We start from the raw sequence: 108606 nt of genomic DNA on the forward strand, positions 1-108606 counted from the left end.
TGGTGCCAACCCGCCGGGATGCCGACCGCATTTTCCGCGAGGCGATGGCCGTCTGCGGCGTCGATCCGGTCACGCGCTGGATCATGTGGCTGGGCCTGCGTGTCGGCGCGCAGCTTCCCGGCCAGGCGCGTAATGGACGATACGATTGAGCGGCGGCAGCTTCCGACCCAAAGCCGCCTCTCGATGTCCTTCCAACAGGACCCCGGCTTTCCCGAAAAGGATCGAGTTTCGGGAATGGCGGTGGTCGGCATCTAGATGCCGCCACCCCGAGGCCAGCTGTACCGATCAGATCGGTACAGCACCGGCCGCTGGTCGTCATCACCGGCAAAATCGTGATCGCTGCCCACTGGACGTCCGCGAGCATATGCTGTCGGTGACATGCCGACCTGCCGGGCAAATGCAACGCTGAACGTGCTTTGAGAGCTGTAGCCAACACGCTCCGCGACCTCGCTCACGCTGACATCGCCGCTGCGCAATAGCTCCTTCGCAAGCGACATGCGCCAGCCAAGCAGATACTCCATCGGGCGGACGCCGACCTCGCGGCGGAATCGATCGAAAAAGGTGGAGCGCGAGAGGGCGGATGCCTTCGCCAGTTCACCGATCGTCCACGGGTGGGCTGGCTCGCCATGTACCCGGCGCAATGCCGCTGCGACCCGTTCGTCGGCAAGGCCGCGTAGAAGTCCGGGCGGGGCGGTCGGCCCCGTTGTCGCGCGAAACGCCTCGATCAGAAGCACCTCAAGCAGGCGTGCGAGGACCACATCGCGACCGGGGCGTTCGGCGCGGGCTTCCTCGCTCAGCAACTCGACCAGCAGCGTCAGCCGACGCTCGCCACGCACGACGACCAGTTCGGGCAGCAATGAAACCAACAGCGTCGCGTCGTCCGATCCGAACGCGCAATAGCCGACCAACATGCGCGTGTCGGGCGTGCCGGGCTCTCCGAGGTGGAAGACGCCGGGCTTGACCTGGGTCGGCAAGCTCAAACGGCCACCCTGCGGTGGGACCACGCTGGCCATCGTGAAATCGTCGGCGGCAGGCAGCAGGATGAAGTCGCCCCTGCCAAGCCTGATCGGGGAGCGCCCCGCCATCGACAGCTCGCACCCCCCTTCGAGGACGGCTCCGTAGAACGGTCCCTCCGCCGGGGGACGTACAGCCCAGCTCCCGGCGGCCGTAGCCAGCTTGGAGAAGGACGCGCTGGGCCGAAGGAGGCCGATCACCTGGGTGAGTGGATCGTGCAGGATCGGACTGGCTCCAACAAACTACGGACTACCGAGCGTAGCAGGTCCGGGTGAGGCGAACTACGTCTTGGTCTTCACTGCGAGGAGTTGATTTTGATGCCTACCGTCCTTGTAACCGGCTGTTCCACCGGGTTCGGTCGCGAGACAGCAGCCTATTTTCTTGAGCAGGGATGGAGCGTCGTGGCGACGATGCGCGATCCATCGGCAAGCTCGCTGCCGGTTTCCGACCGACTTCGCGTGCTGCCACTCGATGTCACGGACCTAGAGAGCATTGCGGAGGCGGTTGCGGAGGCCGGCGCGATCGACGTGCTGGTCAACAATGCCGGCGTCGGTTGGCTTAACGCCGTGGAAGGCACTTCGATGGAGATCGTGCGCCAGGTGTTCGAAACCAATACGTTCGGGACTGTCGCGATGATGCAGGCGGTCCTGCCGGGCATGCGGGACCGGCGTGCGGGAGTGATCGTCAATGTCAGTTCCAGCACGACCATCAAGCCGCTGCCGCTCCTGTCGATCTACCGCGCGAGCAAGGCGGCCGTGAACGCCCTGACGGAATGTGCGGCCTTGGAGCTTGCGGAGTTCGGCATCCGGGCTCGGGTAGTTGTACCGGGTTCCGCGCCTGGAACCAGCTTCGGCAGCACTGCTCGGGCGCAGATCATGGCAAAAGGAGGTTTCCCTGACGCCTACGCCGGCTTCGCCCAGCAGACGCTGGCCGCCATGCAGCAGTCTGCGAGCGGCGAGGTGACTACTGCGCGGGATGTGGCAGAGGCTGTCTTTCGCGCAGCGACCGATCCTGACTGCCCGATGATCCTGCCGGCTGGTGCCGACGCGATCGCTTGGTCCGAGGGACGCTGAACAATTGCTTCCGGGCTTGCCCGGAAGCTTCTTACCCTTTGACATTACGGGTACGGATCTTTCCCGCAAACGAAGGTGTAGCGGGACGGCTGGTCGCATGGCGGGGGTGCACAGCAGTAGCCTATGCCGCTTTCCCGCATTCTGTTCCCAAATCACATTTCCCGAAATTGACTGATTAAGACGGAAAAAGGGAAACGGCTCAGCGACGGCCACGGCCCTCTCCTCGAATATAGGCTGTGGCCGCTCTCCACCCAATGCTGACACCGCGTCTACCAGACGCACTAATCCGAGCCCGCTTCCGGCGGGCTTTTTCTTTGCCCGGAGTTTCCATGAACACCACGAAAGCCGTCAGCGTCTGGATCGGTGACGATTGGGCGTTCCCGATCGCGCTGCAGGATTCGACCGGGGCGGCGATCGACCTGGCCGGCTATACCGTCACCGGCGAATTCTACCGGTACGGCAGCCTTGCCCCGGTCGCAGATCTCTCGATCAGCAACAACCGCCTGGAGATCACGGACGTTGCGGCTGGCGCCGTGACGCTCCGACTGGAGAAGGAACTCACCGGTTCCGTGCAGCCGCAGGAGTCTGACGCGGCGAACTTCCCGACCCGCATCCGCATCATTCTGACCGATCCCGCCGGCCACCAGCACACCGTCCGAATCCTGCCGATCCTGCCGGTCGATCCCCGTTCGTCGGCCGTGGTCGAGCTTCCGGCGAGCACGACCGCAAAGGTCTACGTTCTCGGGCCGCAGGGACCGAAGGGGGAGCAGGGCGAAGTCGGTGACGTGAACCCGGCCAACCTGCAGGCGGTAGAGGATGCCCAGGCGGCGCGCGATGCCGCCGGCGATTCCGCGCGGGAAGCTGCCGCATCGAATGATGCCGCCGGCAAAAGCGCCACCGCAGCGGCCGAGAGTGCTTCGGCTGCCGCCACGTCGCAGAAGGACGCCGGCGACTTCGCCGATGCTGCCAAGGGATCGGCGCAGGCCGCTGCCGCCAGCGAGACCGCGTCCACGGAGAACGCTGATGCGGCCGGCAAGTCCGCCATCGCGGCCGCGTCCAGCAAGGACACGGCGGCAACCGCCGCCCAGACTGCCACCGACAAGGCTGCCGCAGCCGCTGCATCGGAAAAGGCGGCGGGGGAGAGTGCAACGGCGGCTGCCACGTCAGAAAAGAACGCCGGCACAAGTGCAACGGCAGCGGCGACCAGCGCGACGGCGGCCAAGGCGGCGATCGCCGGCATCAATGCCCAGACAGCAAGCTACACGCTGCTGGCGAGCGACGTGAACCAGGTGGTGCGGATGAACGCCGCCGCGGCGACCGTGATCACCGTGCCGCCGGACAGCGCCGCAGCCTTTGCCGATGCGGCGACCGTCTACGTCAGCCGGGCGGGGGCTGGCGCCGTGACCATCGCCGCCGGTGCCGGCGTGACGATCGACGCACCGGCGAGCCTGGCGCTCCGGGCGGTGAACTCCACCGTGGCGCTCGTGCGCATCGCCGCGAACCACTGGCTTCTCATGGGCGACCTGGAGATTGCCGCGTGATCACATCCAGCGTCGTTGCCTCCGGCTACCGGCCGGCGCGGCAGCGCATCACGACCGAAACCAGGGCCGCTCTGGCCGGCATGACGGTCCAGCCGTCGGAGAAGCGCATCCTCGTCTATGACACGGCGATCCGCTCGCTGAAGTCGGCCGGGATCTGGTCGAAGCTCGGCTGGTTGTCGCTTCTCGCCGCTCATGACGAGCAAGCCGGCCGGCTCAACCTGGTTGCGCCGGCGCAAGTCGCCAGCGCCGTCAACTCGCCGACCTTCAACGCCGACCAGGGGTTCAGCTTCGACGGCGCTTCGAACTACATCGACACTGGCGTGCTTCCGTCCGCCGTTGCGGTCCTCACGCAGAACAGCGCACATGAGGGCGTCCGTGTTCGCACCGCTGGAACCAGCACACAGCCGCTGCTCGGCTCGTCGAACGCCACCGGGATCATGTACCTCTGGCCGAGAAATGCGTCAGGCGTTCTGGCCGGCCGGCTGAATACGTCGACGGCTGGGACCTTTGGGCAGGCGGCTACTCGGGCCGGCCATTCGATCCTGACACGAGCCGATGCCGCGGCAATCTCCGGCTACAAGGATGGTGCGCTGCTCGGCACTTCTTCGGTCGCGAGCGTCGCCCCGGGCACACAGACGGCCAGCATCACGCTCGGCCGCGGCGGCACCGCCGCCTATGCCGACGATCAGGTCTCGGCCTTTCATGTCGGCGCGGCCCTTACGGCGGATGATGTCGCCAAGCTGCAAACGATCCTCACGACCTACATGAAAGCGGTCGGTGCCGAATGATCATCCTCACTTCAGTCCAAGCCGACCAAGTGCGCGGCGAGACTAGCGAAGGGCATGAGCTCGAGCCGGTCCTGCTGGCCGATGGCGTCACCTTTGTCCTGCCGGAGGCTGTTCTCACCGATCCCGCGCATGCCGAGCGGCACGAATTGCTGGCGACCTTCCCGACGCGGGACGTTGCCGCCGGCGAGTATCCCCCGCCTGACGAAACCTGATCGGCCCAGCTGACCGCATCACGCCCGCCCATCGAGGCGGGTTTTTCTTTGCCCGGAGTTCCCATGCCCATCGCCATGAAAGCCTCCCGGGCGCTCTTCGCGCTGGAGCGGGAAGAGGAGGCGCTGCGCCTCAGGGCCTACCCCGATCCCGCCACGGGCGGTGCGCCCTGGACCATCGGCTACGGCCATACCCACGACGTGCATCCCGGCATGACGATTACCGAGGCGCAGGCGGAAGCCTTCCTTGCGGCCGACGTCGCCGAGGCCGAGGCGATCGTCAACCGCTCCGTCCATGTCCCGCTGACACAGGGCCAGTTCGATGCGCTGGTGGACTTCGTCTTCAACATCGGCCCCGGCGGCAAGTGGGCAGGGGATGGCTTTACCACCTCCACGCTGCTCGCCCGGCTGAATGCCGGCGACTATGCCAGCGGGCCCCATCAGCTGTCGCTGTGGAACCACGCGGCGGGCCGGGAACTCGCGGGCCTGACGAAGCGCCGGGCGCGCGAGGCGGCGCTCTGGACCGGAAAGCCCTACGTCGCGCCGTTGGCTGTGACCAAGGCGCGGACGGAGCGCGAGACCGCGATCATCCGGGGCGTGCAAGGTCAGCTGAAGGCGCTGCATTATCCCGTCGGCAAGGTCGACGGGATCTACGGCAACCTCACCCGCGACGCCATCAAGGCGTTCCAGGCGGATAACGAGCTCACTGACACCGGCCGCATCGACCAGTCGTTGCTAGACACCCTGAAAACCGGAAAGCCGCGGCTGCTCTCGCTGGAACGTCAGAACGCCAGCCCGGCCGACCTGAAGGACCGCCCAACGGTGAAGATCGCCGGCGCTGTCCGCAACACGGGTGCGGCGGCTGTTGGCGCGAGCCTCGCGGTGGGTGCGGCGCAGGCCGCGATCGCCGCGATGCCTGCCATCGCCTCCGCGCCGGTGCTGCACACGGCCGGCGAGGTCCTGCTGCAGGTCTGGCCGTTCCTCGCCTCGGCCGTCGGCGGCGCTCTCGTCTACGCGCTCGGCCGCCAGCTGCTCGGCGCCATCACCACCGAATTCCGTCAGGGCCAGCTGCTCTGATCCCACTCCCTTCGGAGATCCCCATGCACCGCCTCTCTCGCGTGGCAGCCGCCGCGCTGCTTCTGCTCGCCTGCCTTGTCGCTCCCGCGTTCGCCGGAGACGGCTCGCCCGTCACCGTCCCCTGGGGCGACCTGATCGTTTGGCTGCTCGTCACCTTCGGCGGCAGTTTCGTCGCGCTCGCCTTGGCGCTCTACCATCTCGTGCTGAAGCACCTCTCGGTTCCGCTCCGGACCTGGCTGCAGCAGCATAATGCCGACCAGCTGATCGAGCGCATGGTCGGCGCCGGTCTGAACTCCGTGGCAGGCGCCTCGCGCGGCAAGGTGCTGACGGCCGAGATCGGCAACCAGGTGCTGGCGGCGGCGCTGAACTACGGCTTCGCCCAGGCACCGAAGCGCCTCGCCAGCTATTTCGACCAGGGCCATGCCGGCGTCGCGGTCGCCAAGGCGGTCTATGCCCGCCTGAACATGGACGAGGACGCCAGCGCTCCGGATTTCCAGGCGATCGTCGCCCAGACCGCCGCGGCGGTTTCGGCCCGGTGATCGCGGCGGAAACGGTGATGCTCTTCAAACTCACCGCCGGAATCCGGACCCATATCAAGGTCCGCGTCGCGGAATGGGCGCTCGGCACCATCCTGTTCAACTTCGGCTGGATCCTGCTCCTGCCGGCGCAGACCTTCGACGGTCCGTCCTATGCCGGCATGGCGCGCGTCGCTCCGGAAGGAGTGTGGGGCCTCGCCTGCCTGATCGTCGGCGCGGCGCGGCTGGTGGCGCTCTTCATCAACGGCACCCGCCGCCGCACGCCGCATGTGCGCGCGATCATGGCGTTCCTGTCCTGCTTCTTCTGGCTGCAGATCTCGCTCTGCTTCCTGCAGGCGGGCACCGTGCCCACCGGCCTTGCGGTCTACCCCGTGCTTCTGGCGCTCGACATCTTCAACCTGTTTCGGGCGAGCTCGGATGCGCGCCTTTCCGATGAGGTCGCCCGGAATGGAAGGGCATGATCCCAGCGCCTGGTTCGAGTACCTGCCGCCCTGGGCGCAGGCGGCATCGAACTTCGCCGTTCTGCTCGTCGCCGTCGGCGCCGGCGCGTTCGGCTATCTCCGCAAGGGCGGCGCCCACCGTGAAGGGTCGGCGGAAAGCTCCGTTGCCGTCGTCACCGGCGGCGCGCTGGCCGACCGCATGTCCATGCAGGACCTGGCCGGCGCCATTCGCGAGCAGACCGGGGCGATCCGCGATCAGACCGGTGTCATGCGCGAGCAGACCAGCGCCGTGAAACGGCACGCCGACATCATCGAGGAACGCGCCGACCAGGACGAGGAAGAGCGCCGCATCGAGGCCGCCGTCGAGCGCCGGCTCGGTGAAGAGCTGCAGCGCCGAGGCCACCGGCGCGACGAGCGCGGCCGCTTCCGCTCCCACGAAGACGAAGACTGACCGGCGCCGATCGCGCCGGCTCCGTACCCATCCCCCATCCCCTGATTCCTGAACGAGGCTGATCCCATGGCCGAAACGAACACGCCTGAACCTGCCCGTCTTCCCGACGATGCCGCCTGCGAGGCCGCGATCGGCCGCCTGGGCGAACTGGACCGCGAGCTCGCCCGCATCGAGGCGGACAAGAGCGAGCGGGTCGCCAAGGTGTCCAAGGATGCCGAGGACCGCGCGAAGCCGCACCAGGAGGAACGGAACCGCCTCGTCTGGACCGTCGAAGCCTACTGCGCCGAAAACCGCAAGCGGCTGACCAACGAGGGCAAGAAGAAGAGCTTCAAGTTCGGCACCGGCGAGATTGCATGGCGCGCCGGCCGCTCGCGCGTGGAATTCGATGCCACGAAGTCCGAGGGCCTGATCGCCCGCCTGCGCAAGGTCGGCCTCAACCGATTCGTGCGGGTGAAGGAAGAGATCGACAAGAGTGCGATCGGCAAGGACGCCGCGGCGATCAAGGGTTTCCGCGGCATCAAGGTCGTGGACGGCCCGGAGCAGTTTGCCATCAAGCCGGTTGGCGCAGATCTGGCTGAGAACCTGTCGGGTTGAAAGAAAGGCCGCCCCGAAGGGCGGCCCCATGGTCGGTGTTTAATCGATCTCGACTGCCGGGCTCTTGCCGAGGATGTCATTGTAGGCGACATCGGTGAGGCTGCTGTCACCCGTCAGCGTGACAGAGGTGCCATCCCGACTGATGAGGTAACCGTCCGAATCGCCCGCGACGAACACGTACTCGAGATCGTCGTTCCCCGAGAGCAGTGTCGTGGCGTAGCTTGAAGCATCGGCCATGGAGCCGATGCCGGTGACCTTGGACGCGGTGAAGTTGTCCTCGGTGCCATAATAGCTGCCGAGGTTTACCTTGTCCTCGCCCGTTACAAAGTCGGAGATCGAGGCCCCAGCTCCGACCGATCCCAGCAGGAAGGTGTCGTTACCGATACCACCGACGAGGACGTCGTTCGTGCCGGTCGCGGTGATCGTGTCATCACCCTGGCCGCCATAGACCGTCGACGCATTGCCGGAAACAGTGAGCGTGTCGTTGCCGAGGTTGCCGTAGACGATATTGGCGTCCCCAGAAGCGGTGACGTTGTCGTCGCCCTGACCGCCATAGACTGTGGAAGCGTCTCCCTCGGCTGTGACGTTGTCGTCGCCCTTGTTGCCGTAAATCAAGGCGTGGTCGGCAGATGCGGTGATACCGTCGTCGCCCTGGCCGCCAAAAACAGTGGCAAGGTCACCGCTGGCGGTGATGGCATCCGCACCCTGGTTGCCATAGATCAGCGCGCCATCGCCCGACACGGCGATCGTGTCGTCATCGATGCCGCCAAAGACCACATCGTTGGCGCCGGTCAGCGTAACGGTATCTTCTCCCTGGCCGCCATAGACCGTGTTGCCGTTGCTGGCAGTGCCGGCGAAGTCGAGGATCTTGTCGTTGCCGAGATTGCCGTAGACGACGTTCTGGCCAGCGCTGTTTCCGTAGTAGTAGGACGTATAGATCGTGTCATCGCCCTGGCCGCCATACACCGTCGAGCCTTGACCGACGACGTAGACGGTATCGTTGCCCTTGTTGCCGTAGACGACATCCGCCGCACTACCGCCATTATAATAAGTGCCTGAGTAGATCGTGTCGTCGCCTTGGCCGCCATACGCCGTGGAGTTGTAGTCCTGGACGTCCATCCGATCGTTGCCGGCATTGCCATAGATGACGTTGCTCGAGCCACTGTAGGTCTCGACTTCATCATCTCCGTCGCCGCCGTAAGCCACGGAACCCGTCGTGGTGTACAGTTCGACATAGTCGTTTCCGGCGCCGCCATAGAGCACGTTGCCCGAACCGCCACCCGCTTCGATATTATCGTTACCTTCGCCGCCGTAAACGATCGAGGAACTGCTGGCACTCACGTAGATCGTGTCATTGCCGGCATTGCCGTAGATAACCGAACCCGAAGCGCCCAGGACGGTGACCCGATCATCGCCTTGGCCGCCGTAGACGGTCGCGCTTCCGCCGGCAATCGCGATCCGGTCATTGCCGAGATTGCCATAGATCAGGCTGTCGCTGTCGCGAGCGGAGATCGTATCGTCGCCCTGTCCGCCATAAATCGTGGAATTTCCGTCCGAAGCGCTGATCGTGTCATTGCCCTCGAAGCCATAGATGAGGTCGTCGCCACTGCCCGTGAGCGAGTCTGCTGCAGACGTTCCGTTAATTGTATCGGCCATTCAGTAGTGCCTCCCTGGTAAATCTGCAGAGCGAGCCCCCGTGCCCGCTCCCGAAATACCTACAATCCTTCTATTCTTGAAAAAGATGAAAAGAAAGTAGCTGTATGCCAGTTTCAGGTGTAAATAGAATTTAGCAGGTTCGATAGCCATTCGGATACTGCTCTCCAGAGAGCTCTCTTCCGATCTCACAGTCGGAGGGGAGCTTTTCTTCGCGTGCGCGCGTCACACTTCGTGATCGATCATCACCGTTCCTCCGCGGCGATCAGGTAAAGGGAGAGCGCCGCATTGGCGGCCTCGGTCCCGCGTGCTCCCAGCGGCAGTACGAATTCCGCGACGTTAAACGTTGTTGGCGACGCGGCTCACCGAAGGTTTCCGTCAGTTCTTCCGGGAAGTAAAAGCGTGCGTGCATCATCAGCAATTTCCGCTGACGAACCTGTGAAAGAACGGGTGCCATGCCCGTTCTTGTTCTCTTTCCGTTCCCGTGCATGATGCCGGGATGTATGTGGGCGAGACACCGAAAACTCTGGGCGAGGCGGAGCTTGCGGGCTGGACCCGATTCCTTGTCGGCTGCCCAAAGTGCCGGCTGTGGGTCGATCTGCCCTTCGAGGATGTCTGGCGCCGCTCGCCTTACCGGAGCCTCGCCGACATTGTGCCGCGCCTTCGGTGCCGGCGCTGCGGATCTCGGCCGGACAGTGTCGCACTAGAACGCACGATGTACCGCCACGCCGGCGGCACGCCGAAGTCGGAGAAATTTCCGCTCACAATGCTGGGCGAGCCAATACCTCGCCCAGATGAAGCTTTCTGAAGTAGCCCTGCCGGTGCATCTTCTCGATGAACTCCGGTAGCCGGCGCTGCGCTTCCCCGTCGAGTTCCGGCACATTGGCGGCCGGTTCCAGGGCCGGCAGCAGCAGATCCAGGGCACGCTTCAGTGCGCTGTCTCTTCCCACGCACAGATATTCCTGCCGGACGAGCTCCTGCAGGAAATAGAACGCGACCAGGCCGAGCACAGCGACCGACGATCCGGCCCGGGTGAACGGCTCCATTATCTCGCGATGGGCGTATTCCGAGCGGCGCAGGAGCCGGTTGCGGTGGCCGTCGACCAGGTCCGACACCGCTTCATCCGTCGCCTGCTTCAGGAGCAGGTGCGTCCGGATCGCCGTCTCGTCCTGCCGGTCCACCCCGTTGATCAGGACGCCCAGCAGGATCTGCGAGATCAGCGTGACTTCAACGCGCTGCCGATCGGTCTGCCGCTCAGGCACCTTCCGCTTCTCCTGTCTTTTGGCACGGAACATCTCCCACCTTCCTCCACCCCGGCAACCGTACGTCCGGCAATCCTTCCGCGCCTGTCGGCGTGGGTTGCTCGCTGGTGGAGCGGCGCAGGCTGGCGCGGTCGTTTGCGCTCACGGCTTCCAGCTTCCTGCTGAGTTCCTCGGCCCGCCGCAGCGCGCGGCTGTTGGCGCGGGCGGACGGGTCGGGCTCGAAATCCTCTCGCGCCTGCAGCACCGCATCGATGCGGATCATTTCGGCGCGGAGCCGGGCGGCATGGCGGCGGGTTTCGTGTGCGATTTCGGCCGGCGTCGGCATGAAGGTCCGGCTGATCCCCGGCGCGGTACCGTGATTGATGGCGCGGCAGGCGGCGATCAGCGCCTCGATCGGCAGGCCGGTGAGCGCGTCGAGGAACGCGGCCGCGCGGAATTCCGCGGCGCCACCCTCGCCGCGGCTTGGCCGGGCCTTCATGATCGGGAGGATCTGAGCTGCGACGTCCTGGTCGGAGGCGGGCGTCAGGCGGCCGCGCAGCGCCCGAAGTTCGGAGGCGAGGGAGCGCCGTTCGGCCTCGGTCAGCCCTCGGCGGGCGCGAAACACCAGCCGGCCGTCAACCTGCATCGTTCTGTTGGCGAGTCGCAACGAGGCGAGCGAATGCGGCGACGTCGGCATCAAGTCGCCGGTTCGTGCGATGGTCGGGAGCATGTTCGGTTCTCCTCGGCTGGAAGGGGGTGACGTTGGGCGGGTACTGGACGAGGGCAGGCGGCGCGGGCTGCAGGCGACGGTCGCGAGCCTCGAAGACCGCGGACGTGAAGTAATCCCAGGCGCGGACCGGACTTCCCCGATGACGGGCGGCGACGGCCTGGATGGCTGGCAGGATGTCCGCCTGGAGATCGCAGCCATGGGCGAGCCAGCGGAGCGGTGCGGACAGCACCAGCAGGCCGGGGGAGGCCGCGTTCAGGGCGTCACCGGCGGCACGGTGAAGCGCATCCTGCAGGCGGTCCTGCTCGGCACGGGTCCCAAACGCCACGGCAGACGCGGGAACCGGCTGGGCCGGGAAGGCGATCGAAGCGGCGAGGCGGCCGGCCGGGGTCTCTTCCGTCGAGGCGCCATGGCTCGGGAGCGCGGCAGCGCCCGGGTCATCAGCATCCTTCCGTTGGATTCTTCCGTTAGATATAACCGTTGATGGTGCCACCTCTGAGGGTGGCACCCCTGCCACCCTGGGGGTGGCACCCCTGCCACCCCTGAAGGTGGCACCCCCCTTGGCCTGCAGGGCGGCACCTGCGGGCGAGGGGGCGTCGGGAAGAGCGGCATCTTCCACGGCGAAGAAGTCCATCTGGCGCGCAACGGGCGCCATGTTCACGCGGTAGCGGGAGGTCCCGCCCTTTTCCTTGCCGGACTCGATCTCGATCCAGCCTGAGCGCTGCAGGAGGTAGAGAGCCGCCTGCACGGTTTTGCGGGAGTAGCGCAATTGGTCGGCGATCGACTTCTGCTTGCGGTAGCACCAGCCCGTCTTGTTGGTGTGCTCGGTCAGGATCAGCAGCACGTCCTTGGCGCTGGGCGTGAGCCGGCGATCCTCGGCGATGCCGCGAGGGGCAAGGGAATAGCGGGGGCCGACGCTCTGGTCGCTCATGCCCGCACCGACGTTCTTTTTGCATCTACAATATACTTGATCGAGCGCGATAAACGAACTACAAAAAGATCAGGCAACGGGGTGGCGCGATGTACAGCTGGGACGAAGGCAAGCGGGAGACGAACAACGCCAAGCACGGCGTTGATTTCACCGCCGCAGATGCCTTCGACTGGCAGACGGCCATGATCGTCGATGACGAGCGGTTCGCTTACGGCGAGCGCCGGGAAATCGCCTTTGGCTTCATCGGTGCCCGCTTGCACGTTCTGGTCTTCACCCGCCGTGAGGCCACCCACATCATCAGCCTTCGCAAGGCGAACAGCAGGGAGATCAAGCGCTATGTCGAAGCTCTCGGATGAGGCGCGGGCCAAGGCCCGTGCGTTGGCTCTCAAGTCGCTGGAAGACATCACGCCGGAAGAGGACGCCGCCATCGAGGCTGCGGCCGCCGACGATCCGGACAATCCGATCCTGACCGACGAGCGGATGGCGCGCATGCGTCCGGCCGCCGACGCCGCGCCGGAGATCGTGGCGCGCGCGCGGGGCCAGCGTGGTCCGCAGAAGGCACCCACGAAACAGCAGGTGACCATCCGCGTCGACCAGGACGTCCTGCAGCGCTTCAAGGAGGAAGGACCGGGCTGGCAGAAGCGCATGAATGCGGTGCTGCGCAAAGGCGTCGGGCTGGCGGGGTAAACTGGCGTCAAGCTGGCACCAATCCCCTGATCGCGCGCCGGACGGCCGCGATGCCGCTGCGGATCGATTCCTCGATGTTGCCCGTGCTGCGCGGCAGGCCGAGGCAGATGCGCTTGCGGCCGAGCTGCAGGATCAGCTTCGGGTGCTTGCCGAGCGCGACCGAGACGGCGATGCCGAACGCCTTCGCCTCTTGCCTCGCGCGGGCGAGGACCTGGCGGACATGCTTCTGAAGACGGTGACGGCTCATTGCGAAGTCTCCCTGCTCAAGAGGTCTCCAGCCGCCCGGGCGCAGGCGCCGCAGCGCCATGTCCCGAGCCGGTTGTCTCGAAGGTGCACGCCCGTGCCGATCGACGCCCAAGCACCACAGGCGCAGCGGAGCGGATGGCCGGTGCCGGGGCAGCGTGGACCGGTGTAAGACGGCGGGGCGGGTTTGCGCTGGGCCGCTGCGGCCGCCGGCGTGCCGAAGAGATCGGGCGCGCTCATGCCGCATTCGCCTCCCGGCGCAGCCAAGACACCGTCGGTGCGCCGTCAAAGCCGTGCAGCCAGACGAACCACGAGAAGTCCTTCGTCCCGCTGCCGGCTGCCGCGCCCTCCTGGATCACCGTGCCGGGCGGCATGGAGGGACGAGGGCCAAGGTTCCAGATGCGGAAGAGCGGCGTCGTTTCCAGCCAGGCACCGCGTTTGCCGCCACACTGCCACGTTGTCGGCAGCAGCATCGCGACCTTGCGCCTGGTGCGCGCCAGCGCCATGCGCACGAAGCATTCCGCCTTGTTGTCGCGCGGGTCGGCGAACTTGAAGGGTGGGTTGCTGACGACGTTGTCGAAGCCGCGATGCCAGACGCTGCCGTAAAACGCCTCGGCCGGCGGCCACTGGCGATAATCGGCAGGCATGTATCCGCCATGCGACGGCGGCCAGCGATGATGAAGGTCCGAGCCGAACGCCTGATGCCCGGCATCGCGGGCGGCTTCGACAATGCGGCCGAAGCCGCAGGCGGGATCGTGGATCGTGCCGGTGAACGGCTCGACCTCGAATAGCCGCCGCGAGCACCATTCCGGCTCGACATACCAATCGTCGGGATCGCGCGCCCAGACCTTCGCGTCTTTCAGGCGGGTGATGGCGTTCATCGGCCGGCCACCCGCAGCTTGCGCCGGCGCTGGACGTCCTCGACCGTGATGCCGGCGCTTTTCGCCAGGCAGGGATCGCAGTATTCGCGCCAGGCGCCCGGTTGGACTCGCTGGCCGCAGCAACGGCGATCATCCGCCGGCGTGGCGTCATTCCACAACGGATGGGCGCATTGCGTTTTACTCTCGCGCGGGAAGGGGATGCCGCCGGTTGGGACCGGCGCGGGCGCGCGCCGAGGAACCGGAACGGTGGCGGTGGTTGGTTCTGCCGCACACTTCGACGGCGGAGCGCTTGGCTCGGCTGGCGTTTCCGCCCTCGGCCGAGACGGGACAGGTAGGGCCGGGCGGGGAACAGGCGCCGCGTGGATGTGGGGCGCAGGCTTGCCGGAATTCGGAAGCTTGATGCCGCGACGCTGGCAGACGCCGATGACGGCGTTGCGGGAGACGTGCAGATGGCCGGCGATGTCGCTGGCGCTGAGGCAACCGGCCGCGATCGCATCCTGCACGGCCTGGCCGCGCTGCTCGGGAGTGAATTCGGCCCAGGTCATGCGTGGCCCTCGATCTCGTGGATGCGGGCCTTCATCGCCGGCGTCATGGACCAGCCGTTGCCCCAATGCGTGGCGATCTCCAGGCCGAAGGGGCGGAGCTTCGCCCGCAGCTTGCAGATGAAGACGTCGATGATCTTTTCTTCCGGCTGATCGCGCCCATCGTCCCGGTAGAGGGCCGCGAGCAAGGCGTTCCTGGTGGCGAGATCGCGTTTCAGAAGCACGCCGAGAACGCGGTTTTCGCTGCCGGTCAGCCGAAACTCGACGGGTGCCAGAAATTCCATGCCCATGGCCGCTTCCAGGATCTCGATCCGATCCTGCAGACGGTCGATTTCCGCTTGAAGGGCATCAAGCCGCGCGTTTACGTCCACGGGGTTTCCTCTTGAACCAGACGATGCCGAGCGCCTTCCAGCGCGGCACCTGATGCGCGGCCGCGAACGTCTTCGCTTCGCGTTCGGCGTCCTCGCGGGTGGCGATGATCGTGGTGACCAGGTCGGCGGCCTCGATGTCGCCGCTATATTCGGCGTCGGTCAGCAGCATCTCGGCGGCTCGGATCTGCTCCGCCGAGATCGGTGCGCAACCGGCCTCGACCAGGACCTGCAGGATTTCGCGCGCGGGCTTGACCCCGCGCCGGGAGATCAGCGCGCCGAGAGAGCCGACGGCAGATGTTTCGCCGATACGGTATCGTCCCTGCCCAGGCGGGTGGCGCGCGATCTTGACGCCGGCGCGGGCGCAGACTTGCGCAACCGTCAGCGCATCCTCGTCGCCGGCCGCAACGGCTGCGTAATGCATCTGCGCGGGGGTGACGGCGATGCGATCACGGTTGTGGCCGAGGAAGGCTGAAGCGCGCTCCGCGAGTTCGGCCGCTTCCACGAGCATGACCGGGATGCGCGTTATCTCTGGATGGGTGGCGGCGGCGATCGCCGTATGCTGGCCGTCGATAACCTCGAAGCCGGCATCCGTCTTCACCACGACGGGCGGCTTGAACCGGCGCCAGTCCCAGCCTCCGACAATCTTGCGGATCAGGCGAACCGAGTTGTCAGAGAGGTCGCGCTGATACGTCTCGTCGACCAGCAGGTCGAGCGGGCTCAACCATTCGAAGGTCGGCGCCGGCATGTCGACATCGCCAGGGGGGATGTCCGGAAGGGCGAGCGGCTTGATCTGGCGGGTCGTCATCAGGCGATCCCCAGCGCGTTCATGTAGAGCTCGAGGATCGATTCCTCCTCGGCCCGCTCCTTCGCGTCCTTCCTGCGGATCGCCACGATCTTCCGGACCGCCTTGGCGTCGTAGCCGCGACCCTTAAGCTCGCCGTAGACGTCCTTGATGTCCTCGGCGATGCCCTGCTTCTCTTCCTCGAGGCGCTCGATGCGTTCGATGAACTGGCGGAGCTCGCCTGCTGCCACGCCGCCGACGTCCGGCGTTTCGTCCTCGTTGGTACTCACTTCCGCGCTCCTGATGATGCCGATGATGAAGGGGAGGGATCGTTGCCGGCGCGCGAGCGGATGGAGGGCAGGACGATCGCGTCGCCGCGCTGGCCGCCGAGGGCGGCGTGGTAGGCCTGCAGCTTCTCGATCTGGGTTTCGAGCAGCTCCATCTCTTCGTGGCGTTCCTGCTCGGTGATGATGCCGTCGGCGACGTCGCGAGTGATCTTGGCGATCAGTTCGGCCGAGGCGCAGGTGACTTCGCTGGACAGCTGGCGCAGGCAGTCCCGGCCCGTGCTCTTGTCGCGGCGCACGACATCGCGCTCGAGCGCGTCGGCGAGGAACTCGGTCACGAACGGCCGCGACAGACGCCTCTCGGCTTCTGCCTCCAGCGCCACGATGACGTCGGCCGTCGGGAAGCACTCGGCATGTTCGTCGGCGGGGCTCGCATATTGCTGCAGGCGCTGCCAGCTGACGCGGACGCCCGGCACGCGCGCGGCCGGACGGAAGCCGCCCAGCGCGCGGCAGAGTTCGGCGAAAGCGGCCTTGAGGGCGCTTTCCTGCCAGGTGAGGCGGGTCTCTGTCATGCCCGCACCCCTGTGAAATCAGGTGCCGGAACCGGAGGGAGGCGCGTGGACGCTCTCCCTCCGGACGTCCTACCATCGGAAGTGCAACCTAGCCGATGGAGGAATCGCGAGATGGAACCAGAGAACCCGTACCTGACAGACACGTATCTCGCGATGGATGATGCGGCGTTTGTCATCCTTGCAGAGGTGATCCGCGTCCTCATTGCCGAGGGTCTGGCCGATGAAGAGGCGGTCAAGCGTCGCCTCCAAAGACTGGCCGATCTGCTGCAGCATGCAACCGGTGAGGTTGCGCGTGGAACTGTTCTTGGGGTGGCAAGGATGATTGAGGAGAAGGGAAATCCATTTCGGACGTGAACCCGTCACCTGCGTCGGCTTTCATCCCCGCTGCCAGATATTCGAACATGGCCGAGGCGCGCGCCGCGACGTGCGACCCTGGATTGGCCCGCGAGCCGTCCTGTCGGTCGACGACGTAGCGGCCCTCGGTTCCGCGCCGGCTTTCGACGGCTTCAAGGCGGGCGAGCCGGCGCGACAGGAGAACGACAGCGCCGGCCAGGAGGGCTGTGGAGGCGAGCAAGGGAAGGCGACCGTTCATGACGTGAACCCTGCGAACATGCGCGCGATCTCGCGCTCTTCTTCTTCGGTGGGGAGCGGGAAGCCTTCGGCGACGTGCCAGCAGGCATTGTCGTTGCCGGCCAGGTGATGCGATGCCACTCGCCGGCGCAGCTGCTGGGTGATCCAGCGCAGGACCCGCCTCATGCGCCGGTTCCTCCGTCGTGCTGGAAGACTGCTTCACGTGGCGGCGGGGGAGTGGCAAGCCTTCCGCCAAGCGGAAGCGGCTGAGAGTGGGAAGCGACCAAAAACTGCAGCGCACTATGCAGAAGCAGCAGGATCGCGAGCTGCAGGGCAACGCTAATGCCGATGAGCGCGATCAGAATCGAATTGCTCATGCGCACTTACCTCCCTTGTCGGTACCGACTTGCTGACGAGGTGACGGGGTGATCGCGGGCGTGCTGGATGGCAGGCAGGACAGACCCCCATTTGAGGAGATCGGCCGTTGAACGATCCCAGTTTCCAGCAGCATGCCGGCCACCCGGGTCCGCTCGATCTCAGCGACGGCGCTGTTGATGCCGGTGTCCAGGACCATGAAGGCGCGTCGCATGGCCGGGCGGGAGAGGAGCGCGGCGGTCATGGATGCGCGCTCGTCCTGAGGGCAGGCTCGGATGGCTTCTCCGAATACCAGTCAGCGGCCTGCACCTGGCCGTCCGTCAGGTCGGCAACTCGGTTGATGATTTCTGGCCGAGGGAAACGGTCGCCGCTGATGTAGCGGTGAACGGTTTGCCGCCTCACCCCGAGTTCAAGCGAAAAGTGCTCAACGCTTTTTCCGCTTTGCTGAAGCCACTGATCTAAGGTCATGCCGAATGATTGTCACCAATACGGTACCAAGTCAATCGAGAATGTTACCAAACTGGCGTCTGTCGCCGAAACGGTTACAAGGCGATAATGTCGAGATGGCAAGCGCACTGAAAAAGGCACGTGAGGGCAAAGACATGTCCCTGCAGGCGTTGGCTGATGCGGTCGGAACGACCCGTCAGCAGCTTTCGCGTCTGGAGAACGGCCACCGGAAACTGAGCAAGGAGTGGGCGGAGCGCCTGGCGCCCCCGTTGGGAGTTCGCGCGCAGGACCTCATGTTCGAACTTGATGAGCGCAGTACGGTAGAGCCCGGCCCTGAGATCGACCTCTCGCCCCAACCCGTCATCGGTGAAGTCGCCGCGGGCCTGTGGCTGGAAACGGAAGCGGAGATTGACGAGCCGCTAGACTGGCTTCCCTTCAATCCAGCACCGCATCTGCCTAAAGGGGCTTCCTTCATTCTGCGCGTGCGGGGAAACTCAGTCGACAAGATAGCGCCCGACGGAGCCTTCATCGTCTGCCTGAGCCTTGCGCAGACCGGGATTGCAATAAAGGGCGGGGATTTGGTCGTCGTGGAGCGGCGCCGCATGCAGGAGGGGTTGCGGGAGGTGACCGTGAAGCGAGTTCACGAGATCCCGGGCGGCTTCGAGCTCGTGCCGGAATCGACTGACCCGCGATGGAAACCGACCCGGTTCGAGTGGGGCAAGGAGCACGAACTCGAGGGGATTGAAATCCATCTTCTGGCGAGAGTCGAACTGGTTGTTATGAAGCCTTAAAAGGTGATTGGGGGGACAATGAAGCGGTGTCTTGGGTTCGCGTTGGTCGCCATGCTCTGGTCTGATCCTTCTTTTGCTTGGAAGGTGGACACGAGTTCGGACCCTCTCACTGACACTGAGATCGCCACGGCACTGCAGTTGGAGCCTGAAGCGGACTTTGCGATCGCGACGAAGTGCTGGAAAGGGCAGCCTGAGCGGACGCTCCTGTTCCTGATCACCGGCCAGAACTATGACGAGAGCGCGTCTTATCGGAATAGCCTGGATGGTCAGTTTCGAGTGGATAAGGAGCCGGTTCAGGAAGTTTCGTTTAGCCCGGAAGATCGCGGGGGTATGCTTGTGCTGCGGCTGTCCGATGAGGGCAGCGCGGTGTCCAAGACGCTAAGCGATATGGAGCGCGCCAGAACTCGGATCATTTTCGCGGTTGGCGGAACCATCCATGTCTTCCCCGCGGGGGACTCCCGCAAGGCGCTGGGAAAGTTCAATTCCGTATGTAATTCGGGGCTGGGCGCGGAGGCGGGTAGTTCCGCCGACTAGGCTCGTCACCGCGCGGTTCCCCAAACGGCCCAGAGGCTGACGTTTTTCCCGATGCTGCCTTTGCCCCGGCAATGGCTGCAGACTAGGCGCGTCTCGAACTCCCCTACATCGAGTTGCTCGTTGGCCGTCTGCTCGAGTCGTGGCTCGAATTTCACTGTCGAGCCGCAGTCCGCGCATTGGATCAGCAGCCAGGAGGTCTGCGCCACGGGTCGGAGGGGCCGCAGGTAATCTGAAATGTAATCTCGGGAAAGTTCGCCTCGCTGCCCCATGCATCCATCGTTCCTTGTTTGTTCCTACAAATCTCAGACCTTCATTCGTTTGTCGAATCGATTCCTGCGAAGGCTTGCTGATTTCTTAATGGTGCCAATTCGGTTACATGCTGCTTGACACCGTGTTACCAACATGGTGACATAAGAGCCGTCATCAACGACGGAGCGAGTTCATGGCCCTTGTCGATCTGCCTGCCGGCGCCGAGCCGCTGCGCTATCCCGCCTCTTCCATGCCGTTCAGCGCCGCGCGTTCGCCGCGCCTGGCTGAACTGAAGGAAACGACGGCTCTCGCATTGCGCGAGGCACTGAGCGGGATCGTGATCGCCGCCCTGATGATCACCCTTGTCGCCTGGAGCGGCGTGCTCTCGCCCTCCCTGCACAGCCTCTTCTGACCATCCCGTTTCGGGCTGCCACGCCTCCGGTGGCCCGATCGCGGCGGGATGGCTCCCCCAATCCTCCCTAGCCATCCCGCCGCATGCCTCTTTGATCCAAGGATCCAGTCATGCCTCCGAGAACAAACAGCAAGCGATCCCGCGAACCCTCGCGCTTCGCCAACAGCGTCTTCGCCTGCAAGGATTGCGGCCGCGAAATCGACATGAGCAGCACCCAGGCCGACGCGGTGCCGAACTGCCCGACCTGCGGCGAGCCGATGACGCTGGAAAGCTCCGCGCCGGTTATCGTCCATCCCGCCAGCAGCGGCAGGACCGAGATTGGCTTCGCGACGAACATCCACGCCAAGCCGACCGAGTGGGAACGGGTGCCCCGGCAGTTCCGCCGCGAGATCGCAGTCTGGATTGAGCGCGGTTACCGGCCGAGCGCCTTCATCGAGAGCATTCTCAAGAACGATCTGGCTTCCCACTGCTACTTCGCCGACGGCGAGACCACCGCGACGGGCCCGATCCTGCGCTTCATGCACCACAACGCGCCGCCGGAGTGCTTCGGCTCGGCTGCGGCATGCGAGGCCTGGAACAAGAACGGCGGCCTGGAAGGCCTGAAGGCGGCGAGCGAAGACCTGCAGTTCAGCACGACCTCGGAAGGGTTGCCTGCCGAATGGGACATGGTCCCTGCGCGATACCGGACTGAACTCGACCGCTGGTTCACGCATGGCGCTCGCCCGGAAGCTTTCATGTCGGCCGTGCTGCGAAACGACTTCGCCGGTGCCGTTGGTCGCTCCGATGACGGTGGCCGGTCGCTGAAGGCGATCCTTTCGTTCCTGACCTTCAACGCGCCGAACGGCTGCTACGGCTCGGAAGAGGCGTTCGCCGGATGGCTGGCGCAGGGCGGACTGGCGGGGAGGGCGGCTTGATGCAGGTCGCTCAACCCGTCCTCGCCGTCCTCGGCCGCGCCGAGTTCGCCGGCAACCTCCTGAAGCTGCCGGGCGAGTTGGACCGGAAGCTTTACACCCAGGTCGACAAGGTCCTCGTGGCCGCCGGCGGCAAATGGAGCCGGAAGGCGGCGGCGCACCTGTTCGCCGGCGATGCCCGCGCGGCGCTAGAGCCGATCTTCGCCACCGGCAAGGTCATCAACGAGAAGCAGGAGCTCGGGGCGTTCTTCTCGCCACCGGCCGTTGCTGATCGCGTGATCGCCCTGGCGGAGCTGGAGCGGGGCATGCAGGTCCTGGAGCCGAGCGCCGGCCATGGCGCGCTGGCAGCCCGTGCGCTGCTGGCGGGATGCGAGGTCGATTGCATCGAGGTCAACGATCGACACGTCAGCATGCTCTGCTCCACCGCCTACCGGAACGTCGTCTTTGCCGACTTCCTCAAGCTCGAGCCGCAGCAGATCTACGATCGCGTGCTGATGAACCCGCCCTTCGGCCGCCAGGCCGATATCCGGCACGTTCTCCACGCGGCGAAGTTCCTGCGCGCCGGCGGCCGCCTCGTCGCGGTGATGTCCGCCGGTGTGCGCTATCGCGTGAACCGGCTCTCCACCGAGTTCCGGGCCTTCGTGGAAAGCCGCGACGGCGAGTTCGAAGACTTGCCGTCGGACAGTTTCCGCGCCTCCGGCACCAGCGTCAGCACCTGTCTCGTCCGCTTCGACAGCGACGAAATTCCCTTTTGAGGTTCCCATGGGCACGAAAAACGACCCGGCGCCGCATGACGCCTATGCCAAGGCCGAACCGGACGAGCCGCTGTTCACGCTCCTGGCTCGCGACCCGCAGGCGCCTTTTCTGGTCTCCATCTGGGCAAAAGTCCGCGTCGGCGACATTGAGGCGGCCTTCGCAGTCTTCGGCAAGATGATGTCGGCCGTCGGGCCGGCCTACGCGATCCAGCCGGACACGGAAAAGGCCACCGAGGCCATGTACTGCTCCAGCGACATGTTCGCCTGGCAGCAGGCGAACGGGAAGGGGCGAGTCCATGGCTGACCTCTCCAAGCCAGTTCGCGCGGCAAACCGGACGGACGCCCATGTCGGCATGCAGATCCGCCTTCGTCGCCGTCTCAACGGCATGACGCAGGACAAGCTGGGTCACGCCATCGGCGTCAGCTTCCAGCAGGTCCAGAAATACGAAACCGGGGTCAACCGGGTCAGCGCCGGCCGGCTGGCCGAGATCGCCCGAGCCTTGGGCACGCACCCCGGCGCGCTGTTGCCGCCCGACGAGGAGACGCCCGCCAATGGCACCGGCATCCTCGACAGCGAAGAGGGCCGCGAGCTTGCCGCGCTCTATTCGATGATCCCGGCGCTCGCCCGCAAGGCGCTGCTGGCCGCGGCGCGACAGTTCGTTCCGCAAGGAGCCGCGCGTCATGGCTGAAACCGGTCCCGAATACCTGGTCTGGTCGACCGAGCATCGCGCTTGGTGGAAGCCCGACTGCGTGAGCTACACGTACCGGCTCGATGACGCCGGGCGTTACACCCGGGAACTCGCTCTTCTGATCTGCTCCGGCGCGCATGGTGGCTGGCGCGAAGGCGAAGTGCCGTCCGAGCTTCCGGTCCAGCTCGAGGATGCGCTGACGGCTGCCGGACAGGAGGCGCCCCGCCATGGGTGACCAGGCTGCCCCCGAAGCTCCGGCGAAGACTGTCCTGCGCTGGGCGCGGCGCATCGGCCTCTCCACAGCGCATCTCTACCGTAACCTGCCGGACGGCACGGCCGCCTCAGCCTGCCACCTGTCGCGCGCCTCGTCCGCGCTCCTCCAATCCGCCGGCCCGGCCAAGCGCTGCCAGAACTGCAAGAGGTACGACCATGGCTGATCGTCAGATCCTCTTCAGCGCGCCGATGATCCGCGCCTTGCTCGACGGCCGGAAGACACAGACGCGGCGGGTGGTCGGTAAGCGCGGAGGCCGAAGCCGCCCCAACATCTTCGACGGCACATGGGCGGATAGCTACGTGCTGGATCCCGGCAACGTGTCGTGGCGCGAGGACAGCACCCCATGGAAAGCGGGTGATCGGCTGCAGGTGCGCGAGGCGTGCGCCATTGATGGCAATCGAGTGTTCTACCGGGCGCGGCATGAAGAGGCTTCCGCTAGAGGCCCACGCGTAGACGTGCGGTGGCGGCCGTCGATCCACATGCCGCGATGGGCATCCCGCCTGACGCTGATCGTCACCGACGTGCGCGTGCAGCGGCTGCAGGATATCAGCGAAACCGACGCGATCGCCGAAGGGTTGCAACCGCACGAGGCACCGAACGGCCATGTGACCTATGAGGTGCCCGGCGCAGTCTTGGGGCAGACGCCGGAACGCGGCTTTCAGGCGCTTTGGAGCCTGATCAACGGCGACGACGCATGGGCGGAAAACCCGTGGGTCGCCGCGATCAGCTTCGACGTCGTGAAGGCGAACATCGACAGCCTTCCGGCAGAGCGGGAGGCCGTATGATGTGCGGCCTGAAAGCCTTCGCCTGTACCGAGGACGACGAGAGCACCGGGGCGGTCCTCTTCGCCACGCACGACATCGCCGCGAAGCGATGGGCAGCCAACGAATACGCTGACGGCGATATCACGCGTATCCAGTGCCGCCGCGCCAAATGGGCCGACCACCTGGTCGGGTCTGCGGTACCGGCGTCGCTCATGATTGAGCACGGGTGGCATTTCGAGTGCTCCGGCTGCGGCGCGCGCATCGACCTCAGTGAGCTGGACGAGAAGGGCCTCACCGTAGCAGGCGTGATCGGAATGCAGGACGATCTGGTTTTCTGCGGACCGGAATGCGCGCTTTGGTATCGCTCCCGGCGCGCTACCGCGAAACGCCTGGAAGCCGAAGCGATCATGTGGCTTCGCGGGATCGCTCTCCGCAGCATAGGGACGGTCGAGTTCGTCACCGGCTTTGGCCAAGAGCATGCTTATGCATCGGAACGTGGCGGGCGGTGGACCATCGAACAGGCGTTCGTGTCGTTCAGATTCGACGGCATGGAGATCGGCACGGCCTCTCTGCGCTATCACGGCCCGAGATGGTGCGGAGCGCACGGCCCGACGCGGCCGGAATGGTCGTGCTGCGCTGGCGACAAGGAAGCATTCGAGGCTTTCGCTAAGGCAAGACAGACGAGGGAGGCGGCATGATGCTCCCCGGCCAACTCTCCATGTTCAAGGCCAAGCCGAAGGTCGCGCCGTTGCAGATCCGGCGAAACGCCGATCTTTCGGAATGCGGCTCCTATCGCTGGACCCTCTCGCGTGTCTGGCGCACCGGTCCGCATGTCTGCTTCATCGGCCTGAACCCGTCGACGGCCGACCACCTGGCGGACGATCCGACCGTGCAGCGCTGGACTCATTTCGCCCGCAGCTGGGGCTTCGGCGGCTTCGTCGCCGTGAATCTCTATCCCTTCCGCTCGCCCAGCCCTGCCGATTGCCGGCGCTGGGCGGATTGGGAGAACAACGGGCCCGACTGGCATGCCCGCGACCGGCTGCACCAGAACGTCGACGTGCTGGCACATGAGGCCAAGCGGGCCGAACTCGTCGTGGCCTGCTGGGGCGCTGGCTGCTGGGACCGCCTCTGGACCGAGCACGCGATCGAGCAGATCCAGACCGGCGAGGCGCCGTTCCCTGACCTGTATTGCCTCGGCCGCACCAGCGCCGGCGCTCCGATCCACCCGATGGCGCGCGGCCGCTGCCGCGTGGCGAACGATGCCCAGCCGAAACTCTGGAGGCGCGCATGACCGCAGCCTATCCGCTCACATGGCCGCACCACATTCCTCGATCGAAGCCGCGCGAAACCGGCCGCTTCAAAACAACGCTGAATGGCGCGCTGAAGAACGTCAATGATTCACTCCGGCTCTTCGCCTCGGACAGCGGCAAGAAGCTTGAGAACATCGTCCTCTCGTCCAACTCAACCCTGGGCGTCTCCAAGCCGGACGATCCCGGCGTCGCGGCCTGGTTCACCTGGGACGGCTTGCAGGTCTGTATTCCCGTCGATCGGTACACGACCGTCGAAGCGAACCTGCAGGCGATCCACCACGTCCTCGAGGCGCGGCGGGTGGAACTGCGGCACGGCACGCTGGCGCTGGTGCGCGCATCGTTCCAGGGGCTGCGGGCCCTGCCGGCGCCGGCGCGGCGATCCTGCTGGGAGGTGCTGGGGCTCGATAAGCCCGGGCAGATGATCAACCGCGAGATCATCGAGCGCGCCTATCGCGAAAAGGCGAAGGCGACGCATCCCGATCGCGGCGGCAGCCAGGAGGCCATGGCCGAGCTCAACCACGCCCGGGATGAGGCGCTTCTGTCGGAGGCGGCCATATGACGAACGTCACGGCCCTCAATGCCATGCGCCGGGGGAAGCGCCCGAGTGTACCGGCGGGCCCGCCCTCTGTGTCGGAGCTGCAGCGGGCTCGCGCTACAGCAGCCCGGCTCGTTCTTCGGCATGGCGACGGCTACATGCCCCTGTTCGAACGGGTTGATCGGGAGATCGAGGCCCTCTCGCAGCAGGATTCCAAACTGGCGCGTCTCCGGATGCTAGCTGCGGGGTAATCCGTACGACCGACAAGGGGTCAATACTGTAGAGCCGTCTCGTGCGCGAACCGACAGACGTCTTCCGGCATCTCTCGCCCGAGCGATCGGTAAGTTAGGATAGCAGATATCATTTCCAGAGTAGCCGCGTAGAGTGGCCGCTCGAACGGATTATGTTCACTGGCTTGGTTATCGCCCAAAAAGTCAATGACAGAACGAGCCTCGACACGATTGTCTCCGCCAACGCAAGGGCCAATAAACACCCAAGTGGCAGAAAGCTTCTCAGCCAGCCTAGCATCTTGAGGAGAAAGCTCGTGCGCAGCCTCGACTTGTTCTAATATGTGGGCCAAAGTTCTTACTGTTTCAGCGTATTCGGGCTTCACAAGGTTTGCGGTCGCTGTTTGCGGAGAGGCAGCAAATGCCGCCAGCAGTCCCGCCATCGCACAGATCTTCCTCATATGTCCCTGCCTTGTCGAATCATGCTCGGTCATCCGGCGTGATCGCGAGTCGGAGAAGCCACTCCAGCTTGTGCTCGAGTGTCGGGCCCTCGCCATAGCGAGGCCGGTTGAACTTGTGGCCCATCAGATCCGCCTGCATTCGGTCTCCCATCTCGGCGGCGGTGAGCCGATCCTGAAACGTATGCCGGACCGAGTAGAGGCTGTGATCCTCACTTGGGAGGAGATGGTTCTCCCTGAGATATTTGTTTACCGCTGCTGACAGCTGTGAGGAGCGATCCACGTACCTCGGGAAACCCTCGGGCGCCTGTCGGAACGCATCCAGTGAGATCCCGACCAGCGGGATATCCCTTTCCGAATATCGGGTCTTCAGCCTTCTGGTGCCGTTCGCCCTGATTTTCACGTGCGGGATGGGCTCGTCCAGCAGGATGTCGGCTTTCTCCAAGCCGCAGGCCTCGATCGGGCGCATGCCGGTTTCAACAAGCGCCTGGACAAGCAATCGCGCATCGCGGTTGAGGCCGGCGAGCGCGGTGGGGCTCATGACGACGTCGCGGAGTGCATCGACGGGAAATGGCGGGCGCTGGCCCGCATCGTCGTCGGCCAGGCGCAGTCCGCCGAACGGCTTACCCAACCCAAGCTCCAGCTTTTCGTTGAGCGTGTCGACGAGCTGCGCGAGGTGGCCAATATCCTTATTGGCGCTGTTCGCCGTGAGGCTCTCCTCGACAACGCGCTCTACCCACCAGCTGCGGAATGCCAGTGCGTCAGATCTGGTAACCGCGGCGACCGCCTTATCTCCGATCACCCCGATCAGGTTCGCAACAGCTTTCATGCGCGGCGCCCGCCAGCGCCTGAGCTGGTCTTCCGACTTGCTGCGAACACGGTCGCGGGTGAGGGCGTAAAATTGCTCGAGCGCCGTCGACAGGGTCAGCGAGGGCGGAACGGCGCCGCCGGCGAGCGCCTCCACGACGGCGACCTCTTCGCGGCTGACCGGCCCCTCGGCGTGGACGGCTTCTTCGAGGCGATTAAGTCTCGCGAGGAGGTCCCGAATATCGCCGCCGGCTATATCGGCGGCCGACTTGTACTCGAAGCCCTCCAGCCGGGCGCGCTCGATTGCGCCCTGGAAGCGCTCGCGTGCGTCGGAGGATCCACCTCGGATCAGAGCGACCCAGAAAGCTTCGACCTCTCGTTCAATCGTCGGCTTCAGCTTTTCGGCGCGTTTCAGGTCGCGGGTTTCAAGGGAAACGCTGACGAAGGCACGCGGATCAACGTCGGCGAAGCGCTTCGGGACGCGTCGCCAATAGTGCCAGATCCCATCTTTTTTGAGCAGGTGCCTCGGCAAGCCTCACCGTCGCGTAATCTGCAATGTAAACCGGAAAGTAAACCGAATTCGGTCGGCAAGCATAGAGCGGCAGGGGCGGATTTCTGCGAATCTCAGCATCTCTGCGGGTGTTGCCGTCGGTGGTGAAAGGTAAACTGGCGGAGGGAGGGGGATTCGAACCCCCGAGACGGTTTCCCGCCTACACACTTTCCAGGCGTGCGCCTTCAACCACTCGGCCACCCCTCCGGGAAGTGCCCCTCCTTATAGGGGCCGGAGCGAGGACGCAAGGCCGTGATCGAACTCTTGTGTGGGCACATTGCTGCGAGCCCTTCCTTATCCTATCTCTTGGGCATGCTCCGGTTCATCTCGCGCTTCATCGGTTACTGGTTTCTGGCGGGCGCCCTCGTGGCGGCGGTCATGGACGGTGCGAAAACCATCGCCGCGAACTCGCTGACGCTGACGCCGCTGGCCGATGTCGCAAAGCTCGTCGCCCCCACGGCGTTCGACACGCTGCATGCCGCGTCTGCCCCGTTCTGGGCGCCGCTCGCCAACGCGGTGCTGGGCTGCCCGGCGTGGCTCGTGCTGGGCGTCGTCGGCTCGCTTCTGATCCTCATCGGCACGCTGCGTCGGCGCGAGACGATCGGCTGGGATGCGGCTGTCTGAACGCGAATCTCTGGAGCGAGAGCGGCCCGCTCCTGACGAATCAAGCCCGAGCCGGCCCCAGGGCCGGATATCCATGGAAAGGATCACCTGATGTCGATCTTCGATCTCTTTGCCAAGAAGACCACCATGACGCGGGAAGAGGACGCGCTGCCCGGCCGCCCGCAACCGCTTCCCACCGCCTCCACCCACTTCGTCAACGGCCAGTCGCTACAGGGGCCCTATCCCGAGGGCTCCAGGACCGCGATCTTCGGCCTAGGCTGCTTCTGGGGCGCCGAGCGCCTGTTCTGGAAGCTGCCGGGCGTGGTCGTGACGGCGGTCGGCTATGCAGGCGGATACACGCCGAACCCGACCTACGAGGAAACCTGCACCGGCCGCACCGGGCATACCGAGGCGGTCCTCGTCGTCTACGATCCCGACCGCATCAGCTATGACGAACTGCTGAAGGTCTTCTGGGAAGCGCACGACCCGACGCAGGGAATGCGGCAGGGCAACGATGTCGGAACGCAGTATCGTTCGGCGATCTACGCGACCGACGACGAGCAACTGCGCCGCGCCGAGGCCTCCCGCGACGCCTACGGCCGCGCGCTGGGCGACAAGGGACGCGGGGAGATCACCACGGAGATCCGCCGCGCACCGGATTTCTTCTTCGCCGAGGATTACCATCAGCAATATCTCGCGAAGAACCCGAACGGCTATTGCGGCATCGGCGGCACCGGCGTGACCTGTCCGATGCCGGCGCGCGAAGCGGCGGCCTGAGCCGGGCCGCCAGGATGAACGGGGGACGCTCCAGGCGTTCCCCGTTCATGCCCTCACTCGTGCACGAGGTCTTCGACCGCCTCGATCAGCCGCTGAAGATCCTGCGGCCGTGAGAGCCGGTGGTCGCCGTCGCGCACCAGCGTCAGCACGGCGTCGTCGTAGGCGAGGCGCTCCATCAGCGCCGTCGCATGGCCCCACGGCACGTCCGTGTCCCGCATGCCCTGGATCACGTGGACGGGGCAGCCTGTCTCGATCGGGTGGGGCCCGAAGAGATGCTTTCGGCCATCCTCGATCAATCCGCGCGTCAGGATGTACGGCTCGTCGGAATAGTCCGAGGGTTCGGCGTAGAAGCCCGTTTCCGTGAGGTCGCGCCTGGCCGCCTCGTCGAATTTCGCCCACATCAGATCTTCCGTCATGTCGACGGCCGGGGCGATCAGCACCATTCCCGCGAGCGCCTCCCGCCGGCCGGCCTCGCGCAGTCTTTTGGCGAGCAGCAGCGCCAGCCAGCCGCCCATGGAGGAGCCGATCAGGATCTGCGGCCCGGATGTGGCGGCATCGAAGGCGGCCAGCGAATCCTCAAGCCAGCGGGAGATCGTGCCATCGGCGAAACGGCCGCCCGACTGTCCGTGCCCGGAATAATCGAAGCGCGCCATCGCGTGGCCGGTTTTCCCAGCCCACTTGTCCAGCGCTTCGGCCTTTGTGCCCGTCATCTCCGAGCGAAAGCCGCCCAGCCAGAACAGGCCGGGATTGCGGCCCGGGCGGGAAAGAATGGCGATTTCGCGCGTCTCCCCGCCCGTGCCAACGGTGATCTGTTTCATTTCAGCGCCGCTCATTCTATGGGTCCCGGGTCCGTTTCGTGAGCCTTTGAATCCCCGTCATGCCGGAAAATGCAAGTCGACGCCGCCTGACGGTGCTGCAGACCATCCCCCGCCTGGAAGCCGGCGGGGCGGAGCTTGGCGCGCTGCAGGTCGCGGCGCGGCTGGTCAAGGAGGGTCATCGCGCCATCGTGGTTTCCGAAGGCGGCCGCATGGTGGCCGAGCTCAGGGCCGCCGGGGCGGAGCATATCGAGCTTCCCGTCGCCTCCAAGAGCCCGCTTGTCATGGCGCGCAATATCGGCCGGCTGGCCGATCTCGTCCGCGCCGAGAAGGTGGACGTGCTGCATGCCCGTTCCCGCGCCGTCGCCTGGAGCGCGCTGGCCGCGGCGCGTCGCACCGGCATCCGCTTCGTCACGACCTACCACAGCGACTACCGCGCGACCGGCCGGGTGAAGCGCTTCTACAATTCCGTCATGGCGCGGGGCGATGGCGTGATCGCCGTCTCTCAGGCGATCGCCGACAGCATCGTCGCGCAATATCCCTGGGCCGCGCACAACGTGACGGTGATCCATCGCGGCGTCGATCCGGTGCGCTTCGATCCCGAGGCGATCGCGCCGGAACGGATCGAGGCGCTCCGGCAAGACTGGGGCGTGGCGCCCGGCATGGCCGTCGTGCTGATCGCCGCCCGCGTGACGGCGCGCAAGGGCCATGCGGCTGCGGTCCGCGCGGTCGGCCGGGCGGCGGAACTGGGCGCGCCGGACTTCGTGCTGGTGTCCGTCGGCGACGATCATCAGGGCAAGGGCGAATATCGCGCCGAGCTCGATGCGCTGGCCCGGAATCTCGGCGTCGCCTCGCGCGTGCATTTCGCCGGCCACATGACGGATATGCCGGCGGCCTTCGCCGCGGCCGATCTCTCGCTCAACATCGCTTCGGCGGAAGGGTTTCCCCGCGTGGCGCTGGAAAGCCAGGCGATGCGGGTGCCCGTGGTCTCCACCAACCACGCGCCAGGGCGCGAAGCCGTTCTGGCGCCCCCGCTGGTGGGGGCGGGGGAGGCGACCGGCTTTCTCGTGCCCTTCGACGATTCCGAAGCCGTCGCGCAGGCCATCGCCGGCTTTTTCCGGATGGATCCGGCCGAGCGGCAGGCGATGGGGCGGCGCGGCTCGGAGCGTGTGCGCTCCCGCTTCACCATCGAAAAGCTGACCACGAGCACGCTGGCGCTCTACACTCGGCTCGTCTTCGGCGCCTGAATGTTCTTCTTGCCCGATCGCCGCGAGATCTTCCGGTGCATGTCGCCGGGCAGCCACACCATCGGGCTTTTCCGGCCTTTTTCGGAAGGTGTGAGTTGACTCCGGGGCCTGAAGGGCCACATTAGGAGCACGCGCGGAGGTGCGGCTTGTCCCCTCCCGCTATCCGAATCAACGTTCAGGAGAGTTCACATTCGCAGACCGTTCCGTGCACCGCCGACCACCAAGGAAGGCCCCCGCGTCAATGACGAGATTCGCCTGCCGGAGATCCAGCTGGTCGATCATGAGGGCGTGAACCGCGGCGTCGTGTCGATTCAGGAAGCGCGCGACCTCGCCGACGAGGTTGGGCTCGATCTCGTCGAGATCTCGCCGAATTCCCGCCCGCCGGTTTGCAAGCTCCTGGACTTCGGCAAGTTCAAGTACCAGTCGCAGAAGAAGGCGGCCGAGTCGCGCAAGAAGACCAAGACCGTCGAGGTCAAGGAAATCAAGGTGCGGCCGAACATCGACACCCACGATTACGAGGTGAAGATGCGCGCGGCCAAGCGCTTCCTTGAGGAAGGCGACAAGGTCAAGGTGACCCTCCGCTTCCGCGGCCGCGAGATGGCGCATCCGCATCTCGGCATGAAGCTCCTGCAGGGCATTCGCGGCGAGCTCGACGATATGTCGAAGGTCGAAAGCGAGCCTCGCATGGAAGGTCGCCAGATGATCATGGTGCTGGCCCCGACCGCGAAGGCGGTCGCTCCCGCCGCCGCCCGCCCGACCGCTCCCGCGCCGGAACAGGCTCCCGAACAGGCGCCGGAGAGCGCCTGACGTTTTGCAGGCAGCGGTTCATCCGCTGCCTGTTGAAAACCGCTGAAAGTTCCTGTATCCCCCTTGTCAGGCGCGCGGCGTCCTCCTAAGGTCCGCGCGCTTCACTTATATGCAGCCGTAGCTCAGCTGGTTAGAGCGTCGGATTGTGGCTCCGAAGGTCCCCGGTTCGAGTCCGGGCGGCTGTACCACCTAAAGCCACCGACTTCCTCAGGTCTCCTGGATCGCACCAGGCGACGCCCGGCGTCGCCGCAGGGTCGTTGTGCAACGACCTGATCGATCCCTTCGATTTATGATCCTCTCATGCGTCCTGACCGGACGTTCGCGGCGACCGAATCGCCCACCCACGCCCCTCGTCACCACCGGGAAGCCAGATCTTCCGTGCATCTCCACGCGGGTTCGCTACCCTCCTGTCGGGCTGAATCCATTGTCGAGGGAACGCTGGACGGGGCCGTGCAGCGGCGGATACTCACCCGGCCTCGACCGACTCAGGGAGATCGCTGACCTCGGCTGGGTTGAGCAGCGCAGCGATCGTCGCAAATCGTGGTGTAGAGCCCCCCGCATTCGGTCCTCCCGCGCATCGATATGGCAGTCGGCCGTCGAAAGGCTGTGCCGGGCTTCTTCTGGAGCGAGACCATGCAGTGTCGTTCATGCCGGGCGAGGCGATCAGGATTGCCCGATCACGCCGCCCCCCGGCGAAGCCCCAGCTTTTCCAAGATCCGCCTGGACCCAATGACCCGCGTCCTGACGAATTCGTCGGCCGCCGCGTTTCGGTAATCCTGCGCGTTTCTCGTCAGAGGCTCGGTCGGGCGCCGAAGGCGAGCACCCTCTCTATTGCCGCCGCCATGGAAAGCAGGTCGGCATCCCGGTTCATCGGGCCGACCAGTTGCAGTCCAACCGGCAGGCCTTCGCTCAAGCCGCAGGGAATGCTGATCGCCGGGTGCCCCGTCATGTTGGCGAGGCCGGAGGAGATCATCTCGCCGTCTTCCTCGTCGCCGGTGATGACGGGATCTTCGTGGGGGGCCACGAAGCCGACGGCGGGGCTCGCGATCGCGTCGACCTCCGCAAAGAGCGCCTCGACAGCTGAGCGAAGCCGTTCCCGCAGGCGCTGGGCCCGAAGGTATTCGATCGCCGGAACGTTCCGGCCTGCCGCCAACTGGCCGCGCGTGCGCGCCGCATATCCCTCCGGCCGCACCCCGGCCAGCGTTTCATGAACAAGGCTCGCCTCCGGCAGGAGCACTCCATGCAGGCCGGGATTGGCGTCGCGCGATCCCGCGATCTCGATCCGCCCGACCGCCGCGCCGGCGGCGGAAAGCTTCACCATCGCCTCCTGCATGAGAGCGCGGACGGGCAGGGTCAGCGCGGCGGAATCCAGATGCGCGCCGACGAAGCCGATCCGCAATCCGCCGATCTCGCGCCGGGCGAGGGGCATCGGCCTGCCCGCCATCCCCGCCAGCAGCAGCGCCGCATCCTCCACGCTGCGGGCCAGCGGGCCGGCATGATCGAGAGACCAGGAGAGAGGAAAGACGCCGTCCGTCGAAACCAGGCCGTAGGTCGGCTTCAGCCCCACGATGCCGCAATAGGACGCGGGAATGCGGATGGAGCCGCCGGTATCGGTCCCGACCGCCAGGGGCACGATGCCGGCCGCAACCGCCGCGGCCGAACCGCCGCTGGAGCCGCCGGACGTCCGGCCGGGATCGAAGGGATTGTTGGTCTGCCCGATCTCGGGATGGGCGATGCCATAGGCGAATTCGAGAAGGTTCGTCTTGCCGAGGATAATGGCGCCGGCTGCGCGCAAATTGCGGACGAGCTCCGCGTCGCGCTCCGGCATGACAGGAGCGACGGCCCGTGTGGCATAGGTCGTCGGCACGCCCGCGACGTCGATGATATCCTTGATCGCGACGGGAATGCCGTGCAACGGGCCGCGATCCTCCCCCGCCTGCAACGCACGCATGGCCTCGTCAGCCGCTCGGAGCGCTTCCTCGCGCATGGGCTCGAGAAAGGCGTTTAGCTTCGGCTCCAGCAAATCCAGTCGGGCGAGCGAGGCCGTGACGACATCCACCGGACCGAGGCGGCCGGACCGATAGGCCGCACCGAGATCTCGAACGCTGGCGAAGGCGATGTGGGATACGTCGGTCATGCCGCTTCCTCATCGTTGCTGTTCGGCGCTATTTGCCCCCGTCGACACTGAGCACCTGCCCGGAGATCCAGCCGGCGTGCTCCGAGGCGAAGAACAGCACGGCGTTGGCGATATCCTCGGGCGTGCCCAGGCGCTTCAGCGCGATGCCTTGAAGGACCTTCTCCTGCCCGTCCTCGCCCATGGCGTGCCATTGCCGCTCGCTGGCGGGATTGGAGCGGACGAAGCCCGGCGCGACATTGTTGACGGTGATGTTCCAGGGGCCGAGCTCGTGGGCGAGCTGCCGCGTCAGGCCGATCTGGCCGGCCTTGGCGCTGGCATAGGCCTGGATGCCGGTGAGGCTGATGCCGAGACCCGCCCCGGAGGAGATGTTGACGATGCGGCCGAAGCGCCGCGCCTTCATGCCGGGCGCGAGGGCCTGCGCGGTCAGAAACGCGCCGGTGAGATTGACGTCGAAGATGCCCTGCCAGTCCCGGAGGCTGATCTCCTCGATGGGGCGGCCGACCTGACCGAGGACGCCGCCGGCATTGTTGACGAGGATGTCGATGCCGTGGCCGGCGGCCTCGATCTCGCGGACGGTGGAGCGGATCGCTTCGGCATCCGTCACGTCGAGCCGTCGGATGTGGCAGCTCGGGCCCGCTATCGCCGCGGTTTCCGGCAGTTCGTCATCGAGGATGTCGCAGGCGAAGACGGTCGCGCCGACCTTCGCGAGGCCGACCGCGATCGCGCGGCCGAAGCCGTGGCCGGCGCCGGTGACGAGCGCGGTGCGGCCGGCAAGGTCGATCTTCATGCGGCCGCTCCACTGTCTGCCGGGCTGGTGTCGGAAAGACGATTCAGCTCGTCGAGATGAGCGACGTCCAGATCGGCCCGGCCTTCCTCGATGTCGTGGATGCGGGCGATGATGCCCGCCGTGATCGGCGTTCGCAGGCCGTGCTTGCGGCCGGTTTGCACGATGGGGCCCAGCTGCGCGTCCACCTCGGTCTTGCGCTTGCGCACGGCAAGGTCGCGCCAGATGCCGGAATGCGACTTCGCCGATTTGCGATTATGCGCGACCATCTCGTCGAAGGAGCGGGCGGTTTCCGAAGCCGGTGCCTCCGGCAGGAAAGCCCTGGGATCGAAGCCGTTGAAGGCTTCCAGCGACACGCCCTCGGCGCGCGCCACGGCGACGATTTCGTGCGCCAGCCGCGTCAGCAAGGGGCGGTATCGCTCGGTCGCGAGCACGTCGGCGATGCTGTCATTGGTCAGGGCGGTGGCGAAGAGCTGCGCGCCGTAGATCAGCTTCGCCCAGAGATAGCCAAAGATGTTGGGCGTCACGATCGCGGCGGGATCGAACATGCTGAAGAGGCGATGCAGGTCCTCCACGCGCGGCGTCCGGCGGCCGTCGAGTTCGCCCAGAACGACCGCGCCGCGACCGCCATAATGGATGATGCCGGGCTCCAGATAATCCGCGCCGAAATTGACGAAGCAGCCGACGGTGCGCTCGTCCCCGATGCGGGCGGCGATCTCATGCTCGTTCAGCCCGTTCTGGGCGGAGACGACGAAGCCGTTCCCGGCCACATGCGGGGCGAGATCGTCCAGCGCGGTGCCTGTATGGTGTGCCTTGACCGCGAGAATGACGCGCTCGAACGTGCCCTGCACCCCGGCCGGCATGAAGGCGCGGGCCTGGACGGTATATTCCTCGACCGGTCCGGTGATCTTCAATCCGGACGTGTTGATGGCGGCGACGTGATCGGCCGCCTGATCGACGAAGATCACCTCTTCACCGGCCCGCACCAGGGCCGCGCCGACCGAACCGCCGATCGCGCCGGCGCCCCAGACCAGGATCGGGCCACCGCCGGTCCCGCCGCTTCCCTCCACGCCGCTCACGACCACGGTCCCTCCATCAGGGCGCGCGTTTCCTTCACCGCGACGTCCCAGATCGCCAGCATGTCCTCATCGGGCCGCTCATAGTAGCCGCCGAAATTGCCGTCGCCGAGATAGCTCTTCACCCGGTCCGGATCCATGACGCGCATGCGGTCGAACTCGATCATGGGCTTCTGCTGGCTGGGCAGCACCACGTCCTTCAGCCGCGTCCAGGGGAAGTTCTCCATCCAGGATGCGTGCGAGGCGACCGGGTCGATCTCGTGCACCTTGGCGAGCGTCTTCGGCGCGTTCCACCAATTGTGGAACTTCACGGCGGCGCCCAGGTGGTCGCCCATCCACTCGATGGCGAAGCTGCCGGCCGGCGCATTGCCGCCATGGCCGTTGACGAGGAGGATGCGACGGAAGCCCTGCCGATGCAGCCCGTCGAGAATGTCGCGGACGATGGCGACATAGGTTTCCTGCCGCAGGCTGATGGAGCCGGGATAGGAGAGGAAATAGGGCGTGATCCCGTAGGCCACCACGGGAAAGACTGGGATGCCGAGCGGCTCGGCCGCCTCCGCCGCCACCCGCTCGGAGAGGATGGAATCGACGGAAAGGCTGAGGCCCGCATGCTGCTCGGTGCTGCCGAGCGGCACCACGGCGCGGTCGTCGGTCTTCAGGTAGGCTTCTACCTGGGACCAGTTCATGTCGCTGATCTTCATGACGCTTCTCTGTCCAGTTCGGCGGTGTCCGGCATCGGCGATTGCACGAGCGGAACGACGATCCGCTCGATCTCGCCGGGATCGGGGATGTGGCGGTATTCGATGGCCAGCGTGCGCTGGTCGAGCTTCTCCAGCACGCGCTCCGCGCCGCTGGCGAAGACGACGACGTCATGCGCCGGCAGCAGCGCTTCCATCTCCTCGGCGTCGAGGACCACCGCCGCGACCTCGGAGACATGCGGCGCGAAGCGCTGCACGCCGGGCTTCATCACGGGCAGGAATTCCGGAAAGCGGGACACCACGAGGACGCGGCTGCGCGGATCGAGCGAGGCGAGGGCGCGGCGCGTCGCCTCGGCGGGAATGAAGCTGATCGCGGTGACGGAGCGGCGGCCGAGCAGCGCCTCCACCTCCCGGCGGCGATGCGCGAAGGTCAGCACCAGATCGGCAGAAGCCGCGCGCTGCCGGTCCGCTTCGCTGCGCTGGAGCACATCGATGGTGATCGCTTCCACAATTGCCGATTTGCCCAGGGCTTCGGCGATCGCGCGCGCATAGCCGGCGGTGGCGGCGGGAAAGATGCCGGCCATCACCACCTGCCGGACCGGACCGCTTGCCTGCCTCGCCGAAAGCCGGGCCGCGATCAGCCCCGCGATCTCGCTGCTCCGGAGGCCAAGCGCGAAACCTTCCTCCACGAGCAGATCGATGTGGCGATGGAAATTACCGGTGCGACGGGCCATTTCGCCGGACCGCTCCTCGCGGCGCGCGATAAAGGTGCCGGATCCCGCCCGCGTCTCGATGAGGCCGGCGTCGCGGAGATCGCGGTAGACCTGCCCGACCGTCATGGCGGCGACGCGGAGCTCGTCGGCAAGGTCGCGAACGGAGGGAAGCCGCTCTCCGGGAGCGAGTTCCCCGCACGCAATACCGTATTCGATGAGCCCGCGAAGCTGTGCGCCGAGTGGCACAGGTAAGTCGCGATCAAGAACGAGACGCATGACGATCCTGCAATCTGTTCTACAGGGCTAGCACGGCAATCCGAGCCCCGACAATCGAGCTTAGTGCACAAAAAGCGGGCTGACGGCGCTCAAAATTTGGGGGCGGCGGTGAATTGACAGTCGGCTGGAGTGAAGAATAGCGTTCTATACGACTGGAACACTCGAACCGCCGAAACCGGCTCCGCCGGCCCGGGGGCTTTGCCGACACCGGAAGGACCCAAATGAAGATCTCCTTCAAGTTTGCCGCGACATCCGCCCTCCTGCTTGGCATCAGCCTGGCGACGCTCGGCCCGGCCGAAGCGCTGACCCGCGGCGGCACGCTCGTCTATGGGCGGTACGCCGACAGCCTCTTCGTGGAGCCCGTCCTGAACGACGGCAACGTCGATATCTGGATCCTGTCCAACATCTACGACACGCTGATCCTGCCCACCGACGACGGCAAGGGCCTGCAGCCCGGCCTCGCCACCGCCTGGCAGGTCGCGCCGGACGGCATGAGCGTCACGGTCACCCTGCGCGAGGGCACGATGTTCTCCGACGGCTCGCCGATCACGGCGGACGACGTGAAATGGTCGCTGGACCGCGCCCGCGACCCGCAGAAGGGCATCTGGAACTTCCTGCTGGAATCCGTCGGATCGGTCGATATCAAGGATCCCAAGACCATCGTGCTCACCCTGAAGCACCCGGACCCGGCGATCCTTTCCGCGCTCAGCGTCTTCAACACCTCCATCATGCCGAAGAAGCAGTTCGAGGCGGCGGCCGGCGCGGACGATGCGGCCAAGGCCAAGACCTTCAGCGAGCATCCCGTCGGCTCCGGTCCCTTCACGATCCAGTCGTGGAACCACGGCTCGGAGATGAAGCTCGTCAAGAACCCCCATTACTGGCGCAAGGGCGAGGACGGCCAGCCGCTTCCGTATCTCGACGGCGTCACCTTCGAGGTGATCCCGGACGACGCGACCCGCATCCTCAAGGTGCAGTCCGGCGAGCTCGATGGAGCCGAGTTCATCCCCTTCAGCCGCGTTGAAGAGCTGAAGGCCGACGACAAGCTCGACATGGAACTCTTCCCCTCCACCAAGGTCGCTTACGGCAATCTCAATGTCCGGCCGAAGCTGAAGGACGGTTCCGACAATCCGCTGTCGAACGAGAAGGTGCGGCAGGCGCTGAACTACGCCGCCGACAAGGATGCGATCATCGCGATCGTGACGCACGGAGTCGGCACCCCGATGAGCTCCTACATGTCGGCCGCGACGCCGATGCATGTGGGCAGCGGCACGGAATTCCCCGTGGATGTCGAGAAGGCCAAGAGCCTGATGAAGGAAGCGGGCTTCGACAAGGGCATCTCCTTCTCCTGCCTCGTCATCGCCGGCAATGTGGACGAAATCGGCATCGCCACCGCGCTGCAGCAGATGTGGAGCGAGATCGGCGTGAAGCTCAACATCGAGCAGGTCGACAACGCGACGCTGCAGGCCAAGTACCGCGCCGGCGACTTCTCCATGCGCCTGGGCTACTGGACCGACGACATCGCGGACCCGAACGAGATCACGTCCTATTTCGGCTATTCTCCGACGATCCAGGCGCAGCATTCCGGCTGGAAGAACGACGAGTTCGACAAGCTCTACGAGGCGTCGCAGAAGGAACTCGACGCCAAGAAGCGCGCTGACGAATATGCGCGGATGCAGGAGATCTACAAGAACGGGCCGATCGTTCCGCTCTACGAGTCGCCCTATCCGGTGGTGCTGAAGAAGAGCGTGAAAGGCTTCGTGCAGATCCCGCTCGGCAACAACATCTTTTCCGCCGCCCATATCGAAAAGTGATCGAACGAGCGCGGAGCCGGTCTCCGCGCTCGCCTTCCGTTTCCAATGATCGGAGATCTGCCGGTTGCTGAATCTCGGCTTCGTCGTGCGCCGTCTTTTGCAGATGATCCCCACCTTCGTCTTTATCCTGGTGGTGACCTTCGTGATCGTCCGGCTGCTGCCGGGTGATCCCCTGAGCGCGCAGGCCGGCGACCGGGTGACCGACGCGCAGGTGGCCCACGCCCAGGCCGAACTCGGGCTCGACCAGCCGATGCTGGTGCAGTTCTTCCTGTTCGTGAAGCATGTGCTGAGCGGCGATCTTGGCCGCTCCTATGTCGTGCAGATCCCGGTCTGGCGGCTCATCGGCCAGCGCCTGCCGCCGACGCTGATCCTGACCGCCATGTCGACGATCCTGGGCATCCTGATCGCCGTGCCGCTCGCCTTCGTCGCGGCGCTGCGCCGGGACAGGGTGTCGGACGCCGCCATTCGCGGCACCTTCCAGGTCGGGCTGTCCATGCCGGTCTTCTATATCGGGCTGGTGCTGCTCACGGTGTTTTCCGCCCAGCTCCGCTGGTTTCCGGTCGGTGGCTACGGCGACAGCATGGCCGACCACGTCTACCACCTGTTCCTGCCCTCGCTGACGCTGGCCGTCAGCCTTGCCGCCGTGCTGATGCGCAATCTCCGCACCGCGATCATCGACGTGCTCAATGCCGAATATGTCGATTTCGCCCGCGCCAAGGGGCTGATGCCGCGCGTCATCATGATCCGCCACGTGCTGCGGAACGCGCTGATCTCCAGCGTGGCGCTGCTCGGCCCGACGATCGGCACGCTGCTCGGCGGCGCCGTCATCACCGAGTCCGTGTTCGCCATTCCCGGCGTCGGCCGCCTGATGATCGACAGCATCTATGGCCGCGATTATCCCGTCATCCAGGGGCTGACGCTGTCGCTCGCGGTGGTGGTGTCGCTGATCTTCCTCGCCACCGACCTGATCCAGGCGGCGCTCGATCCGCGGGTGGCGCAATGACCGCGGCGGAGGATATCCTGTCCCGCCCGGCGGTGCGCCGTCGCCGGTTCGGCCTGTCGAACCTGCGCGGCCGCATCTCCTGGACTTTCGTCGCCGGCTTTCTGATCCTGCTGGCCTCGCTGGTGCTGGCCATCGCGCCCGGATTGATCGCTCCCTACAAGCCGGCCGCCTTCGACTACAAGGCGATTCTCAAGCCGCCGTCGCTCGCCCACCCCTTCGGCAGCGACAATTTCGGCCGCGATATCCTGTCCCGCACCATCTGGGCTTATCGCATCGATCTGCAGATCGCGTTCTTCGGCACCCTCTTCCCAGTCGTCTTCGGCACGTTCGTCGGCGCGATGGTCGGCTATTACGGCGGCTGGCTGGAAACGATCTTCGGCCGTGTCGTCGATGCGGTGATCACCTTCCCCTTCCTGGTGCTGGTGATCGCGATCGTGGCCGTGCTCGGCCCCGGCCTCTTCAATCTCTATATCGCCGTCAGCATCGTCGGCTGGATCTTCTATGCCCGGCTGATCGCGGCGGAGATCAAGGTGCAGAAGCGGCTGGATTACGCCGCGGCAGGCCGCGTCATGGGCTACAGCACGGCGCGCATCATCCTCCGCCACCTTCTTCCGAACGCGATCACGGCCGCCTTGATCTACTGGATGACCGACATGGCGCTCTGCATCCTGCTCGGCTCCAGCCTCGGCTATCTCGGGCTCGGCGCGCAGCCGCCGACGGCGGAATGGGGCGTGCTGATCGCCGACGGCAAGAACTACATGTCGACGGCGTGGTGGATCTCGATTTTTCCCGGCGTCGCCATCGTGATCACCGGGCTGGGGTTCAGCCTGCTCGGTGACGGGCTTTCCGACATGCTGAGGCCGAAACGATGAGCGCCATCCCGGCAGAACGAGCGCGGGCCGGGCAGGGCGCCACCCTTTCCGTCCGCGATCTCACGACGAGCTTCGACACTTCCGGCAGCCCCGTCACGGCGGTCGATCGCGTCAGCTTCGATGTGGAGCCCGGCCAGGTCCTCGGCCTCGTCGGCGAATCCGGCTCCGGCAAGAGCGTGACGCTGCGCTCGCTGTTGCGGCTCGCCCGCGCGCCGGCCGAGACGACCGGCTCCGTGCTCTGGGACGGTCGCGACATTCTTGCGCTGCCGGAAGCGAAGCTCCGCGCCATCCGCGGCAACGAGATCGCGATGATTTTCCAGGAGCCGATGACGGCGCTCAATCCGGTGCTGACCGTGCAGCGGCAGATCGACGAGAGCCTGCGCGCCCATACGCGGTTGTCCGCCCGCGACCGCCGCGTGCGAGCCATCGAGTTGCTCGATCTCGTCGGCATCCCCGCGGCGGCGGGCCGGCTCGACGATTACCCGCACCAGTTCTCCGGCGGCATGCGCCAGCGCGTGATGATCGCCATCGCGCTGGCCGGCGAGCCGCGGCTTCTCCTGGCCGACGAGCCGACGACCGCGCTCGACGTGACGATCCAGGACCAGATCCTGAAGCTGATCCTGGACCTGCGCGAGCGGCTCGGCATGAGCGTGATCCTGGTCACGCACGATCTCGGCGTGGTCGCGCAGACCTGCGACCGCGTAGCGGTGATGTATGCCGGGCGCATCGTGGAAACCGGCGAGGTCGGCGAAATCTTTCGCGAGCCGCATCATCCCTATACGCGCGGGCTGCTTGGCTCTGTGCCGCGCGGGGGAACGGAGCGCCGGCCGCTGCTTTCCATAGAGGGCACGCCGCCATCGCTCGCCGCCATGCCCTCCGGCTGCGCCTTCCATCCCCGCTGCTCCTTCCGCACCGACATCTGCTTCGCGGTGTCGCCGCCGCTGGAGCCCTTCGCCCCCGGCCGCCAGGTCGCCTGCCACCATCACCAGCGCGTCGCGGAGGCGGGACTGCCATGAGCGAACAACAGCGCCCCAGCCGGCCGTTGGAGCCCCCGATCCTTGCCGTGGACGATGTCGTCGTCCGCTTTCCCGTCGCTCATTCGATGCTGGACCGGCTTGCCGGCCGTCCGCCCAGGGCCGTCCACGCGCTGAACGGGGTGCGCCTGGAAGTCCGTCGCGGCGAGACACTGGGGATCGTCGGCGAATCCGGTTGCGGGAAGTCGACGCTCGCCCGCACCATCGTCCGGCTGATCGAGCCCAATGACGGCCGCGTCCGCTTCGAGGGCCACGATATCGGCAGCCTTTCCGGCAGCGAGCGCCGGGCCTTCAACCGCCGCGTCCAGATGATCTTCCAGGACCCTTACGGCTCGCTCAACCCGCGTATGACCGTGCGGCAGGTGCTGACCGAGGCCCTGACGGTCCATGCCATGCGCCCGAAGTCCGAGATTCCCGCCCGCATCGCCGAACTTCTGGACCTCGTGCGCCTTCCCGCCGATGCGGCGGATCGCCTGCCGCACCAGTTCTCCGGCGGGCAACGCCAGCGCATCGGCATTGCCCGCGCGCTCGCCGTGGAGCCGGAAGTGCTGGTGGCGGACGAACTCGTTTCCGCGCTCGACGTGTCCGTGCAGGCGCAGGTGGTCAACCTGCTGCTCGAACTGCAGGAGAAGCTTTACCTCACCGTGCTCTTCGTGGCGCACGACCTTCGTCTCGTCCGCCACATCTCGCACCGTGTCGCGGTGATGTATCTCGGCTCCATCGTGGAAATCGGCGATACTGAAGCGCTCTTCTCCGCGCCGCGCCATCCCTATACGCGGGCGCTTCTGGACGCCGCGCCGGACATGGACCCCTCGCACCGCACGGGCCGGGCCGGCGCGCGCGGCGAACTGCCGAGCCCGCTCGACATCCCTTCGGGATGCCCCTTCCATACACGCTGCCCCTATGTCTTCGACCGCTGCCGGACGGAGCGTCCGCTGCTGACGGAGCGCAATCCTGTCCAGCGCGCGGCGTGCCATCTCGTCGATTTCGGCCGCCCGGGCGCATCGATCGTCGCCTGAAGCACCAGTCCGCCAACTAACAAGCCCCGGAGATCCTCGTGAGCTATGCCCGTTTCCAGGAGACGATGGGGCGCATCAACGATGTCCTCTGCACGGTCAATCTCCTGAACTGGGACGCGCGAACGCAGATGCCCGCGGCCGGGTCGGCCACCCGCGCGTCGCAGATCGCCACGCTGACCGGCCTCGCGCGCGACATGGCGGTGTCTGATGCCTTCGCCGCCGCGATGGAGGGCGCGCTCGACGAACTCTCGGCCGCGCCGGCCGATGATCTCCGCCGCCGCGCCGTGGAAAGCACGAAAGCGAGGGTGGAAACGCTGCGGCGCATCCCGGAAGCGCTGATCCGTGAATCCGCCGACCTCAAGACGCGGGCGCAGACGCTCTGGGCCGAGCTGCGCCTGCGCAACGATTTCGAGGGCTTCGCGCCGACCCTGCAACGGACGATCGCCATCCAGCGAGAGATCGCCGCCGCGATCGGCTACGAGCGCCACCCCTATGATGCGCTCGTCGGCCAGTACGAGCCGGGCATGACGCTGGCGCGGCTGGATACGCTCTATGGCGAGCTGAAGGCCGGCATTCGTCCCTTGCTCGACCGCGCGCTCGGCCTGGAGCCGCCGCGAGCCGACTTCCTCGCCCGCGCCTATCCGGTCGGGGCGCAGCGCCGCTTCGGTGCGGAGATCGCGGCCCGCATGGGATACGATTTCGCGCGCGGGCGGCTGGACGACACGGTCCACCCGTTCGAAATCTCGTTTACCCGCAACGATGTGCGCATCACGGGGCGCTTCCGCGAGACCTGGCTGCCGGGCGGCCTCTTCGCGGTCTGGCACGAGGCCGGGCACGGCATGTACGAGCAGGGCATCGCCCCCGCCTTCGACCGCTCGGCCTTCACCACCGATCTCGTCAATCTCTATGCCGTCGGCGGCGCGAGCTTCGGCGTGCATGAATCGCAATCGCGGCTGTGGGAAAACCGCGTCGGCCGGTCCGAACGCTTCTGGGACCTGCATTTCGACGCCTTGCAGGCGACCTTCCCCGAGCAGCTGGCCGACGTAGACGGCCTCGCCTTCTGGCGGGCGGTGAACCGGGCGGCCCCGAGCCTGATCCGCGTGGAAGCCGACGAACTCACCTACGATCTGCACATCATCCTGCGCTCGGAAATCGAGGCGGCGTTGATCGGCCGCGAGATCGAGGTGGCGGACCTGCCCTCGGTCTGGGCGGAGAAGATGCGCGCCTATCTGGGGCTCGAGGTGCCGGATCATCTGCGCGGCGTGATGCAGGACGTGCACTGGGCCTCCGGCATGGTCGGCTCCTTCCCGACCTATACGATCGGCAACGTCATGAGTTCGCAGTTCTTCGCCGCCGCCTCGCGTGAGCCGGACATCGCCGCCGGGCTGGAAACGGGCGAATATGTGCCGCTCGCGACATGGCTGAATGAAAACGTCCACCGTCATGGCCGCAGCCTGACCCCGGACCGGATCCTGCAGCAGGCGACGGGCTCCGCTCTGGATGCCGGCCCGTATCTCTCCGACCTCGCGCGCAAGGTCGATCGGCTCGCCGCGACGGCGTAGCTGAACGGCGAGCCTCTACGATACCGTCGCGCGGCACACCGCCATCACTGTGTCGCGCAGCCAGCGATGGGCCGGGTCGGCATCCACGCGCGGGTGCCACATGGCCGAGATCGCGATTTTCGGCGTGCGGACGGGCAGATCGAAGCTGGCGAGGCCGTCCAACGGCGGTTCGGGACTGCCGTTCGGTCCGAGACACATGCGCGGGACGAGGGCGAGGAGATCGGACCGGCGCGCGATGCGGAGCGCGTTGCGGTGGCTGGGCACGACCGCGACGATCGCACGGCTGAGCCCGAGTTCCCGCAGGGCGTCATCGACCGGCCCGGTGAAGGTTTCCTTGCGCGAGGTCACGACATGCCGGCACGCGGCATAGCGTTCCGGCGTCACGGGCTCCGCCAGAAGCGGATGCCCGAGGCGCGCGACGCCGACGAATTCGTCGCGGAACAGGAGTTGCGTGCGGATCTCCGGCGCGGAAGCTCCGAGCACGCCGATCTCCAGGTCGATCCGGCCTTCCCGCAGCGGGCCGGCATCCTTGTCGGGCTTGGGCGCGAAGCGCAGGGCGACGTTCGGGGCAGCCTCGGAGACGGTCGCCACCAGCGGCAGTGAGAAGAGTTCGACGAAGTCGTCGTTGGCGCGAAGGGTGAAGGTCGTCCGGAGCGACGCGATATCCAATCGGCCCGGTTGCGGGCTCAGCACCGCCCGCGCGTCGCGGGCAAGCTCGTGAACCCTGCCGCGCAGTTCGGCCGCCCGGGGTGTGGGCACAAGTCCGCGCCCGGCGCGAACGAGAAGCGGATCTCCCGTCGCGGCGCGAAGCCGCGCCAGCGTCCGGCTCATGGCGGAGGAGCTCAGGCCGAGGCGGCGGGCGGCGGCCGTGACGCTGCCCTCCGCGAGCAGCACATCCAGCGCCAGGAGGAGATTGAGGTCGATATCGGCCTTGTTCATGGAACGAGCCTATTCCGCCCGCTGCTACAGACATAGCGCCGGATGCAATCATATCTTGAATCCGGTGCGTCTGGCGCTTGCCTTGCCGCTGCTCATATCTCCCTTCGACATCATCGGAAGGTATTGCCCCATGTCAGAAGCTGAACCTGGCGACCGCAGCCGTACGATCCTCCTGATCGGCGCATCACGCGGGCTCGGCCATGCCATGGCGGCGGAGTTCCTGCGCAAGGGGTGGAACGTCGTCGGCACGGTGCGCGGCGGCGGAACCCGGACCCTGCTGCACGACCTCGCCGACGAGCATCGCGACCGGGTCGGGATCGAGACTTTGGATATCACCGAGCCCGACGAGATCGCCGCCCTGCGCGGGCGTCTGGCGGGGCGGCAGTTCGACATGCTGTTCGTCAACGCCGGCACGACCAACAACGAGACCGAGACGATCGGCGAGGTGACCACGGACGAGTTCATCCGCGTGATGGTCACCAATGCGCTCAGCCCGATGCGGGTGATCGAGACGCTGGAGGACCTGGTTTCCCCGGACGGCCTGATCGGCGTCATGTCGTCGGGACAGGGCAGCGTCGCCAACAATACGAGCGGCATGCGCGAGGTCTATCGCGGCAGCAAGGCCGCGCTCAACCAGTACATGCGCTGCTACGCGGCCCGCCATGCCGCTGGCGCTCGCCCGATGGCCCTGATGGCGCCGGGCTGGGTCCGCACCGAGCTGGGCGGGCCGGACGCGCGGCTTACCATCGAGGAAAGCATCCCCAATCTGGTCAACGTGCTGTTCGCCAAGCAGAACCGCCCGGGCCTCGAATATCTCGATTACCTCGGCCGGACGGTCCCTTGGTGAACCGGAAAACTCCCGTCAGGACTTCGCCCCGGCTGCTTCCGCCAGCGGGCGGAATCGGAACGGCGGAGCTCCTGCCGACGCCTGTTCCTGCTGACCCAAGGCGCTCGCGTCAGCCGCCGCCCGGGTCCGCTGGCGCCGTCCGCTCGCCGCTTGAGAAGGTCCAGAGCCGGTTTGCCGAGAAGGACCAGATCAGGAGCAGGCCGGTGGTGGCCATCTGCGCCGGAAGATAGGGAAGCCCGAGGCGGACGACGAAGGCTTCCATCAGCGCAAGCGTCATCAGGAAGCCCCCGCCCGCGACGGCGACGAAGCGCCAGCCGGCCTCGGCGTGGGAGCGCGTGCTCCTGAAGGTCCGCGAACGGTTCAGGCGATAGGAAATGACGCCGCCGGTGAGATAGCCGGCGAGCGTGGCGGGAAGCGGCGCGATGTGCGCCGCTTCCACCATCGCGATCAGCACGGCGTAGTGCGCCGCCGTCGCGATGCCGCCGACCAGCAGGAACGACGTGACCTGCCGGAAATCCTCGCGGCGAGCGCTTGGGGCGAGAGGCAATCCGCGGCGCCGCCCGGTCCGGCCGGTGGCCTCCGCGTCGCACCGCCGGGCGGCGGGCCCGATCATGCCGCGGCCTTGCATGGCGGCCTCGTCACCTTGCTGCGTGGCCAGCCGGGCCACAGCAGGGCAGGCAGATCGGGCCGCCTCATCAAGGCGTCGAACTCCTGCCGCCGCCGCCCGACCACAGGATCGAGCGCGGCGAGTTCCGGGTCGGGAAAGCCCGGGTGGCACATGATCAGGTGGAGTTCGCCGGGCGCGCGCAGGAAGCGCTGAAATTCCTGCCCGAACGACGCTTTTTCGTCGAAGGGGGAAAAGCCGGCGAAGCTGTCATTGGCCCGGAAGCCCGCCTCGCGGACGGCTTCAGCGAAGCCACGGGCCAGGGTCCCGACGAACAGCGCCTTCGCGACCGGCCCGCCTCGTCGCAGTATGCGGTCGGCGCGATCGGCCGGGTCGCGGACAAGCAGCGCACGGCCGGCGTAGCGCTCGCGCAGCACGGAGAGCAGGGCGCTGCGGACCGTTGGCAGGACATGGACGTGCTGGTGCCCATCGACGAAATCCGGCGCGTTGCCGATTTCCCGTTCGAAGCGGTCCAGCTGGCGGTGGATCTCGGCCCGGACGCATGCCTCGGGAAGGCGCCCCGAGAAGGCAAGCGCCATCAGCCTCTTCAGGGCGGGAAGATCGCCGGAGGGCGCCAGCTCCGGGACGGGGGAGACCGCGCGTCCCGTCGTGAGATTGAGGTGCAGGCCGAGAGCCAGTCCCAAGCGAAGCTCGCGCAGCGGCGCCGCGTCCCGCTTCCACCGGTCCGTCGTGACCATCGCGCCCGTCGCCGACAGGCGGCCGGCCCGGCCAAGCGCCAGGATCCCCCGGCTCACGCCCTCGGCGAGGCCGTAGTCATCGGCGCAAAGGACGATACGCATGTTGGCTCCATCCTTCCCTCGGCCGGACGCGCCGCTTCCGCGGCCAGTCCGATCTCCTCGCTGACCAGAAACAGCGGCCGCCCCTTTACCTCCTCGTAGACGCGGGCGAGGTATTCGCCCATGAAACCCAGCGAGATCAGCTGGATTCCCGAGAAGAACATGATCGACACGAAGAGCGACGGGAATCCCGGTACGTCGGTGCCGAGAAGAACGGTCTCACCGATGAAGTATGCGGCATAGCTGAGCGCCACGAGCGACACGGCCGAGCCAATATAGGACCAGATCTTCAGGGGCGCTGACGAGAAGCAGATGATGCCGTCGATCGCGAACTTGGCGAGGCGGCGGAAGCTCCACTTGGACGTGCCGGCGGCCCGCTCCGCCACGCGGAAGGGCACCGTGGCGGAGCGGAAGCCCACCCAGGCGTAAAGCCCCTTGTTGAAGCGGGTGCGCTCGCCCAGCCGGTTCATCGCGGCCACGACCTTGCGGTCGAACAGCAGGAAGTCGCCGATCCCCTGCGGCAGGCGCGTCTGGCCGAGCGTGGCGAAAAGCATGTAGAACGTCCGGGAAAAAAGGCGGCGGAGCGGCCCGTCGGTGTCGCGGTCGGAGCGCTGCGCGAAGACCACGGAATAGCCCTCGCGCCAGCGCTGCAGGAGCGTCGGAATGGTTTCCGGCGGGTGCTGGAGATCGGCATCCATGGTGACGACGACGTCCGCATTCGGATCGGCGTAGCGCAGGCCTGCGGCGATGGCGGTTTCCTTGCCGAAGTTGCGGCTGAAGGAAATGGCCGTGATGCGCCGGTCGATCCGGTGCAGTTCGCGCAGGGCCCTGAGCGTGCCGTCGGCCGAGCCGTCGTCGACGAAAAGCACGCTCCAGTCGACGCGCATGCCCTCCAGCACCGCGGCGAGGCGCTGGATCAGGAGAGCGACGCCCTCCTCCTCGTTGAACACCGGCACGACGACGCAGAGGCGGGTCGGGGCGCCCGCCCGGCGCTCGGCCTGCGCATCGGAGCGGTCCGCCTGCGGGCGGATGCCGGCAAGCGTCAGCGGGTGCTGGTCAAGCATTGCGCCAGTCCTCCACGCTTGCCCGGCGATACTCCGCCCACGACCCCTGGCTCTTGTTCTTGAGCGCCAGTTCCGTGCGGCTGGTAACGCCGAGCTTCCGGAACACGGTATGGAGATGCATCTTCACCGTTCCCTCCGTGATCTGCAGGTCGTAAGCGATTTCCTTGTTGCGACGGCCGGAGCTTACGAGGCCGACGATGTCGCGTTCCCGCGCCGTCAGCGTCACGGGCTTGAGTTCGCCCCGCAGCCGCGATCCGAGGATGGATTCCATCGCGAACTTGGCGACCTCCGGCTGGATCCAGGAGGAGCCGGCGGCCACCGCCTCGATGCAGGCGAGGAGGTCCTGCGCCGTCGCCCGCTTCAGCACGACGCCGAACGCCCCCTCCCGGATCGCACTGGCGATGTCGGGAATATCGAAGCGATCGGTCAGCATCACCACGCGGGTCGGCAGGTCTTCCGCGCGGATCGCCTTCAGGACGCCGAGGCCGCTGATGCCGGGCAGCGCGATATCCACCACCACCAGATCGGGCCGTTCGCGGCGGATCGTCCGGAGCAACGGCTCGGTTTCGGTGCAGGCCGCGACGACATGGAACCGGGGCGCCGGAAAGGCGGTGCGGAGCCCCTGCAGCAGCAAGGGGCGCTCGTCGGCGATGGCGATCGTGACGGGGCCGGGTTCGCGGCTCCGGTCGTAGTGCCGGTCGCAAACGAGGCCGGAGTCCTGGCCTGGGGTCTGGGAAGGCGCGAAGATCTGCCGGGCGATGCTCATGGGCGTCTCCGTGCCGGGACAGACGCGAAAGGCGCGGTCGGCACGGCTCCAGTCGTACCCGCGGGACCGCCGGTGAAATCCAGGCACATGGCGAGCGGGCATGTGCAGAACGTCTCTGCAGCACGGTTCATATTCTCTGCCCCATAGTCTTGAATGCGCCTTGGAGCGGCGCTTGTTCAAATATTAACGCCCGTTAAGTTTCTGGTCCTAGTGGGTACAAAGGTGCATCACCTTAAACAGAGGGGATCATCTTTCCGGCGCTCGACCAACTTACCTCTGCCGGCCATCAACCTTCGGCGTAAGTTCTTGCGCGTCGGGTTAGGGACTTGCATCCCGCCGGAGCGAATTCACGCGTTCACCTAACTTTGGTTAGATCTCCAACTAACTAACGCTGAATTGAGAACTTCCCGCATCGCCGCGATCCTCGCTTCGGTCGGCTGATCGCACCCTCCGGGAGTGCCACCCAGCCGTCAGATCCAGCCGCATCCGGCTCCCGCCGGGCGGCCCGACCTCGGACAATTCCGGCCCGGGACGATCCTGGATCTCCGAACAACCGGTCCGCTTCCGCAACCCCCGCCGGGGCGCGTGGCGGTCTGTCTTGCAAGACGCGGAGGATGCACGGTGCTGCACGCGAATATTGAGAGAGCGGCTGTCCTTCCCGGTGGACCCGGGCCGGCCGGGGTTTTCGGAACCCGCCGCATCCTGGTGACGGGCGGGGCCGGCTTTCTCGGCTCCCACCTCTGCGAGCGCCTGATCGGCGAAGGGCATGAGGTGATCTGCCTCGACAACTTCCAGACGGGGCAGGAGCGCAATCTCCGCCAGCTTTCCGGCCATCCGCGCTTCGAGTTGATCCGGCACGACGTGGCCGAGCCGTTCTCGGTCGAAGCCGACGAGATCTACAATCTCGCCTGTCCGGCCTCGCCGCCGCATTACCAGGCCGACCCGATCCACACCCTGAAGACCAGCGTGCTGGGCGCGCTGAACGTGCTGGAGCTGGCGCGAACCACCGGCGCCAAGGTGTTCCAGGCATCCACCTCGGAGGTCTACGGCGACCCGCACATGCATCCGCAGCCGGAAAGCTACTGGGGCCACGTCAACCCGATCGGCCCGCGCTCCTGCTACGACGAAGGCAAGCGCTGCGCGGAAACGCTGTTTTTCGACTATGCCCGCCGCCACGACGTCCGCATCAAGATCGTCCGCATCTTCAACACCTACGGTCCCGGCATGCACCCGGAAGACGGGCGGGTCGTGTCGAACTTCATCGTCCAGGCGCTGAAGGGCGAGGACATCACCATCTATGGCGACGGCTCGCAGACGCGATCCTTCTGCTTCGTCCACGATCTGATCGACGGCTTCGTTCGCCTGATGAACTCGGGGCCGGAGGTGACCGGGCCTGTCAATATCGGCAATCCCGGCGAGTTCACGATGCTCGAACTCGCGAGCCTCGTGGTCGACCTCGTGAATTCCCCGTCCCGCGTCGTGTTCCGGCCACTGCCGACCGACGATCCGCGCCAGCGCCGGCCCGATATCTCCCGGGCGGACGCGGCGCTCGGCTGGAAGCCCAGGGTGCAGCTCGCCGACGGGCTGCGCATGACGATCAGCTATTTCGACGCCCTGCTGCGCGAGACCGCGACCGCTGCGACCCCCTATCGCCGCGCTCATGCGAGGGCGATGGCATGAGCGGCGGGCGCATCCTCGTGACCGGAGGGGCCGGCTATATCGGCAGCCATACCTGCAAGCTCCTGGCCCGGCAGGGCTATGAGCCCGTCACTTACGACAATCTCGTCACCGGCAACCGCGACGCGGTACGCTGGGGCCCGCTGGTGGAGGGCGACATCGCCGACGGCAACCGGCTCTGCCGCGCCATCGTCCGCTACGAGCCGGTGGCGCTGGTTCACTTCGCGGCGTCCGCCTATGTGGGCGAATCCGTCACCGATCCCGCCAAGTACTACCGCAACAACGTCGCGGGTACGCTGGAGCTTTTGGATTGTTGCCGCCGCTCCGGGCTCGGGCGGATCATCTTCTCCTCCTCCTGCGCCACCTACGGCATCCCCGCCGCGTTGCCGATCCGCGAGGACACGCCGCAGCGGCCGATCAATCCCTACGGCCGCAGCAAGCTGATGGCCGAGCACATGCTGGGCGATTACGCGGCTGCCTACGGGCTGCGCTACGTGGCGCTGCGCTATTTCAACGCCTGCGGGGCGGATCCTGATGGCGAGATCGGCGAAAAGCACGATCCGGAAACGCATCTGATCCCGCGGGCGCTGATGGCGGCGGCGGGCTCGGTGCCGCACCTTTCCGTCTTCGGCGACGACTATGCCACCGCCGACGGCACCTGCGTGCGCGACTACATCCATGTCAGCGATCTCGCCGAGGCGCATTTCCTGGCGGCCCGCCACCTCCTTGCCGGCGGCGACAACCTGACCGTCAATCTGGGCGCCGGGCGGGGCATCTCCATCCGCGAGATCCTGCAGGCCGTGTCGCGGATCACCGCGCGGTCCGTGCCGGTGATGATGGAGCCGCGCCGTCCCGGCGACCCGCCGGCGCTCCTGGCCGATCCCGATCTTGCCCGCGAGCGGCTCGGCTTCTCCGCCCGGTTCTCCGACATCGACACCATCGTGCGCACCGCCGCGCCCTTCTTCGGGCTGGAGGTCAGGGCATGAGCGAGCTTCAGGCCGGGAAGGGGGCTTCCTTCTCCCTCATGGAGACCGGTGCCGGAGCGATGCCTGCGGATGCCGGTATCGGCGATGCCGGGATCGTCACGGGGGGGCGCCAGCGCCCGTCGCCGGTGCTGCGGTCCATGTTCACGCCGCTGCAGGCCGTGGAAATGTGGGTGCTCGCCGCCGCCTGGATCGCTTCGCTCGTCTTCTTCTGGGCCTGGTGGTTCCGGCCGGAGCATGTGATCGGCACCGGGCGGATGGTGGCCAACAGCCTGATCCTCGGCTGGCTCTCCGTCATCCCCGCCTATTTCGTCTTCATCGCGCTCAGGGCGCAGGTGCCGTCCGCCGCCGTGCCCGTGCGTCCGGGCCAGCGCGTCGCCATGGTGGTGACCAAGGCGCCGTCGGAGCCCTTCGCAATCGTGCGGGAAACGCTCGAGGCGATGCTCCGGCAGACCTATGCGCACGACACCTGGCTGGCCGACGAGGATCCGACGCCGGAAGCGATCGCCTGGTGCGAGGCCAAAGGCGTCGCGATTTCCACGCGCAAGGGCCGCGCCGACTATCACCGCGCGACATGGCCGCGGCGCACCCGCTGCAAGGAAGGCAACCTCGCCTTCTTCTACGATCGCTTCGGCTACGATCGATACGACTTCGTGGCCCAGCTCGATGCCGACCACGTGCCCGCCGGGACTTATCTGGAGGAGATGCTTCGGCCCTTCGCCGATCCGCGTATCGGCTACGTGTCCGCGCCCAGCATCTGCGACCGCAATGCCGGGGAGAGCTGGTCTGCCCGGGCGCGGCTCTATGCGGAAGGCGCGCTGCACGGCGCCCTGCAGGCGGGCTACACCAACGGGCTCGCGCCGCTCTGCTTCGGCTCGCACTACGCGGTGCGCACGGCGGCGCTGAAGGAAATTGGCGGCCTCGGCCCGGAACTGGCGGAAGACCATTCCACCAGCCTCTTCATGAATGCCGGAGGCTGGCGCGGCGTCCACGCGATCGACGCCATCGCGCATGGCGACGGTCCGCGCACCTTCGCCGACATGGCGACGCAGGAATTCCAGTGGTCTCGCAGCCTGATGATGATCCTGCTGCAATATACGCCGGGCCTGCTGGCGCGGCTGCCGTGGCGGCTGAAGCTGCAATTCCTGTTCTGCCAGATCTGGTATCCGCTGTTCTCGCTGATGATGCCGGCCATGTACCTGGTGCCGCTGGCCGCGCTCGTCTTCGACGTCAACATGGTGGGCGTCACTTATCCCGAATTCGCCGTCCGCTTCGGGCTCGCCACCGCCTTCCTCCTGGCCTTCGTGATCCGGCTCCGGCAGCTCGGCGGCACCCGGCCCGGCGACAGCAAACTGGTGAGCTGGGAGGCGACCTTGTTCCTCTTCGCCCGCTGGCCCTGGTCGCTGATGGGCGTCGTCGCCGCCTGCCGCGACTGGTGGATGGGCAAGACGGTGGAGTTCCGCGTCACGCCCAAGGGGAACGACGGGGTCTCGCCGCTGCCGGTCCGGGTGATCCTGCCCTATGCGCTGCTGTCGCTCGGCTCCGGGTTGCCGGTGCTGCTGCTCGGGCCGCGGCACACGGCGACGGGCTTCATCCTCTTCGCGCTGATGAACTGCCTGCTCTACGCGCTGCTCACGCTGACGATCCTGATCGGTCATCTCCGGGAGAGCTGGAACGGTCGCCTCCGGTCGCTGGCGGGCTGGCTCTTTCCCTCGCCGCAAGGCGCGCTGCTGCGCACCGGCCTGCTCGCGGTGATGCTGGCCGTGCCGGCGATCGGCGTGCCGCGCGAAGGCGGCGAGGGGCTCCGCGCCGTGCTTGCCGGCTCGGCGGCGGTCGCTGCCCGCATTCCCGGCCACGATTGGCTGGCGCGGGCGATGTTCAGGACCTTTCCGGAACGGGAGTATCTGAGATGATGCCGATCAATCGCGCAGTCGCGGCAATCCTGATGGGCGCCGCTGCTTTCGGCTCCCTCGCGGCCTCGGCCGCCGGGAAACCCCAGATACCGAGCGGGCGGCAGCCCTCGCCGGTGGAAATCCGCGCCATGTTCAGCGGCCGGCAATGGGTCTGGCCGGACGGGGTGGGCATCCTCGCCGCCGATGGCACCTTCACGGCGCGGGCCTTCAAGGGCAACACGGCCTGGACGTCGGCGCGGGGTGCCTGGTTCCCCACGAGCACCGGGCAGATCTGCTTCCGCGCCGTCTGGTTCTTCAAGGGCGGACAGCGCAGCGAGACCACCTGCCATTCCCACCGGAAGATCGGCCGGATGATGCAGGAAGAGCGGGATTCCCTCGGCCGCTGGTATCCCTTCAAGACCAATCCCGGCCGGGCCGATGACGAGATCAACAACCTGATGCGCCGCGATCTCGCGCTGGCGAGCCATTGAGACTTCCCCAAAGCCAATCGAGAGGAGTTGGAGCATGCGCGTTGCAGTGATCGGTGCGGGATATGTGGGGCTGGTGTCGGGCGCCTGCTTCGCCGAAATGGGACACGAGGTGGTCTGCCTCGACAAGGATCCGGCCAGGGTCGCCTCGCTGCTTGGCGGTCGTGTGCCGATCTACGAGCCCGGCCTCGACGAGATGGTGCGGGCGAATGTCCAGGTCGGGCGGCTTTCCTTCTCCACCGACCTCGCCCCCGCCGTGCGGGATGCCGAGGTCGTCCTCATCGCCGTGGGCACGCCGGCGCGCCATTCCGACGGGCGGGCGGATCTCTCATACGTCTATGGCGCGGCGCGCGAGATCGCCGAGGCGGTGGCGGGTTATACCGTGATCGTGACGAAATCGACCGTGCCGGTCGGCACCGGCGACGCCATCGAGCGCATCATCCGGCGCCACCGGCCGGAAGCGCGGGTCGCCGTCGTCTCCAATCCGGAATTCCTGCGCGAGGGCGCGGCGATCGGCGATTTCATGGAGCCGGACCGCGTCGTGGTCGGCACCGAGGATTCCCGCGCCCGCGCCGTCATGGCCGAGCTCTACCGCCCGCTTGCGGAGCGCGGCGCACCGGTCCTGATGACGGGGCGGCGAACCTCGGAGCTCATCAAGTACACGGCGAATGCGTTCCTCGCGATGAAGATCACCTTCATCAACGAGATCGCCGATCTCTGCGAAAGCGTGCACGCCGACATCGCGGACGTGGCGGACGGCGTCGGCCTCGACAGCCGGATCGGCGCCCGGTTCCTGCAGGCCGGTCCCGGCTATGGCGGCTCGTGCTTCCCCAAGGACACGCTGGCGCTGTTGCGCACGGCGCAGGATTACGGCGTCTCGCTGCGGCTGGTGGAGGATACGGTCTCCGTCAACGATGCGCGCAAGCGGGCGATGGCGCGCAAGGTGATCGAGGCGCTGGGCGGATCGGTGGAAGGGCTGACGGTCGCCGTGCTCGGCCTCACCTTCAAGCCCGACACGGACGACATGCGCGAGGCGCCGTCGCTCTCGCTGATCGACGCTTTGCAGCGGGGCGGCGCCCGCATCCACGCGCACGATCCCGCCGGCATGGAGCAGGCCCGCCAGCACCTGGAGGACGTCGCCTTCTTTGCCGATCCATACCGATGCGCCGCCGGCGCCGACGCGGTGGTGCTGATGACGGAATGGCAGGCGCTCTGCTCGCTCGATCTGGCGCTGCTGCGCGAGGCCATGGCGGGCGTCGTCTTCGTCGATCTCCGCAACGCCTATCCAGAGGAGCAGCTGCTCCGCCACGGCTTCTTCGTCAGCGGCATCGGTTCGGCGCCGAAGCGGCCGCGCCCGCAGGTGGTGGCGGCCGACGGGCCGGCGATGATCGACCGCAGCGCGACCCATTTCGGGATGCCGCCCTCCGACGATGAGGACGACGCTTCCGCGACGGGCCGGCAGGCGAACGGCCACTCCCTCGCGCTGACCGTCTGAAGGCCCCTGGGAGGGCTGCTCCGGCGGCCTTGCCCCTCGCCACGAACCCGCAGCCGCCGGTCTCCGGCTGCTGCCCGCACACCACCGGTTCTTCGGACAGGAAAATCCAGCATGCCAGCAAGCGGAAAGATCGGGAATCGCGGAGATCTCGCGATGATCTGCGGCGTGATCGCCCTGTCCTCCATTCTCTACATCGGCAGCCTCGGCTTCACCTCCGACGATTATTCCTTCCTGTCCGCGCTCGCCTTCGCGCCAGACCAGTCGCCGCTGGGCATGTTCCGGAATTTCTGGGGCGGCATCGTTTCCATCCGACCGATCCAGATCCTGAACCTCGTGCTGCTCTACAGGCTCTTCGGCTTCCATGCCTTCGGCTATCACCTCGTCAATCTCGCGGTCCTCTGCGCGACGGCCTGCATGCTGCTCGTCGTGCTCCGCCAGTTGCGGGTGCCGCGACTGCCGGCAGTGGCGATTTCGCTCCTGTTCCTGCTGCTGCCGCATGCCTCGACCGACCGGTTCTGGATCGCCGCCTTCCAGATCCCCTTGAGCCTGCTCTTTTTGCTGGTGAGCATGCATCTCGACCTCCGGTCCGTGCAGGTCGGGCGGGATGCGGGCCGGCTTCGCTTCTGGACGGGTGAGATCGCCAGCATCGGGGCCCTCCTTTGCAGCGGGCTGGCCTACGAGATCGCGCTGCCGCTGTTTCTGGCGGGTCCGGCGGCGATGCTCGCCTTCAACCTTTTTTCCGGTCCGCCGCACCGTCCCTGGAGCACCGTGAGCTTCGGTCGCGACCGGCTGGTGATCGCGGCCTGCCGGGTCAGCACGCTGCGCTCGGTCTATGTCTTCGCGCGCAATTTCCTGATCGTCGGCGCGATCTTCGCGTTCAAGTCGGCCATGAACCAGCGGGGCGGCCTCTCCGGCGGCGCTTCGGCCCTTCTGGGCCATCTGCTCGCCAATGCCCGGCAGGCGACGGCGAGCGGAGGCGGCGAGGCGGATTTCGGACTGAACGTGCGGCGCTTCCTCGGCACCGCCTATGTCGACTACGGAGTGGCGCTGCCGCTCACGGCCTGGCGCATCTGGCGGGAATTCGGCGACTGGAGGGAACTCGCGCTGGCCGTGACCATCGGCGCGGCGGTGGCGGTCTGGCTCGGCTTCGCCGCCCGTCGGCAGGCGCCGCTCAGGCCTTCGCAGATGCTGCTGCTGGTGGGCCTCGGCCTCCTTGTCTCGGCCCTCGGCTGTGCCGTTTTCCTGCTTGCGCCCGACATTCAGTTCACGCTGGCCGGCATCGGCAACCGCGTCTTCATGGTCTCCGTCATCGGCACGGCGGCGGTGCTCGCCGGATCGGGCGGGCTCGCCGGCTGGATCGTCACGGCAGCGGTGACGGACCGCCCGGGCTCCCGTCTGGCGGGTCTGGTCTTTGCGGCGCTCGTGGGGATCTTCGCCGGCAGCGGTGCCCTGATGAACACGGTGATCGGCTCCTTCTGGGTCGATGCCGCCGAGCGTCAGCGGGCTATCCTCGCCGATATCCGCGACGACGTGCCGAGCCTGCCCCGCGGCGCCGTCCTCATTCTCGACGGGCCGTGCCGCTACAGCGGGCCCGCGCCGGTATTCGAATCGCCTTGGGACCTCGCCAGCGCGCTGCAACTCACCTACGGCGACCCGACGATCCGCGCCGACATCGCGAGTTCGCGTCTGTCGATCGGCGACGATGCGCTGGGTAGCTCCCTCTACAGAACGGCTTACCGATATCCCTATTCCCCGACGCTGCTCGTCTACGACCGGACACATGGCCGGCTGCAGGCGCTGCCCGATCGGGACGCGGCGGAAGGCTATTTCCGTGGGGCCGACCGTTCGCCCGACCGGTGCCCGCCGGCCTTTGAAGGCGTAGGGGTCCCCGTCTTCGCCGCTCTCCTGCCCTTCGCCATGCCGCTCAGCGGGGCCGATGCTCCCGTCACCGCCCTGGAGGTTCCGCCCTCCGGCCCCGGGCTGCCCGTAAGCCCTCCGGTGGCCGTGGCCGCGGCCTTGGCCTTGGCAGATGCGAACGGGGAGAACGACGCCCCGGCCTGCTCGCTGCGATCCCTGCTGCTCTGCGAGGCCGATGCCATGAACGGCCCCATCATGGATCTTGCCCGTGCGCGCCAGTTGCGATCGGCCGCGCTTCGGGACGTCCGTGCCTCGATGGATTGACGCGCGCTCGCGCCCGACCGGATATTGTCGGATGCGCGAGGCATCCGGCATGCCTGCGTCTCCCGCAGCGGAGGAAACATGCCACGGCTGACACGACGGCACTTCTTTTCCGCGGCAGGGCTGGTTCTGGCGGCCGGCGGCGCAGGCGTCGCGGCAAGGCTGCGCGGCGAGGTCACCGCCGCGGCCGCCGCCGCGCAGGGCGCCGTCCCCCTGCGGCTCGGAGCCTACGATCCGGAACGGCGGCTGGCGGGCATGAGCGGCCTGTCCGTCCATCATGCCTTCATCGCCTGGAACGACGTTTCGACGGTGCCGGAGGAGCGGCATTATGCGCGCAGCCTCGGGCGCCAGCTACTGCTGACGGTGGAACCGTGGCCCAGGAAGCGGGATAGCGAGGCGGAACGCGAGACGCTGTTCGCCGACATCACCGCCGGACGGTACGACGCCGAGATCAGCGCCCTTTGCGCGACCCTGCCCGGCGAGGGCGAGGAGGAGGTGTTGCTGCGTTGGGGCCATGAGATGGAGGATCCGGACGGCCGGTATCCCTGGGCCCAGCAGGACCCTGCGGGTTTCATCGCGGCCTATCGCTATGTCGTCCGGGCTTGCCGGGCGCTCGTGCCGCATCTCCGTTTCGTCTGGTCGCCGAAGGGCGAAAGCGGTCTGGCGCGCTATTATCCGGGCGCGGGAGACGTGGATCTGGTGGGCCTGTCGGTCTTCGGGCTGGAAGCGGCCGACATGGACAATACCGGTAGCGCACAGGATTTCCCGGCGGCGCTCTCGGCGAAATATCGCCGCGTCGTCCGTTTCGGCAAGCCGCTGGTGATCGCCGAGCTCGGCGTCGCCGGCGGTTCGGACTACCGCAGGGCGTGGCTGGACAGCATCGCCACCGGCGCCCGCCAGTTTCCGCTGCTGCGCATGGCGGTCTATTTCGACGACCGGGAATCCAGCGCCTGGACGGGTTACGGCACGCCGGACTGGCGGCTCGACCGCGAACTGGCGATGCAGTTCAGCCGGCAGGGGTCCCGCGCCTGAAGCGGCGGCTGTGCCCGTCGCTATTCGCGGCCTTGGTGGCTGGGGTGGCAACCGGGGTGGCGGCTGGCTCCCGGCGACAGGCCGAAAGCCTTGCGGAAGGCGGTGGAGAAATTGGCAGGGCTGGAATAGCCGGCCAGGAATGCGGCCTCGGCGATGCTGACGCCGTTCCGCTCGATGGCTGGCGGGCTCGATGCAGCTTGCGGAGGTGGAATACGTTCGCGCGCGCGATACGGCCGTGTAGATCGCGACGGGCGGCGCCTATGTGGCCAGGAAGGGCGGCATCGCGGCCGGCACGGGCTTCACGCCAGAACAAGCGCAGGAGAGCCTCGTGACCTTGCTGGCGGAGCCGGGCCTCCACGATCTCGGCGCCGTCAAGCGGGGACGTGCTTTCGGGCTCTGGCAGTTCTTCAACGATACGCCGCTGAATGTCGTGGCGATCGAAATCCCAGGGGCAGGCGGCTTCCGCCAGCACCGTGCGCTCGGCGTCCCGCGCCTTGACCAGCCGCGCCAAGCCGCCTTCTTCCAGCAGCAGCGCGTAAGAGCGGTTCAGCCCTGCACGCGCGCCGCGAGGTCGGCGCTCGGGCCGAGATGCACCGTCAGCGTGCTCTTGTCCGTGTAGTCGGCCCGTTGCCGCGTGCCGTACCCGGCTGTCAGATCGCGGCTTCCGTAGCGGGGTCGAACAGGCGCAGGTTCTCGGGGTCGATCTGCAGCCGGACGGGTTCGCCGCGCGCCGCCGCCATGCGCCCCGCCTGCGAAACGGTGATCGGCGCGCCGGCAAGCCGCGCCTCCATGAAGGTCATGCTGCCCGTGGATTCCAGAAGTTCCACCGTCGCCTGAAGGCCCGTCGCGTCCGATGCCGGGCGGATCTGGAGATGCTCCGGTCGCATGCCGACAAGGATCTCGCGACCCGGCTCGACCTCGCGCCCGAGGTCGATCCGCTGCCCGTCGGCCTCGCCCAGAATGGCGGTGCGGCCGTCTTCCGCGACCCTTGCGGGCAAAAAGTTCATCGACGGCGAGCCGATGAACCCGGCGACGAAGCGGTTGGCCGGCCGGTCGTAGAGATCCAGCGGCGCGCCCTGCTGCTCGATGCGCCCGGCGCGCAGCACCACGACGTAATCCGCCATGGTCATCGCCTCGATCTGGTCATGCGTGACATAGACGGAGGTGGCGCCGAGCCGTTCGTGCAGCCGGCGGATTTCGCCGCGCATGCGGACCCGCAACTCGGCATCGAGGTTGGACAGCGGCTCGTCGAACAGGAAAACCTTGGGATTGCGCACGATGGCGCGGCCCATGGCGACGCGCTGGCGCTGGCCGCCGGAGAGTTCGCGCGGCTTGCGGGAGAGCAGGGCGGTGAGCCCCAGCGTGTTGGCGGCGGACTTCGCCCGCTCCAGGATCTCCTCGCGCGGTCGCCGCTTCAGCCGCAGCGAATAGGTCATGTTCCGCTCCACATCCATGTGCGGGTAGAGCGCATAGGACTGGAACACCATCGCCACGTCCCGCTCGCGCGGAGGCCGCGTATTCATCACCTCGCCGGCGATGCGGAGCGTGCCGCCGGTGAACTTCTCCAGCCCGGCGATGGTGCGCAGGAGCGTGGACTTGCCGCAGCCGGACGGACCGATCAGCGCCACGAAGGAACCGGCCGGGATCTTCAGGTTGATGTCCCGCAGCGCGTGGTAGGCGCCGTAATGCTTGTTGAGGTCGTCGATTTCGATCTGGTTCATGGTGCGCCCCTATTTCAGTGCGCCGGCGGTGAGGCCGCTGACGATGCGACGCTGCAGCAGGACGAAGACGATCAGGATGGGTGTGATGTAGATGGCGGAATAGGTCATGATCCCGTTCCAGTCGTTGATCTGCGGGCCGACGAATTCCGACAGGCCGACGGTCGCCGTCTGCAGGCTCTTTTCCGAGATCAGCGAGCGGGAATAGACGAACTCGCCGAAGGATTGCAGGAAGATCAGCACGGAGGTGACGAGAATGCCGTTTCGCGCCAGCGGCACGATGATGCGGAAGAACGCGCCGATGCGCGAATTGCCGTCGACCAGCGCCGCCTCCTCCAACTCGCGCGGCACCTGCAGGAAGGTGGAGCGACAGATCACGATGTAGAGCGTCAGGACCTTGGCGGCCTGCGCCAGCGTCACGGCCAGGCGCGGCGTGGCCAGCAGGCCCATCTGGTTGAAGGCGACGAAGAGCGGCGTCACCATCAGCGAGGAGGGCAGGACCTGCAGCATCAGCACCGTGAAGAGCGCGACGCTGGTCCAGCGATTGCGGATGCGGGCGAGGCTGTAGGCGGCCCCCGTGCCGATCACCACCGTGATCGCCGTGACGCCGACCGCGATCACCAGCGAGTTCCACAGGTACGACGCCATGGAATGCTGGAGGAAGACCTGCCGGAAATTCCACTGCGGGTGGGGGGGCCAGAAGGTCGGCGGATACTGGAAGATCTCCGTGCCGGATTTCAGCGCCGTGACATACATCCAGTAGAGCGGAAACAGGTAGACCGCGACGCTGACGAGCGCGACGGCGAGCAGGATGTATCGCTTCATGCCGCGACCCTCACGCTGACTGCTCGTTCGTGGTGGAGCGCACGTAGATCGTCGCCACCACGATCACGACCGCGATCATCATGACGGCGATGACGCTGCCGGCGGAGATCTCGTAGGTCTCGAAGGAGAGCTGCCAAGACCAGTATTGCGCGACGTTGGAGGAGTTTGCCGGCCCGCCCTTGGTCAGGCCGGCGATGAGGTCGAACTGCTGCAGGGTCAGGATAACGCCGAGCGAGACGACGGCGCCCAGCGTCGCCCGCATCATCGGCAGGGTCATCGAGAAGAAGCGCTGGAAGGCGGTGGCGCCGTCGAGCTCCGCCGCCTCGTAGATATCGCGCGGAATGGCGGCCAGACCGACGGACAGCAGGATCATGTTGAAGGGAATGCCCAGCCAGATGTTGGCGATGATCACGGCGTAGAGCGAATAGGCGGGATCGGAGAGCCAGAAGATCTTGCCCGTCACGATGCCGAGATGGTTGAGCACGTAGTTCAGGACGCCGAAATCGCCGGCGAAAATCCATTTCCACACAGTGCCGACGACGAGGCCGGGCATGATCCAGCCGGCGAGGAAGAGGCCGCGCAGAAAGGTGGCCGCGGGGAAATCCTGCTGGAAGAGGAGCGCCAGCCCGAAGCCGAGGCCGAGCTGGAACACGATGGAGAGCAGGACGAAGATCGCGGTGTTCTTGACGATCAGCCAGGCTTCCGGCCGGTTGATGACGTCGATGTAGTTCTGCCAGCCGACCCAGGGCCGGTTGAAATCGGTGATGGAGAACATGTCCACCGACTGGAAGGACATGATCACGTTGTAGACGAGCGGGAAGGCGGAAAAGACCAGGAGATAGGCGACCGCGCAAAGGATCAGCACCGCGTCGAAGCCGCTGCCTTCCCGGAAGGTTCTGAAAAATGCCGTCATGCGATCCTTCGCCTTTGGTGCCGGGGAAGGTCGCGCCGGGATCGCTCCCGGCGCGACGGGGGCGACATCACTGGGTGAGAAGCGGCTTGATGGTCTTCTGCGCCTGCTCCAGCGCGGTCTTGGCGTCGGTCTGGTGCGTCAGCGTCGACTGGATGGCCGTCTGGATCGCTTTGGAGATCTTCGGCCAGTTGGGGTTCGGGCCACGGGCGCGGGCGTATTTCAGCTGCTCGGTGAAGACGGCGTAAGCAGCCGGCCATTTCGGATCGGCGACCACGGCGGTCTTCACCGCCGACATCATGCCGAACTCGTTCCAGTTCCGGTTCGCCTGCGAGTAGACGTATTCCAGGAGGCCGAAGGCTTCCTGCGGGTGCTTGGTCGTCTTCATGATGACGTTGTTGAACTCGCCGAGGGCGGAGGCGCGGGGCGATCCGTCCTTCTCCACCGGCAGCAGCGCCACGCGGAAGTCGAACTTGGCGTCCGACTGCATGCGCGGCAGCTCCCACGGGCCGGAGATCACCATGGCGGCGTTGCCGGCATTGAAGGTGCCGGTGGAATCCCACTGCGAGCGGATCAGCGTGTCGGGCGAGGCGAGCTTCTCGTCGAGGAGCTTCTGCCAGAATTGCAACGCCCGCACGGCGCCGTCGCTGGCGATGGAATCGTAATCGGCGCCGGCGGTCTGCACGAAGGGCAGGAACTGGAAGGTGCCCTCCTCGGTGCCGACGGCGGAGAAGGCAAGGCCGTAGACGTTCCTGGCCGGGTCGTTCAGCGCCTTGGCGTCCTGATAAAGCTCCTCCCAGGTGCGCGGCGGCTTGTCGGGGTCCAGTCCCTTCGCCTTGAACATGTCGGCGTTGTAATAGAGCGCCAGCGTGTTGGAGCCGCGCGAAATGCCGTAGATCTTGCCCTTCCAGGTGCCGGAATTGCGCGGGCCGGGGAAGAGGTCGTCCGGCTTGATGACGCTCGACTTGGCGATGAGCGGATCGAGGTCGAGCAGCACGCCGCGCGAGGACACCATCGCGTTGTCGGGATTGTCGACGGCCACGACATCGGGCGCGTTGCCGGTCGCATAGGCCCGCGTCAGATCGTTCAGCATGTTGCCAAGATCGACATGCTTGATGTTGACGGTGATGTCGTCGTGCTTCTTGTCGTATTCCTGCGCCAGCACGTAGGATTGCTGGCCCTCGTGCTCGGTCGTCCAGAACTGCAGCGTCACCGGCTCGGCAAGTGCCGGAGCGCCGGTGGATGCGGTCAGGAGCAGCGCTCCCAATGCGGCTTTGATCTTCGACATGGCAGCCTCCCTAAGGCGTTGCTTCGGCTTTGTTTGATCCCGCTTCTGGCTGCGGGTGAAAGGTGCCGGGAGGACGGAGGAAGCCCTCCCGGCGGCTCCCATTCGGGCTGTTGTTCAGGCTAAGGCTCGGGCTCCGGCGGGGTTGGCGACGAACTCCGCGCCCCCGCGGCACCGCTTGAGGTAGTTCAGTCCGGCGACCTGGCCCGTCATCTCCAGCGCGTCGCGATAGACGGGGTCGTGCCAGCCCTCGATATCGATGGAGCCGGTATAGCCGGCGAGGCGGAGCTCGGAGATGACGTCGGTCCAGTTGCTGTCGCCGAAGCCGGGCGTCCGCATGAAGACGAAGGGCACCTTGCCGAAGACGCCGTGCTCGCGGATCACCTCCCAGCGGATCGTCGCGTCCTTGCCATGGACATGGAAGAACTTCGGCGCCCATTTGCGGATCTGCGGCATGGGGTCGATCAGGTAGACCATCTGGTGGCAGGGCTCCCATTCCAGCCCCAGATTATCCTCCGGCACCTCGTTGAAGATCAGCTCCCAGGCATCCGGGTTGTGGGCGATGTTCCAGTCGCCCGTCGCCCAGTTGCCTTCCATGGAGCAATTCTCGAAAGCGAGCCGGACGCCCTTGTCGGCGGCACGCCTGGAAAGCTCGCTCCACACTTCGCGGAAGCGGGGCAGGGAAGCCTCGATCGGCTTGCCGCGAACGCGCCCGGTAAAGCCGGCGATCGTATGGGCGCCGAAGAGATGGGCATTGTCGATCAGCGTCTTCCAGCCTTCCAGCGTCTGCCGGTCGGTATCGGTCTCCTCCAGCGGATTGCCGAACATGCCGAGCGTCGACATCGTGACGTCGGCGTCCCCGATCGCCTCGCGGAGCTCGCCGGCGAGGCGCGGAATGTCCTTGCCGCCCAGCGTCTGCCAGAAGAAGGGTTCGATGCTTTCAAAGCCGTGCGGCAGGATCTCGCGGACATAGGCTGCGGGGTCGGCGATGTTGCACTTCACCATCGTGCCGATGCGGATCGCGTCGGCTGCGCCGGTCGCGTTCGCGGGAATGTCGGTCATGTCTGCTCCGGGATCTCGATTGCGACGCGCCGGCCGGTTTCCGCGCTTTCGATGGCGCCGAAGACCATGGCCAGGCTCTGGATGTTTTCGCGGTTGATCGTTTCGGGCGTGCCGCCTGCGCGCACCGCCTCCACGAAATCGGCGATGACGCCGGCATGGCCGCCGATCCGCATTTCCGGCGGGGGCGGGGGCACCTCTACGGTCCGCATCTGCGAGAAGAAATCGCCGGTTGCGGCAACCGCCTCCGCCTTGAAGGTGTCCTCGCCGTCCCAGGTGAGGGTGCCGGTCTCGCCGATCACCCGCCACTGGCTTTCCCAGCTCGTACGCAGGCCTTCCGCGCACCACGAGCCGCGATAGGTGAAGACGACATGGTCCTCCATCTCGAAGATGGCGGTAGCAGCGGCGCCTTGCGCGTACCAGGAATTGGACGGGTTGCTCTCGTGGCAATAGACGGCGAGCGGTCGCCTGGCGGAGACGTAGCGGCCGGCGTCGAAGGTGTGGATCGCCATGTCGAGCAGCAGCACGTGTTTCATCTCCTCGCGAAAGCCGCCGAAATGCGGCCCGAGGAAGAAGTCGCAGTGCAGGGACGTGATCTTGCCGATCGCGCCTGAATCCAGGAAAGCGCGCATGCGGCGCACGCCGTCGATGTAGCGGCGGTTCTGCATGATGGCATGCAGACGATGCGTCTCGTCCGCCGCGGCCAGCAGGGCCCGCGCGTTCTCCATCGTGTCGGCCATCGGCTTTTCCGAAAGCACGTGGCAGCCATGGCGGAATGCGGTTTCGACGACATTCCGGCGCGCGGCGGGAACGACCACGTCGAAGAGGATGTCGGGTTTCGTTTCGGCCAGCACGGCGTCCAGATCGGTCCCGATGACGGCGTGTGTCAGGCCGAACTGATCGGCACGCGCCTGCGCGGCCTCCCGCGAAAGATCGACGAGGGCGACGACCTCGAAATCGTGGATCTGTTTTGCGGCGTCCAGCCAGGCGCGACTCATCGCACCGCAGCCGACGAGCGCTGCACGCAAAGCCATACATCCTCCCGTGGTTCCGCCCGGGGTCTTCGCCCCGGCTGGGATGGAACCGTAAACGTTTACGACGCTATCACGAAGCTTTAGGATGTCAATCGCCCGACCCACGGCGAAGCAGGATTACGAAGCCATGAGTATCCGGGATCTCGCGCGTGCCCTCGACATCTCCATCGGGACGGTGTCGCGCGCGCTGAACGACCGCGCCGACGTCAATCCGGAAACGCGGCGGCGGGTGCTGGAAGCGGCGGCGGCGATGGGGTACGCGCCCAACCAGTCCGGCCGCTCGTTGCGGCAGGGCACGACCAATGCGGTCGCCTTCATGATTCCCAACGACCACGACGTGGCGGCGCTCGGCAACTCGTTCTTCATGAGCGTGTCGGATGGGTTGCAGCCCGTATTGATGGAGGCGGGCCTCGACCTCTTCGTGCTGCTCTGCCCGTCAGAGATGGACAAGAACGCCTTTCTCCGACGCGTGGTGGAACGGCGCATCGCCGACGGCGTCATCATCTCTTCCATCGAGCGGCAGGATTCCCGCATCGACTATCTGGTTGGGCGCAACGTTCCCTTCGTCGCGCTGGGGCGGTCGCTGTCGGGCGGCGCCCATGCGTGGGTCGATCTCGATTTCGAGGGCGTGATCGCGCAATCCGTGTCGCGGCTGGCGCGGCTCGGCCACCGACGGATCGCCTTTTCCAGTGCGGGCGGCCGGATCAACTTCAGCTTCATCTTCGCCGAAGCCTATCGGCGCGCGCTGGAGGCGGAAGGCCTCTCCTTCGATCCCGCGCTGATGATCCGCGAGGACGGCACGGAGGAGGGCGGCTACCGGCTGGGCGACCGTCTGCTCGCGATGCCGGAGCCGCCGGGCGCGGTGATCCTTGCCGACGAAACCATGGCGATCGGCCTTTACCGCCGGCTCTATGAGGCCGGACTGACGCCGGGGCGCGACCTCGCCGTCATTGGCTTTCGCGACAGCCCGCATTGCCGCTTCCTGTCGCCACCGCTCACCTGCTTCCGCCTGTCGCTGCATGACCTTGGGAGGCGGCTCGGCGAGATCATGCTGGAACGGCTGAAGGGCGGCGGAGGCGCGGATCGTCCACCGCAGGAAATCTGGCCGATGGAACTGGTGGCGGGGGAAAGCGACGGGCGGCCTAGCCACCGCCTCCGACCGCCCGCAGCGAGCGCCTGAGCCCGTCGATCACCGGTTCACCGGTCTGGGCGACGTTGAAGCGCATCAGGTCCGGCGCGGACTGGGTGACGCTGAAGACGTTGCCGGGCGCGAGGACGATGCCGCCCCGCAATGCGGCCCGGGCCAATTCTGCGCCGTCCGTTCTCTCCGGCAGTCGGCACCAGAGGTAATAACCGCCGCGCGGCTCCACCCAGGGACGGATGCCCAGCGGCTCCAGCAGTGCCGACACCTCGCGCCGACGCCTAGCCAGCCGCGAGCGCAGGCCGGCGAGATGCTTGCGATAGCTGCCGTCCCCGAGGGCGCCGAGCACGATCTCGGCGGCGACCGGGCTGGGACCGCCGAAATTGGTCGCCACCTGCAGGTCGACCAGTCCCTCGATCCAGTCCGGTCGCGCCGCGATATAGCCGCAGCGGATCGAGGCGGAGAGCGTCTTGGAGAAGCTGCCGATCCGGATCACGCGGGAAAGCCCGTCGAGGGCCGCCAGTCGGGGCGATGGCTCGGGTTCGAAATCGGCGAAGATATCGTCCTCCACGATCGTGAGATCGTGCGCCGCGGCCATGATCAGGACACGGTGCGCGGTCTGCGGCGAGAGCGATGCGCCCGTGGGATTGTGGATCGCGGAATTGGTGATGTAGAGGCGCGTGCGATGCGCTTCGAGCGCTTCGGCGAAACGGGCGGTATCCGGGCCGGTCGGCGTGTAGGGCACGCTGACGACCCGAACGCGGTGGGCGCGCAGCAGAGCCTGGAAATTGAAGTAGCAGGGATCGTCCAGCAACACGGTGTCGCCGGGCTGCAGGAGGAACCGGCAAAGGAGGTCGATCGCCTGCGTGCCCGATGCGGTCAGCAGGATCTGGTCGGTCCCGGCGTCGATCCCCTCGGCCGCGAACTGTCGCGCCAGCAGTCCGCGCAGGGCGAGGGAGCCGCGCGTGGAGCCGTAATCGGCCAGCAGCGTGTCCTCGGCCTTCGCCAGATTGCGGATCGCCCGGCGGATCGCGCCCTCGGGCATCCAGTCCGCCGGCAACCAGCCGCATCCGGGCCGGAGCACACCCGGCGCCGCATCCAGCGATTGGCGCGACACCCAGAGCGGGTCTATCTCGCGATCGAGGCGCGGCCCGACCTCCGCCAGCGCCAGCGGCGGCACGGCTCCCGCGACATAGAAGCCGGAGCCGGGGCGTGACCGGATCAGCCCCTCCGCCGCCAGCCGGTCGTAAGCCTCCACCACGGTGGAGGGCGAAACCTTCATGGCCTTCGCAAAGCCGCGGATGGAGGGAAGCTTCTCGCCCGGCGTCAGGACGCGGCCGCTCATGCGGCGGCGGATCTCGTCCATCACGTCGCCCGTGCGCGTGGCGGGCCTGCCCGCATCCGCATTTCCGACATCGCGCCCAAGCGTGTGGCTCCGATTATCCATACAGTTCGGGGGCACTGTACGGGACCGTTCCTGTCGCGGCCAGCGCTTACGGGGTAAGCGCGGAACCGGAACGGAGCTCGTCATGCAGCGGAAAACCGAAGGCTGGGGCAGCGGCCTCCTCGGCGTCATTATCTTCAGCGGCTCGCTTCCGGCGACCCGCGTGGCCGTTGGCGGCTTCACGCCGCTTTTCCTCACATCGGCGCGCGCGATCATCGCGGCGTGCCGCGCGGCCGCGCTGCTCGTCCTTTTCCGCCAGAAGCGGCCGCCGGCGAGCGACTTCGCGACACTCGCCGTGGTGGCGCTGGGCGTCGTCGTGGGTTTTCCGCTGCTCACCGGACTGGCGCTGCAGCACATGAATTCCGCGCATTCCATCGTCTTCATCGGGCTCCTGCCGCTGGCGACGGCGCTCTTCGCCGTGCTGCGCGGCGGGGAGCGGCCCAAGCCGGCCTTCTGGTTCTTCTCCGTTCTGGGTGCGCTTTCGGTGGCAGGCTTTGCGCTCCGGCAGAGCGGTGGCGGCTCTCTCGTTGGCGACCTGCTGATGGTCGCCGCGATCCTTCTTTGCGGTCTGGGCTATGCCGAAGGCGCGACCTTGTCCCGCCGCCTCGGCGGCTGGCAGGTGATCTCCTGGGCGCTGATCGTGGCCCTGCCGGTCATGCTCGTGATCGGCGTGGCGACAATGCCGCATGTCTGGAGCGCGATCCGCGCGCCGGCCTGGGCGGGGCTCGGCTATGTCTCGGTGTTCAGCATGCTGCTCGGTTTTCTGTTCTGGTATCGCGGGCTCGCGCTGGGCGGCACGGCAGCGGTCGGCCAGCTTCAGCTGCTTCAGCCCTTCTTCGGCCTGATCCTCGCGGGCGTCCTGCTGGGCGAACCCGTCGCCTGGCCAATGGTCGCGGTGACGGGCTTCGTCGTGCTCTGCGTGGCCGGTGCCCGGCGATTTACCTGAACGCCGGGTCTCGTCAGCCCTGCAGGAACACCTCTTCGCCGGTCCCTTCCGGAACGGGCTCGGGGCGGGCGCAGGTGCTTTCGATGGCGATATGCCGCCCCTCCGCCGAGGAGCGCCCGAAGGCTTCCATCACCTCCAGCGCGTGGAGGGCGAGGTCGCCGTTGGCGCGGTGCGGGCGGCCGGCCCGGATCGCCGCCGCCATGTCGAAGACACCGATCATCCGGTAATCCGCGACTGACTTGCCGTCGTCCAAGGATCGGTTCGGCGTGCCGAAGGGTTGGGCGGAGATATCGACCGGCTGCCACTCGCCGTCGCGGTCGGTGACCTCCGGCGTGCCGCCGAAGAAGTTCGGATCGGGGATGAGGAGGCTGCCTTCCGAACCGTAGAGCTCGAAGGGAATGCGACGGTTCTTCCACACGTCCCAGGACGCGGTCAGGGAGACGTTTGCGCCGCTGGCGAATTGCAGCACGCCGTTGACGGTGGTCGGCACCTCCACCGCGATCTCCTCGCCCCGTCGCCCGGCGCTGCCGATCGTCCGCTTGGGATAGCCCTGTGTCGCCACCGAGGTCACGCGGGTGACCGGCCCGAGCAGGTTGATCAGCTCTGTCACGTAATAGGGGCCGACATCGAGAATCGGCCCGCCCCCCGGCTTGAAGAAGAAATCCGGGTTCGGGTGCCAGCTCTCCATGCCGCGCGAGATGACGGCGGCGGAGCCCGCGAGCACGTGGCCGATGCGCCCGCCGTCGATCAGTCGCCGGCAGGTCTGGTGCGCGCCGCCCATGAAGGTATCGGGCGCGCTGCCGACGCGGAGATTGCGGGAGGAAGCCGCCTCGGCCACGGCGCGGGCGTCCTTCAGGAGCGCGGCGAAGGGCTTTTCGGAATAGACGTGCTTGCCCGCTTCCAGCACCTGCAGGCTGACGCCGGCATGGGCGAGCGGCACGGTGAGATTGATGACGATCTCGATCGCGGGGTCGGCGAGAAGCTGGTCGATGCCGAGGGCCGCGATGCCGTATCTGGCCGCCTGCGCCTCGGCCGTTTCGGGCCGGAGGTCGGCGCAGGCCTTGAAGCGCACGAGTTTGGAATTGGCGGCGCCGGTGAGATAGGCGTCGCTGATATTGCCGCAGCCGATCAGGCCGAGTGTCACGGGTTCCATGGGAGGCGTCCTGGAGTCGGAGAGGGAAAGGTCAGACGGGCAACCGCGCGAGATAATCGAAGCTCGCCTTGGCGAACGTGTCGGGGTGTTTCGGATTGTCGTGCTCGACGACCATCCATTTCGCGCCGACGGAGCGCGCCTCTGCCCAGAGCTTCCGCCAGTCCAGCGTACCGGAGCCGACATCCGTCCAGCCGTCCTCGTCCGTCTTTTCGCCGGCGGGCGCGATATCCTTCACGTGGACGGAGATGATGCGCGCGCTTTCCCGCGCCAGCCATTCGGAGGGATCGGCCCCGCCGCGCGCCAGCCACGCGACATCCGCCTGCCATGCCAGCGGCGCTCCGGGGGCCCCTTCGAAGAGGTGGGCGAGGGCGGGCCTCCCGTCCTCCATCGGCGCCAGCTCCCAATGGTGATTGTGATAGCCGAAGCGGATCCCGGATCCCTCCATGCGGCGGGCGATCTCGCCGAGTTCCGCTCCGAGCCGCTTCCAGTGCGCGCCGTCGCCCTGCCGGTCCGCTTCCGCGAAGGCGGGCATGAAGAGTTGCTCCAGGCCGATCGTCCGGGCGGCATCGACCACCCAGTCGAGCCGCTCGCGCAGATCCCCCATGCCGACATGGCCGGATGGGGCCTTGAGCCCGCGCGCCTGCAATTCCCGCGCGGTGCCGGCGGCATCGGCGAAGTGCGAGCCGATCGTCTCGACATTGCGATAGCCGGCGTCCGCCACGGCATCGAGCTGCCGGACGAGATCGCCGTGATTGCGGAGGCTGTAGAGCTGGATGGAAATGACGTCGCTTGCCTTCATGACGATGGCCTCTTGAACAATGAGGGGGATCAAAGCCGGTTTTCCGTCTCGGCGGAAAAGACGGAAGCCTTGGAGATGTCGAAGCGGAGCCGCGCGTCATGCGGCAGTCCGCGCGCGCGATCCGGCGGCAGGCGCACGGAGATCGTCCGCCCCGCCCAGTCGAACCAGCAGAGCGTGTCGGCGCCCATCGGCTCGGTGAAGCGGAGTGCCGCCTCCACCACGACGTCCTGCGCCGCGCCGCCGGTCTCGTCGGCCAGCGAGATGTCCTCCGGGCGCAGGCCCACCACGATGGGTTGGCCGTCGCTGAGCCGCTCGGCGAAGGGGTAGGCCTCGAGCGGCAGCGATTGCGATCCGACCACCGCCTTGAGGCCGCCGGCGGTGGACAGCGTCGCGGGAACGAGGTTCATCGCGGGCGAGCCGACGAAGCCCGCCACGAACAGGGTCGCCGGCCGCTCGTAGAGCGTCTGCGGATCGGCATATTGCTGCACAACGCCGCCGCGCATGACGGCGATCCGGGTCGCCAGCGTCATCGCCTCGATCTGGTCGTGCGTGACATAGACGATGGTGGAGCCGAGTTTCTGGTGCAGCCGCTTGATCTCGACCCGCATCTCCGTCCGCAGCTTGGCGTCCAGATTGGAGAGCGGCTCGTCGAAGAGGAAGACCTTCGCCTCGCGCACCAGCGCCCGGCCGATCGCCACGCGCTGGCGCTGGCCGCCGGAAAGCTGGCCGGGCTTGCGGTCGAGCAGCTCGCGGATCTGCAGGAGGTCGGCAACCCAGGCGACGCGACGCCCGATCTCCGCGCGCGGCACGTGGTTGACCTTGAGCCCGAAGGTCAGGTTCTGCCGCACGCTCATGGTCGGGTAGAGCGCGTAGGACTGGAACACCATGGCGATGCCGCGCCGGCTCGGCTCCTCGTCCGTGACGTCGGTGCCGCCGATGCGGATCTCTCCGTCGGTGGTCTCGTCCAGTCCGGCGATCGTGTTGAGCAGGGTGGACTTGCCGCATCCGGAAGGGCCGAGCAGCACGGTGAACTCGCCCGGCTCGACCTCCAGGTCGATATCGCGCAGCACATGCAGCGCGCCATAGGATTTGTTGAGGTGGCGAATGGAAATGCCGGCGCTCATGCGGTCAGCCCTTCACTGCGCCTGACGCGATGCCGCGCACGAAGTAGCGGCCGGACAGGAAGTAGACCAGAAGTGGGGGGATGGCGGTGAGCAGTGTCGCCGCCATGTCGACGTTGTATTCCGCCTCGCCCATCGTGGTGGAGACGATGTTGTTGAGCTGAACGGTCATCGGCAGGTTCTCCCGTCCGGCGAAGATCAGGCCGAGCAGGTAGTCGTTCCAGATACCCGTCACCTGCAGGATGAAGGCGACGATCAGCATGTTCTTGGACATCGGCAGCATGATGCGGAAGAAGATACGGAAGAAGCCGGCACCATCGACGCGCGCCGCCTTCACCAGCTCCTCCGGCATGCCGGCATAGAAGTTACGGAAGATCAGCGTCAGCACCGGCAGGCCGAAGATCACGTGGATCAGCACGATGCCGGGCAGCGTCCCGTAGAGGCTGAGGCCGGAGAAGATCTTCACCAGGGGATAGAGCATCACCTGGTAGGGAATGAAGGCACCCAGCATCAGCGCGGTCAGGATCAGGTTCGCGCCCCGGAATGACCATTGCGACAGCGCGTAGCCGTTCATCGCCCCGGCGAAGATGGAGAGGATGACGCTCGGCACGAGGATCCTGACGGAATTCAAAAAGCCGACATGCAGGCCCTGGCAATAAAGCCCGGTGCAGGCGGAGAACCACGCCTTGGCGAAGGGCGCCAGAGTGGGGGCATGGGGCCACGCGAAGATCGTGCCCTGGCGGATCTCGTCCATCGGCTTCACCGCCGTCGCCGCCACGATCAGCAGCGGAATGGCGAAGAACAGGGCGGCGACGGTCAGGAAGAGGTAAAGTCCGATCCTGCCGGCGGGGCTTCCCCGGCCCCGGCCCCGCGCCTTCGCGCCGGCGGAGGTTTGCGGCAGCACACCGCCGATCGCGACCTGCCTCACCGGTTCTTCCTCCCGAGCTCGAAATAGAGATACGGGCCGACGGCGGCGAGGACCACGATCAGCATGATCACCGCGCCGGCGGAAGCGAGGCCGATATTGGCGCGTTCGAAGCTCATGTCGACGACGAACTTCGCGGGCAGGTCGGTCGAAGTGCCCGGGCCGCCCTTGGTCATGGCGATGACGAGGTCGTAGCTCTTCACCACGTCGATGGCGAGAAGCACCACGCATGTCACCATCAGCGGACGGAGCATCGGGATGACGATGCGGAGATAGGCCCGCCACCGGGGAATGCCCTCGACCCGCACGGCGCGCCAGATCTCGCTGTCGATGCCCCGGAGGCCCGCCAGCATGATCGCCATGATCAGGCCGGTGCCGTGCCAGATCGCGGCGAAGACCAGCGTGTAGATCGCGTAGTTGCGGTCGACGATCCAGTTGAAGGTGAAACTCTCCCAGCCGAGGCTGCGGACGAAGTGCTGCAGTCCCATGGTCGGGTTGAGGAACCATTGCCACGCCAGTCCCGTGACGATGAAGGACATCGCCAGCGGGTAAAGGAAGATCGTCCGGAACACGCTTTCCAGCCGGATCTGCTGGTCCATCAGGATCGCCAGCAGCGTGCCCAGCACGATGGCCGCGACGATATAGAGGCCGCCGAAGATGAACATGTTGGCGAACGCCGTATGCCAGCGCGCCGTGTGGAAAAGGCGCACATATTGCGCCACGCCCTGCAGCGAGTAGCTCGGCAGCATGCCGGAGCGCGTGAAGGAGATGTAGATCGTCCAGAGAATGCTGCCGTAGAAGCAGACGATCATCACGACGACCGTCGGCAGCAGCACCGCCTTGGACGAGGCATTGCGGATCGCGAGTGCAGGCATGACGCCTCCCGAGCGGCAGGACGGATGACGGGGAAGGGCGCTCCGGCACGAGCCGGAACGCAGACGTTCGCTGGTCGCTGCCTACTGGTCGCCGGCGATGATGCCGGAGAAGCTCTTCGCGGCCTCCTCCGAGGTCATGGAGGGATCGCTCCAGAACTGCGCGACCAGGTCGCCGAGCTGGCCTTCCGCGTCGGCGCTCATCGCGAGGGCCGCGTTGGGCAATTGGTTGTCCTGGACGGACACGACCTTCTTGCCGAGCTGGCTGCACATGTCGAGCGAGCCGACATCGGCGTCGAGGCGCGGGGGAATGGCGCCCTTTTCCTTGTTGAAGGCGACCTGGACCTCAGGGTCCATCATCACGTTGGCGAGGAGTTGCTGGCCCTTCTGCTTGTCGGGATCGTTCGTCTTGGGGAAGACGAAGACGTCCACCGTCATGATGTAGGCGTCCTGGTTGCCCGGCGAGAGCTGGCAACCGAACTCCTTGCCCGGGGTCAGGCCCGCCGCCTTGAACTCGCCCTTCACCCAGTCGCCCATGATCTGGAACGCCGCCTTGTCGCTGGCGACCAGCATGGCCGTGTCGTTCCACTTGCGCCCGGCCATGCCCTCGTCCGTGAGCGGCTTCAGGCGCCGCAGCATGTCGAAGGACTTCACCATCTCCGGCCCGGCGGCCGCATCGGCATCGTGGTCGATCATCACCTTCTTGTAGAAGGGCTTCCCGCCCACGCCGACCATGACGGAGCGAAACAGCAGCGCCTGCTGCCAGGGTTCGCCGCCGACCGCCAGCGGAATATAGCCCTTGGCCTTGATCTTGTCGGCGGAGGCGATCATCTCGTCGAAGGTCTTCGGGGGCTCCACGCCCGCGTCGGCCAGCACCTTGGTGGAATACCAGAGCCAGTTGTCGGCATGGATATCGACGGGAACGGCGACGAAATGGCCCTCATAGCTGGCGTTCCTGGCGATCAGCGGCGGGATCTTGTCCGCCCAGCCGCCGGCCTTCGCCTCCGCATCGAGATCGGTGAGGATGCCCTGCTCGGCCAGCTTGCGCACCGCGACGCCGATGTTCCACATCAGCGCGGCGGGAGGCTGGCCGCCGGCGATCCGGCTCATGGCCAGCGCCTGCGCGGGCTGGCCGCCGACCACCGCGTTGTCGATCCACTTGCCGCCGCGCTTTTCGAACTCGGTGGCGAAGACCTTGACGGCCTTCGATTCCGAGCCGCTCGTCCACCAGTGAATGACATCGGCAGTCTGGGCCGAGGCATGCGAGGACGGGGCAGATGCCAGCGCAAAAACCGCCGACAGGTAAAGCGCCCTGGAAAACTTCATATCTTCCTCCCACTTCTCGTATATTCGGCGTCCGTTGATCGAGCGTCCGATATTGCACTGCAGAGAAGCACCCTGTTACTTTGCATTGCAGCAAGTAAGGGTCTATCCGAAAACGCTACAATCGATTACATCTTGCGTCAACGCATGAATGAGCTGCTGCCTTGACGGACCGGTTCGTGGGCTCACGGCCCAAGATGACAGATGTGGCAAGGCTCGCGGGGGTCTCGGTGGCGACCGTCAGCCGCTCGCTCGCCGGCTCGCCGCTGGTGACGGGGGAAACGCGCGAGCGCATCGAGGCGGCGGTGCGCGAGACCGGCTATGTCGTGAACCACATGGCGCAGCGGCTGCGGCTGCAGGAATCCCGGCAGATCCTGGCGCTCGTCCCCGACATCGCCAATCCCTTCTTCGCCGAGGTTCTGGTCGGCGTGGAGGGGGCGGCGCACGAGGCGGGATTCAACGTCCTGATCGGCAACACCGCCGACGACCCGCGCCGCGCCGATCTTCATGCCCGCCAGCTCCTCACCGGCGGTGTCGACGGGATGCTGCTGATGAACGGCCGCCTGCCCGACGTGCTCTTGGGCAAGGCGCATGACGGGCGGCTTGTCGCGGTGGTGGAGCCGGTTCCGGGCAAGAAGCTGCCGACGGTGGAGATCGACCAGCGCGCCGCCGCGGGTGCCGCGACAGAGTATCTGGCCGGGCTCGGACACCGCCGGATCGCACATATCACGGGCGTCGTCGCATCGACCGTCTCAGACCTGCGGCTCCGGGGCTACCGCGATGCGCTGGCGCGCCTCGGGCTTGCCGTGGACGAGCACATGATCGCGGCCGGAGACTACACGATAGCCGGCGGCGAACACGCGATGGCGAGGCTGCTTGCGAGCGGAGAGCGTCCGACTGCGGTGTTCTGCTCCAGCGACGAAACCGCGATCGGCGCGATCAAGGCGATCAGGGCGGGGGGGCTGAGCACGCCGGGGGACATCTCGGTCATGGGCTTCGACGATATCCAGATCGCCGCGGCCTACGATCCACCGCTGACGACGATCCGCCAGCCCAAGCGACTGATGGGGGCCGAGGGCTTCCGTTTGCTGGCCGACAGGATCGCGGGAACGGCGTCATCCGTCCGCAGCGAGCCCCTGCCTTTCGAACTCGTCATCCGCGCCAGCTGCGCCCCGCCGAAATAGGCGACTTCCCGACGAAGATCTTCTGTTCGCTCAGCTCAGGATCTGGCCTAGAGCGGGCAGATAGCTCATGGCTTGGACGCATGAGACACGATCGACTCTGCGCAAGCGGCCACAACCTCGCCGACGCCTTGGCCAGCGGAATGGGATTCGTGGTCGGATTCCACCCAATGGACGTCTTTGCGGAAGCGGCGTCATCGGCGGATCACGTGATGGAAGTCGACCTCCTGAACGGCGCGGTCGTGCGGGGAACGGTCAGCGAAAATCTCGCCTCAGCGGTTGCCGCCTTCGCGGAAGCACCCCCGCGCTCTGGCGTGAGAATGGCGCGAACGTAAAGGATTTCACGACCCTACGAATTGCATTCGATGCGAGCCTGCCAGAGCGAAGGTGTCGCTCGCCGTCCGGGATCGAAACGGACATCAGTCGGTCACCGAATAGATGGGCGTGCCGCTCAAGCGGCGGCAGGTCATCGACGGACGAAGCCGAATTCGCCGCGCGACGAGGCAGGCCTGTAGGACCGGCGGCTGACCGTCTTGAAGGGTTGAAGTCCAGCCGCAGCGCCGCTGGCCGGACGGTACCGCCGCTGAGACGATGATGCCGCGTTCGATGTGGCCGGGCGGAGAGCTTTCCCCGCCCGGCCTCGACGTTTATTCCGCGGCTTCGCGCAGCGGCTCGTGCAGGGCGCCGGGCAGCCAGCTGCCATGCTCTTCGATGAGGTCGTCCACCAGCGACCAGATCTGGTCGACGCTGAGTTCGGCCGCCGTATGCGGGTCGAGCATCGCGGCATGATAGACATGCTCGCGCTTGCCGGTGAGAGCCGCTTCCACGGTCAGGCGCTGCACGTTGATGCTGGTCTGCATCAGCGCGGCGAGGTGGATCGGGATCTCGCCGATCTGCACCGGCTGGACGCCGTTCTTGTCGACGAGGCAAGGCACTTCCACGCAGCAATCGGCGGGCAGGTTGCTGATGGAGCCCTTGTTGATGACGTTGGCATAGACCACGCGGCTGACGCCCGTCTCCGAGCTGTGGATGATCTCGGAGGCGTATTCGCTGCTGCGCTTGGCCTCGATCACCGTGTTCGGGTCTTCCATCTCCGCCTGGGTCTTCTCCCAGTCCGCGATATGGACTTCGCAGCGCCGGATGTATTCATCGAGCGGAATGTTGAATTCCTCGATCAGGTCCGGACGCTCGCGGTGGATGTACCACGGCACGTACTCGCTGAAATGCTCGCTGGATTCCGTCACGAAATAGCCGAAGCGCTTCAGCAGGTCGTAGCGGACGCGGTTGTCGGCGGGCACGCGGCCTTCGGCGAGAACCTTGCGGATCTCGGGATAGAGGTCGCGGCCGTCCTTCTCGAACTTCAGGTAGAAGGCGATGTGGTTGATGCCGGCGGCGACATAGTTGATATCGCCGGCCGGGACGCCGATGTCCTTCGCCAGCTGGGCGGCCGTGCCGCGAACGCTGTGGCAAAGGCCGACCGTGCGCACGCTGCTGCCACGGTTCAGCGCCCAGACGTTCATCGCCATCGGGTTCACGTAATTGAGGTGCAGCACGTCGGGGCAGAGCCGCTCCATGTCGTGCACCATCTCCAGCTGCACCGGGATCGTGCGAAGCGCGCGCATGATGCCGCCGATGCCCAGCGTGTCGGCGATCGTCTGGCGCAGGCCGTATTTCTTCGGGATCTCGAAATCGGTGACCGTGCAGGGCTTGTAGCCGCCGACCTGGATCATGTTGATCGCATAATCCGCGCCGTCCAGCGCGCGATCGCGGTCGGTGGTCGCGATGATCTTCGGCGAGATCTTGAGAAAGGCCGCGATCTTGCGCGCCACGATCTCGGAGGTGGAAAGACGCTCCGCGTCGATGTCGTAGAGCCAGATTTCGCTATGGGCGAGTTCGGGATAGCTCAGGATGTCGCCGAGCAGGTTCTGCGCGAAAACCGTGCTGCCGGCGCCGATGAATGTGATCTTGGCCATGAATGCCTCCAATCGATGTTGCGGGGTGGGCTGCCGGCCGAGGGGTCGGCGCCGCTGGGTGGATCAGGCGACCAGCACGACCTTGGTGAGGTGGCGCGGGGCGGTGGAATCGATCTTGCGGCTGACGGCCAGCCGTTCGCCGAGGATCTGGAGGGCAGGCAGGCAGATGAGGCCGCGCAGGATCTCTTCCGCATCGAGCGAGATGGACAGGTCGCCGGGGCCGCCAAGGCCGATCACGGCGGCGCCCTTGGCCCGAAGTTCGGCCACGAGCTTGGTTTCCTCGGGCAGCATTTCCGGGCTGTAGAGCATGACGACCAGCGTCCGCGCCTCCACGAGGCTGATCGGGCCGTGCCGATATTCCATCGGATGGTAGGCCTGGGTGTAGCTGAGGCTCATCTCCTGCAGCTTCAGCGAGCCTTCCTGGGCGACACCGTAGAGCGGGCCGCTGCCGAGATAGACGAAGTGCGAGCGGCCAGAGAGCAGCGGCACGATTGCGGCATCGAGCTCCCGCATCACCCGGTCGGCCTCGCGCGTGACGTCCGGGCCGACGGGGACGCCGATGAAGCGCAGCGCCATCAGCACCATCAGCGAGGCCGAGGACGTCATCACGATGCCCTCCTGCGGATGCGTCTCGGCAAAGATGACGTGATCGGAATGGCGGGTCAGGCTGCTGTCGCGGTCGCAGGTGATGCCGATCACCTCGATGCCGACGCTGCGGCTGCGTTCGGCCGCCTGCACCGTCTCGGTGCTCTCGCCGCTGCGCGACAAAGCGACGACGGTGACGGCCTTCTCATCGCGGACATAGGCCTGCGCGCGGTGCGTCCACTCGCTGCCGGGTACGGCCAGGGCCTGGATGCCGCGCAGGTTCATCGTGGCGGCGATGCACTGGGCCAGATAATAGGACGTGCCGCAGCCGACCACGACGTAGGACTTCGAGGCATCGGCCCGGATCGCGGGCTCGGGCGCTCCGTCCCAGAACGGGAACTGCTCCACGATGCTGCGCTCTGTGGCGTTCATTTGAAATACCTTCTCCTGGGTTACTTGCCGGCGCCGGCAGTCAGTCCCTGCACGAGGAACCGGTTGAGGAAGACGACCACGACGAAAGGCGGCAGGATCGCGAGGATGCCGGCAGCGTTGATCAGGCCGAAATTGAGGTCGTGCCGCGATGCGAGTTCCGGGATCATCACGGTCAGCGGCTTGGTGGCGTAGGTCGGCGAGAAGACCAGCGGGACGCTGAACTGCTGCCAGACGCTGAGGAAGGTGACGATGGCCGTCGCGATCAGGCCGGGCATGGCGAGCGGCAGCACGATGCGGAACAGCGTGTAGAGCCGGCTCGCCCCGTCGATCTGCGCCGCCTCTTCCAGCGACTTCGGCAGGCTCAGGAAGAAGCTTCGCATCAGCCAGAGCGCCAGCGGCAGGAAGGCGGACATGTAGATCAGCGTCAGGCCGAGATAGGTGTCGACGAGCCCGAGCTTGATCATCAGCCGGTAGAGCGGAATGATCACGGTGTAGCCGGGGACCGCGAGGGTCGCCACGACAAGGCCGAAGACGATGTTGCGGCCGGGAAAGCGGAGCCGGGCGAAGGCATAGCCGCCCAGCGCCGCGACGACGATGGTGCCGAGCGTGCCGGCCACCGCCGTGACGAGGCTGTTGATCGTGGCGGCCCGGAAGTGCGGCCAGATCGACGCCCCCGTCGCGTTGTCGGCCGCCCCCTGCAGGCCGAGCAGCCCCGAATAGGTCTTCAGCGTCGGCGCCGGCGGAAAGGCGTGCGGCGGCACGGCCGTCAGGTCCACCGGCTGCATCAGGCTGGAATTCAGCGCCCAGTAGATCGGCCCGAGCGACCAGAGGAGCACCAGCGCGATCAGCACGCCCTTGCCGATCTTGGCCGGAGTGAGCGCCTCCGACAGGCGCAGGGAAAGGGCCTCACTCACTGTGCGTCTCCCCGCGGCCGCGCAGGACGAACACCGAGGAGACCGCCAGCGATGCGAGCATCACCAGGATCGACAGCGCCATCCCGTAGGACATGTGAAGGTTCTGGAAGGCGGTCATGTAGACCTCGATCAGCAGGCTGCGTGTATCGAGGCTGGCACCGCCGAGGATCCAGGCCTCGTCGAAGAGGTTGAAGGCCGTCACCGTCGACTGCGTCATGGCGATGGCCAGCGGCCCGGCGGTGAGCGGCAGGGTGACGGAAATGAAGGTCCGCCATGACGAGGCCCCGTCGATCTTGGCCGCCTCATAAAGCTGGGCGGGGATGCCCTGCAGCGCCGCCAGCATGATGACGGCGGTCAGCGGCAGCATCTTCCAGACATGCACCAGCGCGATCAGCACGAGCGCGGCCGTCCGGTTGTTGGACCAGACGAAATCCCCCGAGATCAGGTGCAGTCCGCGCAGGATCGCGTTGATCACGCCGTAGGTCGGATTGAACATCCAGCTCCACATCAGCGAGTTCACGACCGACGGGATCGCCCACGGGAGAATAATAGCGGCCAGGAGCCATTTCCGGGCCCGGCCCATGCTTTGCAGCAGGAGGGCGAAAGCGACGCCCCCCAGCGTTTCCAGCACCACGGCGAGGAGCACCAGCCACAGCGTGTTGGCGGTCGCCGCGCGAACCTCGGGATCGTTGAAGAGGCGCGTGTAGTTCGTCATCCCGATAAAGGGAGTGCCCGGCCGCATCGGATCGATGCGGAACAGGCTCTGCCCGGCCGTCATGACGAGCGGGAAGAAGACGAGCGCACCCATGACGACGATGACGGGCAGCACGAGGGAACCGCCGAGCAGCGCTTCCCGGGCGTCGCTTCCGGTCAACCGCAGCCGTCGTGTCACCCGAACGCGATAAGAGTCGGTCATCGACAGGGTCATGGGTACGCTCTCCCTTGCCCCGCCTACTGCTGCTGCGCCGACTGGGCGCGATCGGCGATCTGCTTCACCGCCGCGTCGACGGTGATCTGACCCTTGGCGACCTGGTTGATCGTCGCGGAGACAGCGCCGCTGAACTCGGAATACCAGGCAGGCGTGCCCTGCGAGAAGATCGCCTGGGTATAGGCGCTGTACTTGGCGATCTCCGCGCCGCCCTGCAGCTTGCCGTCCTTGGCGAGCCCTTCCAGCGCGGACGTTCGCGTCGGCAGCACGGACACGGCCGTATAGATCTCCGGCTGGTGCTCGCTCCACCACTTGATGAACTTCACCGCGGCGTCCTTGTGCTTGGAATTCACGGGAATGCCCATCGCTTCCGGCAGCGCGATCGTCATCGGCTTGGCCGGATCGGCCGCTGCCAGGCTGTAGGTCACCTGACCCACCACCTTGGATTTCTGCGGATCGTTGTAGGTCGCGAGGTCGTAGGGATGCCCGGCCAGGTCGATCGCCGCATTGCCGCCCGCGAAGGAGGCGGTGACCTGCATGTCGGTGAGGCCGGTCATCGCCGGGTTGATCAGGCCGTCATGCAGCCCCTGGGCGATCCATTCCAGCGCCTTGTAGCCGGCCGAATCCTTGGCGGTGAAAAGCGGCTTCCAGTCCTTGTCGAAGAGTTCGCCGCCGTACATGCGGGTGAGGAAATACCACGCGGTCGAGGTGCCCTCCGCCGCCGCCAGCGGGATCGACACGGGGTAGTCAACCACCTTCTTGTCCTTCAGGATCTTGGCGTCCTTCAGGATGTCGTCGGGCGTCTTCGGCGCCTCGGTGATGCCGGCCTTCTTCAGCAAGGCCATGTTGACGGAGTTGACCCGGAAGTCGTTGGCATAGGGCACGCCGTAGAGCTTGCCCTCATAGGTGAAGACGGAAGCCGTCGGCATGTCCTTGATCAGGGCCGCGTCGAACTTGTCGTCCAGCGGCGTGAACCACTTGGCCGCGCCGAACTGGCCGATCCAGGACCAGTCGAACTCGATCGCATCGGCCGGGGCGGTGCCCGCGACCATCGAGGTCACGATCTTCGGCCGGATGTCGTCCCAGGACATGGTCTGGAGATTGACTTCGATGCCGGATTCCTTGGTGAAGCCTTCCAGCAATTGCCGCGTCGTGGCATCGGCCCCGAAGGACGGCAGCAGCACGGTGATCTCTTCCGCCTGCGCGGCTGCCGCGCAGAACAGCGTCGTCGTCAGCGCCGTGGTGGCCAATGCCGCCGCGAGCTTCCTTGAAATTCCTCTTCCCAACATGTCCGCTCTCCCCTTTTTGTGAACGGCCTAAACTTCTGGAAACCCGGCCAGCGATTTCCCCAATCGCGAAAGCCAGGTCTCATTCACGGTCCAGCCGGCGTCGCGGGCGGCGCGCCAGAGCGCCCCCCCGATCGGCGGCAGGGCCGGATCTGTCGGTCGGGTCCCGATCTTCGCGGTGACGCGATCCAGCAGGATACGGCTGCGGAAGGCGCCCCCGGCGAAGCTCCAGCGGATCTCGCTTTCGTCCGCTCCGGGCTCGACGATCGCCTTCCATGCGGCAAGGACATGCGCGGCAAGATGCTCGGCGGCGTCGTCGAGGATCCGTAGCGCCTGCGCGTCGCCGGTTTCCGCCGCCCCGTCGACGAACTGCGCCAGACGCGCGAGGTCGGAGCGCGGATGCGTGCGCGAGCCGTACCAGTCGATCAGCGCTTCCTGCCGGTCGTCGCGGGAAAGGCCGAGATGCGTGAACAGCGCCTCCGCCAGCCCGCTCGGCGGCAGTCGGCCGTCGATCATGCGACTGACGCGGGCAATCGTTTCCCGGCCGATCCAGTAGGCGCTGCCTTCGTCGCCGAAAGCATCGCCCCAGCCGCCGACCCGGACGTTCTCGCCCGCCGCCGATGCGGCCCAGGCCATGGAACCCGTGCCGGCCAGAAGCAGCACGCCGGGCTGGCCGACGAAGGCGCCCTCATACGCCGCATGGACGTCGTTCAGCACCCGCAGCGGAAACGCTCCGAACTCCTGGGCGGCGGCCTCCTGCGCGGCGGACACGGCGGAAACCTCGCCATATCCGGGGAGCCCGAACACGGCGGCTTCGGTGGACGGCAGGAAATCGACCGCGCGCGCCTTCAGGCGCTGCAACACGCCGCGCCAGTCGGGCGCGTCGAAAGGATTGCTGCCCGCCTCGCGGAAGCAGGCGGCAGCCGTGCCATCCGGCCGGGCGACGGCCAGCAGCGTCTTGGAGCCGCCGCCATCCAGGCCGATCACCACCGGTCCGGCGCTCGCATCGGGTGCAGCCGCAGCGATCACGCCTCCACCTCTCCCGCTGCCAGCACGAGATCGGCGCCGAGATCGGCGACACGGCTGCGCCAGTCGGTCGACAGCCCCTCGTCGGTGATGATCTTCATGCCCGGCGCGAATGTCGCGACCCGATACGGGGCATGCAGGTCGAACTTGGAGGAATCCGCCAGGAGGACAGGCTGCCTCGTGCGGTCGAGCATGCGGCGGTTCAGGCTCGCCTCGATCACGTCGAGCGTATGGAAGCTGCCATCCTCGTGGACCGCGCTGAAGCCCATGAAGAGTTGGTCGAACCAGAGGTCGTCGAGCGTGCGCTCCGCCTGCGGCCCGACAAAGGAAAGGTTCTCGTTGCGAAGCTGGCCGCCGATGACGCTGACGCGGAGGTCGGGAACGTTGGCGAGTTCATAGGCCACGGCCAGACCGTTGGTGAAGACCGAAAGCGGCATGGGCTGCAGCCGAAGGAGCCGCGCCACCTGCAGCACCGTCGTGCCCGCATCGAGGAAGATCGTGCTTTGCGGCCGGATCATCTCCGTCGCGCTGCGGGCAATCGCCCGCTTGGCCGCGATGTTGCGCTTTTCGCGAACCCGGAAGCCGAGCTCCACACCGGCGGTTTCTGCCAGCCTGACACCGCCATGCGTCCGCTCGACGGCCCCTTCGTCTTCCAGGCGCTGCAGGTCGCGCCTGACGGTCGCCAGCGAGGCGCCCGTGGCACCGCAAAGCTCCTGCACGCTGGCCGAGCCGCGCGCATAGAGATGGTGCCGAATGATCTCAAGCCGGTCGTCCGTCATCGATCCTCCTGACCTCCAGATGATCAGGAGAAAAGATCAGAGTCAATCAGGATGCTGATCGTATGTGAGCATATTTAGGGCTGATCGTGATCGTTCCTTCGCCATAGCGCCCAGATCCGTGGCTTCGGGAGCCAGCGAACCGAGAACCGGGAGGCCGGTTGATCCGTTCGAAGTCCTGTCGTCCTTGATCATCCGCGATCGAACTCGGCGGCACCGCACGCCTGAAGGATTTCGCGGATGGGGGTGCCGCTCCGGGCCATAGTTTCGGCGCGCGACCCCTCTGCCCGGCAGGCGGCCTCGTCCCGGTGAGCGGCGCCGCGATCCTCATGGCCAATACGCTGCTGGCCGCCTCAGCGCCGATTGTGCGAAACTGCAAGAAAACGCGGCTCGAATAAGCGGGGAAGCGATCCGCGCACGGCATATCTGCCGCCCGCTTGTGGTTTTCGTCCCTGATCCTGCATAGATATCGGCCATGAAAAAAATCGGCTTTCTCTCGTTCGGGCACTGGACGCCCTCGCCGCAATCGCAGACGCGCTCGGCCTCCGATGCGCTGCTGCAATCCATCGAACTGGCCGTGGCGGCCGAGGAACTCGGCGCCGATGGCGCCTATTTCCGCGTGCATCATTTCGCCCGGCAGCTCGCCTCGCCGTTTCCGCTGCTGGCGGCGGTCGGCGCCCGCACGAGCCGCATCGAGATCGGCACGGCCGTCATCGACATGCGCTACGAGAACCCGCTCTACATGGCCGAGGACGCGGGCTCCGCCGACCTCATCGCCGGGGGCCGCCTGCAGCTCGGCATCAGCCGCGGTTCGCCGGAGCAGGTGATCGACGGCTGGCGCTATTTCGGCCACCGACCGGCCGAGGGGCAGAGCGACGCCGATATGGGGCGGCAGCGCACGGAAATGCTGCTCGACGTCCTGCGCGGCGAGGGCTTCGCCCAGCCCAATCCGCGGCCGATGTTCCCGAACCCGCCCGGCCCGCTCCGCCTAGAGCCGCATTCGGAAGGTTTGCGCGATCGCATCTGGTGGGGCGCCGGCTCCAACGCCACGGCGGCCTGGGCGGCAAAGCTCGGGATGAACCTGCAGAGCTCCACGCTCAAGGACGATGAAACCGGCGAACCCTTCCACGTTCAGCAGGCAGCCCAGATCCGGGCCTACCGCGAGGCCTGGAAGGAAGCGGGACATGCGCGCGAGCCGCGGGTGTCCGTCAGCCGCAGCATCTTCGCGCTCGTGGACGACCGGGACCGCGCCTATTTCGGCGGCTCTCGCGAGGAGCAGGATCAGGTCGGCTTCATCGACGAGAAGACCCGGGCGATCTTCGGGCGCAGCTATGCCGCCGCGCCGGACGCGCTGGTGGAACAGTTGCGGCAGGACGAGGCGATCGCCGAGGCCGACACGCTGCTCCTCACCGTGCCGAACCAGCTCGGCGTCGACTACAACGCCCACGTGATCGAGGCGATCCTGACCCACGTTGCGCCGGCGCTCGGCTGGCGCTGACCGCGCGACGCCGATCGGGGAGATCGGGCCGAGCCGCGCCCTCCGCAGAGCCCGCTTCGATCTTCCTCAGCCCCTTGGCGACTGCCAGGGGGCGGGTCGCCCGACGCGGCAGCCGCGACCTTCAAGAAGCCGAATTCGGCGGCGCTCCCGTCCCATCGCGCAAAGGCGAGGCTTCCATATTTCTTCGGGTGGGCATAATCCTGATATAAATTGTCAGGATTTCGATTTCCGCCTCGGTGTTCGCTGGCCAAGCGCGCCGATCCGTCCGCCGGTCATGTCTTCGCAGGAGAGATAAATGTCAGAGATGCTTGAAAACGGGGCGGCTGCGGCGTCCGGGGCCGGTCGCCATGAGATCGTCCGCATGCGTCACGAGATCCGCCGCCGCACCCTGACGGTCGCGGCGGTGACGCACGTCACGCCGAAGATGCTGCGGGTGGAACTCACCTCGCCGGAGCTTGCCGATTTCGACAGCCGTTCGCCGGACGATCACATCAAGCTGTTCTTCCCCGTCGAAGGCGGCGAACCCTGCATGCGCGATTACACGCCCCGCGCCTTCAACCGCGAGAAGCATTCGCTCACCATCGACTTCGCCCTGCATGAAGCCGGCCCGGCGACCGCCTGGGCGATGAACGCCAGGGTGGGCGACGAGCTCCATATCGGCGGCCCGCGCGGCTCCATGGTCGTGCCGGACGATTTCGACTGGTACCTGCTGATGGCGGACGAGACCGGGCTGCCGGCGATCGGCCGGCGGCTGGAGGAACTCCGCCCCGGCGTTCCCGTCTTCACGGTGGTCGTCGTGGACAATCCGGGCGAGGCGCAGGAGATCGAGACCGCCGCGGACTGGACGCCGCGCTGGCTATGCCGCGAGGAGGGCCGCGACGAGGCGGCGACCATGCGGCGCGTGGTGCAGGATCTCGCACTGCCCGATGGCGACGGTTACGTCTGGATCGCGGCGGAAGCGGGGATTGCCAAGTCGTTGCGGAGCTACGTTCTCGATGAGCTCAGGCATCCGCCCCGCTGGATGCGCGCTTCCGGCTACTGGTCCAATGGCGAGCCCGGCGCACACGAAAATCTCGAATAGAAAAAGGGGAAGAGCAGCGCCTGCTCTTCCCCTTCGATCTTTCGCCCGGATCGTTTGCCCGCGCGGTTTGACAGCCGGTTCGGACGACGCCCTAGAGCATCGCCATATAGGTCGGCAGCTCGTTCATGTTCGGGACGACCACCAGGCGGTTGATCAGGCCTGCCCGGAAAGCCGCCAGGAAGCGGTTGTAGTCCTTGAAGACCACGCAGCCGTTGGACTGCGACCGGTCGCCGCCGCCGATATACATGTAGGGATGGGCGAGCAGGCCGTCGCGGTTGTACTTCTTGCGGCCGTCGGCGGGCAGCAGCCGGATGGCGGCCGCGCCATGGAACAGGCGCTCGCGGGCCACGAGGTTGTAGACGTTGGGCGGCGTCGGGCCACGGTTCTTCTCGTGGACGAAGCGCGCGTCGTCCTGCATGCGGGAAAGGCCGGAATGGGCCTCCAGCCGCTGGCCGTTCGGCAGGCGAACGCTGGCCGAAGCGATATCGTAGACGGCCACGCCGCTCGAGGGTCCCGGCAGGTTCGCCATGCCGCCGCCGCGACCGAAAAGCCGCCCGAAGATGTTTTCCGACTTGCCGCCATCGACGTCTTCGTCCGGTGACGCATAGGCGAGCGTCGTCGAATTCTGCTGCCGCGGCACCGCCATGCGGGTCCCCGGTTCCGGTCGCGTGGCCGGGGTTTCCTGCGTGTAGGACGCCTTGATGATCGGCGCCGCTCGTGCGGGCTCGGCCTCGGCGCGCGCCACCAGCGTCGGCCGCTGGACGGGTGCCGGAACGGGAGATTGAACGGGAGACTGGGCCACGATGCTCGGGCGCGGCGAGGGGAGAACCATCGGGATCTCGGCCTCGACGGAGGCCGGGGCTTCGGTATCCGCGCCGAGTTCGGCCGTAACGATCGGTCGGGCCGTCGGGATCCGCAAGGCCGACGCGGAAGCGACCTCGAGGGAGCGGGCGCTGACGTCGGGGGCCGGCTGGGGCAGGGACGCCAGCGTCACCGGAGCGGCCGCGGGAGAGGCCGCAAGCTGGGTCGGAAGCTGGCCCGGAAGCTGGCCCGGAAGCTGGAAAGCCTCTTTCCACTCCGGCGTGGTGCTGCGGAAGCGGCTGGCCAGTTCCGTCGCGGCGATGCGGACCGGGGCGGCGAGATACCCGCCATACCGATCTGAATTCCTGGCGAGTTGCATCGGGGTCGGCTGCCACGCGAAGCGGCCGTTCCGGAGCAGCGTTCCGCGATCGGCCGAACGCTCCTGATGGACGACCAGCCGGTCGCCGCGCGGAGCCAGAGGGTAGCGGTGGGAGTTTGCATCGCCCTCCGTGCCGGGGGCCTGGACAGACGGAAGCCCAGCGCCCGCAGATGCGGCGGCGTGCAGGGAAAAGAGGTGCGTGCGCGTTGCCGGCAGCGCGACGACGGCGAGAGCGGCGGCAATGCTGGTTCCGACGAGGGCCGTGGACATCTTGCGGAACCCGCGCGAGGAACGTCCACCCGACGAGGAATCATCAAAGTTTCTGATCATCACGCGCCTTGCCTCGCTGGGTGGGGCCGTTCCGGGTTGCCGAGCACCCGACCGGTTGCTCGTTATCGCGAACTATGGCTACCGAATCCTTAACACAGACGCGTCTTCCCGTTTAGGGAGAGGGTTCATTTGTGATCGCGGAGCCTACTAGCGCGGGATTGTGCACCAAAAGAGGACAAAGATACCGTCCCGGTGCGACAAGAAGGCTCAACATCCGTCGCTGAGCAGAAGCCCGCAGGCGGGAAATCGCCCTCCCGGGGAACACGACGAAGCGGCCTCCTGCCTGCTCAGCAAACCGTTTCGCGCTGGGGGAGGCAAAGCCCGTCGGCGAAGACATCCATCAGGCGCACGGCGCTTTCCTGCCAGCCCGGTTGGTCATGCATGTAGCAGACGCCGATCAGCGCGCGCAGCAGGTCGGCCGCATCGACGTCGTCGCGGATACGACCCGCCGTGACCGCCCGGTCCAGAAGCTGCCCGACGGCCCTGGTCAGGTTCTCGAAGGTAAAGGCGGAAAGCTCCGAGCAGCCATAGGCAACCAGCGCGAGCGAGGCCACCATGCCTTTCTTGGTCGCCACGAACTCCACGCTGGAATGCATCCAGCGGCGCAGCGCCTCGATGGGGTCGGCTTCCCCCTTCAGCTCCTCCGCCAGATCCACCAGATGCTGCACCTCGCGCCGGTACACGGCCTCGAACAGCGCCTGGCGTGTCGGGAAGTGCCGGTAGAGCGTGCCGATCCCGACGCCGGCGCGTCGCGCCACCGCCTCGAGGCTGGCCTCGGGTCCGCCGGCGCTGAACACGCTTTTGGCCGCTCCCAGCAGGCGCTCGCGATTGCGGGCCGCATCGGCGCGCAGTGCTTTCACCGGTCTGCCTGAACGCTCTTCCATGGTCGTCCGGTCTCTGCCCCTTGAAAACGGAGGCTCCCTCCGTATATTTCACCGCAGAGCGAAGCGACAAGCACCCATCGAAGTTCGAGCCGCCCGGCACCCGCGCTCTGCGTCACCGTGCCGCCGGACGACACGATGACCAGAACTTCACCGCAGCGCCCACGGCGCTGCTCCCTCTTCAGTACAGCTCTGATCGGAGCAACGCATGAGTTTTTCGATCACTCTCACCGTGAACGAGGTGGCGCGCACGGTCACCCTCGACGACCCCCGCGTGACCCTGCTGGACCTCCTGCGCGAGCGGCTGGATCTCACCGGCACCAAGAAGGGTTGCGATCGCGGCCAGTGCGGCGCCTGCACCGTGCTGGTGGATGGCCGCCGCATCAACTCGTGCCTGGCGCTGGCGATCAGCCATGACGGGGCGCAGATCCGCACCATCGAAGGACTGGCGAAGGGCGACGAGCTTCATCCCGTTCAGGCCGCCTTCATCGCCCATGACGGTTTCCAGTGCGGCTTCTGCACGCCCGGCCAGATCATGAGCGCTGTCGGCCTGATCGAGGAAGCGCAGGCGGGCGCCGATCCCGAGCGCGTGCGCGAGGGCATGAGCGGCAATCTCTGCCGCTGCGCCGCCTATGCCGGCATCACCCGGGCGGTGCTGGACGCGCAGGAGCGCATGGCCGGAGCCGGACGAAAGGACGCCGCATGAAGACCTTCGATTACGTCCGCCCCGCAACGATCCCGGAAGCGGTCGCCGCGGCATCCGCCCCCGGAGCCGCCTACCTCGCCGCCGGCACCAACCTTGTCGACCTGATGAAGGGCGGCATCGCCCAGCCCGGCCGGCTGGTCGACATCGGCCATCTGCCCGGCCTCGACCGTATCGAGCATATGCCGGATGGCGGCGTCCGTATCGGCGCGCTGGTTCGCAATGCCGATCTCGCCTACGACCGGGACTTCGCCCGCCGGTTCCCGGCAGTCGCCGAAGCGCTTCTGTCCGGTGCCTCGCCGCAGCTCCGCAATGCCGCGACCGTCGGCGGCAACCTGATGCAGCGGACCCGCTGCGCCTATTTCTACGACCTCGCCAGCGCCTGCAACAAACGCGAGCCCGGCAGCGGCTGCGATGCGCTGGGCGGCGAGAACCGTTTGCACGCCGTGCTCGGCTGGAGCGAAAGCTGCATTGCCACGCATCCTTCCGACTTCTGCGTGCCGCTTGTCGCCCTCAATGCGACGGTGGAGATCGAAGGCGCGGCGGGACGGCGCGAAGTGCCCGTGGAAAGCTTCCACCGCCTGCCCGATGGCCATCCGGAGCGCGACAGCGTGCTGGAGCCGGGCGAACTCATCACCGGCGTGCGCCTGCCGGCCGAGGCGGCGGGTTTCGCCGGCCACGCGCGTTACCTCAAGGTCCGCGAGCGCACGTCCTATGCCTTCGCCGTGGTCTCCGCCGTGGCGGCGCTGCGGATCGAGGACGGCGCCATCGCCGAGGCCCGCATCGCGCTGGGCGGCGTCGCGCTGAAACCGTGGCGGGTGCGCGACGCGGAGGCGAGCCTTGCCGACGCGCGGCCGGATGCGCCCGCCTTCCGCGAAGCCGCCCGGATCGCGCTCGCAGATGCCCGTCCCTCCGGCGAGAACGGCTTCAAGATCGAGCTCGCCCGCCGCATCGTGACGCGCGCGCTCACCCTGGCCGCCGCTGGAACGCCCGACCGGGTGCCGGCGCTTCCGGCCTCTCCCTTCGCCCCCGTTCCCGGAGAACTGTCGCATGTCTGAGATTTCGCTGACGCAGAATCCGGCCCATGTCCGGCACGGCTCCAATGTCGGGCAGCCGCTGACCCGGCGAGACGGGCTTCTCAAGGTCACGGGTGCGGCGCGCTATGCCGCCGATAATCACCCGGAAAGCATGGTCTATGCCGCGCTGGCCGTGAGCAGCATCGCACGCGGCCGCGTCACGGCACTGGATGTCGCGGCGGCGAAGGCCCATCCCGGCGTCATCGATGTCATGACGCCGGAGAACCGGCCACCGCTCGCCGAAGATCCGGACGCCAAGAACCACCCCTTTATGTTCCGGCTCGACGTCCTGCAGAACGATCGGGTGCGCTACCCCAACCAGCCGATCGCCGTGGTGATCGCGGACACGCTGGAAGCGGCGACCGAGGGCGCGGCGCTGCTGGCGCCCCGCTACGATGTCGAGCCGGCGCGAGTCGGGCTGGACGGGAACGAGGTCTTCACGCCGCAGGGCGTCGGCGTCGGCAACCCGCCGAACGACAGCCATGGCGATGTGGAGGCGGGTCTTGCGGCCGCATCCCGCCGCGTCGAGGCGACTTACGAGACGCCGGCCCAGTACCACAATCCGATGGAGCCGCATGCCATCGTCGCCGCCTGGGACGGGGACAGGCTCTCCATCGATACTCCCACGCAGGGCCTTGCGATGGCGGTCGGCCGGGTCGCCGGCCTGTTCGGCATCGCGCCGGAAGACATCCACATCCGCAGCCCGTTTCTCGGCGGCGGCTTCGGCGGCAAGGGCGTGATGTCCGGCCCCCAGGTGCTCGGCATCCTGGCGGCGCGGATGGTGGGGCGGCCGGTCAAGCTGGTGCTGCGCCGCGAGCAGATGTACGGCCCCGTCGGCCATCGCGGCCCGACCCGGCAGACCCTGCGGCTCGGCACGGCCGGGGACGGCGCGTTGACGGCGCTGGCGCACCACACCCGGACCGCGTCCAGCACGTTCGACGACTTCTTCGAGCCCGCTTCCAATGCGTCCCACACGCTTTATGCGAGCCCGGCAATCGCGACCAGCCATGATGGGGTGCGGCTGGATACGGGAACGCCGATGTTCATGCGAGCGCCCGGCGAGGCCACGGGTTCGCTCGCGCTGGAAGGCGCCCTCGACGAAATGGCGGAAGCCTGCGGCATGGATCCGCTGGATTTCCGGCTGAAGAACTATGCCGAAGTGGAGCCGACATCGGGCAAGCCGTTCTCCTCCAAGGCGCTGCGCGAATGCTATGCGCAGGGTGCCGAGCGCTTCGGCTGGGCGGCCCGTCCGCTGCAGCCTCGACAGATGCGGGACGCCTCCGGCCTGCTGGTCGGCTGGGGCATGGGCACGGCGACCTTTCCCGCGCTGATGTTCCAGGCCGAGGCGCGCGCCGCCATCAAGAGCGACGGCACCGGACTGATGGAAACCGGCGCGCAGGACATGGGGCAGGGCGCCTGGACCGCTCTGGCGCAGATCGCCGCCGACGGGCTCGGCCTCGACATCGACCAGGTGGAATTCAGGGCGGGCACCTCCGACCTGCCGGACGCCGGTATCGCCGGCGGCTCGGGTCACACCGCAACCGCCGGCATGGCCCTGCACGATGCCGGCGCGAAGGTGATCGCCCGGCTCGCCGACCTCGCGACCTCGGCCGAGAACTCGCCCCTGTTCGGGGCCGGGAATGCCGGCGTGGTCGCCCGCGACGGCAGGCTCTTCCGTCGCGACGACGAGAGCCGCAGCGAAAGCTATGCCGACATCCTCGCCCGTGCGGGACTCCCCGAGATCGAGGCGCGGGGCAAGAGCGCGGCCGATCCGGCGGTGCGGAACGCCTACGCCATGCATGCGCACGGTGCGGTCTTCGCCGAGGTCAAGGTCCATCCTGAGCTCGGCCAAATCCGCGTGACGCGGCTGGTCGGCGCCTTCGCGGCGGGCCGCGTGATCAATCCGCGCATGGTGGAGAGCCAGTATCTCGGCGGCATGATCTGGGGCGTGTCGTTCGCACTGCACGAGCATGCGATCACGGACAGGCGTTCCGGCCGCATCATGAACGCGAACCTCGCGGAGTACCATGTGCCGGTCAACGCCGACATTCCGTCCGTGGAAGCCATCCTGGTCGAGGAACACGATCCCCACGTCAACGCGCTCGGCATCAAGGGCGTGGGCGAGATCGGGGTCACCGGCACGGCAGGCGCCATCGCCAACGCGGTCTGGCACGCGACGGGCATTCGCGTCCGGCATTTGCCGATCGGGCTGGAGGGCCTGCTCGCGGGCGGCCTCGGGGACGCCTGACAAGGGTCTTGCGGCCCCTGTCGTGACACTGTCGTGACAGCAAAAGGACGGCCGGCATCGCCGGCCGCCCCGTCGGCCGGTGCGGTCGGCTTGGTTATCCGTCTAGATCCGGGGCGCGACGATCTGGCCGCGGCTGGTCGCGACGCCCATTTCAAGGCTGTTGGCGATCCGGTTCGCCCGCTCGACGAAGTGTTCGGCAGCGGCGGGCGGGCAGACTTCGCGGGCCGTCTCGCCGAAGATCGCGAGCCAGCGGGAGAAGGCGGCCTGGTCCAGCGGCAGCGGCATGTGAACCCGCATGGGCGTGCCGTGATAGCGCCCGGTCATCAGGGCCACCGAGGACCAGAAGTCGCAGAGCTTGGCGATGTGGGCTTCCCAATCGGCGATGTGGGCGTCGAAGATGGGGCCGATAAGCGGGTCCTGCCGGGCCCGTCCGTAAAAGGCGCGGACCAGCTTTTCGATCATGAGGTCGTCGATGCCGGTGCGCCCCGCGATCTCGGCGGTGATCTGCGCCCGCCGGTCCGGACCGCCGGCAACGACCTTCAGATTCGGGGAAGACACTGCGAGCTCACTCCGTGGACGATGCGCCTCAGCGCATCGTTGTATGGATCCCGGTCGGGGACTGCGAGGCGTAATAATCCGCCGCCTGCTGAATTTCCTCCGGCGTCATCGCGCGGGCGACGTTGCGCATCTGCTGGCTGATGTCGTTGCGCCGGTCGCCCCTGGCGAACATTTCCAGTTGCGTCCGGATATAGACGGCCGACTGGCCTTCCAGCCACGGGCTGCCCGTCTTGTTGTCGATCCGGCCATGACAGGAGCCGCAGGGCGCGATGCCGCGCAGCGGCGCGCCATTGATCACGATGCGCGGCTGCGGCTGGTCGGAGGCCGGATGGTAGCCGGGCAGGCGCGGGAGGTAGGCATAATAGGCCGCGACGTCCTTCATGTCCTGGTCGCTGAGCTTCACCGCGAAGGGGGTCATCACGGCATTCACCCGCGCGCCCGACTTGAAGTCCTGCAATTGCTTGAAGACGACGCTCGCATACTGGCCGGCGAGGTTGGGCGATTGCGCCTGGCTGACGCCGCTCGGACCATGGCAGATCGCGCATTGCAGGGCGATCGTCGCGCCCCGGCCGATGGATTCGGCCGGGGGGTGGGAGAGCATGCCGGAGGTCAGGACCACATCGGATGTCTTGAAGCCCGGCTCGATCGGGGCCGAGGCCGAGCGCGCCGTCGGCACGCCGGCGGCGCTGCAGATCGCGTCCCAGATGCCGGCGAACTTGATGTCCTTCTGCGCGTAGGGCAGCAGGATCATGCCGAGCGCCGCGACCAGCAGCACCAGGGCGGCCGTCAGGCTCACGCTGATCACGAACCAGGGATTGCGGCGGGAGAACAGAGGTTCGCTGGCCATCATCGCGCTCCCACATAGACCGCAGGCACCGACGTATCCTTGCGCACGGCGAGATCGAAGATCGGGAAGGCGTAGTTGGTCAGCGTCAGCGCGATCATCAGGCCGACCCAGAGCCCGTGGCTGTTGAGGGCCACCGGCACCCGCACCGGCGGATGGACCGCGACGCTGAACCGGTATTCCCCGGCCTGCGTGCGCGGCGTCATCATTCCGCGCGCCAGCACGGCGAGGAACATGAAGCCGGAGATGACCAGGATGAAGCCGCCGAAGGCGGAGACGATCACCGAGATCGCCTCGGGCTGGAGCTCGGGGCTGGTATAGTCGAAGAAGGCCATGCGCCTTGGCATGCCGAGAATGCCCACCCAGTGCCACGGGAAGGTGGTCACGATCATGCCGATGAACCAGAGCCAGAGCTGCGCGCGCATCAGCCGGAGATCGGTCAGCGCCCGGCCCGTCAGGTGGGGCCACAGGTCGTAGGCGATCGCGAAATACATGATCACGATCGCGCCGCCGAAGATCAGGTGGAAATGGCCCGTGATCCACTGGGTGTTATGGATCGTCGTATCCAGCTGGTAGCTCATGTTGATGAGCCCGCCCGCGCCGCCGAAGCCCAGCATGACGAAGGAGAAGGCGACGGCCAGCATGATCGGGTTCTGCCAGGGCAGGACCTTGAGCCAGCCGAAGATGCCCTTGCCGCCGCGCAGCCTGCCCGCGATTTCGACCGAGGCGCAGATCGTGAAGACGGTCAGGAGCGTCGGCAGGGCCACCAGCGCCGTGAAGGCTGAATGGATGAACTTGAAGCCGGCACCGACTTCCGGATCGGCGAAGACGTGGTGGATGCCGATCGGCATGGCGACCACCAGGAACAGGATGAACGAGATCCGCGCCATGGTGTCGGAGTAGAGCTTGCCGCCGATCGCCCGCGGCACGATCGTGTAATAGGCGATATAGGTCGGCATCAGCCAGAAATAGACGATCGCGTGCAGCGTCCAGGAGAAGAACACGCGGCTGAGGCCGGCGTCGATCGTGTGCTTGAAGCCGAGCGCCACAGGCAGGATCTGCAGCAGCACTTCCAGCGCCGCGCCGATGGCGGTCCAGCCCCACAAATAGGATCCGGCCACATTGGCGAACATCGCCAGCGGCACCGGCACGCCGGGGTTGGCGCGCTTCCAGACCCGCAGGTTGATCGACATCAGCGCGACCCAGATCCACGAGCCGACGACCAGCAGCACGACGCCGATATAGAAGAGCGGGTTGGCGATCAGCGGCGGGTAGAAGGTGTAGAGCACCGAGGCCCAGCCGAGCGACACCGGGATCATCGCGACGACGGCGCCGCCGGCGACCAGGAAGAAGGACGCCCAGGCCCAGCGCGGGCCGACCAGCGGCTGCTTCAGCGCCAGCTGGCTGATCGCATAGCCGAAGCCCATCGCGATCAGCGTCGGGAAGGCATAGCCCATCACCGTGCCGTGCGCCGTCAGCGAGCGGTAATAGAGTTCGGGATTGCTCAGCCAGGGATGCAGCGGGCTGCGGATGTACATCTGCCATGCGCCAAGCAGCAGCGCGACGCCGAAAAGCACGAAGGCGAGGAGAAAATGGGCAAGGACGAGCCGCTTGTTACTTAACACAGGTCAGCCTCCGGTTGTCGGTGCTCATGGCGCGGAACGTGTCCTTGTCGACGACCTGAACCTTGCCCCACATGCCTTCGTGGCCGACGCCGCAGAATTCCTGGCAGGGCATGAGATGGTCGCCGGGCTCCTTGAAGCGGGCGTTCATGACGGAGACGTAGCCCGGCACCAGCATGGTGTTGATGTTGGTGCCCTCGATCAGGATGCCATGCACCACGTCGGCGCTGGTGGCGCGGAGGGTGACCGGCGTGTCGGCCGGCACCACGACGCATTGCGGGGTGAAGGAATATTGCTGGCCGATGGCGCGCACGGTGACGCTGCCATCGGGCTCCACGGCGCTGCCGAGATTGCTCTCGATGAACTCGCCGGAGAGATGCAGGGTTGATGGATCGGCCGTCTCCACCCGCGCCTGCGGCATGGTGGCCTGATGGATGCCGGCGAAGGCCGCCATGGCGGCGAGCAGCACGATGATGGCGACCGACAGGGTCGCCCAGCGCTTCTCGATCCGCGCCGCGATCAGCGCGCTGGGACTGTGCCCGTGCTCGCTCTGGATGTCTTCAGAACTCACAGGGCAGCTCCGCGGGGCACGAATACGAAGAGATAGAAGGCGAACCAGATCAGGACGACGATCGCGGTGGCGATGCCGGCCAGCACGAGGGCGCCGCGAGGTCCGGCCTCCACGATGCGGTCGACGGCCTCGTCGTCGGACGGAGTGGTGGCGACGGAAGGAGCTGAATTGAGCATCGAGGCCTCAGTCGAGCGGGGCGGAGCGAAGGGCGTTGGCGTCGGCGGCGGACACGGGTGCGCCGCGATTGCCCCAGGACGTGCGGATGTAGGTGACGACGGCGGCGATCTCGTTGTCGGAGAGCGACTGCGCGAAGGGCGGCATGCCATAGGGATGCGGATTGCCCGACGTGCCCGGCGGATAGCCGCCGTTCAGCACCATGCGGATCGGGTTCACGGCCGAGCCCATCTGGATCGACTGGTTGCCGGCCAGCGGCGGATAATGCGGGGGCATGCCCTTGCCCTCGGCGCCGTGGCAGCTGGCGCACTGGCGGTCGTAGACCGTCTTGCCGAGCGACAGCAGCAGGCTGCTTTCGGTGGTCGGCAGCGGCGAGGCGGCCGGCTCCGGCGGCGTGCCCTGCGCCAGGCTCTTGAGGTACACGGCCATGGCGCGGGTATCCTCGTCGGACAGGTACTGCAGGCTGTTGTAGACCACCTCGGCCATCGGCCCGTAGACCACGCCGCGATGCGAGACGCCGCTTTTCAGCAGGTCGGCGATGTCCTTGATGCTCCAGTCGCCGAGGCCGGCCTCCTTGTTGGAGGTGAGCGAGGGGGCGTACCAGTTCTGCATCGGGATGAGGCCGCCCTGGAAGGCCTTCGATTCCGAGCTGCCGCCGAGCGCGTTGATCGCCGTGTGGCACATGCCGCAATGGCCGAGGCCCTCGACGAGGTAAGCACCGCGGTTCCACTCGTCCGACTGCTTCGGATCGGGCCTGAAGGTGCCCTCGCTGAAGAACAGCGTGCGCCAGCCGAGGATCAGCGAGCGGTTGTTGTAAGGGAACTGCAAGTCGTGCGGCCGGTCGGCCTGGCGAACCGGCGGGATCGTCCGGAGATAGGCGAAGATCGCATCGCTGTCTTCACGCGTGACCTTGGTATAGGACGTGAAGGGCATCGCCGGATACAGCAGGCCGCCATCGGGGAAGCGGCCCTCGTGCATGGTCTTGTAGAAATCGTCCGCCGTCCACTTGCCGATCCCGGTTTCCGGATCCGGCGTGATGTTGGACGTATAAAGCGTGCCGAACGGCGTCGGCATGGCGCGTCCGCCGGAGAAGAGCTTGCCTTCCGGGGTGGTGTGGCAGGCGACGCAATCGCCGGCGCGGGCGAGATACTCGCCCTTGGCGACGAGATCCCCGCCGACGCCGACGCGCGTCTGGGCCGGCGCGGCTGGCTGGGTTGGCGCCGGCGGCTGGCTCTGGGCCTGCGTCGGTGTGGCCCCCGACGTTTGTGCCGGATTTTGGGCGAGCGCCGCCGTGGAAGCTGCCAGCGCCAGCGCCAGCGCCAGGCCGGACAAGACTTTCTTGAAGAGGTGCGAAGGTTTCAAGCGTCCTCTCCTCATCGGGTGGGCTCGCTGCCGCAGGCGAAAGGCAGCGCGTAGCTGCCCTGCGCGGCGGGCGAGGATTCCTTGGGGGCGGGTTGCGCCGACAGGTAGGCGGCGATGGCCCTCACGTCGTCTTCGGTCAGATGGCCGGCGACGATCTGCATGCAGTCCGGCGCGATGGCCGTGCGCGTGCCGTAGCGCCAGGCGCCGAGCTGCGCGCTGATATAGGACGCTCGCAGGCCGAGCAGGCCGGGAATGCCGGGCTCCATGCCGGTCAGCGACGGACCGTGGCAGCTGGAGCAGGCCGGGATCTCGTGGGCATAGTCGCCCTGCGTCACCAGCGTCCTGCCGCGCTCCATCACCTCCGGGCTTGCATCCACGACGGCGGGGGCCGGCAGCGGCGGATGCTGGGCCGCGAAGTAATCGGCCATGTTCTTCAGATAGTCCGGCGGCAGGAACTCCAGAAGATAGTTCATCGGCGGGTAGTGCCGCCGCCCGTTCCGGAAGGCCAGCAGCTGATTGTTGAGGTAGCCCGAAGGCTTTCCCGCCAGCCGGGGGAAGTACGGGTCGCTGGTTCCCTGGCCGTTGGCGCCATGACATGGCGTACAGGCCTGGACGCGCGCCTCCATCGTGTCGGGAGCGGCCTCCGGCTGTTGCGCCTGGGCCCCCGCGAGCGGAGCTGCTGAAAGAGCGAGCCAGACCAGCACTCGCTTAAATCGAATTATCACCGTGCACATCTCCACGATGCGTTCACGGAGACTTTACGCGGGATTGATCGGGTCTCTTTGCTTTCGAGCAAAGAGGCGTTTCGACAGGAATGACGGAAGGTCGCACCTCGTTTTTTGATGGAGATCAATGCGGGCGCTCTACAAAGTCCTAGGCCTGCAAGTTGAGGAGTGCTCGCGGCGGTCGCTTGTCATGGCGAAAGCCGCGCAACCGCAGCGAAATCTACCGCGCCGTCTCGATAAGTCCGCAAGAACGGACATGGGCGCCGGTTGATGCTGCAGAGACAGATCATGGATCAGCCGATGACCCCCGTCCGGACGGAGGGGACGCTTCTGGCCGGCCTCGGCCCCGAGGCTCTGAAAGCCCTGTCGGCGCGATCCGTGCAACGGACCTTCGCGGCGAACGCGCACCTGTTTCATCAAGGCGACCTGCCGACCCATCTGTTTCAGGTCTGCACCGGCCTCGTGAAGGTCGTGCAGATCAGCGCCGGCGGCGCGCAGACCACCTTGCACATCATGGGGCCGGGCGAGCTGATTGGCTGCCTGGCGGTGGTCCAGCAGTTTCCGTTTCCCGCCAGCGCGGTTGCCAGCCAGGACACGGTGGTCCTGTCCTGGCCGGCGCCGCAGCTGCGCGACCTGATGAACCAGTTTCCCTCCATCGCGGCCAATGTGCTGCGCGAGGTCGGCGCCAGGGCGCAGGAGATGGCCGACCGCGTGGTCGACATGCTGCACAAGGACGTGGAGCAGCGCATCGCCGGCGTGCTCCTCAGGCTGTCCTCCCGCGTCGGGGAGGTCTGCGAGCAAGGCGTGCGGCTCGATTTCCCGATCACCCGCAAGGATGTCGGCGAGCTTGCCGGGGCCACCTATTTCACGGTGAGCCGAACGCTGGGCGAGTGGCAGAAGCAGGGCATCGTCTGCACCGGTCGCGAGCGCATCATGATCGTGGCGCCCGACAGGCTGGCGCAGATCGCCGGCGGCTCGTCCTTCGCCTCCGGCTGAGCGGCAGCCGGAGCGGCCCGCAGCTCCGTCCCGGGCTCAACCGCTGGAAGTCGCCGAGGTCCCTCGCGTCGATCAGCGGATCGGGCGCGCATTCCGCGGCCAGCTTCTCCACATCGTTGATCAGGATCGTCTGTCCCGCCACGTTGATGCCGTGCTTTCCAGCTTCGACAGGGCGCGGGAAAAAAGGATTCGCGCGTCACGCCCAGTTCCCATGCGATCAGCGTCTTCTCATAGGGCAGGGCGACCCTGTCCGGCGTGCCCTGCCGTTCCGCCAGCGCCAGCAGGTAGCAGCCGACGCGCTGGGTCGACGAGCGCAGCTTCAGGTTCTTGATCTGCCGCACCATGCGGCGAAACTGCTGGGCGAGGCTGCCGGTCACCGCCTGCGCCAGCGCCGGCTCGCCACCGACTCGCGAAACACGCCCGCATGGATCAGCAATAGACGCGCGGGCTCCGGCGCGCGCGCCTGCATCAGGTAGGGCGCGCCGCTTACCACCGCGGCCGGGATGATCAGGTCCGGCCCCCTCACCGCCTCGATCAGCACCTCGCGCCTCTCCGAAGACTGGCCGAGAAGCTGGATCGACCCGGCCAGCACGACGAGCTGGAAATTCGGGATCTCACCCTGCTCGAAGAGCACGGTGCCGGCGGCGACGCTGTGCTGGATGGCATTGGCCAGGAGTTCGGCCCGCTTTTTCGCCGGGATCGCGCACAGGAGCGGCAGTTCCTCCGGCGCTAACTCCACCATGTGCAGCCCCTCGGGAAGCGGGGCTGCGGGTCAAGATCAACGCCGTCGCGCTGAAGGGCATCACCGAAAGCGAGCTCCACGATCTCGTCGCCTTCACGCACGGGCAGGGCATGGATCTCACCCTTTTCGAGACCCTGCCGCTCGGCGATATTGGCGCGGACCGCACCGACCAGTATCTGCCGTTGACGGAGCTCCGCCGCGCGATCGAGATGCGCTGGACGCTGACCGACACGGCCGAGCGCACGGGTGGCCCGGCCCGCTATGCCGCGTCGCGGAAACCGGCGGCCGCATCGGCTTCATCACGCCGATGACGCATACCTTCTGCGAAACCTGCAACCGCGTCCGGGTCAGCGCGACGGGCACGCTTTACACCTGCCTCGGGCATGAAGACCGGATGGACCTCAAGGCGGCACTGCGCGGCTCGGAAGGCGACAAGGCGCTCAACCGGGCGATCGACGCCGGCATCCGGGCCAAGCCGGCCGGCCACGATTTCCAGATCGATCGCGGCGGAAAGCCAGCCCTCGGCCGCCACATGTCGGCGCCGGGCGGCTAGGCTCTCAGGCTTCTCGCGTCTTAGACGGAACTCAGCAGGATGCTGGTTTCGCTGTTCAGGATGCCGTCGATCATGCGGACCTCGCGCAGCACGCGGTCGAAATCCTGCAGCGAGGAGGCGCGCAGTTCCGCCACCAGATCCCAGGCGCCATTGGTCGTGTGCAGCGAGTGAAGCTCGGGCATGCCGCGCAGCTTCTTGATGATCGCGGTCGTGGACTTGCCCGCTACCTCGATCATCATCACCGCGCGGATCGCGCCCTCGTCATTGTCCTGCCGCACGCGGACGGTGAAGCCCAGCACCGCGCCGCTGTCGAGCAGGCGCTCCAGCCGCGCCTGCACGGTGCCCCGCGTCACGCCCAGAATATCCGCGAGCTTGGAGATCGCCGCGCGCCCGTCGACGCGCAGCACCTCGATCAGCTTGCGGTCCAGATCATCGAGCCGATGCATCGCCCTGCTTGGTCATATCCGACATTCTGCGAGCTATAGCACGTCACCGCCGCGTTTTCGCGCGTCCTGCCCGGCAATCTGCAATCGGTGGTCAGTTGACGGAGAAGCCGCCATCCACCGGGAGCGCGACGCCGTTGACCATGGAAGCGGCGTCGCTGAGGAGAAAGGCGATGACCTCGCCCACTTCCGCCGGCTCGATGAAGCGGCCGAGCGGAATGCGGGAAAGGAGAGGACCGCTCTTGGCCGGGTCGCTCCAGGCCTTCACCGCCATCGGCGTCAGCGTCACCGTTGGATTGACCGCATTGACGCGGATGCCCTTCCGGCCGAGTTCGTTCGCCATCACCCGCGTCATGGCGTCCAGCGCGCCCTTGCTGGCGCAATAGGCGGTGTGGTCGGCAAAGCCGAAGGACGAGGACAGGCTGGAAACGTTGACGATCGCGCCGCCCAGCCCCTTGGCTAGGCGGTCGCGGGCATAGGCCTGCGACAGGATCAGCGCCGCGCGGGTGTTCACGGCATGGAGGAAGTCGAAACTCTCCACGCTGGTGTCCAGGAAGGATTCCAGGATCGTCGTGCCCGCGCAGTTGACGAGATAGTCGACCGGCATGGCTTCCTCGGCCGCCGCCAGCGCCGCGGCGGGATCGGCAAGATCAACGACCAATGTGCGGCAGCCGATTTCCTCCTTCAACGACTGGAGGTCCTCCGCCGAGCGCGTCAGCGCCACGATTTCAGCGCCCTTGCCCGCCAACAGCACGGCCGTCGTGCGGCCGATCCCCTTGCCGGCGCCGCTGACTAGAACCGACTTGCCTTTCAAACTCATCCCGAACTCCATCCCCTCGATACATGGAGCCCCGGCGCATTGGCCGGGGCTCTCTCTTACTCGAAGTCTATTCGGCCGCCTGGCGCGCGTGCGGGATGACCAGCACCTTCACCGCGTCCGGCCGGGCGGAGACTTCCAGCGCCTCGTCCCAGTCGTTGAGGTCGTAATGATGGGTGACGATGCCCTTCGATGTCACGAGCTTTCGGCTGAGGAGATCGATGGCGACGGGATAGCAATAGGGGCCGAGATGGGCGCCGCGCACGTCGAGTTCCTTGCGGTCGCCGATGATCGACCAGTCCGCGCTGGTCTCGTGGCCGAAGACGGAAAACTCCACGAAGCGTCCGAGCTTGCGGATCATCTGCAGGCCCTGCGTCACGCCGATCGGCGCGCCGGTCGCCTCGATGTAGACATCGCAGCCATAGCCGTCGGTCATCTCCTTCACGAGGGCCACCGCGTCCTGCGTCTTCGGGTTGATGGTGACGTCTGCACCGAAGCCGCGCGCCAGTGCCAGCCGCTCGTCGACCGGATCGATCACGATCAACTTCTTCGGCGTCTTGAGGTGGGCGACCTGCGCCATCATCAGGCCGAGCGGGCCGGCGCCGGCGATGACGACAACGTCGTCCAGCTGCACGTCGCCGCGATTGACGGTGTGGATCGCGCAGGCGAGCGGCTCGACGATCGCGGCGTCCTCCAGCGGCATCTCGGCCGGGATCTTGTGGACGCGGGCGTTGGCCGGGAAGCGCATGTACTCGGCCAGCCCGCCGTCGGCGCTCAGCCGCTGGAAGCCGAAGATGTCGTGCTTCTCGCACATCCAGTAGGAGCCGGAGCGGCAATAGCGGCACTTCTCGCAGGGCACGATCTGCTCGGCGATCACCATGTCGCCTTCCGCCACGCCGAAATGCTCGGCCGCGCCGGGTCCCATTTCCTCCACGAAGCCGAAGAATTCGTGCCCGGCGACGACCGGGGCCTTCACCCACGGATCGTTCCAGAACATGCCCGCGCCGGACCAGCACTTGCGGTCGGACGCGCAGATGCCGCACGCGCCGACGCGCACCAGCAGCTCGTTGGGACCGGCATCCGGCCGGGCGATCCGCTCCAGCCGGTAATCCCTGGGGCCGTGGCAGACCACGGCATTCATGGTGGTGTTCGAGTTCATGGAAACGTCTCCGAAGCGAGAGAATGGAGGAGGGGTCAGGCGCGCCGTTCGCGGCCGATAAAGATGGCGAGCAGGATGATGCCGCCCTTGATGACGTTCTGGACGTATGGGTCGAGGCCCATCATGTTCAGCCCGTTATTGAGGACGCCGAGGAGCAGTGCGCCGATCAGCGTGCCGATGACGGAGCCGCGTCCGCCGGCGATGGCGGTGCCGCCCAGCACCACGGCGGCGATGGCGTCGAGCTCGAAGCCGATGCCGGCATTGGGCTGGCCGCTCATCAGGCGGGAGGTCAGCACGATCGCGGCGATCGCGGCGGTGAGGCCGCTGACGGCATAGACGATCAGCTTGGCCCGGCCGACCTTGATGCCGGACAGGCGCGTCGCCGTCTCGTTGCCGCCGATGGCGTAGACGTAGCGGCCGAAGGGCGCGCGCTCCAGCACCACCCAGGCGACGAGATAGACGACGAGCGTGATGATGATCGGCGTCTGCACGCCCCAGACCGCGCCGTTGCCGAAGAAGCGCATCCATTTCGGCAGGCCGCTGATCGGATAGCCGCCGGAATACATCAGCGCCAGGCCACGGGCGACGCCCATGGTGGCGAGCGTCACGATGATCGGCGGCATTCGCGCATAGGCGACGAGCAGGCCGTTGAAGAGGCCGAAGCCGAAGCCCACGCCCAGGCCGACCACGAGCGCCAGCACGGGTTCGAAGCCGTGCACCATCATGCCGGCCGCGATCGTGCCGGCCAGCGCCATCACCGCGCCGACGGAAAGGTCGATGCCGCCGGTCAGGATCACGAAGGTCATGCCGACCGCGACGATGGCGTTGATGGAAACCTGCCGCATCACGTTGGTGAGGTTCGCCACGGAGAAGAAGCTCCCGCTGGCGAAGATCATGATGACGATCACCGCCACCAGCCCGATCAGCGGGAAGAAGATCGGCGAATGGCGGAAAGTCTGGAAGGGGTTGCCGACCGAAGCCGAGCCGACCGAAGCCGAACCGGACGGCAGCGGCGAAGGGTCTGCCGGGCGGGCGACGTCGAGATTATTGCTGCTCATGGGATTCACCTGCCGTCGCGAGACGCATGACGTTTTCGGGGGTGATCTGCGGGCTTTCCAGCGTGCCGACGATGCGGCCCTGCCTGAACACGGCGACGCGGTCGCACATGCCGACCACCTCCGGCAGTTCGGAGGAGATCATCACGATGGAGAGCCCCTTTGCGGTGAGGTCGCGCATGATCTGGTAGATCTCGGCCTTGGCGCCGACATCGATGCCGCGGGTGGGCTCGTCGAAGATAAGGATATCGGCGTGGTGGTCGAGCCAGCGGGCGATGACGACCTTCTGCTGGTTGCCGCCGGACAGCGTTTCCACGACGGTTTCGGTGCTGTTGGCCTTGACGCGCACGCGCCGCATGGCGTCCAACGCGCCCTGCCGCTCGCGCCCGCGGTCCACCAGCATGCCCCAGCGGCGATACTTGGCGAGGTTGTTGAGCGTGATGTTGCTGCGGACGTTGAAGGGTGTGATCAGGCCTTCCGTCTTGCGGCTTTCCGGCAGGATGCCGATGCCGTTGGCGAGCGCCTCGCTCGGATCGCGGATGGAAGCGGGCTTGCCGCGCACCTGCATCGTCTTGCGGACCGCCGGCTCGTAGCCGATCACCGCCAGCGCCGTCTCGGTGCGGCCGGAGCCGACGAGACCGGCAAAGCCCAGGATCTCCCCCTTGCGAAGCTGGAAGCTGTTGACCGGGCTGCGCTTGTCCAGTTGCAGTTCCTGCACGTCGAGCACGATCTCGTGGCTTGTCCCGACCTCTGGCTTGGGCGGAAAGCTCTTCTCGATTCGGCGGCCCACCATCATCTCGACGAGTTCGTCGACATTCGTCGCGGCAACGTCGCGGTCGCCGATCCGCCGGCCGTCGCGGAAGACGGTGATGCGGTCGCAGACCTGGAAGATCTCCTCCAGATGGTGGGAGATGAAGATCATCGCGACGCCCTGGCGCTTCAGCTCGCGCATGATGGTGAAGAGGTGCTCCGCTTCCGAGGGGGTCAGCGTCGCCGTGGGCTCGTCGAGGATCAGGATGCGCGCGTTCAGCGCCAGCGCCTTGGCGATTTCGATGAACTGCTGCTGGGCGACGCTGAGCGACGCCACCGGCATGTGCAGCGGGATCGCGACGCCGAGCCGTTGCAGGATGGCTTCCGCCTCGCCGCGCATGAGGCCCCGCTGCATCAGGCCCAGCGCGTTCCGCTTTTCGCGCCCGAGAAAGATGTTCTCGACCGCGTTCAGATGCGGGATCAGGCTGAATTCCTGGAAGACGATGCCGATGCCGGCGTGGACGGCATCCTTGTAGCCGGCGAAGTGATGTTCGACGCCGTCGATGGCGATGAGGCCGGAATCCGGCTGGTAGACCCCGCAGAGGATCTTCATCAGCGTGGACTTTCCGGCGCCGTTCTCTCCGAGCAGCGCATGGATCTCGCCGGCTTCCACCGACAGGCCGACCTCGGACAGAGCCCGGATGCCGACGAAACTCTTTGAGATGTTCTCGACCTGGAGAAGGCTGGCCATGGGTGCGTCCCTCCGATGAAGCCCCGCGCCCCGATGGCGCGAGGCCGGGCGCGGGGCAGGGCGACGGGGAAGGGCGAGGGGCCGGTTACCAGCTGAAGCCGGCGGCGTTCTTCTTGTCGACGACCTTCACGTCGATCGGCACTTCCTTCGGCACGTTGGCCCCCCAGAACTTCGCGAGCGCCATGCCGAGACCGATGCGGATCTGGTCGCGCGGGAACTGGGCCGTGGTCTCGATGAAGGAACCGCCGCCCTTGATGGCGTTGACCGCCTCGGGCGCGCCGTCCACGGAGGTGAGCTTGATATCCTTGCCGCTGGCGTCGATGGCGGACATGACGCCCATCGCGCCGCCGTCGTTGACGGAGAAGATGCCTTTCAGGTTCGGGTGCGCCTGGATCATGTTCTCGGTGACGGAAAGGGCGGTATCGCGCTCCTGCTTGCCGTTCTGCACGTCCACCAGCTTGATGCCGGACGCTTCTCCGAGCGCCGCCTTGCAGCCTTCCACGCGCTGCAGGATCGGCACGACCGGAATGCCGTCGAGGATCGCGACCTCGCCCTGGCCGCCGAGCGCCTGCGCCAGATACTTGCAGGACTGGTAGCCAGCGTCGCGGTTCTTGGAGCCGACGAAGCTGTCGACCGGGCCGGACGCGTTGGCGTCGACCGCCACCACGACGATGCCGGCGTCATCGGCCGCCTGCACGGCCTGGCCGATGCCGACGGAATCGGTCGGGTTGACGATCAGGATCTTGATGCCCTGCTGGATCATGTCCTCCACGTCGGAGATCTGCTTGGACACATCGTGGCGGGCGTCGGTAACGACGACGGTCGCGCCGATGGACTTGGCCGCGTCGTCGAGCGCCTTCTGCATGCTGACGAAATAGGGATTGTTCATCTCCTGGAAGGTCATGCCGATCTTCAGGGGAGCGTCCTGCGCGACGGCGGCGCCGCCCATGCAGGCTAAGGCGAACGTGGTGGCCGAAGCGGCCTTGAGAAGCGAACCCATCATGTGAGGTTTCCTCGTGTTTATCGTTGGTTGGTTCTTTGTCGGCCGGCGCTTTGTGCGTCCGGGTCTTCCTCGGGCATTTCCGGGGCGGGCGGCCCGGCCGTCTCCTCCTCTTCTGGCGGAGCTGTTCAGGCCGCGCTCTGCTGGGGCGCCTGGGCGGCATGCAAGGCGCGGAAACGCGACGGGGGCATGCCCTTCAGCACCAGGAACTGGTGATTGAAATTGGAAAGGTTGTTGAAGCCGACGTCGAAGCAGATGTCCGTCACCGCCTGGTCCGGCTCGCTCATCAGGAGCTGGCAGGCGAGATTGATCCTGAGCCGGTTGACGTACTGCACCGGCGTCATCCCCGTGTGGCGTCGGAACGAGCGGCAGAAGGCGCTGGGGCTCTGGCCCGCGATGCCGGCAAGGTCGGCCATGCTTTCCCGCTCGGTCAGGTGGCGGGAGAGGTGGTCGAGAACCCGGTTGATCGGGGCCGACAGAT

Annotated in this window: 120 protein-coding genes, 2 tRNA genes and 2 pseudogenes (1 of these 124 only partly in view); 57 read left to right on the forward strand and 67 right to left on the reverse strand. The window is 66.7% G+C overall.

Going from position 1 to position 108606, the window contains the following annotated elements; translation table 11 throughout:
* Positions 1 to 2: 2 nt before the first annotated feature.
* Positions 3 to 149 (forward strand): DUF1353 domain-containing protein, encoded by a 147-nt coding sequence (locus BMY25_RS21445; RefSeq protein ID WP_143061935.1) that lies wholly within the window; start codon positions 3 to 5, stop codon positions 147 to 149.
* A gap of 102 nt (positions 150 to 251) precedes the next feature.
* Here the strand turns inward: BMY25_RS21445 and BMY25_RS10340 are convergent, their stop codons facing one another.
* Entirely contained in the window at positions 252 to 1235 is a 984-nt protein-coding gene (locus BMY25_RS10340; RefSeq protein WP_092496577.1) for an AraC family transcriptional regulator, read from the reverse strand.
* A gap of 96 nt (positions 1236 to 1331) precedes the next feature.
* On the opposite strand from BMY25_RS10340, the gene BMY25_RS10345 reads away from it, so the two are divergent.
* The 9 genes from BMY25_RS10345 to BMY25_RS10385 all read left to right on the forward strand — a co-directional run bounded on the left by BMY25_RS10345 (position 1332) and on the right by BMY25_RS10385 (position 7723).
* A complete protein-coding gene (locus tag BMY25_RS10345; RefSeq protein WP_092496578.1) occupies positions 1332 to 2087 on the forward strand; it encodes an SDR family oxidoreductase in 756 nt (251 codons plus the stop codon).
* Positions 2088 to 2416: 329 nt separating this feature from the next.
* On the forward strand, positions 2417 to 3628 hold the full coding sequence (locus BMY25_RS10350; protein ID WP_092496579.1) for a hypothetical protein: 1212 nt from the start codon (positions 2417 to 2419) through the stop codon (positions 3626 to 3628).
* On the forward strand, positions 3625 to 4416 hold the full coding sequence (locus BMY25_RS10355) for a hypothetical protein (RefSeq protein WP_092496580.1): 792 nt from the start codon (positions 3625 to 3627) through the stop codon (positions 4414 to 4416). Before BMY25_RS10350 ends, BMY25_RS10355 begins: the two co-directional genes overlap by 4 nt.
* Before the next feature lie 29 nt (positions 4417 to 4445).
* Positions 4446 to 4628 (forward strand): hypothetical protein, encoded by a 183-nt coding sequence (locus tag BMY25_RS10360; RefSeq protein WP_143061936.1) that lies wholly within the window; start codon positions 4446 to 4448, stop codon positions 4626 to 4628.
* Positions 4629 to 4691: 63 nt separating this feature from the next.
* Positions 4692 to 5702, forward strand: a complete 1011-nt coding sequence (locus BMY25_RS20790) for a glycoside hydrolase family protein (protein WP_177176814.1) — start codon at positions 4692 to 4694, stop codon at positions 5700 to 5702.
* A gap of 23 nt (positions 5703 to 5725) precedes the next feature.
* The gene (locus BMY25_RS10370) at positions 5726 to 6241 is read left to right on the forward strand and encodes a hypothetical protein (protein WP_092496582.1); all 516 of its coding nucleotides are present in this window, start codon (positions 5726 to 5728) and stop codon (positions 6239 to 6241) included.
* 17 nt (positions 6242 to 6258) lie between these two features.
* The gene (locus tag BMY25_RS10375; RefSeq protein ID WP_143061937.1) at positions 6259 to 6699 is read left to right on the forward strand and encodes a hypothetical protein; all 441 of its coding nucleotides are present in this window, start codon (positions 6259 to 6261) and stop codon (positions 6697 to 6699) included.
* Positions 6686 to 7129, forward strand: a complete 444-nt coding sequence (locus BMY25_RS10380; RefSeq protein ID WP_092496584.1) for a hypothetical protein — start codon at positions 6686 to 6688, stop codon at positions 7127 to 7129. Before BMY25_RS10375 ends, BMY25_RS10380 begins: the two co-directional genes overlap by 14 nt.
* A gap of 66 nt (positions 7130 to 7195) precedes the next feature.
* Complete coding sequence (locus tag BMY25_RS10385; protein WP_092496585.1) at positions 7196 to 7723, forward strand: host-nuclease inhibitor Gam family protein; 528 nt, start codon at positions 7196 to 7198, stop codon at positions 7721 to 7723.
* 39 nt (positions 7724 to 7762) lie between these two features.
* On the opposite strand, the gene BMY25_RS10390 is transcribed toward BMY25_RS10385, so the two are convergent.
* The 4 genes from BMY25_RS10390 to BMY25_RS10405 form a co-directional block, all read right to left on the reverse strand.
* The gene (locus tag BMY25_RS10390; RefSeq protein WP_092496586.1) at positions 7763 to 9379 is read right to left on the reverse strand and encodes a calcium-binding protein; all 1617 of its coding nucleotides are present in this window, start codon (positions 9377 to 9379) and stop codon (positions 7763 to 7765) included.
* A 758-nt stretch (positions 9380 to 10137) separates the two neighbouring features.
* Complete coding sequence (locus tag BMY25_RS10395) at positions 10138 to 10638, reverse strand: hypothetical protein (RefSeq protein ID WP_092496587.1); 501 nt, start codon at positions 10636 to 10638, stop codon at positions 10138 to 10140.
* Positions 10631 to 11263 carry a hypothetical protein gene (locus BMY25_RS10400; RefSeq protein ID WP_092496588.1) on the reverse strand — a complete coding sequence of 211 codons (633 nt, stop codon included), beginning with the start codon at positions 11261 to 11263 and terminating at the stop codon, positions 10631 to 10633. Before BMY25_RS10400 ends, BMY25_RS10395 begins: the two co-directional genes overlap by 8 nt.
* Positions 11253 to 12275 carry a helix-turn-helix domain-containing protein gene (locus BMY25_RS10405; RefSeq protein WP_092496589.1) on the reverse strand — a complete coding sequence of 341 codons (1023 nt, stop codon included), beginning with the start codon at positions 12273 to 12275 and terminating at the stop codon, positions 11253 to 11255. The genes BMY25_RS10400 and BMY25_RS10405 overlap by 11 nt, the downstream gene beginning before the upstream one ends.
* Positions 12276 to 12364: 89 nt before the next feature.
* Between BMY25_RS10405 and BMY25_RS10410 the strand changes: the two genes are divergently transcribed.
* Together BMY25_RS10410 and BMY25_RS10415 are read left to right on the forward strand one after the other, a co-directional pair.
* Positions 12365 to 12631, forward strand: coding sequence for a BrnT family toxin (locus BMY25_RS10410; RefSeq protein ID WP_092496590.1), 267 nt, complete (start codon positions 12365 to 12367; stop codon positions 12629 to 12631).
* Positions 12612 to 12962 (forward strand): BrnA antitoxin family protein, encoded by a 351-nt coding sequence (locus BMY25_RS10415; RefSeq protein WP_092496591.1) that lies wholly within the window; start codon positions 12612 to 12614, stop codon positions 12960 to 12962. Before BMY25_RS10410 ends, BMY25_RS10415 begins: the two co-directional genes overlap by 20 nt.
* A 7-nt stretch (positions 12963 to 12969) precedes the next feature.
* Here BMY25_RS10415 and BMY25_RS10420 read toward each other — a convergent pair whose 3' ends face one another.
* The 7 genes from BMY25_RS10420 to BMY25_RS21150 all read right to left on the reverse strand — a co-directional run bounded on the left by BMY25_RS10420 (position 12970) and on the right by BMY25_RS21150 (position 16636).
* Positions 12970 to 13209: a hypothetical protein gene (locus BMY25_RS10420; protein ID WP_092496592.1), complete on the reverse strand. Its 240-nt coding sequence runs from the start codon at positions 13207 to 13209 to the stop codon at positions 12970 to 12972.
* A gap of 232 nt (positions 13210 to 13441) precedes the next feature.
* Positions 13442 to 14086 (reverse strand): hypothetical protein, encoded by a 645-nt coding sequence (locus tag BMY25_RS10425; RefSeq protein ID WP_092496593.1) that lies wholly within the window; start codon positions 14084 to 14086, stop codon positions 13442 to 13444.
* Complete coding sequence (locus BMY25_RS10430) at positions 14083 to 14631, reverse strand: GcrA family cell cycle regulator (RefSeq protein WP_092496594.1); 549 nt, start codon at positions 14629 to 14631, stop codon at positions 14083 to 14085. The genes BMY25_RS10425 and BMY25_RS10430 overlap by 4 nt, the downstream gene beginning before the upstream one ends.
* Positions 14628 to 14999: a helix-turn-helix domain-containing protein gene (locus tag BMY25_RS10435; RefSeq protein ID WP_092496595.1), complete on the reverse strand. Its 372-nt coding sequence runs from the start codon at positions 14997 to 14999 to the stop codon at positions 14628 to 14630. Before BMY25_RS10435 ends, BMY25_RS10430 begins: the two co-directional genes overlap by 4 nt.
* The gene (locus tag BMY25_RS10440) at positions 14977 to 15744 is read right to left on the reverse strand and encodes a DUF6551 family protein (protein WP_092496760.1); all 768 of its coding nucleotides are present in this window, start codon (positions 15742 to 15744) and stop codon (positions 14977 to 14979) included. The genes BMY25_RS10435 and BMY25_RS10440 overlap by 23 nt, the downstream gene beginning before the upstream one ends.
* Positions 15745 to 15803: 59 nt before the next feature.
* Positions 15804 to 16070 (reverse strand): DUF2312 domain-containing protein, encoded by a 267-nt coding sequence (locus BMY25_RS21145; protein ID WP_238858268.1) that lies wholly within the window; start codon positions 16068 to 16070, stop codon positions 15804 to 15806.
* A complete protein-coding gene (locus BMY25_RS21150; protein WP_238858269.1) occupies positions 16067 to 16636 on the reverse strand; it encodes a hypothetical protein in 570 nt (189 codons plus the stop codon). The genes BMY25_RS21145 and BMY25_RS21150 overlap by 4 nt, the downstream gene beginning before the upstream one ends.
* Positions 16637 to 16747: 111 nt before the next feature.
* Between BMY25_RS21150 and BMY25_RS10450 the strand changes: the two genes are divergently transcribed.
* Entirely contained in the window at positions 16748 to 16990 is a 243-nt protein-coding gene (locus BMY25_RS10450) for a hypothetical protein (RefSeq protein WP_092496597.1), read from the forward strand.
* Between the two features lie 234 nt (positions 16991 to 17224).
* On the opposite strand, the gene BMY25_RS20795 is transcribed toward BMY25_RS10450, so the two are convergent.
* Genes BMY25_RS20795 through BMY25_RS10455 form a run of 3 tightly spaced genes read right to left on the reverse strand, consistent with a single transcriptional unit; the run spans position 17225 to position 17825 of the window.
* Positions 17225 to 17392, reverse strand: coding sequence for a hypothetical protein (locus BMY25_RS20795; RefSeq protein WP_177176815.1), 168 nt, complete (start codon positions 17390 to 17392; stop codon positions 17225 to 17227).
* Positions 17389 to 17583 carry a hypothetical protein gene (locus BMY25_RS20425; RefSeq protein WP_143061939.1) on the reverse strand — a complete coding sequence of 65 codons (195 nt, stop codon included), beginning with the start codon at positions 17581 to 17583 and terminating at the stop codon, positions 17389 to 17391. Before BMY25_RS20425 ends, BMY25_RS20795 begins: the two co-directional genes overlap by 4 nt.
* The gene (locus BMY25_RS10455; protein WP_092496598.1) at positions 17580 to 17825 is read right to left on the reverse strand and encodes a hypothetical protein; all 246 of its coding nucleotides are present in this window, start codon (positions 17823 to 17825) and stop codon (positions 17580 to 17582) included. Before BMY25_RS10455 ends, BMY25_RS20425 begins: the two co-directional genes overlap by 4 nt.
* A gap of 229 nt (positions 17826 to 18054) precedes the next feature.
* Here BMY25_RS10455 and BMY25_RS10465 point away from each other — a divergent pair, with 229 nt between their 5' ends.
* The 13 genes from BMY25_RS10465 (at position 18055) to BMY25_RS10530 (ending at position 25276) form a co-directional block, all read left to right on the forward strand.
* Positions 18055 to 18819 (forward strand): LexA family protein, encoded by a 765-nt coding sequence (locus BMY25_RS10465; RefSeq protein WP_092496600.1) that lies wholly within the window; start codon positions 18055 to 18057, stop codon positions 18817 to 18819.
* Positions 18820 to 18861: 42 nt separating this feature from the next.
* Positions 18862 to 19353 carry a hypothetical protein gene (locus BMY25_RS10470; protein ID WP_143061940.1) on the forward strand — a complete coding sequence of 164 codons (492 nt, stop codon included), beginning with the start codon at positions 18862 to 18864 and terminating at the stop codon, positions 19351 to 19353.
* A 442-nt stretch (positions 19354 to 19795) separates the two neighbouring features.
* Complete coding sequence (locus tag BMY25_RS10480) at positions 19796 to 20014, forward strand: hypothetical protein (protein ID WP_092496603.1); 219 nt, start codon at positions 19796 to 19798, stop codon at positions 20012 to 20014.
* A gap of 110 nt (positions 20015 to 20124) precedes the next feature.
* Positions 20125 to 20928, forward strand: coding sequence for a zinc ribbon domain-containing protein (locus BMY25_RS10485; RefSeq protein WP_092496604.1), 804 nt, complete (start codon positions 20125 to 20127; stop codon positions 20926 to 20928).
* Complete coding sequence (locus BMY25_RS10490; RefSeq protein WP_092496605.1) at positions 20928 to 21680, forward strand: methyltransferase; 753 nt, start codon at positions 20928 to 20930, stop codon at positions 21678 to 21680. Before BMY25_RS10485 ends, BMY25_RS10490 begins: the two co-directional genes overlap by 1 nt.
* Positions 21681 to 21687: 7 nt before the next feature.
* Positions 21688 to 21984, forward strand: coding sequence for a hypothetical protein (locus BMY25_RS10495; protein WP_092496606.1), 297 nt, complete (start codon positions 21688 to 21690; stop codon positions 21982 to 21984).
* Positions 21977 to 22369, forward strand: a complete 393-nt coding sequence (locus BMY25_RS10500; RefSeq protein ID WP_092496607.1) for a helix-turn-helix domain-containing protein — start codon at positions 21977 to 21979, stop codon at positions 22367 to 22369. The genes BMY25_RS10495 and BMY25_RS10500 overlap by 8 nt, the downstream gene beginning before the upstream one ends.
* Positions 22362 to 22604, forward strand: coding sequence for a hypothetical protein (locus tag BMY25_RS10505; RefSeq protein ID WP_092496608.1), 243 nt, complete (start codon positions 22362 to 22364; stop codon positions 22602 to 22604). Before BMY25_RS10500 ends, BMY25_RS10505 begins: the two co-directional genes overlap by 8 nt.
* A complete protein-coding gene (locus BMY25_RS10510) occupies positions 22597 to 22806 on the forward strand; it encodes a hypothetical protein (RefSeq protein WP_092496609.1) in 210 nt (69 codons plus the stop codon). Before BMY25_RS10505 ends, BMY25_RS10510 begins: the two co-directional genes overlap by 8 nt.
* Positions 22799 to 23428: a hypothetical protein gene (locus BMY25_RS10515; protein WP_092496610.1), complete on the forward strand. Its 630-nt coding sequence runs from the start codon at positions 22799 to 22801 to the stop codon at positions 23426 to 23428. Before BMY25_RS10510 ends, BMY25_RS10515 begins: the two co-directional genes overlap by 8 nt.
* On the forward strand, positions 23425 to 24105 hold the full coding sequence (locus BMY25_RS10520) for a hypothetical protein (protein ID WP_092496611.1): 681 nt from the start codon (positions 23425 to 23427) through the stop codon (positions 24103 to 24105). Before BMY25_RS10515 ends, BMY25_RS10520 begins: the two co-directional genes overlap by 4 nt.
* On the forward strand, positions 24102 to 24698 hold the full coding sequence (locus BMY25_RS10525; protein ID WP_238858270.1) for a DUF1643 domain-containing protein: 597 nt from the start codon (positions 24102 to 24104) through the stop codon (positions 24696 to 24698). The genes BMY25_RS10520 and BMY25_RS10525 overlap by 4 nt, the downstream gene beginning before the upstream one ends.
* A complete protein-coding gene (locus BMY25_RS10530) occupies positions 24695 to 25276 on the forward strand; it encodes a molecular chaperone DnaJ (protein ID WP_092496612.1) in 582 nt (193 codons plus the stop codon). Before BMY25_RS10525 ends, BMY25_RS10530 begins: the two co-directional genes overlap by 4 nt.
* A 247-nt stretch (positions 25277 to 25523) precedes the next feature.
* On the opposite strand, the gene BMY25_RS20430 is transcribed toward BMY25_RS10530, so the two are convergent.
* The 3 genes from BMY25_RS20430 to BMY25_RS10545 all read right to left on the reverse strand — a co-directional run bounded on the left by BMY25_RS20430 (position 25524) and on the right by BMY25_RS10545 (position 27501).
* Positions 25524 to 25922: a hypothetical protein gene (locus BMY25_RS20430; protein WP_143061941.1), complete on the reverse strand. Its 399-nt coding sequence runs from the start codon at positions 25920 to 25922 to the stop codon at positions 25524 to 25526.
* 37 nt (positions 25923 to 25959) lie between these two features.
* Entirely contained in the window at positions 25960 to 27276 is a 1317-nt protein-coding gene (locus tag BMY25_RS10540; protein ID WP_092496614.1) for a DUF6538 domain-containing protein, read from the reverse strand.
* Between the two features lie 135 nt (positions 27277 to 27411).
* Positions 27412 to 27501 (reverse strand) — tRNA-Ser (locus tag BMY25_RS10545).
* A 105-nt stretch (positions 27502 to 27606) separates the two neighbouring features.
* On the opposite strand from BMY25_RS10545, the gene BMY25_RS10550 reads away from it, so the two are divergent.
* Positions 27607 to 27918 carry a hypothetical protein gene (locus BMY25_RS10550; RefSeq protein ID WP_092496615.1) on the forward strand — a complete coding sequence of 104 codons (312 nt, stop codon included), beginning with the start codon at positions 27607 to 27609 and terminating at the stop codon, positions 27916 to 27918.
* A 90-nt stretch (positions 27919 to 28008) separates the two neighbouring features.
* Positions 28009 to 28674, forward strand: coding sequence for a peptide-methionine (S)-S-oxide reductase MsrA (msrA, locus tag BMY25_RS10555; RefSeq protein ID WP_092496616.1), 666 nt, complete (start codon positions 28009 to 28011; stop codon positions 28672 to 28674).
* Positions 28675 to 28727: 53 nt separating this feature from the next.
* Here msrA and BMY25_RS10560 read toward each other — a convergent pair whose 3' ends face one another.
* Positions 28728 to 29492: an alpha/beta hydrolase gene (locus tag BMY25_RS10560; protein WP_238858271.1), complete on the reverse strand. Its 765-nt coding sequence runs from the start codon at positions 29490 to 29492 to the stop codon at positions 28728 to 28730.
* A gap of 59 nt (positions 29493 to 29551) precedes the next feature.
* Here BMY25_RS10560 and BMY25_RS10565 point away from each other — a divergent pair, with 59 nt between their 5' ends.
* From BMY25_RS10565 to BMY25_RS10575, 3 genes and pseudogenes are all read left to right on the forward strand, one after another.
* Complete coding sequence (locus BMY25_RS10565; protein ID WP_092496618.1) at positions 29552 to 30736, forward strand: glycosyltransferase family 4 protein; 1185 nt, start codon at positions 29552 to 29554, stop codon at positions 30734 to 30736.
* A gap of 189 nt (positions 30737 to 30925) precedes the next feature.
* Positions 30926 to 31456 (forward strand): annotated as a pseudogene (infC, locus tag BMY25_RS10570) (translation initiation factor IF-3); the annotation flags it as partial.
* A gap of 198 nt (positions 31457 to 31654) precedes the next feature.
* Positions 31655 to 31731: transfer RNA gene (locus BMY25_RS10575), tRNA-His, on the forward strand.
* Positions 31732 to 32333: 602 nt separating this feature from the next.
* On the opposite strand, the gene BMY25_RS10580 is transcribed toward BMY25_RS10575, so the two are convergent.
* Genes BMY25_RS10580 through BMY25_RS10600 form a run of 5 tightly spaced genes read right to left on the reverse strand, consistent with a single transcriptional unit; the run spans position 32334 to position 37227 of the window.
* Positions 32334 to 33680 carry an amidase gene (locus BMY25_RS10580; RefSeq protein ID WP_092496620.1) on the reverse strand — a complete coding sequence of 449 codons (1347 nt, stop codon included), beginning with the start codon at positions 33678 to 33680 and terminating at the stop codon, positions 32334 to 32336.
* 28 nt (positions 33681 to 33708) lie between these two features.
* Positions 33709 to 34467 carry an SDR family NAD(P)-dependent oxidoreductase gene (locus tag BMY25_RS10585; RefSeq protein WP_092496621.1) on the reverse strand — a complete coding sequence of 253 codons (759 nt, stop codon included), beginning with the start codon at positions 34465 to 34467 and terminating at the stop codon, positions 33709 to 33711.
* The gene (locus BMY25_RS10590) at positions 34464 to 35549 is read right to left on the reverse strand and encodes a ketopantoate reductase family protein (protein WP_238858272.1); all 1086 of its coding nucleotides are present in this window, start codon (positions 35547 to 35549) and stop codon (positions 34464 to 34466) included. Before BMY25_RS10590 ends, BMY25_RS10585 begins: the two co-directional genes overlap by 4 nt.
* Complete coding sequence (locus BMY25_RS10595; protein ID WP_092496622.1) at positions 35540 to 36241, reverse strand: creatininase family protein; 702 nt, start codon at positions 36239 to 36241, stop codon at positions 35540 to 35542. The genes BMY25_RS10590 and BMY25_RS10595 overlap by 10 nt, the downstream gene beginning before the upstream one ends.
* Complete coding sequence (locus BMY25_RS10600) at positions 36238 to 37227, reverse strand: GntR family transcriptional regulator (RefSeq protein WP_092496623.1); 990 nt, start codon at positions 37225 to 37227, stop codon at positions 36238 to 36240. Before BMY25_RS10600 ends, BMY25_RS10595 begins: the two co-directional genes overlap by 4 nt.
* Before the next feature lie 221 nt (positions 37228 to 37448).
* On the opposite strand from BMY25_RS10600, the gene BMY25_RS10605 reads away from it, so the two are divergent.
* From BMY25_RS10605 to BMY25_RS10630, 6 genes are all read left to right on the forward strand, one after another.
* Complete coding sequence (locus BMY25_RS10605) at positions 37449 to 39038, forward strand: ABC transporter substrate-binding protein (RefSeq protein WP_092496624.1); 1590 nt, start codon at positions 37449 to 37451, stop codon at positions 39036 to 39038.
* 64 nt (positions 39039 to 39102) lie between these two features.
* Positions 39103 to 40041, forward strand: a complete 939-nt coding sequence (locus tag BMY25_RS10610; protein ID WP_238858273.1) for an ABC transporter permease — start codon at positions 39103 to 39105, stop codon at positions 40039 to 40041.
* Positions 40038 to 40913 carry an ABC transporter permease gene (locus BMY25_RS10615; protein WP_092496625.1) on the forward strand — a complete coding sequence of 292 codons (876 nt, stop codon included), beginning with the start codon at positions 40038 to 40040 and terminating at the stop codon, positions 40911 to 40913. The genes BMY25_RS10610 and BMY25_RS10615 overlap by 4 nt, the downstream gene beginning before the upstream one ends.
* Positions 40910 to 41929, forward strand: a complete 1020-nt coding sequence (locus BMY25_RS10620) for an ABC transporter ATP-binding protein (protein ID WP_092496626.1) — start codon at positions 40910 to 40912, stop codon at positions 41927 to 41929. Before BMY25_RS10615 ends, BMY25_RS10620 begins: the two co-directional genes overlap by 4 nt.
* On the forward strand, positions 41926 to 42966 hold the full coding sequence (locus BMY25_RS10625) for an ABC transporter ATP-binding protein (protein WP_092496627.1): 1041 nt from the start codon (positions 41926 to 41928) through the stop codon (positions 42964 to 42966). The genes BMY25_RS10620 and BMY25_RS10625 overlap by 4 nt, the downstream gene beginning before the upstream one ends.
* 38 nt (positions 42967 to 43004) lie before the next feature.
* Complete coding sequence (locus BMY25_RS10630; RefSeq protein WP_238858274.1) at positions 43005 to 44528, forward strand: carboxypeptidase M32; 1524 nt, start codon at positions 43005 to 43007, stop codon at positions 44526 to 44528.
* A gap of 15 nt (positions 44529 to 44543) precedes the next feature.
* Here BMY25_RS10630 and BMY25_RS10635 read toward each other — a convergent pair whose 3' ends face one another.
* On the reverse strand, positions 44544 to 45467 hold the full coding sequence (locus tag BMY25_RS10635) for a LysR family transcriptional regulator (protein ID WP_092496628.1): 924 nt from the start codon (positions 45465 to 45467) through the stop codon (positions 44544 to 44546).
* A gap of 130 nt (positions 45468 to 45597) precedes the next feature.
* Between BMY25_RS10635 and BMY25_RS10640 the strand changes: the two genes are divergently transcribed.
* Entirely contained in the window at positions 45598 to 46314 is a 717-nt protein-coding gene (locus BMY25_RS10640) for an SDR family oxidoreductase (RefSeq protein WP_092496765.1), read from the forward strand.
* A gap of 109 nt (positions 46315 to 46423) precedes the next feature.
* On the opposite strand, the gene BMY25_RS10645 is transcribed toward BMY25_RS10640, so the two are convergent.
* The 4 genes from BMY25_RS10645 to BMY25_RS10660 all read right to left on the reverse strand — a co-directional run bounded on the left by BMY25_RS10645 (position 46424) and on the right by BMY25_RS10660 (position 49605).
* The gene (locus BMY25_RS10645) at positions 46424 to 46861 is read right to left on the reverse strand and encodes a GtrA family protein (protein ID WP_238858275.1); all 438 of its coding nucleotides are present in this window, start codon (positions 46859 to 46861) and stop codon (positions 46424 to 46426) included.
* Between the two features lie 62 nt (positions 46862 to 46923).
* Positions 46924 to 47778: a ChbG/HpnK family deacetylase gene (locus BMY25_RS10650; protein ID WP_092496629.1), complete on the reverse strand. Its 855-nt coding sequence runs from the start codon at positions 47776 to 47778 to the stop codon at positions 46924 to 46926.
* Positions 47730 to 48839, reverse strand: coding sequence for a glycosyltransferase family 2 protein (locus tag BMY25_RS10655; protein ID WP_092496630.1), 1110 nt, complete (start codon positions 48837 to 48839; stop codon positions 47730 to 47732). The genes BMY25_RS10650 and BMY25_RS10655 overlap by 49 nt, the downstream gene beginning before the upstream one ends.
* Complete coding sequence (locus tag BMY25_RS10660; RefSeq protein WP_177176816.1) at positions 48832 to 49605, reverse strand: response regulator; 774 nt, start codon at positions 49603 to 49605, stop codon at positions 48832 to 48834. The genes BMY25_RS10655 and BMY25_RS10660 overlap by 8 nt, the downstream gene beginning before the upstream one ends.
* 636 nt (positions 49606 to 50241) lie before the next feature.
* On the opposite strand from BMY25_RS10660, the gene BMY25_RS10665 reads away from it, so the two are divergent.
* The 7 genes from BMY25_RS10665 to BMY25_RS10695 all read left to right on the forward strand — a co-directional run bounded on the left by BMY25_RS10665 (position 50242) and on the right by BMY25_RS10695 (position 59350).
* Entirely contained in the window at positions 50242 to 51285 is a 1044-nt protein-coding gene (locus BMY25_RS10665; RefSeq protein ID WP_238858285.1) for a UDP-glucuronic acid decarboxylase family protein, read from the forward strand.
* Positions 51282 to 52268: a UDP-glucose 4-epimerase GalE gene (gene galE / locus BMY25_RS10670; protein WP_092496633.1), complete on the forward strand. Its 987-nt coding sequence runs from the start codon at positions 51282 to 51284 to the stop codon at positions 52266 to 52268. Before BMY25_RS10665 ends, galE begins: the two co-directional genes overlap by 4 nt.
* A gap of 59 nt (positions 52269 to 52327) precedes the next feature.
* Entirely contained in the window at positions 52328 to 54178 is a 1851-nt protein-coding gene (locus BMY25_RS10675; RefSeq protein WP_092496767.1) for a glycosyltransferase family 2 protein, read from the forward strand.
* On the forward strand, positions 54175 to 54648 hold the full coding sequence (locus tag BMY25_RS10680) for a DUF995 domain-containing protein (protein ID WP_092496634.1): 474 nt from the start codon (positions 54175 to 54177) through the stop codon (positions 54646 to 54648). Before BMY25_RS10675 ends, BMY25_RS10680 begins: the two co-directional genes overlap by 4 nt.
* A gap of 34 nt (positions 54649 to 54682) precedes the next feature.
* A complete protein-coding gene (locus tag BMY25_RS10685; protein ID WP_092496635.1) occupies positions 54683 to 56140 on the forward strand; it encodes a UDP-glucose dehydrogenase family protein in 1458 nt (485 codons plus the stop codon).
* A 111-nt stretch (positions 56141 to 56251) separates the two neighbouring features.
* Complete coding sequence (locus tag BMY25_RS10690; RefSeq protein ID WP_143061942.1) at positions 56252 to 58321, forward strand: hypothetical protein; 2070 nt, start codon at positions 56252 to 56254, stop codon at positions 58319 to 58321.
* 78 nt (positions 58322 to 58399) lie between these two features.
* Positions 58400 to 59350: a glycoside hydrolase family 26 protein gene (locus tag BMY25_RS10695; RefSeq protein ID WP_092496637.1), complete on the forward strand. Its 951-nt coding sequence runs from the start codon at positions 58400 to 58402 to the stop codon at positions 59348 to 59350.
* Between the two features lie 20 nt (positions 59351 to 59370).
* Here BMY25_RS10695 and BMY25_RS21450 read toward each other — a convergent pair whose 3' ends face one another.
* On the reverse strand, positions 59371 to 59562 hold the full coding sequence (locus BMY25_RS21450) for a helix-turn-helix domain-containing protein (protein ID WP_092496768.1): 192 nt from the start codon (positions 59560 to 59562) through the stop codon (positions 59371 to 59373).
* A 50-nt stretch (positions 59563 to 59612) separates the two neighbouring features.
* On the opposite strand from BMY25_RS21450, the gene BMY25_RS10705 reads away from it, so the two are divergent.
* A complete protein-coding gene (locus BMY25_RS10705; protein ID WP_092496638.1) occupies positions 59613 to 59969 on the forward strand; it encodes a hypothetical protein in 357 nt (118 codons plus the stop codon).
* Positions 59970 to 60000: 31 nt separating this feature from the next.
* Here BMY25_RS10705 and BMY25_RS10710 read toward each other — a convergent pair whose 3' ends face one another.
* From BMY25_RS10710 to BMY25_RS10735, 6 genes are all read right to left on the reverse strand, one after another.
* Positions 60001 to 61071 carry an ABC transporter ATP-binding protein gene (locus BMY25_RS10710; protein WP_092496639.1) on the reverse strand — a complete coding sequence of 357 codons (1071 nt, stop codon included), beginning with the start codon at positions 61069 to 61071 and terminating at the stop codon, positions 60001 to 60003.
* A gap of 9 nt (positions 61072 to 61080) precedes the next feature.
* Positions 61081 to 61893 (reverse strand): carbohydrate ABC transporter permease, encoded by an 813-nt coding sequence (locus BMY25_RS10715; protein WP_092496640.1) that lies wholly within the window; start codon positions 61891 to 61893, stop codon positions 61081 to 61083.
* Positions 61894 to 61903: 10 nt separating this feature from the next.
* Positions 61904 to 62806 carry a carbohydrate ABC transporter permease gene (locus tag BMY25_RS10720; protein WP_092496641.1) on the reverse strand — a complete coding sequence of 301 codons (903 nt, stop codon included), beginning with the start codon at positions 62804 to 62806 and terminating at the stop codon, positions 61904 to 61906.
* 67 nt (positions 62807 to 62873) lie between these two features.
* On the reverse strand, positions 62874 to 64091 hold the full coding sequence (locus BMY25_RS10725; protein ID WP_092496642.1) for an ABC transporter substrate-binding protein: 1218 nt from the start codon (positions 64089 to 64091) through the stop codon (positions 62874 to 62876).
* 114 nt (positions 64092 to 64205) lie between these two features.
* On the reverse strand, positions 64206 to 65150 hold the full coding sequence (locus BMY25_RS10730) for a sugar phosphate isomerase/epimerase family protein (protein WP_092496643.1): 945 nt from the start codon (positions 65148 to 65150) through the stop codon (positions 64206 to 64208).
* Positions 65147 to 66181 (reverse strand): Gfo/Idh/MocA family protein, encoded by a 1035-nt coding sequence (locus BMY25_RS10735; RefSeq protein ID WP_092496644.1) that lies wholly within the window; start codon positions 66179 to 66181, stop codon positions 65147 to 65149. Before BMY25_RS10735 ends, BMY25_RS10730 begins: the two co-directional genes overlap by 4 nt.
* 127 nt (positions 66182 to 66308) lie before the next feature.
* On the opposite strand from BMY25_RS10735, the gene BMY25_RS10740 reads away from it, so the two are divergent.
* Complete coding sequence (locus BMY25_RS10740; protein WP_092496769.1) at positions 66309 to 67361, forward strand: LacI family DNA-binding transcriptional regulator; 1053 nt, start codon at positions 66309 to 66311, stop codon at positions 67359 to 67361.
* Here the strand turns inward: BMY25_RS10740 and BMY25_RS10745 are convergent.
* Positions 67324 to 68688: an aminotransferase-like domain-containing protein gene (locus BMY25_RS10745; RefSeq protein WP_092496645.1), complete on the reverse strand. Its 1365-nt coding sequence runs from the start codon at positions 68686 to 68688 to the stop codon at positions 67324 to 67326. The genes BMY25_RS10740 and BMY25_RS10745 overlap by 38 nt on opposite strands.
* 163 nt (positions 68689 to 68851) lie before the next feature.
* Between BMY25_RS10745 and BMY25_RS10750 the strand changes: the two genes are divergently transcribed.
* Positions 68852 to 69712, forward strand: a complete 861-nt coding sequence (locus BMY25_RS10750) for a DMT family transporter (RefSeq protein WP_092496646.1) — start codon at positions 68852 to 68854, stop codon at positions 69710 to 69712.
* A 13-nt stretch (positions 69713 to 69725) separates the two neighbouring features.
* Here BMY25_RS10750 and BMY25_RS10755 read toward each other — a convergent pair whose 3' ends face one another.
* The 6 genes from BMY25_RS10755 to BMY25_RS10780 all read right to left on the reverse strand — a co-directional run bounded on the left by BMY25_RS10755 (position 69726) and on the right by BMY25_RS10780 (position 75908).
* Complete coding sequence (locus BMY25_RS10755) at positions 69726 to 70865, reverse strand: Gfo/Idh/MocA family protein (protein WP_092496647.1); 1140 nt, start codon at positions 70863 to 70865, stop codon at positions 69726 to 69728.
* A gap of 31 nt (positions 70866 to 70896) precedes the next feature.
* A complete protein-coding gene (locus BMY25_RS10760; RefSeq protein ID WP_092496648.1) occupies positions 70897 to 71664 on the reverse strand; it encodes a sugar phosphate isomerase/epimerase family protein in 768 nt (255 codons plus the stop codon).
* Positions 71665 to 71693: 29 nt separating this feature from the next.
* On the reverse strand, positions 71694 to 72788 hold the full coding sequence (locus BMY25_RS10765) for an ABC transporter ATP-binding protein (protein WP_092496649.1): 1095 nt from the start codon (positions 72786 to 72788) through the stop codon (positions 71694 to 71696).
* A gap of 4 nt (positions 72789 to 72792) precedes the next feature.
* Positions 72793 to 73713 carry a carbohydrate ABC transporter permease gene (locus tag BMY25_RS10770; protein WP_428976955.1) on the reverse strand — a complete coding sequence of 307 codons (921 nt, stop codon included), beginning with the start codon at positions 73711 to 73713 and terminating at the stop codon, positions 72793 to 72795.
* Positions 73710 to 74585, reverse strand: a complete 876-nt coding sequence (locus tag BMY25_RS10775) for a carbohydrate ABC transporter permease (protein WP_092496650.1) — start codon at positions 74583 to 74585, stop codon at positions 73710 to 73712. Before BMY25_RS10775 ends, BMY25_RS10770 begins: the two co-directional genes overlap by 4 nt.
* An 81-nt stretch (positions 74586 to 74666) precedes the next feature.
* Positions 74667 to 75908: an ABC transporter substrate-binding protein gene (locus BMY25_RS10780; protein WP_092496651.1), complete on the reverse strand. Its 1242-nt coding sequence runs from the start codon at positions 75906 to 75908 to the stop codon at positions 74667 to 74669.
* Between the two features lie 194 nt (positions 75909 to 76102).
* Between BMY25_RS10780 and BMY25_RS10785 the strand changes: the two genes are divergently transcribed.
* On the forward strand, positions 76103 to 77089 hold the full coding sequence (locus tag BMY25_RS10785) for a LacI family DNA-binding transcriptional regulator (RefSeq protein WP_304529033.1): 987 nt from the start codon (positions 76103 to 76105) through the stop codon (positions 77087 to 77089).
* Positions 77090 to 77256: 167 nt separating this feature from the next.
* On the forward strand, positions 77257 to 77421 hold the full coding sequence (locus BMY25_RS20800; protein WP_177176818.1) for a hypothetical protein: 165 nt from the start codon (positions 77257 to 77259) through the stop codon (positions 77419 to 77421).
* Positions 77422 to 77733: 312 nt separating this feature from the next.
* On the opposite strand, the gene melA is transcribed toward BMY25_RS20800, so the two are convergent.
* The 7 genes from melA to BMY25_RS10820 form a co-directional block, all read right to left on the reverse strand.
* Entirely contained in the window at positions 77734 to 79059 is a 1326-nt protein-coding gene (melA, locus tag BMY25_RS10790; RefSeq protein ID WP_092496653.1) for an alpha-glucosidase/alpha-galactosidase, read from the reverse strand.
* Positions 79060 to 79122: 63 nt separating this feature from the next.
* Entirely contained in the window at positions 79123 to 80076 is a 954-nt protein-coding gene (locus BMY25_RS10795; RefSeq protein ID WP_092496654.1) for an SIS domain-containing protein, read from the reverse strand.
* Positions 80077 to 80096: 20 nt separating this feature from the next.
* Complete coding sequence (locus tag BMY25_RS10800; protein ID WP_428976960.1) at positions 80097 to 80939, reverse strand: carbohydrate ABC transporter permease; 843 nt, start codon at positions 80937 to 80939, stop codon at positions 80097 to 80099.
* Between the two features lie 43 nt (positions 80940 to 80982).
* On the reverse strand, positions 80983 to 81906 hold the full coding sequence (locus BMY25_RS10805; RefSeq protein ID WP_092496655.1) for a carbohydrate ABC transporter permease: 924 nt from the start codon (positions 81904 to 81906) through the stop codon (positions 80983 to 80985).
* A gap of 35 nt (positions 81907 to 81941) precedes the next feature.
* A complete protein-coding gene (locus BMY25_RS10810) occupies positions 81942 to 83207 on the reverse strand; it encodes an ABC transporter substrate-binding protein (RefSeq protein ID WP_092496656.1) in 1266 nt (421 codons plus the stop codon).
* A gap of 27 nt (positions 83208 to 83234) precedes the next feature.
* Complete coding sequence (locus BMY25_RS10815) at positions 83235 to 84233, reverse strand: N-acetylglucosamine kinase (protein WP_177176819.1); 999 nt, start codon at positions 84231 to 84233, stop codon at positions 83235 to 83237.
* Positions 84230 to 85009: a DeoR/GlpR family DNA-binding transcription regulator gene (locus BMY25_RS10820; RefSeq protein ID WP_092496658.1), complete on the reverse strand. Its 780-nt coding sequence runs from the start codon at positions 85007 to 85009 to the stop codon at positions 84230 to 84232. Before BMY25_RS10820 ends, BMY25_RS10815 begins: the two co-directional genes overlap by 4 nt.
* 472 nt (positions 85010 to 85481) lie before the next feature.
* Between BMY25_RS10820 and BMY25_RS10825 the strand changes: the two genes are divergently transcribed.
* Positions 85482 to 86504, forward strand: coding sequence for an LLM class flavin-dependent oxidoreductase (locus BMY25_RS10825; RefSeq protein ID WP_092496659.1), 1023 nt, complete (start codon positions 85482 to 85484; stop codon positions 86502 to 86504).
* A gap of 295 nt (positions 86505 to 86799) precedes the next feature.
* Positions 86800 to 87585, forward strand: a complete 786-nt coding sequence (locus BMY25_RS10830; RefSeq protein WP_238858277.1) for a siderophore-interacting protein — start codon at positions 86800 to 86802, stop codon at positions 87583 to 87585.
* A 91-nt stretch (positions 87586 to 87676) separates the two neighbouring features.
* On the opposite strand, the gene BMY25_RS10835 is transcribed toward BMY25_RS10830, so the two are convergent.
* Both BMY25_RS10835 and BMY25_RS10840 read right to left on the reverse strand, forming a co-directional pair.
* Positions 87677 to 89095 (reverse strand): DUF2778 domain-containing protein, encoded by a 1419-nt coding sequence (locus BMY25_RS10835; RefSeq protein WP_092496661.1) that lies wholly within the window; start codon positions 89093 to 89095, stop codon positions 87677 to 87679.
* A gap of 287 nt (positions 89096 to 89382) precedes the next feature.
* The gene (locus BMY25_RS10840) at positions 89383 to 89979 is read right to left on the reverse strand and encodes a TetR/AcrR family transcriptional regulator (protein WP_092496662.1); all 597 of its coding nucleotides are present in this window, start codon (positions 89977 to 89979) and stop codon (positions 89383 to 89385) included.
* A gap of 205 nt (positions 89980 to 90184) precedes the next feature.
* Here BMY25_RS10840 and BMY25_RS10845 point away from each other — a divergent pair, with 205 nt between their 5' ends.
* From BMY25_RS10845 to BMY25_RS10855, 3 genes are read left to right on the forward strand one after another with little or no spacing between them, the layout of a single operon-like run.
* Positions 90185 to 90682, forward strand: a complete 498-nt coding sequence (locus BMY25_RS10845) for a (2Fe-2S)-binding protein (protein ID WP_092496663.1) — start codon at positions 90185 to 90187, stop codon at positions 90680 to 90682.
* Positions 90679 to 91737, forward strand: a complete 1059-nt coding sequence (locus tag BMY25_RS10850; RefSeq protein WP_092496664.1) for an FAD binding domain-containing protein — start codon at positions 90679 to 90681, stop codon at positions 91735 to 91737. Before BMY25_RS10845 ends, BMY25_RS10850 begins: the two co-directional genes overlap by 4 nt.
* The gene (locus tag BMY25_RS10855; protein WP_092496665.1) at positions 91730 to 94003 is read left to right on the forward strand and encodes a xanthine dehydrogenase family protein molybdopterin-binding subunit; all 2274 of its coding nucleotides are present in this window, start codon (positions 91730 to 91732) and stop codon (positions 94001 to 94003) included. Before BMY25_RS10850 ends, BMY25_RS10855 begins: the two co-directional genes overlap by 8 nt.
* Positions 94004 to 94105: 102 nt before the next feature.
* On the opposite strand, the gene BMY25_RS10860 is transcribed toward BMY25_RS10855, so the two are convergent.
* Genes BMY25_RS10860 through BMY25_RS10890 form a run of 7 tightly spaced genes read right to left on the reverse strand, consistent with a single transcriptional unit; the run spans position 94106 to position 99760 of the window.
* Positions 94106 to 94561 carry a group III truncated hemoglobin gene (locus BMY25_RS10860; protein ID WP_238858278.1) on the reverse strand — a complete coding sequence of 152 codons (456 nt, stop codon included), beginning with the start codon at positions 94559 to 94561 and terminating at the stop codon, positions 94106 to 94108.
* A 28-nt stretch (positions 94562 to 94589) separates the two neighbouring features.
* Positions 94590 to 95408, reverse strand: coding sequence for a c-type cytochrome (locus tag BMY25_RS10865; RefSeq protein ID WP_092496666.1), 819 nt, complete (start codon positions 95406 to 95408; stop codon positions 94590 to 94592).
* On the reverse strand, positions 95408 to 97030 hold the full coding sequence (locus BMY25_RS10870; protein WP_092496667.1) for a b(o/a)3-type cytochrome-c oxidase subunit 1: 1623 nt from the start codon (positions 97028 to 97030) through the stop codon (positions 95408 to 95410). Before BMY25_RS10870 ends, BMY25_RS10865 begins: the two co-directional genes overlap by 1 nt.
* Positions 97020 to 97583: a cupredoxin domain-containing protein gene (locus BMY25_RS10875; protein ID WP_428976961.1), complete on the reverse strand. Its 564-nt coding sequence runs from the start codon at positions 97581 to 97583 to the stop codon at positions 97020 to 97022. Before BMY25_RS10875 ends, BMY25_RS10870 begins: the two co-directional genes overlap by 11 nt.
* 11 nt (positions 97584 to 97594) lie before the next feature.
* Positions 97595 to 97774, reverse strand: a complete 180-nt coding sequence (locus BMY25_RS10880) for a hypothetical protein (protein WP_092496668.1) — start codon at positions 97772 to 97774, stop codon at positions 97595 to 97597.
* 7 nt (positions 97775 to 97781) lie between these two features.
* On the reverse strand, positions 97782 to 99134 hold the full coding sequence (locus tag BMY25_RS10885) for a c-type cytochrome (protein ID WP_238858280.1): 1353 nt from the start codon (positions 99132 to 99134) through the stop codon (positions 97782 to 97784).
* A gap of 11 nt (positions 99135 to 99145) precedes the next feature.
* On the reverse strand, positions 99146 to 99760 hold the full coding sequence (locus BMY25_RS10890; RefSeq protein ID WP_428976962.1) for a c-type cytochrome: 615 nt from the start codon (positions 99758 to 99760) through the stop codon (positions 99146 to 99148).
* A gap of 369 nt (positions 99761 to 100129) precedes the next feature.
* On the opposite strand from BMY25_RS10890, the gene BMY25_RS10895 reads away from it, so the two are divergent.
* A complete protein-coding gene (locus BMY25_RS10895; protein ID WP_238858281.1) occupies positions 100130 to 100855 on the forward strand; it encodes a Crp/Fnr family transcriptional regulator in 726 nt (241 codons plus the stop codon).
* A gap of 373 nt (positions 100856 to 101228) precedes the next feature.
* Here the strand turns inward: BMY25_RS10895 and BMY25_RS21155 are convergent, their stop codons facing one another.
* Positions 101229 to 101597 carry a cyclic nucleotide-binding domain-containing protein gene (locus BMY25_RS21155; RefSeq protein ID WP_238858282.1) on the reverse strand — a complete coding sequence of 123 codons (369 nt, stop codon included), beginning with the start codon at positions 101595 to 101597 and terminating at the stop codon, positions 101229 to 101231.
* 5 nt (positions 101598 to 101602) lie between these two features.
* Between BMY25_RS21155 and BMY25_RS10905 the strand changes: the two are divergent.
* Positions 101603 to 102150 (forward strand): annotated as a pseudogene (locus tag BMY25_RS10905) (GTP 3',8-cyclase MoaA family protein); the annotation flags it as partial.
* Between the two features lie 20 nt (positions 102151 to 102170).
* Here the strand turns inward: BMY25_RS10905 and BMY25_RS10910 are convergent.
* The 7 genes from BMY25_RS10910 to BMY25_RS10940 form a co-directional block, all read right to left on the reverse strand.
* Complete coding sequence (locus BMY25_RS10910; protein WP_092496671.1) at positions 102171 to 102596, reverse strand: Lrp/AsnC family transcriptional regulator; 426 nt, start codon at positions 102594 to 102596, stop codon at positions 102171 to 102173.
* 91 nt (positions 102597 to 102687) lie between these two features.
* On the reverse strand, positions 102688 to 103413 hold the full coding sequence (locus BMY25_RS10915) for an SDR family oxidoreductase (RefSeq protein WP_092496775.1): 726 nt from the start codon (positions 103411 to 103413) through the stop codon (positions 102688 to 102690).
* Positions 103414 to 103480: 67 nt separating this feature from the next.
* On the reverse strand, positions 103481 to 104569 hold the full coding sequence (locus BMY25_RS10920) for an alcohol dehydrogenase catalytic domain-containing protein (RefSeq protein WP_092496672.1): 1089 nt from the start codon (positions 104567 to 104569) through the stop codon (positions 103481 to 103483).
* A gap of 35 nt (positions 104570 to 104604) precedes the next feature.
* Positions 104605 to 105627 carry an ABC transporter permease gene (locus BMY25_RS10925; RefSeq protein ID WP_092496673.1) on the reverse strand — a complete coding sequence of 341 codons (1023 nt, stop codon included), beginning with the start codon at positions 105625 to 105627 and terminating at the stop codon, positions 104605 to 104607.
* Entirely contained in the window at positions 105614 to 107125 is a 1512-nt protein-coding gene (locus BMY25_RS10930) for a sugar ABC transporter ATP-binding protein (protein ID WP_092496674.1), read from the reverse strand. Before BMY25_RS10930 ends, BMY25_RS10925 begins: the two co-directional genes overlap by 14 nt.
* Before the next feature lie 85 nt (positions 107126 to 107210).
* On the reverse strand, positions 107211 to 108128 hold the full coding sequence (locus tag BMY25_RS10935; protein WP_092496675.1) for an ABC transporter substrate-binding protein: 918 nt from the start codon (positions 108126 to 108128) through the stop codon (positions 107211 to 107213).
* A gap of 125 nt (positions 108129 to 108253) precedes the next feature.
* On the reverse strand, positions 108254 to 108606 hold the 3' portion of the coding sequence (locus BMY25_RS10940) for an AraC family transcriptional regulator (protein WP_092496676.1). 532 nt of this gene lie beyond the right edge of the window; only the last 353 of its 885 coding nucleotides appear in the window; its start codon lies off the right edge, out of view; the stop codon is at positions 108254 to 108256.

The organism is Faunimonas pinastri (assembly GCF_900110915.1).
Lineage (GTDB): Bacteria > Pseudomonadota > Alphaproteobacteria > Rhizobiales > Afifellaceae > Faunimonas > Faunimonas pinastri.

Bases quoted from the DNA above. Each gene is read 5' to 3' on its own strand.
- BMY25_RS10780 (WP_092496651.1), bottom strand. From the start codon at position 75,908: ATGAAGTTTTCCAGGGCGCTTTACCTGTCGGCGGTTTTTGCGCTGGCA.
- BMY25_RS10765 (WP_092496649.1), bottom strand. From the start codon at position 72,788: ATGAGCGCCGGCATTTCCATTCGCCACCTCAACAAATCCTATGGCGCG.
- BMY25_RS10530 (WP_092496612.1), top strand. From the start codon at position 24,695: ATGACCGCAGCCTATCCGCTCACATGGCCGCACCACATTCCTCGATCG.
- BMY25_RS10750 (WP_092496646.1), top strand. From the start codon at position 68,852: ATGCAGCGGAAAACCGAAGGCTGGGGCAGCGGCCTCCTCGGCGTCATT.
- BMY25_RS10495 (WP_092496606.1), top strand. From the start codon at position 21,688: ATGGGCACGAAAAACGACCCGGCGCCGCATGACGCCTATGCCAAGGCC.
- BMY25_RS10490 (WP_092496605.1), top strand. From the start codon at position 20,928: ATGCAGGTCGCTCAACCCGTCCTCGCCGTCCTCGGCCGCGCCGAGTTC.
- BMY25_RS10465 (WP_092496600.1), top strand. From the start codon at position 18,055: ATGATTGTCACCAATACGGTACCAAGTCAATCGAGAATGTTACCAAAC.
- BMY25_RS10680 (WP_092496634.1), top strand. From the start codon at position 54,175: ATGATGCCGATCAATCGCGCAGTCGCGGCAATCCTGATGGGCGCCGCT.
- BMY25_RS10895 (WP_238858281.1), top strand. From the start codon at position 100,130: ATGCTGCAGAGACAGATCATGGATCAGCCGATGACCCCCGTCCGGACG.
- BMY25_RS10345 (WP_092496578.1), top strand. From the start codon at position 1,332: ATGCCTACCGTCCTTGTAACCGGCTGTTCCACCGGGTTCGGTCGCGAG.
- BMY25_RS10710 (WP_092496639.1), bottom strand. From the start codon at position 61,071: ATGAACCAGATCGAAATCGACGACCTCAACAAGCATTACGGCGCCTAC.
- BMY25_RS10825 (WP_092496659.1), top strand. From the start codon at position 85,482: ATGAAAAAAATCGGCTTTCTCTCGTTCGGGCACTGGACGCCCTCGCCG.
- BMY25_RS10520 (WP_092496611.1), top strand. From the start codon at position 23,425: ATGATGTGCGGCCTGAAAGCCTTCGCCTGTACCGAGGACGACGAGAGC.
- BMY25_RS10430 (WP_092496594.1), bottom strand. From the start codon at position 14,631: ATGACCTGGGCCGAATTCACTCCCGAGCAGCGCGGCCAGGCCGTGCAG.
- BMY25_RS10505 (WP_092496608.1), top strand. From the start codon at position 22,362: ATGGCTGAAACCGGTCCCGAATACCTGGTCTGGTCGACCGAGCATCGC.
- BMY25_RS10390 (WP_092496586.1), bottom strand. From the start codon at position 9,379: ATGGCCGATACAATTAACGGAACGTCTGCAGCAGACTCGCTCACGGGC.
- BMY25_RS10760 (WP_092496648.1), bottom strand. From the start codon at position 71,664: ATGAAGGCAAGCGACGTCATTTCCATCCAGCTCTACAGCCTCCGCAAT.
- BMY25_RS10850 (WP_092496664.1), top strand. From the start codon at position 90,679: ATGAAGACCTTCGATTACGTCCGCCCCGCAACGATCCCGGAAGCGGTC.
- BMY25_RS10420 (WP_092496592.1), bottom strand. From the start codon at position 13,209: ATGAGCCGTCACCGTCTTCAGAAGCATGTCCGCCAGGTCCTCGCCCGC.
- BMY25_RS10375 (WP_143061937.1), top strand. From the start codon at position 6,259: ATGCTCTTCAAACTCACCGCCGGAATCCGGACCCATATCAAGGTCCGC.
- BMY25_RS10370 (WP_092496582.1), top strand. From the start codon at position 5,726: ATGCACCGCCTCTCTCGCGTGGCAGCCGCCGCGCTGCTTCTGCTCGCC.
- BMY25_RS10400 (WP_092496588.1), bottom strand. From the start codon at position 11,263: ATGCAGGTTGACGGCCGGCTGGTGTTTCGCGCCCGCCGAGGGCTGACC.
- BMY25_RS10605 (WP_092496624.1), top strand. From the start codon at position 37,449: ATGAAGATCTCCTTCAAGTTTGCCGCGACATCCGCCCTCCTGCTTGGC.
- BMY25_RS10835 (WP_092496661.1), bottom strand. From the start codon at position 89,095: ATGATCAGAAACTTTGATGATTCCTCGTCGGGTGGACGTTCCTCGCGC.
- BMY25_RS10580 (WP_092496620.1), bottom strand. From the start codon at position 33,680: ATGACCGACGTATCCCACATCGCCTTCGCCAGCGTTCGAGATCTCGGT.
- BMY25_RS10855 (WP_092496665.1), top strand. From the start codon at position 91,730: ATGTCTGAGATTTCGCTGACGCAGAATCCGGCCCATGTCCGGCACGGC.
- BMY25_RS10525 (WP_238858270.1), top strand. From the start codon at position 24,102: ATGATGCTCCCCGGCCAACTCTCCATGTTCAAGGCCAAGCCGAAGGTC.
- BMY25_RS10515 (WP_092496610.1), top strand. From the start codon at position 22,799: ATGGCTGATCGTCAGATCCTCTTCAGCGCGCCGATGATCCGCGCCTTG.
- BMY25_RS10650 (WP_092496629.1), bottom strand. From the start codon at position 47,778: ATGCGTATCGTCCTTTGCGCCGATGACTACGGCCTCGCCGAGGGCGTG.
- BMY25_RS10600 (WP_092496623.1), bottom strand. From the start codon at position 37,227: ATGCGTCTCGTTCTTGATCGCGACTTACCTGTGCCACTCGGCGCACAG.
- galE (WP_092496633.1), top strand. From the start codon at position 51,282: ATGAGCGGCGGGCGCATCCTCGTGACCGGAGGGGCCGGCTATATCGGC.
- BMY25_RS10500 (WP_092496607.1), top strand. From the start codon at position 21,977: ATGGCTGACCTCTCCAAGCCAGTTCGCGCGGCAAACCGGACGGACGCC.
- BMY25_RS10935 (WP_092496675.1), bottom strand. From the start codon at position 108,128: ATGATGGGTTCGCTTCTCAAGGCCGCTTCGGCCACCACGTTCGCCTTA.
- BMY25_RS10485 (WP_092496604.1), top strand. From the start codon at position 20,125: ATGCCTCCGAGAACAAACAGCAAGCGATCCCGCGAACCCTCGCGCTTC.
- BMY25_RS10745 (WP_092496645.1), bottom strand. From the start codon at position 68,688: ATGGACGAGATCCGCCGCCGCATGAGCGGCCGCGTCCTGACGCCGGGC.
- BMY25_RS10920 (WP_092496672.1), bottom strand. From the start codon at position 104,569: ATGAACTCGAACACCACCATGAATGCCGTGGTCTGCCACGGCCCCAGG.
- BMY25_RS10635 (WP_092496628.1), bottom strand. From the start codon at position 45,467: ATGAACAAGGCCGATATCGACCTCAATCTCCTCCTGGCGCTGGATGTG.
- BMY25_RS10405 (WP_092496589.1), bottom strand. From the start codon at position 12,275: ATGAGCGACCAGAGCGTCGGCCCCCGCTATTCCCTTGCCCCTCGCGGC.
- BMY25_RS10415 (WP_092496591.1), top strand. From the start codon at position 12,612: ATGTCGAAGCTCTCGGATGAGGCGCGGGCCAAGGCCCGTGCGTTGGCT.
- BMY25_RS10840 (WP_092496662.1), bottom strand. From the start codon at position 89,979: ATGGAAGAGCGTTCAGGCAGACCGGTGAAAGCACTGCGCGCCGATGCG.
- BMY25_RS10385 (WP_092496585.1), top strand. From the start codon at position 7,196: ATGGCCGAAACGAACACGCCTGAACCTGCCCGTCTTCCCGACGATGCC.
- BMY25_RS10925 (WP_092496673.1), bottom strand. From the start codon at position 105,627: ATGAGCAGCAATAATCTCGACGTCGCCCGCCCGGCAGACCCTTCGCCG.
- BMY25_RS10595 (WP_092496622.1), bottom strand. From the start codon at position 36,241: ATGAAGATCAGCGACATGAACTGGTCCCAGGTAGAAGCCTACCTGAAG.
- BMY25_RS10560 (WP_238858271.1), bottom strand. From the start codon at position 29,492: ATGAAACAGATCACCGTTGGCACGGGCGGGGAGACGCGCGAAATCGCC.
- BMY25_RS10585 (WP_092496621.1), bottom strand. From the start codon at position 34,467: ATGAAGATCGACCTTGCCGGCCGCACCGCGCTCGTCACCGGCGCCGGC.
- BMY25_RS10735 (WP_092496644.1), bottom strand. From the start codon at position 66,181: ATGGCTTTGCGTGCAGCGCTCGTCGGCTGCGGTGCGATGAGTCGCGCC.
- BMY25_RS10660 (WP_177176816.1), bottom strand. From the start codon at position 49,605: ATGAGCATCGCCCGGCAGATCTTCGCGCCTTCCCAGACCCCAGGCCAG.
- BMY25_RS10655 (WP_092496630.1), bottom strand. From the start codon at position 48,839: ATGCTTGACCAGCACCCGCTGACGCTTGCCGGCATCCGCCCGCAGGCG.
- BMY25_RS10890 (WP_428976962.1), bottom strand. From the start codon at position 99,760: ATGGAGGCGCGCGTCCAGGCCTGTACGCCATGTCATGGCGCCAACGGC.
- BMY25_RS10880 (WP_092496668.1), bottom strand. From the start codon at position 97,774: ATGCTCAATTCAGCTCCTTCCGTCGCCACCACTCCGTCCGACGACGAG.
- BMY25_RS10675 (WP_092496767.1), top strand. From the start codon at position 52,328: ATGCCTGCGGATGCCGGTATCGGCGATGCCGGGATCGTCACGGGGGGG.
- BMY25_RS10845 (WP_092496663.1), top strand. From the start codon at position 90,185: ATGAGTTTTTCGATCACTCTCACCGTGAACGAGGTGGCGCGCACGGTC.
- BMY25_RS10755 (WP_092496647.1), bottom strand. From the start codon at position 70,865: ATGGAACCCGTGACACTCGGCCTGATCGGCTGCGGCAATATCAGCGAC.
- BMY25_RS10410 (WP_092496590.1), top strand. From the start codon at position 12,365: ATGTACAGCTGGGACGAAGGCAAGCGGGAGACGAACAACGCCAAGCAC.
- BMY25_RS10380 (WP_092496584.1), top strand. From the start codon at position 6,686: ATGGAAGGGCATGATCCCAGCGCCTGGTTCGAGTACCTGCCGCCCTGG.
- BMY25_RS20430 (WP_143061941.1), bottom strand. From the start codon at position 25,922: ATGGCGGGACTGCTGGCGGCATTTGCTGCCTCTCCGCAAACAGCGACC.
- BMY25_RS10775 (WP_092496650.1), bottom strand. From the start codon at position 74,585: ATGCCTGCACTCGCGATCCGCAATGCCTCGTCCAAGGCGGTGCTGCTG.
- BMY25_RS10740 (WP_092496769.1), top strand. From the start codon at position 66,309: ATGAGTATCCGGGATCTCGCGCGTGCCCTCGACATCTCCATCGGGACG.
- BMY25_RS10440 (WP_092496760.1), bottom strand. From the start codon at position 15,744: ATGCCGGCGCCGACCTTCGAATGGTTGAGCCCGCTCGACCTGCTGGTC.
- BMY25_RS10565 (WP_092496618.1), top strand. From the start codon at position 29,552: ATGCCGGAAAATGCAAGTCGACGCCGCCTGACGGTGCTGCAGACCATC.
- BMY25_RS10795 (WP_092496654.1), bottom strand. From the start codon at position 80,076: ATGAACGCCACAGAGCGCAGCATCGTGGAGCAGTTCCCGTTCTGGGAC.
- BMY25_RS10915 (WP_092496775.1), bottom strand. From the start codon at position 103,413: ATGAGTTTGAAAGGCAAGTCGGTTCTAGTCAGCGGCGCCGGCAAGGGG.
- BMY25_RS10350 (WP_092496579.1), top strand. From the start codon at position 2,417: ATGAACACCACGAAAGCCGTCAGCGTCTGGATCGGTGACGATTGGGCG.
- BMY25_RS10910 (WP_092496671.1), bottom strand. From the start codon at position 102,596: ATGCATCGGCTCGATGATCTGGACCGCAAGCTGATCGAGGTGCTGCGC.
- BMY25_RS10725 (WP_092496642.1), bottom strand. From the start codon at position 64,091: ATGTCGAAGATCAAAGCCGCATTGGGAGCGCTGCTCCTGACCGCATCC.
- BMY25_RS10455 (WP_092496598.1), bottom strand. From the start codon at position 17,825: ATGACCGCCGCGCTCCTCTCCCGCCCGGCCATGCGACGCGCCTTCATG.
- BMY25_RS10685 (WP_092496635.1), top strand. From the start codon at position 54,683: ATGCGCGTTGCAGTGATCGGTGCGGGATATGTGGGGCTGGTGTCGGGC.
- BMY25_RS10640 (WP_092496765.1), top strand. From the start codon at position 45,598: ATGTCAGAAGCTGAACCTGGCGACCGCAGCCGTACGATCCTCCTGATC.
- msrA (WP_092496616.1), top strand. From the start codon at position 28,009: ATGTCGATCTTCGATCTCTTTGCCAAGAAGACCACCATGACGCGGGAA.
- BMY25_RS20795 (WP_177176815.1), bottom strand. From the start codon at position 17,392: ATGAGGCGGGTCCTGCGCTGGATCACCCAGCAGCTGCGCCGGCGAGTG.
- BMY25_RS20790 (WP_177176814.1), top strand. From the start codon at position 4,692: ATGCCCATCGCCATGAAAGCCTCCCGGGCGCTCTTCGCGCTGGAGCGG.
- BMY25_RS20800 (WP_177176818.1), top strand. From the start codon at position 77,257: ATGGACGTCTTTGCGGAAGCGGCGTCATCGGCGGATCACGTGATGGAA.
- BMY25_RS10425 (WP_092496593.1), bottom strand. From the start codon at position 14,086: ATGAACGCCATCACCCGCCTGAAAGACGCGAAGGTCTGGGCGCGCGAT.
- BMY25_RS10805 (WP_092496655.1), bottom strand. From the start codon at position 81,906: ATGACCGACTCTTATCGCGTTCGGGTGACACGACGGCTGCGGTTGACC.
- BMY25_RS10625 (WP_092496627.1), top strand. From the start codon at position 41,926: ATGAGCGAACAACAGCGCCCCAGCCGGCCGTTGGAGCCCCCGATCCTT.
- BMY25_RS10865 (WP_092496666.1), bottom strand. From the start codon at position 95,408: ATGGCCAGCGAACCTCTGTTCTCCCGCCGCAATCCCTGGTTCGTGATC.
- BMY25_RS10615 (WP_092496625.1), top strand. From the start codon at position 40,038: ATGACCGCGGCGGAGGATATCCTGTCCCGCCCGGCGGTGCGCCGTCGC.
- BMY25_RS20425 (WP_143061939.1), bottom strand. From the start codon at position 17,583: ATGAGCAATTCGATTCTGATCGCGCTCATCGGCATTAGCGTTGCCCTG.
- BMY25_RS10550 (WP_092496615.1), top strand. From the start codon at position 27,607: ATGCTCCGGTTCATCTCGCGCTTCATCGGTTACTGGTTTCTGGCGGGC.
- BMY25_RS10695 (WP_092496637.1), top strand. From the start codon at position 58,400: ATGCCACGGCTGACACGACGGCACTTCTTTTCCGCGGCAGGGCTGGTT.
- BMY25_RS21155 (WP_238858282.1), bottom strand. From the start codon at position 101,597: ATGGTGGAGTTAGCGCCGGAGGAACTGCCGCTCCTGTGCGCGATCCCG.
- BMY25_RS10715 (WP_092496640.1), bottom strand. From the start codon at position 61,893: ATGAAGCGATACATCCTGCTCGCCGTCGCGCTCGTCAGCGTCGCGGTC.
- BMY25_RS10620 (WP_092496626.1), top strand. From the start codon at position 40,910: ATGAGCGCCATCCCGGCAGAACGAGCGCGGGCCGGGCAGGGCGCCACC.
- BMY25_RS10785 (WP_304529033.1), top strand. From the start codon at position 76,103: ATGACAGATGTGGCAAGGCTCGCGGGGGTCTCGGTGGCGACCGTCAGC.
- BMY25_RS10930 (WP_092496674.1), bottom strand. From the start codon at position 107,125: ATGGCCAGCCTTCTCCAGGTCGAGAACATCTCAAAGAGTTTCGTCGGC.
- BMY25_RS10830 (WP_238858277.1), top strand. From the start codon at position 86,800: ATGTCAGAGATGCTTGAAAACGGGGCGGCTGCGGCGTCCGGGGCCGGT.
- BMY25_RS10690 (WP_143061942.1), top strand. From the start codon at position 56,252: ATGCCAGCAAGCGGAAAGATCGGGAATCGCGGAGATCTCGCGATGATC.
- BMY25_RS10450 (WP_092496597.1), top strand. From the start codon at position 16,748: ATGGAACCAGAGAACCCGTACCTGACAGACACGTATCTCGCGATGGAT.
- BMY25_RS10810 (WP_092496656.1), bottom strand. From the start codon at position 83,207: ATGTTGGGAAGAGGAATTTCAAGGAAGCTCGCGGCGGCATTGGCCACC.
- BMY25_RS10730 (WP_092496643.1), bottom strand. From the start codon at position 65,150: ATGACCGACATTCCCGCGAACGCGACCGGCGCAGCCGACGCGATCCGC.
- BMY25_RS10480 (WP_092496603.1), top strand. From the start codon at position 19,796: ATGGCCCTTGTCGATCTGCCTGCCGGCGCCGAGCCGCTGCGCTATCCC.
- BMY25_RS10720 (WP_092496641.1), bottom strand. From the start codon at position 62,806: ATGACGGCATTTTTCAGAACCTTCCGGGAAGGCAGCGGCTTCGACGCG.
- BMY25_RS10820 (WP_092496658.1), bottom strand. From the start codon at position 85,009: ATGACGGACGACCGGCTTGAGATCATTCGGCACCATCTCTATGCGCGC.
- BMY25_RS10510 (WP_092496609.1), top strand. From the start codon at position 22,597: ATGGGTGACCAGGCTGCCCCCGAAGCTCCGGCGAAGACTGTCCTGCGC.
- melA (WP_092496653.1), bottom strand. From the start codon at position 79,059: ATGGCCAAGATCACATTCATCGGCGCCGGCAGCACGGTTTTCGCGCAG.
- BMY25_RS21150 (WP_238858269.1), bottom strand. From the start codon at position 16,636: ATGACAGAGACCCGCCTCACCTGGCAGGAAAGCGCCCTCAAGGCCGCT.